Origin of the sequence: Citrobacter sp. CK189, assembly GCF_030333505.1 — a bacterium.
GTDB classification, from domain to species: Bacteria; Pseudomonadota; Gammaproteobacteria; order Enterobacterales; family Enterobacteriaceae; genus Citrobacter_B; species Citrobacter_B koseri.
Genome location: NZ_JAOWFV010000038.1, coordinates 1 through 115,343, shown reverse-complemented (window position 1 = coordinate 115,343; position 115,343 = coordinate 1). Strand labels below are relative to the sequence as shown.

At 54.7% G+C, this 115,343-nt stretch carries 100 protein-coding genes and 2 pseudogenes (1 of these 102 running past the window's edge); 30 read left to right on the top strand and 72 right to left on the bottom strand.

The features are described 5' to 3' along the window. The 5 genes from OGV83_RS10515 to dapA all read right to left on the bottom strand — a co-directional run. Positions 1-301 carry the 5' end (the start) of a tRNA(Met) cytidine acetyltransferase TmcA gene (locus OGV83_RS10515; RefSeq protein WP_286463551.1) on the bottom strand. It extends 1,715 nt beyond the left edge of the window, so the window shows 301 of its 2,016 coding nt (coding positions 1-301); it begins with the start codon at positions 299-301; its stop codon lies beyond the left edge, outside the window. Positions 302-316: 15 nt separating this feature from the next. Then, on the bottom strand, positions 317-1,180 hold the full coding sequence (gene ypfJ / locus OGV83_RS10510) for a KPN_02809 family neutral zinc metallopeptidase (RefSeq protein ID WP_024130129.1): 864 nt from the start codon (positions 1,178-1,180) through the stop codon (positions 317-319). Positions 1,181-1,310: 130 nt separating this feature from the next. After that, on the bottom strand, positions 1,311-2,024 hold the full coding sequence (purC, locus tag OGV83_RS10505) for a phosphoribosylaminoimidazolesuccinocarboxamide synthase (protein ID WP_012131304.1): 714 nt from the start codon (positions 2,022-2,024) through the stop codon (positions 1,311-1,313). 189 nt (positions 2,025-2,213) lie between these two features. Beyond that, positions 2,214-3,248 carry an outer membrane protein assembly factor BamC gene (gene bamC, locus OGV83_RS10500; RefSeq protein ID WP_012131303.1) on the bottom strand — a complete coding sequence of 345 codons (1,035 nt, stop codon included), beginning with the start codon at positions 3,246-3,248 and terminating at the stop codon, positions 2,214-2,216. 16 nt (positions 3,249-3,264) lie between these two features. Then, complete coding sequence (gene dapA, locus OGV83_RS10495) at positions 3,265-4,143, bottom strand: 4-hydroxy-tetrahydrodipicolinate synthase (protein WP_012131302.1); 879 nt, start codon at positions 4,141-4,143, stop codon at positions 3,265-3,267. A gap of 145 nt (positions 4,144-4,288) precedes the next feature. Here dapA and OGV83_RS10490 point away from each other — a divergent pair, with 145 nt between their 5' ends. Together OGV83_RS10490 and bcp are read left to right on the top strand one after the other, a co-directional pair. Continuing rightward, a complete protein-coding gene (locus OGV83_RS10490; protein ID WP_200030502.1) occupies positions 4,289-4,861 on the top strand; it encodes a glycine cleavage system transcriptional repressor in 573 nt (190 codons plus the stop codon). After that, the gene (gene bcp, locus OGV83_RS10485; protein WP_012131300.1) at positions 4,861-5,331 is read left to right on the top strand and encodes a thioredoxin-dependent thiol peroxidase; all 471 of its coding nucleotides are present in this window, start codon (positions 4,861-4,863) and stop codon (positions 5,329-5,331) included. Before OGV83_RS10490 ends, bcp begins: the two co-directional genes overlap by 1 nt. Before the next feature lie 115 nt (positions 5,332-5,446). On the opposite strand, the gene iadA is transcribed toward bcp, so the two are convergent. The 4 genes from iadA to OGV83_RS10465 form a co-directional block, all read right to left on the bottom strand. Beyond that, a complete protein-coding gene (iadA, locus tag OGV83_RS10480) occupies positions 5,447-6,610 on the bottom strand; it encodes a beta-aspartyl-peptidase (RefSeq protein ID WP_286449834.1) in 1,164 nt (387 codons plus the stop codon). Positions 6,611-6,621: 11 nt separating this feature from the next. After that, positions 6,622-7,083: a YjiG family protein gene (locus OGV83_RS10475; protein WP_198448652.1), complete on the bottom strand. Its 462-nt coding sequence runs from the start codon at positions 7,081-7,083 to the stop codon at positions 6,622-6,624. Between the two features lies 1 nt (position 7,084). After that, entirely contained in the window at positions 7,085-7,744 is a 660-nt protein-coding gene (locus OGV83_RS10470) for a nucleoside recognition domain-containing protein (RefSeq protein WP_024130126.1), read from the bottom strand. Positions 7,745-7,919: 175 nt separating this feature from the next. After that, complete coding sequence (locus OGV83_RS10465; RefSeq protein ID WP_012131296.1) at positions 7,920-8,981, bottom strand: AI-2E family transporter; 1,062 nt, start codon at positions 8,979-8,981, stop codon at positions 7,920-7,922. Between the two features lie 225 nt (positions 8,982-9,206). Between OGV83_RS10465 and bepA the strand changes: the two genes are divergently transcribed. After that, positions 9,207-10,670, top strand: coding sequence for a beta-barrel assembly-enhancing protease (gene bepA / locus OGV83_RS10460; RefSeq protein ID WP_024130125.1), 1,464 nt, complete (start codon positions 9,207-9,209; stop codon positions 10,668-10,670). A gap of 72 nt (positions 10,671-10,742) precedes the next feature. Beyond that, on the top strand, positions 10,743-11,102 hold the full coding sequence (gene arsC, locus OGV83_RS10455) for an arsenate reductase (glutaredoxin) (RefSeq protein ID WP_012131294.1): 360 nt from the start codon (positions 10,743-10,745) through the stop codon (positions 11,100-11,102). Here the strand turns inward: arsC and OGV83_RS10450 are convergent. Continuing rightward, positions 11,099-11,944 (bottom strand): helix-turn-helix domain-containing protein, encoded by an 846-nt coding sequence (locus OGV83_RS10450; RefSeq protein WP_058667872.1) that lies wholly within the window; start codon positions 11,942-11,944, stop codon positions 11,099-11,101. The two genes, arsC and OGV83_RS10450, sit on opposite strands and share 4 nt — an antisense overlap. Before the next feature lie 159 nt (positions 11,945-12,103). Between OGV83_RS10450 and celB the strand changes: the two genes are divergently transcribed. Genes celB through OGV83_RS10435 form a run of 3 tightly spaced genes read left to right on the top strand, consistent with a single transcriptional unit; the run spans position 12,104 to position 15,813 of the window. Beyond that, positions 12,104-13,423 carry a PTS cellobiose transporter subunit IIC gene (celB, locus tag OGV83_RS10445; protein ID WP_058667874.1) on the top strand — a complete coding sequence of 440 codons (1,320 nt, stop codon included), beginning with the start codon at positions 12,104-12,106 and terminating at the stop codon, positions 13,421-13,423. A 3-nt stretch (positions 13,424-13,426) separates the two neighbouring features. Next, complete coding sequence (locus OGV83_RS10440; RefSeq protein ID WP_012131290.1) at positions 13,427-14,386, top strand: glycosylasparaginase; 960 nt, start codon at positions 13,427-13,429, stop codon at positions 14,384-14,386. Further along, a complete protein-coding gene (locus OGV83_RS10435) occupies positions 14,383-15,813 on the top strand; it encodes a leucyl aminopeptidase family protein (RefSeq protein ID WP_071258053.1) in 1,431 nt (476 codons plus the stop codon). Before OGV83_RS10440 ends, OGV83_RS10435 begins: the two co-directional genes overlap by 4 nt. A gap of 35 nt (positions 15,814-15,848) precedes the next feature. Here OGV83_RS10435 and OGV83_RS10430 read toward each other — a convergent pair whose 3' ends face one another. From OGV83_RS10430 to OGV83_RS10415, 4 genes are all read right to left on the bottom strand, one after another. Next, complete coding sequence (locus OGV83_RS10430) at positions 15,849-16,550, bottom strand: DnaA inactivator Hda (protein ID WP_213164963.1); 702 nt, start codon at positions 16,548-16,550, stop codon at positions 15,849-15,851. Positions 16,551-16,645: 95 nt separating this feature from the next. Continuing rightward, a complete protein-coding gene (uraA, locus tag OGV83_RS10425) occupies positions 16,646-17,935 on the bottom strand; it encodes a uracil permease (protein ID WP_012131287.1) in 1,290 nt (429 codons plus the stop codon). 87 nt (positions 17,936-18,022) lie between these two features. Further along, entirely contained in the window at positions 18,023-18,649 is a 627-nt protein-coding gene (upp, locus tag OGV83_RS10420) for a uracil phosphoribosyltransferase (RefSeq protein ID WP_012131286.1), read from the bottom strand. 183 nt (positions 18,650-18,832) lie between these two features. After that, positions 18,833-20,263, bottom strand: coding sequence for a 6-phospho-beta-glucosidase (locus OGV83_RS10415; protein WP_130028897.1), 1,431 nt, complete (start codon positions 20,261-20,263; stop codon positions 18,833-18,835). A 292-nt stretch (positions 20,264-20,555) separates the two neighbouring features. Here OGV83_RS10415 and purM point away from each other — a divergent pair, with 292 nt between their 5' ends. The 4 genes from purM to ppx all read left to right on the top strand — a co-directional run bounded on the left by purM (position 20,556) and on the right by ppx (position 26,071). Beyond that, the gene (gene purM, locus OGV83_RS10410) at positions 20,556-21,593 is read left to right on the top strand and encodes a phosphoribosylformylglycinamidine cyclo-ligase (RefSeq protein WP_024130122.1); all 1,038 of its coding nucleotides are present in this window, start codon (positions 20,556-20,558) and stop codon (positions 21,591-21,593) included. Continuing rightward, on the top strand, positions 21,593-22,228 hold the full coding sequence (gene purN, locus OGV83_RS10405; protein ID WP_077956824.1) for a phosphoribosylglycinamide formyltransferase: 636 nt from the start codon (positions 21,593-21,595) through the stop codon (positions 22,226-22,228). The genes purM and purN overlap by 1 nt, the downstream gene beginning before the upstream one ends. Positions 22,229-22,458: 230 nt before the next feature. Beyond that, complete coding sequence (gene ppk1 / locus OGV83_RS10400) at positions 22,459-24,525, top strand: polyphosphate kinase 1 (protein ID WP_012131280.1); 2,067 nt, start codon at positions 22,459-22,461, stop codon at positions 24,523-24,525. 4 nt (positions 24,526-24,529) lie between these two features. Continuing rightward, positions 24,530-26,071, top strand: a complete 1,542-nt coding sequence (ppx, locus tag OGV83_RS10395) for an exopolyphosphatase (protein WP_112001769.1) — start codon at positions 24,530-24,532, stop codon at positions 26,069-26,071. Positions 26,072-26,078: 7 nt separating this feature from the next. Here the strand turns inward: ppx and OGV83_RS10390 are convergent, their stop codons facing one another. Together OGV83_RS10390 and OGV83_RS21620 are read right to left on the bottom strand one after the other, a co-directional pair. Further along, positions 26,079-28,328 carry a sensor domain-containing phosphodiesterase gene (locus OGV83_RS10390; protein WP_286463547.1) on the bottom strand — a complete coding sequence of 750 codons (2,250 nt, stop codon included), beginning with the start codon at positions 28,326-28,328 and terminating at the stop codon, positions 26,079-26,081. 164 nt (positions 28,329-28,492) lie between these two features. Further along, positions 28,493-28,561, bottom strand: a pseudogene (locus tag OGV83_RS21620) (hypothetical protein); the annotation flags it as partial. A 119-nt stretch (positions 28,562-28,680) separates the two neighbouring features. On the opposite strand from OGV83_RS21620, the gene OGV83_RS10385 reads away from it, so the two are divergent. Next, complete coding sequence (locus OGV83_RS10385; protein WP_012131276.1) at positions 28,681-28,872, top strand: YfgG family protein; 192 nt, start codon at positions 28,681-28,683, stop codon at positions 28,870-28,872. A gap of 150 nt (positions 28,873-29,022) precedes the next feature. Here OGV83_RS10385 and guaA read toward each other — a convergent pair whose 3' ends face one another. Both guaA and guaB read right to left on the bottom strand, forming a co-directional pair. Beyond that, the gene (gene guaA, locus OGV83_RS10380) at positions 29,023-30,600 is read right to left on the bottom strand and encodes a glutamine-hydrolyzing GMP synthase (protein WP_058667885.1); all 1,578 of its coding nucleotides are present in this window, start codon (positions 30,598-30,600) and stop codon (positions 29,023-29,025) included. Positions 30,601-30,668: 68 nt separating this feature from the next. Beyond that, positions 30,669-32,135 carry an IMP dehydrogenase gene (gene guaB, locus OGV83_RS10375; protein ID WP_012131273.1) on the bottom strand — a complete coding sequence of 489 codons (1,467 nt, stop codon included), beginning with the start codon at positions 32,133-32,135 and terminating at the stop codon, positions 30,669-30,671. A gap of 161 nt (positions 32,136-32,296) precedes the next feature. On the opposite strand from guaB, the gene xseA reads away from it, so the two are divergent. After that, positions 32,297-33,670: an exodeoxyribonuclease VII large subunit gene (xseA, locus tag OGV83_RS10370; RefSeq protein ID WP_286463546.1), complete on the top strand. Its 1,374-nt coding sequence runs from the start codon at positions 32,297-32,299 to the stop codon at positions 33,668-33,670. On the opposite strand, the gene OGV83_RS10365 is transcribed toward xseA, so the two are convergent. The 12 genes from OGV83_RS10365 to OGV83_RS10310 all read right to left on the bottom strand — a co-directional run bounded on the left by OGV83_RS10365 (position 33,667) and on the right by OGV83_RS10310 (position 52,392). After that, complete coding sequence (locus tag OGV83_RS10365; RefSeq protein ID WP_058669111.1) at positions 33,667-33,882, bottom strand: zinc ribbon domain-containing protein; 216 nt, start codon at positions 33,880-33,882, stop codon at positions 33,667-33,669. The genes xseA and OGV83_RS10365 overlap by 4 nt on opposite strands. Positions 33,883-34,011: 129 nt before the next feature. Further along, a complete protein-coding gene (locus OGV83_RS10360; protein WP_012131270.1) occupies positions 34,012-35,565 on the bottom strand; it encodes a peptide MFS transporter in 1,554 nt (517 codons plus the stop codon). Positions 35,566-35,865: 300 nt separating this feature from the next. Further along, positions 35,866-37,338 carry a ribosome biogenesis GTPase Der gene (gene der / locus OGV83_RS10355; RefSeq protein WP_286463544.1) on the bottom strand — a complete coding sequence of 491 codons (1,473 nt, stop codon included), beginning with the start codon at positions 37,336-37,338 and terminating at the stop codon, positions 35,866-35,868. Positions 37,339-37,456: 118 nt separating this feature from the next. Continuing rightward, positions 37,457-38,635 (bottom strand): outer membrane protein assembly factor BamB, encoded by a 1,179-nt coding sequence (gene bamB / locus OGV83_RS10350; RefSeq protein ID WP_012131268.1) that lies wholly within the window; start codon positions 38,633-38,635, stop codon positions 37,457-37,459. A 10-nt stretch (positions 38,636-38,645) separates the two neighbouring features. Beyond that, positions 38,646-39,266, bottom strand: coding sequence for a YfgM family protein (locus OGV83_RS10345; RefSeq protein ID WP_012131267.1), 621 nt, complete (start codon positions 39,264-39,266; stop codon positions 38,646-38,648). A 13-nt stretch (positions 39,267-39,279) separates the two neighbouring features. Further along, positions 39,280-40,554, bottom strand: a complete 1,275-nt coding sequence (gene hisS / locus OGV83_RS10340) for a histidine--tRNA ligase (RefSeq protein ID WP_286463543.1) — start codon at positions 40,552-40,554, stop codon at positions 39,280-39,282. Positions 40,555-40,663: 109 nt separating this feature from the next. Further along, positions 40,664-41,782: a flavodoxin-dependent (E)-4-hydroxy-3-methylbut-2-enyl-diphosphate synthase gene (gene ispG, locus OGV83_RS10335; protein ID WP_012131265.1), complete on the bottom strand. Its 1,119-nt coding sequence runs from the start codon at positions 41,780-41,782 to the stop codon at positions 40,664-40,666. A 26-nt stretch (positions 41,783-41,808) separates the two neighbouring features. Further along, positions 41,809-42,822, bottom strand: coding sequence for a cytoskeleton protein RodZ (rodZ, locus tag OGV83_RS10330; protein ID WP_286463541.1), 1,014 nt, complete (start codon positions 42,820-42,822; stop codon positions 41,809-41,811). Positions 42,823-43,112: 290 nt separating this feature from the next. Beyond that, the gene (rlmN, locus tag OGV83_RS10325) at positions 43,113-44,279 is read right to left on the bottom strand and encodes a dual-specificity RNA methyltransferase RlmN (protein ID WP_012131263.1); all 1,167 of its coding nucleotides are present in this window, start codon (positions 44,277-44,279) and stop codon (positions 43,113-43,115) included. A gap of 285 nt (positions 44,280-44,564) precedes the next feature. After that, on the bottom strand, positions 44,565-44,996 hold the full coding sequence (ndk, locus tag OGV83_RS10320) for a nucleoside-diphosphate kinase (protein WP_012131261.1): 432 nt from the start codon (positions 44,994-44,996) through the stop codon (positions 44,565-44,567). A 148-nt stretch (positions 44,997-45,144) separates the two neighbouring features. Beyond that, entirely contained in the window at positions 45,145-47,457 is a 2,313-nt protein-coding gene (pbpC, locus tag OGV83_RS10315; protein ID WP_286463539.1) for a peptidoglycan glycosyltransferase PbpC, read from the bottom strand. Beyond that, on the bottom strand, positions 47,458-52,392 hold the full coding sequence (locus tag OGV83_RS10310; RefSeq protein ID WP_286463538.1) for an alpha-2-macroglobulin family protein: 4,935 nt from the start codon (positions 52,390-52,392) through the stop codon (positions 47,458-47,460). It lies immediately after the preceding gene. Between the two features lie 210 nt (positions 52,393-52,602). Between OGV83_RS10310 and sseA the strand changes: the two genes are divergently transcribed. Further along, positions 52,603-53,445: a 3-mercaptopyruvate sulfurtransferase gene (gene sseA, locus OGV83_RS10305; RefSeq protein WP_024130118.1), complete on the top strand. Its 843-nt coding sequence runs from the start codon at positions 52,603-52,605 to the stop codon at positions 53,443-53,445. A 90-nt stretch (positions 53,446-53,535) separates the two neighbouring features. On the opposite strand, the gene sseB is transcribed toward sseA, so the two are convergent. The 11 genes from sseB to trmJ all read right to left on the bottom strand — a co-directional run bounded on the left by sseB (position 53,536) and on the right by trmJ (position 62,444). Then, positions 53,536-54,312, bottom strand: coding sequence for an enhanced serine sensitivity protein SseB (gene sseB / locus OGV83_RS10300; RefSeq protein WP_012131255.1), 777 nt, complete (start codon positions 54,310-54,312; stop codon positions 53,536-53,538). Positions 54,313-54,406: 94 nt separating this feature from the next. Next, positions 54,407-55,690 carry an aminopeptidase PepB gene (gene pepB, locus OGV83_RS10295; protein ID WP_049010618.1) on the bottom strand — a complete coding sequence of 428 codons (1,284 nt, stop codon included), beginning with the start codon at positions 55,688-55,690 and terminating at the stop codon, positions 54,407-54,409. Between the two features lie 59 nt (positions 55,691-55,749). Further along, the gene (iscX, locus tag OGV83_RS10290) at positions 55,750-55,950 is read right to left on the bottom strand and encodes a Fe-S cluster assembly protein IscX (RefSeq protein WP_012131252.1); all 201 of its coding nucleotides are present in this window, start codon (positions 55,948-55,950) and stop codon (positions 55,750-55,752) included. An 11-nt stretch (positions 55,951-55,961) separates the two neighbouring features. Further along, positions 55,962-56,297 carry an ISC system 2Fe-2S type ferredoxin gene (gene fdx, locus OGV83_RS10285; protein WP_012131251.1) on the bottom strand — a complete coding sequence of 112 codons (336 nt, stop codon included), beginning with the start codon at positions 56,295-56,297 and terminating at the stop codon, positions 55,962-55,964. Between the two features lies 1 nt (position 56,298). Continuing rightward, positions 56,299-58,149: a Fe-S protein assembly chaperone HscA gene (hscA, locus tag OGV83_RS10280; protein WP_200029195.1), complete on the bottom strand. Its 1,851-nt coding sequence runs from the start codon at positions 58,147-58,149 to the stop codon at positions 56,299-56,301. Between the two features lie 15 nt (positions 58,150-58,164). Further along, positions 58,165-58,680: a co-chaperone HscB gene (gene hscB, locus OGV83_RS10275; RefSeq protein ID WP_012131249.1), complete on the bottom strand. Its 516-nt coding sequence runs from the start codon at positions 58,678-58,680 to the stop codon at positions 58,165-58,167. A 95-nt stretch (positions 58,681-58,775) separates the two neighbouring features. Next, the gene (gene iscA / locus OGV83_RS10270) at positions 58,776-59,099 is read right to left on the bottom strand and encodes an iron-sulfur cluster assembly protein IscA (RefSeq protein WP_004104506.1); all 324 of its coding nucleotides are present in this window, start codon (positions 59,097-59,099) and stop codon (positions 58,776-58,778) included. 17 nt (positions 59,100-59,116) lie between these two features. After that, the gene (iscU, locus tag OGV83_RS10265; protein ID WP_002913991.1) at positions 59,117-59,503 is read right to left on the bottom strand and encodes a Fe-S cluster assembly scaffold IscU; all 387 of its coding nucleotides are present in this window, start codon (positions 59,501-59,503) and stop codon (positions 59,117-59,119) included. Between the two features lie 27 nt (positions 59,504-59,530). Beyond that, positions 59,531-60,745 carry a cysteine desulfurase gene (gene iscS, locus OGV83_RS10260; protein WP_024130117.1) on the bottom strand — a complete coding sequence of 405 codons (1,215 nt, stop codon included), beginning with the start codon at positions 60,743-60,745 and terminating at the stop codon, positions 59,531-59,533. Positions 60,746-60,989: 244 nt separating this feature from the next. Then, on the bottom strand, positions 60,990-61,481 hold the full coding sequence (gene iscR / locus OGV83_RS10255) for a Fe-S cluster assembly transcriptional regulator IscR (protein WP_012131246.1): 492 nt from the start codon (positions 61,479-61,481) through the stop codon (positions 60,990-60,992). Between the two features lie 231 nt (positions 61,482-61,712). Beyond that, a complete protein-coding gene (gene trmJ / locus OGV83_RS10250; protein ID WP_071258072.1) occupies positions 61,713-62,444 on the bottom strand; it encodes a tRNA (cytosine(32)/uridine(32)-2'-O)-methyltransferase TrmJ in 732 nt (243 codons plus the stop codon). 118 nt (positions 62,445-62,562) lie between these two features. On the opposite strand from trmJ, the gene suhB reads away from it, so the two are divergent. Continuing rightward, entirely contained in the window at positions 62,563-63,366 is an 804-nt protein-coding gene (suhB, locus tag OGV83_RS10245; protein ID WP_024130116.1) for an inositol-1-monophosphatase, read from the top strand. Positions 63,367-63,470: 104 nt separating this feature from the next. Here suhB and OGV83_RS10240 read toward each other — a convergent pair whose 3' ends face one another. After that, a complete protein-coding gene (locus OGV83_RS10240) occupies positions 63,471-64,451 on the bottom strand; it encodes a nickel/cobalt transporter (RefSeq protein ID WP_058667903.1) in 981 nt (326 codons plus the stop codon). Continuing rightward, complete coding sequence (locus OGV83_RS10235) at positions 64,442-65,080, bottom strand: DUF1007 family protein (protein ID WP_047461991.1); 639 nt, start codon at positions 65,078-65,080, stop codon at positions 64,442-64,444. The genes OGV83_RS10240 and OGV83_RS10235 overlap by 10 nt, the downstream gene beginning before the upstream one ends. A 124-nt stretch (positions 65,081-65,204) precedes the next feature. Here OGV83_RS10235 and csiE point away from each other — a divergent pair, with 124 nt between their 5' ends. Continuing rightward, a complete protein-coding gene (csiE, locus tag OGV83_RS10230; RefSeq protein WP_286463537.1) occupies positions 65,205-66,482 on the top strand; it encodes a stationary phase inducible protein CsiE in 1,278 nt (425 codons plus the stop codon). Here csiE and OGV83_RS10225 read toward each other — a convergent pair. The 4 genes from OGV83_RS10225 to OGV83_RS10210 form a co-directional block, all read right to left on the bottom strand. Continuing rightward, positions 66,477-67,616: a 3-phenylpropionate MFS transporter gene (locus OGV83_RS10225; protein WP_115608962.1), complete on the bottom strand. Its 1,140-nt coding sequence runs from the start codon at positions 67,614-67,616 to the stop codon at positions 66,477-66,479. The genes csiE and OGV83_RS10225 overlap by 6 nt on opposite strands. A gap of 88 nt (positions 67,617-67,704) precedes the next feature. Continuing rightward, complete coding sequence (locus OGV83_RS10220; RefSeq protein ID WP_071258078.1) at positions 67,705-68,547, bottom strand: aldose 1-epimerase; 843 nt, start codon at positions 68,545-68,547, stop codon at positions 67,705-67,707. Further along, on the bottom strand, positions 68,547-69,986 hold the full coding sequence (locus tag OGV83_RS10215; RefSeq protein ID WP_049009092.1) for a sugar porter family MFS transporter: 1,440 nt from the start codon (positions 69,984-69,986) through the stop codon (positions 68,547-68,549). The genes OGV83_RS10220 and OGV83_RS10215 overlap by 1 nt, the downstream gene beginning before the upstream one ends. A 71-nt stretch (positions 69,987-70,057) precedes the next feature. Further along, positions 70,058-73,324: a DUF5107 domain-containing protein gene (locus OGV83_RS10210; protein WP_286463535.1), complete on the bottom strand. Its 3,267-nt coding sequence runs from the start codon at positions 73,322-73,324 to the stop codon at positions 70,058-70,060. Between the two features lie 114 nt (positions 73,325-73,438). Between OGV83_RS10210 and OGV83_RS10205 the strand changes: the two genes are divergently transcribed. Next, positions 73,439-74,632 (top strand): ROK family transcriptional regulator, encoded by a 1,194-nt coding sequence (locus OGV83_RS10205; RefSeq protein WP_047461977.1) that lies wholly within the window; start codon positions 73,439-73,441, stop codon positions 74,630-74,632. A 184-nt stretch (positions 74,633-74,816) separates the two neighbouring features. Here OGV83_RS10205 and glyA read toward each other — a convergent pair whose 3' ends face one another. After that, positions 74,817-76,070 carry a serine hydroxymethyltransferase gene (gene glyA, locus OGV83_RS10200; protein ID WP_024130115.1) on the bottom strand — a complete coding sequence of 418 codons (1,254 nt, stop codon included), beginning with the start codon at positions 76,068-76,070 and terminating at the stop codon, positions 74,817-74,819. A gap of 326 nt (positions 76,071-76,396) precedes the next feature. Here glyA and hmpA point away from each other — a divergent pair, with 326 nt between their 5' ends. Further along, entirely contained in the window at positions 76,397-77,587 is a 1,191-nt protein-coding gene (hmpA, locus tag OGV83_RS10195) for an NO-inducible flavohemoprotein (RefSeq protein ID WP_012131231.1), read from the top strand. A gap of 4 nt (positions 77,588-77,591) precedes the next feature. Beyond that, a pseudogene (locus OGV83_RS21615) lies at positions 77,592-77,687 on the top strand (hypothetical protein); the annotation flags it as partial. On the opposite strand, the gene glnB reads toward OGV83_RS21615, so the two are convergent. The 5 genes from glnB to purL form a co-directional block, all read right to left on the bottom strand. Beyond that, a complete protein-coding gene (gene glnB / locus OGV83_RS10190; protein WP_002914032.1) occupies positions 77,684-78,022 on the bottom strand; it encodes a nitrogen regulatory protein P-II in 339 nt (112 codons plus the stop codon). The pseudogene OGV83_RS21615 and the gene glnB overlap by 4 nt on opposite strands. 76 nt (positions 78,023-78,098) lie before the next feature. Then, on the bottom strand, positions 78,099-79,433 hold the full coding sequence (gene glrR, locus OGV83_RS10185) for a two-component system response regulator GlrR (RefSeq protein ID WP_024130114.1): 1,335 nt from the start codon (positions 79,431-79,433) through the stop codon (positions 78,099-78,101). Then, the gene (gene qseG, locus OGV83_RS10180; protein ID WP_112001756.1) at positions 79,433-80,176 is read right to left on the bottom strand and encodes a two-component system QseEF-associated lipoprotein QseG; all 744 of its coding nucleotides are present in this window, start codon (positions 80,174-80,176) and stop codon (positions 79,433-79,435) included. Before qseG ends, glrR begins: the two co-directional genes overlap by 1 nt. Positions 80,177-80,199: 23 nt before the next feature. Next, entirely contained in the window at positions 80,200-81,630 is a 1,431-nt protein-coding gene (qseE, locus tag OGV83_RS10175; protein ID WP_047461964.1) for a two component system sensor histidine kinase QseE/GlrK, read from the bottom strand. A 608-nt stretch (positions 81,631-82,238) separates the two neighbouring features. Further along, a complete protein-coding gene (gene purL, locus OGV83_RS10170) occupies positions 82,239-86,126 on the bottom strand; it encodes a phosphoribosylformylglycinamidine synthase (protein ID WP_286463534.1) in 3,888 nt (1,295 codons plus the stop codon). Between the two features lie 267 nt (positions 86,127-86,393). Between purL and mltF the strand changes: the two genes are divergently transcribed. Continuing rightward, positions 86,394-87,941 carry a membrane-bound lytic murein transglycosylase MltF gene (gene mltF, locus OGV83_RS10165; protein ID WP_071258082.1) on the top strand — a complete coding sequence of 516 codons (1,548 nt, stop codon included), beginning with the start codon at positions 86,394-86,396 and terminating at the stop codon, positions 87,939-87,941. Positions 87,942-87,977: 36 nt separating this feature from the next. On the opposite strand, the gene tadA is transcribed toward mltF, so the two are convergent. The 3 genes from tadA to murQ all read right to left on the bottom strand — a co-directional run bounded on the left by tadA (position 87,978) and on the right by murQ (position 90,173). Then, positions 87,978-88,520: a tRNA adenosine(34) deaminase TadA gene (gene tadA, locus OGV83_RS10160; RefSeq protein ID WP_012131222.1), complete on the bottom strand. Its 543-nt coding sequence runs from the start codon at positions 88,518-88,520 to the stop codon at positions 87,978-87,980. Between the two features lie 17 nt (positions 88,521-88,537). Further along, the gene (gene yfhb / locus OGV83_RS10155; RefSeq protein WP_012131221.1) at positions 88,538-89,173 is read right to left on the bottom strand and encodes a phosphatidylglycerophosphatase C; all 636 of its coding nucleotides are present in this window, start codon (positions 89,171-89,173) and stop codon (positions 88,538-88,540) included. Between the two features lie 106 nt (positions 89,174-89,279). Then, on the bottom strand, positions 89,280-90,173 hold the full coding sequence (murQ, locus tag OGV83_RS10145) for an N-acetylmuramic acid 6-phosphate etherase (protein WP_286463532.1): 894 nt from the start codon (positions 90,171-90,173) through the stop codon (positions 89,280-89,282). Positions 90,174-90,288: 115 nt separating this feature from the next. On the opposite strand from murQ, the gene OGV83_RS10140 reads away from it, so the two are divergent. Together OGV83_RS10140 and yfhL are read left to right on the top strand one after the other, a co-directional pair. Then, on the top strand, positions 90,289-91,137 hold the full coding sequence (locus tag OGV83_RS10140) for a MurR/RpiR family transcriptional regulator (RefSeq protein WP_012131219.1): 849 nt from the start codon (positions 90,289-90,291) through the stop codon (positions 91,135-91,137). Positions 91,138-91,192: 55 nt separating this feature from the next. Beyond that, entirely contained in the window at positions 91,193-91,453 is a 261-nt protein-coding gene (gene yfhL / locus OGV83_RS10135; protein WP_012131218.1) for a 4Fe-4S dicluster ferredoxin YfhL, read from the top strand. Between the two features lie 71 nt (positions 91,454-91,524). On the opposite strand, the gene acpS is transcribed toward yfhL, so the two are convergent. The 12 genes from acpS to rseD form a co-directional block, all read right to left on the bottom strand. Next, positions 91,525-91,905 (bottom strand): holo-ACP synthase, encoded by a 381-nt coding sequence (gene acpS, locus OGV83_RS10130; RefSeq protein ID WP_012131217.1) that lies wholly within the window; start codon positions 91,903-91,905, stop codon positions 91,525-91,527. Beyond that, a complete protein-coding gene (gene pdxJ / locus OGV83_RS10125; protein ID WP_114848589.1) occupies positions 91,905-92,636 on the bottom strand; it encodes a pyridoxine 5'-phosphate synthase in 732 nt (243 codons plus the stop codon). The genes acpS and pdxJ overlap by 1 nt, the downstream gene beginning before the upstream one ends. An 11-nt stretch (positions 92,637-92,647) precedes the next feature. Continuing rightward, on the bottom strand, positions 92,648-93,385 hold the full coding sequence (recO, locus tag OGV83_RS10120; protein WP_024130108.1) for a DNA repair protein RecO: 738 nt from the start codon (positions 93,383-93,385) through the stop codon (positions 92,648-92,650). A gap of 11 nt (positions 93,386-93,396) precedes the next feature. Then, positions 93,397-94,302 carry a GTPase Era gene (gene era / locus OGV83_RS10115; RefSeq protein ID WP_049009470.1) on the bottom strand — a complete coding sequence of 302 codons (906 nt, stop codon included), beginning with the start codon at positions 94,300-94,302 and terminating at the stop codon, positions 93,397-93,399. Then, a complete protein-coding gene (gene rnc, locus OGV83_RS10110; protein ID WP_024130107.1) occupies positions 94,299-94,979 on the bottom strand; it encodes a ribonuclease III in 681 nt (226 codons plus the stop codon). Before rnc ends, era begins: the two co-directional genes overlap by 4 nt. A 221-nt stretch (positions 94,980-95,200) precedes the next feature. After that, the gene (lepB, locus tag OGV83_RS10105) at positions 95,201-96,175 is read right to left on the bottom strand and encodes a signal peptidase I (protein ID WP_012131213.1); all 975 of its coding nucleotides are present in this window, start codon (positions 96,173-96,175) and stop codon (positions 95,201-95,203) included. A 15-nt stretch (positions 96,176-96,190) separates the two neighbouring features. Beyond that, positions 96,191-97,990: a translation elongation factor 4 gene (gene lepA, locus OGV83_RS10100; protein WP_286463530.1), complete on the bottom strand. Its 1,800-nt coding sequence runs from the start codon at positions 97,988-97,990 to the stop codon at positions 96,191-96,193. A gap of 281 nt (positions 97,991-98,271) precedes the next feature. Then, positions 98,272-98,751 carry a SoxR-reducing system protein RseC gene (rseC, locus tag OGV83_RS10095; RefSeq protein ID WP_012131211.1) on the bottom strand — a complete coding sequence of 160 codons (480 nt, stop codon included), beginning with the start codon at positions 98,749-98,751 and terminating at the stop codon, positions 98,272-98,274. Continuing rightward, positions 98,748-99,704 carry a sigma-E factor regulatory protein RseB gene (gene rseB, locus OGV83_RS10090; RefSeq protein ID WP_047461939.1) on the bottom strand — a complete coding sequence of 319 codons (957 nt, stop codon included), beginning with the start codon at positions 99,702-99,704 and terminating at the stop codon, positions 98,748-98,750. Before rseB ends, rseC begins: the two co-directional genes overlap by 4 nt. Then, a complete protein-coding gene (gene rseA / locus OGV83_RS10085) occupies positions 99,704-100,354 on the bottom strand; it encodes an anti-sigma-E factor RseA (RefSeq protein ID WP_047461936.1) in 651 nt (216 codons plus the stop codon). Before rseA ends, rseB begins: the two co-directional genes overlap by 1 nt. A gap of 31 nt (positions 100,355-100,385) precedes the next feature. Then, entirely contained in the window at positions 100,386-100,961 is a 576-nt protein-coding gene (gene rpoE, locus OGV83_RS10080; RefSeq protein ID WP_006176728.1) for an RNA polymerase sigma factor RpoE, read from the bottom strand. Beyond that, positions 100,958-101,113 carry a rpoE leader peptide RseD gene (gene rseD / locus OGV83_RS10075; RefSeq protein WP_123907454.1) on the bottom strand — a complete coding sequence of 52 codons (156 nt, stop codon included), beginning with the start codon at positions 101,111-101,113 and terminating at the stop codon, positions 100,958-100,960. The genes rpoE and rseD overlap by 4 nt, the downstream gene beginning before the upstream one ends. A 273-nt stretch (positions 101,114-101,386) precedes the next feature. On the opposite strand from rseD, the gene nadB reads away from it, so the two are divergent. Beyond that, complete coding sequence (nadB, locus tag OGV83_RS10070) at positions 101,387-103,009, top strand: L-aspartate oxidase (protein WP_012131208.1); 1,623 nt, start codon at positions 101,387-101,389, stop codon at positions 103,007-103,009. Here the strand turns inward: nadB and trmN are convergent. Continuing rightward, complete coding sequence (gene trmN, locus OGV83_RS10065) at positions 102,994-103,731, bottom strand: tRNA(1)(Val) (adenine(37)-N(6))-methyltransferase TrmN (RefSeq protein ID WP_286463527.1); 738 nt, start codon at positions 103,729-103,731, stop codon at positions 102,994-102,996. The two genes, nadB and trmN, sit on opposite strands and share 16 nt — an antisense overlap. Before the next feature lie 131 nt (positions 103,732-103,862). On the opposite strand from trmN, the gene srmB reads away from it, so the two are divergent. Next, the gene (gene srmB, locus OGV83_RS10060; RefSeq protein WP_286463526.1) at positions 103,863-105,194 is read left to right on the top strand and encodes an ATP-dependent RNA helicase SrmB; all 1,332 of its coding nucleotides are present in this window, start codon (positions 103,863-103,865) and stop codon (positions 105,192-105,194) included. A 46-nt stretch (positions 105,195-105,240) separates the two neighbouring features. On the opposite strand, the gene grcA is transcribed toward srmB, so the two are convergent. Continuing rightward, entirely contained in the window at positions 105,241-105,624 is a 384-nt protein-coding gene (grcA, locus tag OGV83_RS10055) for an autonomous glycyl radical cofactor GrcA (RefSeq protein WP_012131205.1), read from the bottom strand. A 318-nt stretch (positions 105,625-105,942) separates the two neighbouring features. Between grcA and ung the strand changes: the two genes are divergently transcribed. Beyond that, the gene (gene ung, locus OGV83_RS10050; protein WP_286460250.1) at positions 105,943-106,632 is read left to right on the top strand and encodes a uracil-DNA glycosylase; all 690 of its coding nucleotides are present in this window, start codon (positions 105,943-105,945) and stop codon (positions 106,630-106,632) included. Between the two features lie 164 nt (positions 106,633-106,796). Here the strand turns inward: ung and OGV83_RS10045 are convergent, their stop codons facing one another. After that, the gene (locus OGV83_RS10045) at positions 106,797-107,843 is read right to left on the bottom strand and encodes a tRNA/rRNA methyltransferase (protein ID WP_104868329.1); all 1,047 of its coding nucleotides are present in this window, start codon (positions 107,841-107,843) and stop codon (positions 106,797-106,799) included. A 208-nt stretch (positions 107,844-108,051) separates the two neighbouring features. On the opposite strand from OGV83_RS10045, the gene trxC reads away from it, so the two are divergent. The 5 genes from trxC to OGV83_RS10015 all read left to right on the top strand — a co-directional run bounded on the left by trxC (position 108,052) and on the right by OGV83_RS10015 (position 113,777). Then, entirely contained in the window at positions 108,052-108,471 is a 420-nt protein-coding gene (gene trxC / locus OGV83_RS10040; RefSeq protein WP_047461913.1) for a thioredoxin TrxC, read from the top strand. 69 nt (positions 108,472-108,540) lie between these two features. Next, entirely contained in the window at positions 108,541-109,239 is a 699-nt protein-coding gene (gene tapT / locus OGV83_RS10035) for a tRNA-uridine aminocarboxypropyltransferase (RefSeq protein ID WP_286463524.1), read from the top strand. 35 nt (positions 109,240-109,274) lie between these two features. Then, entirely contained in the window at positions 109,275-111,935 is a 2,661-nt protein-coding gene (locus OGV83_RS10030) for a bifunctional acetate--CoA ligase family protein/GNAT family N-acetyltransferase (protein WP_047461908.1), read from the top strand. Between the two features lie 114 nt (positions 111,936-112,049). Next, on the top strand, positions 112,050-113,405 hold the full coding sequence (gene pssA, locus OGV83_RS10020) for a CDP-diacylglycerol--serine O-phosphatidyltransferase (protein ID WP_012131199.1): 1,356 nt from the start codon (positions 112,050-112,052) through the stop codon (positions 113,403-113,405). A 48-nt stretch (positions 113,406-113,453) separates the two neighbouring features. Further along, positions 113,454-113,777: a YfiM family lipoprotein gene (locus tag OGV83_RS10015; protein WP_058669113.1), complete on the top strand. Its 324-nt coding sequence runs from the start codon at positions 113,454-113,456 to the stop codon at positions 113,775-113,777. On the opposite strand, the gene OGV83_RS10010 is transcribed toward OGV83_RS10015, so the two are convergent. Then, a complete protein-coding gene (locus OGV83_RS10010) occupies positions 113,774-115,072 on the bottom strand; it encodes an MFS transporter (protein WP_047461905.1) in 1,299 nt (432 codons plus the stop codon). The genes OGV83_RS10015 and OGV83_RS10010 overlap by 4 nt on opposite strands. Between the last annotated feature and the right edge of the window lie 271 nt (positions 115,073-115,343).

The following is a 115,343-nucleotide window of genomic DNA, read 5'->3' as shown; positions in this document are numbered from 1 at the left end:
AGCTTCCGGCTCGCAGCGTGCCGCTCAGCGCCGCGAATGCCGAGGCATCAAACCCCAACTGCGCATCAAAAACCGCGTGGCGGAACTCGCGTCCCAGCAGAGTTTGTAACGCCTGCGGCGTACAGTGCGGCGCGGCGGGCGCATCGGTTGCCACCCACAGCCAGTCGCCAGCCAATGCTTCTCGCAGCGCCAGCGCCCGTTCACGACACCAGGACGCATCGCCGCTGAGCACCAGCAGCCGACGAATCCCTTCCTGCGCCATTTGTGCGGTTAGCGCCCGCAATGCGTCATTGTCAGACATCCCTGCCCCGGTATGTTAAAAACCTTTGCCGAAGGTATTACATTGCGCCGGATCGCCGCTATCAAAACCGCGTTTAAACCAGGTATAGCGCTGCTCGGAAGTGCCGTGAGTGAAGCTGTCCGGCACCACGCGTCCCTGACTTTGTTGTTGCAGACGATCGTCGCCAATCGCCTGCGCCGCATTCAACGCTTCTTCCAGATCGCCGGATTCCAGTACGCCCTGTTGCTGCATGTTGTGCCCCCAGACGCCCGCGAAGCAATCCGCCTGTAGCTCCATACGTACGGAGAGTCGGTTCACTTCCGCTTGCGATGCGGTCTGTTGCAGCTGACGGACCTTCGGTTCGATGCCCAGCAGTTTTTGCACATGGTGCCCCACTTCGTGGGCGATAACGTAACCCTGGGCAAAATCGCCATCCGCGCCCAGTTTGTTTTTCATGTCATCGTAGAAGGAAAGATCGATGTAGACCGTGCCATCCGCCGGGCAATAGAACGGCCCCATCACGGACTGACCCGCACCGCATCCTGTGCGCGTCGCGCCACGGTACATCACCAGCTTAGGCTGCTGATATGTGCGCCCCATTTTCTCAAACTGCTGACCCCAGGTATCTTCTGTGGTCGCCAGAATGACGGAGGTAAACTTCGCGGCCTCGTCGTCATTTGGACTGATCGAACGCGTCGTTTCCTGCTGAGAAATCGGCTGCCCGGTCATTAAACCGGTAAGATCCACCCCGTAATAGCCCGCCACCAGTACGACAATCAGCAGAATGATTCCGCCTTTGCCGCTGGGCAAACGAAAACCCGGCCCGCCCATTGACGGGCCGCCGGAGCTATTGCGTCTGTCTTCTACATTGTCACTTTCACGACGCCCTTGCCAGCGCATAATCACCTCAACATACTATTCATTATGATGATGATCGTAGGCGGTTCAGCGCAAGATTACCATTAGAATAATGGTGGTAGAGAAAAACCGGAGAGCGTTGACTCTCCGGTTGATGCTGACGGGGGAAGAATTAATCTAACTGCACGCCCAGGCGACGTGCGACGGTTTCATAGGCTTCGATCAGGCCGCCCAGACTCTGGCGGAAACGGTCTTTGTCCATTTTATCCAGCGTCTCTTTGTCCCACAGGCGGCTGCCGTCCGGGGAAAATTCATCGCCCAGCACTACTTCGCCTTTGTACAGACCAAACTCCAGTTTGAAATCGACCAGGATCAGACCGGCATCGTCAAACAGCTTTTTCAGCACGTCGTTAGCTTTGTAAGTCAGCTCTTTCATGCGCGCCAGATTCTCTTTGCTCACCCAGCCGAAGGTTTCGCAGTAAGAATCGTTGACCATCGGATCGTGCATCGCATCGTTTTTCAGGAACAGGTCGAACAGCGGTGGGTTCAGTTCGATGCCTTCTTCAATGCCCAGACGCTTGACCAGAGAACCAGCCGCACGGTTACGCACCACGCACTCGACCGGCACCATATCCAGCTTTTTCACCAGACACTCGGTATCGGACAGCAGCTGCTCCATCTGGGTCGGGATGCCCGCTTCTGCCAGTTTAGTCATGATGAAATGGTTAAACTTGTTGTTCACCATCCCTTTGCGATCAAACTGTTCAATGCGCGCGCCATCCCCTGCTGACGTATCATTGCGGAATTCGAGCACCAACAGGTCCGGGTTTTCCGTGCTGTATACGGTCTTCGCTTTACCACGATACAACTCAGCTTGCTTTTGCATCTTTATTACTCCTGGTGTGAATTAACGATAAAAATTCATTTTCTGCCACACTTTGCCGGATGGCGGCGTTGCCTTATCCGACCTACAGCCTGGGGGCGAAATTACGGTAAAAATTGCGTTTTTCTGCCGACGCACACGTTTGCGTATCATATCAGAAAAAAGGGCTGGATTGCTCCAGCCCCTCAATTTTTACTTGCTGAACGCTGCCTGGAAGACGGCAACCAGCGCGTCGTTCTGGCTCTGCGTCAGGGTATGCCCCTTCGGATCGATAAACTGTAGGCTACTGCGGTTGTCTAAATCGCCCACCTGCAATTTATAGTCGCCGGACGACAGCCCCGGATCGGTTGCGCCCAGATCCTGCCAGCCGCTGTCAGACAGCGGTTTGTAGGTCACTGCCAGGCTGCCCTGAGAACGCGTGCTGTCGGTCACTTTCATGCCCACTTTTTCAAGCGCGGCTGGCAGACGCTGCCACACCACGTTGAACGGCCCACGGACGACCAGCATTGGCAAACCGGTGTCATCTGCGGCGCTCTGCACATCCATCGTGGCGGCAGAACGGTTTTGCGCGGCGTTCGCAGCGTCGGTGGCGGTTTTATCCAGACCCGCCGAGATTACGTTCATCATCTCAGCGCTATAACGCTGTAGCGAAGCGGCATCTGCGGCAGGCTTGCCAGCCTGTTCCAGATTCACCAGTTTCACCGTTACAGCCTGCTGATAACCCTGCGGTTTCACCGAGATTTGATAACGTCCACGGTACTGCTGGTCTTCATCCAGACGGTTCCATTCAACCCAATCGGTCGTCAGGGTCTGGCTGGCGTCATCACGTTTTTCAATCGTGTAGTTTTTGGACTGAATCACGCTGACAACCTGCGGCCACAGGTTGGTATTGCGACCATTTTCCACCAGCAAGGTTGCGGTATCGCCCGTAAACTGGGTACGCGCGCCGGTCACCAGCGCTAACGGCTGAGCAGGCGGACGAATGTCCAGCGCTTTGCCGACAGCGCCGCTGCCGTTGGTCACCGGAATGTTATAGTCGCCCGTCGTTACCGGCAGAATCATCCCTGCTGGCGCATGAAGTTCAGCAAGCGGCGCGGCTTCCAGATAGGATTCATCACCGCTCACCTGGCGCTTGTAGCGCGAGTCAGAGCTACAGGCCGCGAGCAGCATAATGAGCGAAACACCCGCAACCCTGGCCAGGCGCGACTTTTGTACTGAGTAAGCCATCAAATCTCCCTAAACTTTACAGCAAACCGGCATGCTTGAGCGCCGCTTTGACAATCTCACGACCCGTATCGGTGATCGGCGTCATCGGCAAGCGCAGCGTATCGGTCGCCACAAGTCCCAACTCCTTACATGCCCATTTCACCGGGATCGGATTGGGTTCGACAAATAGTTTGTTATGTAACGGCATCAGACGCTGATTAATCACCCGCGCGTCGGCAAAACGACCTTCCGCCGCCAGTTTGCACATTTCCGCCATATCACGCGCCGCAACGTTCGCGGTAACGGAAATCACGCCATGACCGCCGAGCTGTATGAAGTCCAACCCGGTCGCATCATCACCGCTGAGCAGAATAAAATCGTCTGAAACCAGCTCTTTGATCTGGTGAACCCGACTTAAGTTCCCTGTCGCCTCTTTGATTGCGACAATATTTTTTACTTTCGCCAGACGGCCGACGGTTTCCGGCAGCATATCGCAGCCTGTACGGGACGGCACATTATACAGAATTTGCGGCAGGTCAGTATGTTCAGCGATGGCTTTGAAATGCTGGAACAGACCTTCCTGAGTCGGGCGGTTGTAGTAAGGCGTCACTGTCAGGCAACCGACAACGCCGCTGTCGTTGAAACGCTGCGTCAGGCTAATGGCCTCCGCCGTCGCGTTCGCGCCCGTTCCGGCGATAACCGGAATACGCCCGTCCGCCAGCTCCAGCGTCATCATGACCACATCGCCATGCTCGTCATGGCTCAGCGTGGCGGATTCGCCGGTGGTGCCAACAGAAACAATCGCCGAGGTACCGCTGGCGACATGATAATCAATCAGTTTTTTCAGGCTTGACCGGCAGACATTACCTTTTTCATCCATCGGTGTAACAAGCGCGACAATACTTCCCGTGAACATGGGCCATCCTCTGTGCAAACAAGTTTCTCAATGGTACGTTTGGTACGACAATAAAAGCAAGAGACCATAGCCCTTCTGATTATTGTATGCAGGTTTTTTTTATGCTTTCCTTATGATTACCTCACCTCTCAAAGGAAGAACCGGTTTGACATCGTCATCACAACATTACCTGGTTATCACTGCGCTGGGTGCCGATCGCCCGGGAATTGTGAATACTATCACCCGCCATGTCAGCAGTTGCGGCTGCAATATCGAAGACAGCCGACTGGCCATGCTGGGCGATGAATTCACGTTTATCATGCTGCTGTCTGGTTCCTGGAACGCCATCACCCTGATTGAATCAACCTTGCCGTTGAAAGGCGCAGAGCTGGATTTGTTGATTGTGATGAAGCGCACCACCGCTCGCCCCCGTCCGGCCATGCCCGCAACGGTATGGGTACAGGTCGAGGTGGAAGATTCTCCGCATTTAATTGAACGTTTTACCGCGCTTTTCGACAGCCATCAGATGAACATCGCTGAGCTGGTCTCCCGCACGCAACCTGCTGAAAATGAAAAGGCTGCACAGCTGTTTATTCAAATCACCGCGCACAGTCCGGCATCCCATGATGCCGTAAATATTGAGCATGCCTTTAAAGCACTATGTACAGAACTCAATGCGCAAGGCAGTATTAACGTTGTTAATTACTCACAACATGATGAACAGGATGGAGTTAAGTAATGAATCCACTGAAAGCCGGTGACATCGCACCGAAATTTAGCTTGCCGGATCAAGACGGAGAACAAGTAAATTTGACCGACTTCCAGGGACAGCGCGTACTGGTGTATTTCTACCCTAAAGCCATGACGCCCGGCTGTACCGTACAGGCCTGTGGTTTACGCGATAACATGGACGATCTGAAAAAAGCAGGCGTAGACGTGTTGGGGATCAGCACCGATAAACCTGAAAAACTGTCTCGTTTCGCCGAAAAAGAGCTGCTTAACTTTACGCTCCTGTCCGATGAGGATCATCAGGTCTGCGAGCAATTCGGCGTCTGGGGGGAAAAATCCTTTATGGGGAAAACCTACGACGGCATCCATCGCATCAGCTTCCTGATCGACGCTGACGGCAAGATCGAACACGTATTTGACGACTTTAAAACCAGTAACCACCACGATGTAGTGCTGAACTGGCTGAAAGAAAACGCCTGATTTGCGTTTTGCCGGATAAAGCCTGATGCGACGCTAACGCGTCTTATCAGGCCTGGATTCGACAACCCCGTAGGCCGGATAAGGCGTTTACGCCGCCATCCGGCATACGCGTCGTTTATTCAAACGTTCCTTTCACGCACGCTTTACCGTCTTTCACCACCGCTTTGCCTTTCGCCCACAGATGGCTGACTTCCAGCGCCTGATTCAGCACCAGAATGTCAGCGTCACAGCCTGCCGCCAGACGTCCTTTATGCTCAAAGCCAAGAAATTCCGCGACGGTGCGGGTAAGCGGGCGCAGCGCCTGCTCCAGCGGCAGTTTATGCTGCGTAACTAACTGACGCAGCGTGCCGATCAGCGACTCAAAACCCGCCACGCCAATGCCCGTCAAATTCCCATGCTCATCAAATTCCGGCTGGCTGCCGTTGCCATCAGAACTCAGGGTAATGCGCGACAGCGGAACCTCATGGCGCAAGGCTGTCACGATGGCCGTCGCCGGATCGATCGGTTCATCAATGCTGCTGGTAATATCGATGTAGCCGCCATCAAGCGCGTACTCCAGCGCCGCCTGGAACAGCGGTTCGGCGCGGTTAACATGCGTCGGCAGCAGTTTCGTGATGGGGACATCGGCGTTGGCGAGAATATCGTACAGCGGTTCCAGCATGTGTGGGCTGTCGCCCATATGAAAGACGCTGATTCCCGGCTTCTGGCCCAGTAATCCCCCCACGCGGGACTGCGCCGCCATTGTCGCCAGCACGGCGGAATTCGGCGCAGAAGAACGATGATCGGAGACGGCGCATTTCACGCCAATCACTTTATCAATCAACGCCACATCGCGATCGACGCTCCCGGTGATGGTTGGCGAAGGCAGAGAATACGCCCCTGTTAACATCCATGCGCTGATCCCTTCATATTCCAGCGCGCGCGTTTTCGCCAGCAGAGATTCAGGATGACGGGTGATGCCGTCCGTTCCCAGCAGCCCGACAACGGAGGTAATACCGGCTTCAACCAACCGTGACAGCCGCACCTCTGGCGTACGGGTATGCGGCCCGGCTTCGCCGCCACCGCCGATGAGATGAACATGCTGATCGATAAATCCCGGGCAGACGATATCACCGTGGAGATCGACCTGCTGGCAACCGGGGAAGTCTTTCGCAGCGATAGTCGGCGCAATAGCGACAATTTTGCCGTTGGCAACCAGAATGTCCTGCTGGCCCAGATCGTCCGGGGCATATACGTGTCCGCGCTGAAAAAGCGTCAGATTAAGAATGGAACAGTCCATGATAGTCCTTTTTAAACAATAGCCTGCATTACCCAAATAGAGACCAGGGCATTAATCACGCACACCGCAATAATATGCGGGTAATAACGCGGATGAACGCCCGCCGTTCCCAGGCAGCGCCCTACATTCTGAACCGGGTTGCCCATCAGGTAAATGGCGGGTAACAGCACAGTGGCATCGTGACCGGACAGCGCGCCAGTAACCACCAGGCTGGCGCAGACGCCCACGCCGCCGCCCATACTCATCACCGCAGCCAGCAAAACGGTCGCCGATTCTCCCGGCAAACCCCATAGCGCCATTACCGGTTCACACACTCGCCCGACGATATCCAGCAACCCCGTCACCTTCAGCGCCTGAATAATGACAAAGGCCATGACGACGTTGGGCAACAGGCTGGTGGTGGCGATGGTAAAACCGCGCCGCGCGCCGTCGATAAACAGATCCATGACGTTTTTACGTATCTGTGCGCTCATTTCAGGCCTCCTGTTTCATACGACGATGTTCAAGCTGCGCGATCCACACTCGCAACAGGTTCGCACCGATAAATTTGAAGACTAAAATGACCGCCAGCGGCGTAATAACCGGTACGGTTATCGTGGCAAATAGCGCGGCGCCTGATGAGAAGTAGTTCGTCAGAATCGCGCTGCCGCTTGTCTGCCAGCAGGCGAAAATCGCCCGTTCCTGTTCGGTAATCACGCCCTCTTCCGCCAGCTCTTTGGTCATCCCGGCGGCGGCATCCGTATTTTGCAAATTGGCGATAAGCGCCAGGGAGCAAATGCCGGGGATGCCCAGGATCGGCCTGAGTATCGGCGTCATCAACTGCTGTGCGGCGCGCAGTCCACCCAGCCCTTCCGTCACGGAAATAATGCCGAGCGATAAAATAACCGATGGCGCCAGCTCCAGTGCGAATAAAAAGCCGTCTCTCGCCCCGGTACCGCCAGTGCCGCGAAATGAAACCGCCGTGTCGCCTGCTGCGTTAACCAGGCCAAACGCGCCATTGAGCACGGTAAAATCAAACACTCGCCACCATTCCGTACTTTTCGCGAACATGCCTGAAAAAAGGATAATGGTAATAAAAAAGGCGAGATAACCGCCCCATCCCACTTTTTGCTGCGTGTGCATCTGATGACCCATTTTTTTCTCCGGTTGGTCTTGTCCTTGTGAGATTAAAAAACCATCTATACCGATAAGTTGAAAGCAAAAAAGGAGGGCGGGACAGCACATTCGGAAAACGTTCAGGAAAGGAGAAAGCGGATAAAACGTGGAACGCCCGATGACGTTGCGCCACCGGGCAGAGTGATAATCGTGCTTAACCGTCGCTGACCTGTCCGTCCGGCCAGGCATGTACCACGGCTTTAATTAACGTCGCCAGCGGGATGGCGAAGAACACGCCCCAGAAACCCCACAGGCCGCCGAAAATCACCACCGACAGAATAATCACCAGCGGATGCAGGTTGACGGCTTCTGAAAACAGTACCGGCACCAGCAGGTTTCCATCCAGCGCCTGAATGATCAGATACACGGCGAAGCAGCTCCAGAACTCCGTTCCGAGGCCAAACTGGAATAACGCCACGCCAATCACCGGAATGGTCACCACGAACGCGCCGATGTAGGGGATTAATACCGAGAATCCAACCAGAACCGCCAGCAGCAGCGAGTAGTTGAGACCAAAGAGCAGGAAGCCAAGCCAGGTCGCTACGCCAACCACCACCATCTCCAGCACTTTGCCGCGAATATAGTTGGTGATCTGCTGGTTCATCTCCATCCAGACCTGCCCGGCCAGCCCGCGATTGCGCGGCAGCACCCGACGCACGGCATTCAGCATCTGCTCTTTATCCTTGATCAGGAAGAAGACCATCAGCGGCACCAGCACCAGATACACCGCCAGCGTCAGCAACCCGACCAGAGAGGCCAGGGAGTATTTCACAACCGAATCACCTAACGTCAGCATCCGGGTGCGCATGTTTTCCGCCATCGCATCAATGATCCCGGCATCCATCAGCGCCGGGTAACGACGGGGTAACGTGGCGGCATAATCAGAGAGCTTATTGAGCATACCCGGCATATCGCGAATCAAATAGATCCCCTGCTGCCAGGCCACCGGCATCACGACAAACGCCATCAGCAGTAAAATGCCGACAAACACAATCAGTACGATTGAGGTGGCCCAACGCCGGGAGCAGCCAATCGCCTCCAGACGGACCGTAGGCCACTCCAGCAGGTAAGCGAGGACAATAGCCACCAGCAACGGCGCCAGAAGCCCACTGAAAAAGAAAAGGATGCCAAAACCGGCAACCAGGATAACCAGCAAGGCGATCGCCTCCGGGTCGCTAAAACGACGGCGATACCACTGCATCAACATCTCAAGCATAGAAACCGTTCCCTGAACCTCAATAGCGGGATTGCGATCCCGAATTGTATCTAAATGTCACAAAAAAGACTTCGCTTTTTGTTGCTGATTCAGGAAACTGAAAAGTCATTTGAGCGGGGTATTCACCACCGGGTTTCGCAGTTACACTCCCTGTGCTGGCGTGGCGGAACGATACGTCGCGGCATCGGTCAAATGGCTATATTAAAGAAAACAGGACAGAGGTCTATGTTCAGGCTGTTGAAGAAAAACCTGGTTGCTACCCTCATCGCTGCGCTGACTATCGGTCAGGTAGCCCCCGCGTTTGCAGATTCCGCAGACACGCTACCGGATATGGGGACCTCAGCAGGAAGCACGCTTTCTATCGGTCAGGAAATGCAAATGGGCGACTATTACGTTCGCCAGTTGCGCGGCAGCGCGCCGTTGATCAACGATCCGCTGTTGAGTCAGTACATCAACGCGCTGGGGATGCGTTTAGTCTCTCATGCAGACTCCGTGAAAACGCCGTTCCATTTCTTTTTGATTAACAACGACGAAATTAACGCCTTCGCCTTTTTCGGCGGCAACGTTGTGCTGCATTCCGCGCTCTTTCGCTATTCCGATAACGAAAGTCAGTTAGCCTCGGTGATGGCGCACGAAATTTCCCACGTAACCCAACGCCATCTGGCGCGCGCGATGGAAGATCAAAAGCGCAGCGCTCCGCTGACCTGGGTCGGCGCCTTAGGCTCTATTCTTCTGGCGATGGCCAGCCCGCAGGCCGGTATGGCGGCGCTGACCGGTACGCTGGCGGGAACGCGTCAGGGGATGATCAGCTTCACCCAACAAAACGAACAGGAAGCAGACCGAATCGGTATTCAGGTGCTGCAACGTTCAGGATTCGATCCGCAAGCAATGCCGACGTTCCTGGAAAAACTGCTCGACCAGGCGCGCTACTCCACGCGTCCTCCCGAAATTTTGCTGACGCACCCCCTGCCGGAAAGCCGTCTGGCGGATGCCCGCAACCGTGCAAACCAGATGCGCCCGGTGGTAGTAGAGTCGTCGGAAGATTTTTATCTGGCGAAGGCGCGTACGCTGGGGATGTACAATTCTGGCCGTAATCAGCTTACCAGCGACCTGCTCGACGCATGGGAAAAAGGAAACGTGCGCCAACAGCGTGCGGCGCAATATGGCCGGGCGCTACAGGCGATGGAAGCCAGCAAGTACGACGAAGCCCGCAAAGCGCTGCAACCGTTGCTGACGGCTGAACCGAATAACGCGTGGTATCTCGACCTGGCGACCGATATCGATCTGGGGCAGAAGAAAACCAGCGAAGCGATTAACCGTCTGAAAAATGCCCGCGATCTGCGCGCAAACCCGGTATTGCAGCTAAACCTGGCGAATGCTTATTTACAGGGCGGGCAAGCCCGAGAAGCCACGACCATCCTCAATCGCTACACCTTCAACAATAAAGACGACGGCAACGGCTGGGATCTCCTGGCGCAGGCTGAAGCGGCGCTCAATAACCGCGATCAGGAGCTGGCGGCGCGCGCCGAAGGCTATGCGCTGGCCGGGCGACTGGATCAGGCGATCTCTATGCTCAGCAGCGCAAGTTCTCAGGTCAAGCTGGGCAGCCAGCAACAGGCGCGTTACGATGCCCGTATCGACCAGCTGCGCCAGTTGCAGGAACGCTTTAAGCCATACACCAAAATGTAGTATTCGTTCTGTTGCCGGGTGGCGACGCTATCGCGTTTTATCCGGCCTACAGTTCGCGCGAAAGGAGAAATCATGTCTGATGCAGTAAAAATCTACCACAACCCGCGTTGTTCAAAGAGCCGCGACACGCTGAGCCTGCTGAAATCCAACGGCGTTGAACCGGAAGTGGTGCTTTACCTGGAAACACCTGCCGACGCAGCGACGCTGCGTGAACTGCTGCGTATGTTAGGGATGTCCAGCGCACGCGAACTGATGCGCCAGAAAGAAGATCTCTACAAGTCTCTCAATCTGGCCGACAGCCACCTGAGCGAAGAGGCGCTGATTCAGGCGATGGTGGAAAACCCGAAACTGATGGAGCGACCGATTGTCGTCGCCAACGGTCAGGCGCGTATTGGCCGCCCGCCGGAGCAGGTGTTGGAAATCGTGAGCTAATCCATGCGCCGCAGCGCTTCCAGAAAGTCCTGCGGCGTACAATCCCCCAGTTTTTTCTGTGTCTTACCACGGTTGTAGCATTCACATAAGCGGATAAGCAACTCGCTGGCAGATTCACTATTTAGCCGGGGAACAATCTCATTTAGCGGTACTGTCACCGGCACCCAACCGGGCATCGTACCGGTTATTTGGCATGACATACCGCGCGTCGCCAGGTGCGTTTTTAGCTGCGGGCATATGCGATCAGAAATATTTGTCTCAATAGATTGTATATCAGCCGGGCAGGTTTCCAGCAATTCATCCAGCCAGACCACGACCCGCTGCGGTGAAATACCCGCATACAGTCGGGCAAAGCACCAGCCGCTCATCGGCTCGCGCGCCCAGAACAAATGATGTTCGCCACCGTCGTCCATATGCAACGAGAGTGGAAGGTGATACAGCGCCAGATGATTCGGCAGCATCCCGGATTTTAACGCTTTTTTCCCTTGTAACGACGCCCGCTGTCGCTGAGGTGTCGCCGGTTTAAGATAACGATTCAACGTCGCGCGCGACACAACAATGCCCAGCACCTCGTTCACCAACAATAAGAGGTCATCCAGCGGCGCACCTGTTGCGTCACGCAAGGCGTTCACCAAAACAATCTGCTCTTGTCTCATCGCCTTGTATATCGTCTTCGGCGTAGTTTGCCCATCACTAACCCGATCACGATGTCGCCATCGCCTTACTGTCGTAACAGAAATCCCAAGCTCGGCGGCAAGCTCTCTGTCGCTTTTTTCAGACTGCTGAAGATAGCGACGAATACGCGGTGTGGTAGTGGCATTGGCGTGTAATTTTATTTCCATCGCAAGAATCCCTGTCGATTTTTAGATAATTAATCTTATGAGATTTATATGCCAATCGCGATCACATTGTGAGCTATTTCACCTTTCGTTCACACGCCTTCGCAGATAATCCTCATGCATAGCACACACAACGTGAGTTAATCTTGTACGGAGTTCACAATGAACAATGTTCTGGGATTTCTTGAAGCAAAACTGATGCCTCTGGCGGCGAAAACCGCTCAGCAGCGGCATCTCGGCGCGATTCGTGGCGCATACGTTTCGTTTATGCCGTTTATTATCGTCGGCTCTATTCTGCTGGTGATCTCTTCGTTTCCGAATCAAAACTATCAGCAGTTTATGTCTCAGGCTTTTGGCGAGAGCTGGAGTGCGATTATTGAGATCCCGTTTAACGCGGTGTTCTCAACGATGTCGCTGTTTATCAGTTTCCTGGTCGCATTTCGTCTGGCGGAACACTACGGCGAAGATCGCATCTCCTGCGGCATTTTGGCGCTGGTCTGTTTTCTGATCCTTACACCGTTTATCAAAGTGGCGGAAAAAGGCGGTATTACCGTGATCCCCGTAGAATGGATTGGCACAAAAGGATTGTTCGTCGCGATGATCGGTTCGCTGCTGTGGACTGAACTTTTCTGCTGGCTAAAGCGTAAAAATCTGGTGATCAAAATGCCAGAAGGTGTGCCACCGGCGGTGCAAGAATCTTTTGCCGCGCTGATCCCCGCCTTACTGGTCATGATACTGGTACTGAGCATTCGCATCTTGTTTGAAAACACCCATTACCAGACCATCCATCAGTTTATTTACGAAGTGGTCGCCACACCGATTCGTCATTACGGCACCTCTTACTTTGGCGCGCTGATGACAGTGTTCAGCATCACTATTTTGTGGTCGGTCGGTATCAACTCCGGCTCAATGGTTAACGGCATCATCCGTCCGCTGTGGATGGAAAACCAGACCGACAACATTGCGGCTATTCAGGCTGGCACCACACCCCCACACATCATTACGGAACAGTTTTTTGACATGATTTGGATGGGCGGCGCGGGCGCAACGTTGTCGCTGGTGTTAGCCATGCTTTTCTTTGCGCGCAGTAAAAACATGCGGGAAGTGGCGCGGCTCGGTGCTGGAGCGTCTGTGTTCAACATCAACGAACCGATTCTGTTCGGTCTGCCGGTGATAATGAATCCGATAATGCTGATCCCCTTCAACCTGGTGCCGCTGGTGCTGGTCACCGTACAGTATACCGCGATGAAGCTCGGCGCGGTCGCCGTCACCACGGGCGTCTTTATTCCGTGGACGCTGCCGCCAGTCATTAGCGGTTTTATCGTTACCGGACATATTAGCGGCAGCGTCATGCAGCTCATTAACCTGCTGATTGGCGCAATGCTGTATCTGCCCTTTATGCGGATCGTCGATAAACAGTACCGCGCGGCGGAACTGGCTGCCGTAACGCAGCCCGATGCACCACTTGCAAAACAGGAGTAAACCATGTGGGGAATTATCGCAACCTGGCGAATGGCGCTTGAAGGTGTGGCGGAATCCGCGTCTGCACTGGCTGCGGGAAACCCGGTCGCAATGGCGGTGGTAGACGCCGTCGCAACCGTTGAGGACTTTCCGTTTTATAAATCCGTGGGCTATGGCGGACTGCCTACTGAAAATGGCGAGGTCGAACTGGATGCCGCCTATATGGACGGCGATACCCTCGCGTTTGGGGCGGTCGGGAATCTGGTGGATATTGCCAACCCGGTGCGCGTCGCACATGCGTTAAGCCGTCAGCGCTATAACTGTCTGCTGGTTGGCCAGGGTGCGCGTGAATGGGCACTGAGCCAGGGATTTGCGGATAAAACCATGCTCACCGACAGAGCCATCCAGCACTATCAAAAACGCTGCCGGGAGACGCTGGATAAAGGCTTAAGTCCATATAACGGCCACGATACGGTCGGCATTATTGGTCTGGATAAACTGGGGTCGATGAGCGTTGCCACCTCCACCAGCGGCCTGTTTATGAAAAAACGCGGCCGCATTGGCGACTCTCCGGTTATTGGTTCCGGCTTCTATTGCGACAGTGAAGTCGGCGCGGCAACGGCAACGGGCGTCGGTGAAGATCTGATGAAAGGCTGTGCCAGCTATGAAATTGTTCGTCGCATGGCGCAGGGAATGACACCGCAACAAGCGGCTGATTCTGTCGTGTTTGAGCTGGAAGATAAATTGATGTCGCGATTTGGTCGCACAGGCGACCTCTCGGTGGTCTGCATGAACCGTAAAGGCGAGTTTGGCGCAGCCACTAACATCAAAACATTCTCGTTCGTTGTCGCTACCGCACGCCAACCGCTCACCGTATTTCGCGCCGAACGCCAGCACGAGAAAACCCATTATCACCCCGTCGATGAAGAATGGATGCAAGACTATGCCGCACGGATACGTGCTCCAGTCGAGGAAGAGAAATGATTTCATACCAACTGATTTGCTCACCCGCAGAGGTTCAACCACAAGGCCATCTTATCGCACCTCCTGGCTGTTCGTTATTGCGGGATTCCGCTCTGCTCGCGGAAATGCGCGTACTGGCGCAAGATAAAGTAGCGGATACCCGCTTTGGCTGCGCGCCTTTTACGCGAATTACCCTGTTGCCTGATGCGCTCTGGCAGGACAGCCTGACCGAAGGTTTACTCAATGCGATACGACCGCTGCTGGCCTCGCCAGTCAGCGAAAATGTGCTGATTGATGTCACCGAAATAAATGACACTGTACTGGCGCTGCTGCTGCGTTTTCTGTTTAATCAGGCGTATACGCTCAATGATTTACAATTGAAAAAAACGGATGCCACCGCCACTCGCATCCGCCATATCACCGCGTTCTGCCAGCCAGAACAATACGAGAAACGTGAAAAAATGTTCAGGCAGCAGCAGGCCATTGCCAACGGCATGGTCTCTGCGAGGCGGCTGGCGGATACCCCCTCCGATTGCTGTACGCCGCAGTTCGTGGTCAACGAGGCACAAACCCTGTGCGCCTCTTTTCCTGCGTTGCACTGTGAAGTCCTTGATGAACAACAAATTGTTGAACAAGGTCTCGGACTGCTCCATGCGGTTGGCAAAGGAGCGACCTGTCCACCGCGTTTGCTTGCCATTCATTACAACGGCATAAGTGACGGCCCGGTACGCTGCTACATAGGTAAAGGGATAACGTTTGATACCGGTGGCCTGTGGTTGAAAGAGGGCGCGGGTATGTACACCATGAAATATGACATGTGTGGCGCAGCCAACGTGTTGGGACTGCTCCTGACGGTTGCGGAGTTAAAACTGCCCGTACGCATAATGGGCGTGCTGGCGCTGGCTGAAAACGCGATCGGCCCGAACGCAATGCAGCCTGGCAGCGTTGCTCGCGCCTGCAACGGTATGACAGTGGAAATCAATAACACCGACGCCGAAGGACGACTGGTGCTGGCCGACGCCATTGCATGGACGAGCCAACGACAGCCGCAGGCCCGTTATATCATCGACATGGCAACCTTGACCGGTGCGGTGGTGAAAGCGCTTGGCTACGAACTCAGCGGGCTGATGACTCAGGACGATGCGTTAAGACAGGCGCTAACAGAGGCTGGACGGCAGAGCGGAGATGAAGTCTGGTCTTTACCTCTGGATGCACGACTGAAAAAGCAGACCGAAAGCGCCATAGCCGATCTCTGTAATACGCCGACGAACAATGCGGCAATCAGCGCTTCCGCAGCCTGGTTACTGCATCATTTTTGCCCGTCGGATATCCCGTGGGCACATCTGGACATTAGCGGTACGGCGCTATGGCGAGAAAACGGCAGAAGCGTCGCGTCCGGCAGGCCGATTCCACTGCTGGTTGAGCACTTACTGGAAGATATTGCCTGAGTTTTTTGCCCGGCCACCGGGCAAAAACGGCAGCGTTACAGCGTCAGAATCTCTTTAACGAACGGAATGGTGAGTTTACGCTGTGCAGTGATTGAGGCGTGATCGAGCTGATCCAGCGTAATAAATAGCGTACGCATCTCACGATCCAGCCGCTTCAACAGAAAACGCCCGACATCTTCCGGCAGTTCAAACCCACGCAGTCTGGCGCGCAGTTGTAACGCCTGGAGTTTGTCTTCATCAGAGAGAGGTTGCAGCTTGTAGATTTGCCCCCAGTCCAGACGAGAAGCCAGATCGGGTAATCCCAGCTTTAACTGACGTGGAGGGCGATCGCCGGTGATCAGCAGGCGCGTTTTTCCCGACTCAAGGATGCGGTTATAGAGATCAAAGATCGCCATTTCCCACAGTTCATCTCCGGCGACACATTCAATATTGTCAATACACACCAGCGACAAATGCTCCATGCCGTCAAGCACTTCCGGTACAAACCAGGTGCGCTTATCCAGCGGCACATAGCCTACCGCGTCGCCGCGTTGCGACAGTTCAGCACACGCCGCGTGCAGCAGATGGCTACGGCCCGCGCCTTCACGCGACCAGAGATAAATATATCCGCTATGTTCCTGACGCAGCACGTTTTGCAGTGCAGCCAGTAAAGAGGCGTTATCCCCCGGCCAGAAACTTGCGAAAGTTTCGTCGTCAGGAAGATAAAGTGGCAGAGAGAGCTGTGCCGGAGTGTTCAGAGATACCTCAATCCAGGATTCCATAAAATCGCGATGAGTTTACCACAGAATTCCATCACGATAGAACCGGGCAGCAGCACTGCCCGGTTTCAGGATTATTGCTGCGGCGTATCCGCGTCTTTCGCATCCAGCACCACTTCTTCCGGGCGCAGGACGCTGATCAGTTTGAAGATCAGGCTCAGGCCGATCCCAACAATGGTCGCCAGCGCCATTCCTTTCAGTTCAGCCGCGCCAATATGCACTTTCGCGCCGCTGACGCCGATGATCAAAATCACCGAGGTCAGGATCAGGTTCTGCGCTTTGTTGTAATCGACTTTTGATTCAATCAATACGCGAATACCGGATGCGCCGATCACGCCGTACAACAGCAGCGATACGCCGCCCATTACCGGCAGCGGGATTATCTGAATCGCAGCGGCCAGTTTACCCACGCAGGAGAGCAGAATGGCAAAAATCGCCGCGCCGCCGATAACCCAGGTGCTGTACACGCGGGTGATCGCCATAACACCGATGTTTTCACCGTAGGTGGTGTTCGGCGTAGAACCGAAGAACCCGGAAATCATCGTTGATAACCCGTTGGCAAACATCGAACGATGCAGACCGGGGTCACGAACCAGATCCTTTTTAACGATATTCGCCGTCACGACCAGGTGACCTACGTGTTCGGCAATCACCACCAGCGCCGCTGGCAGAATTGTCAGAATGGCAAACCATTCAAAGCGCGGCGTATAGAACGTCGGCAGCGCGAACCAGTGCGCTTCGGCAATCGGCGCGGTATCCACCACTCCCATCGCAAATGACAGCGCATAGCCTGCCAGCACGCCGATCAGGATCGGGATAATGGCCAGGAAACCCCGGAACAGCACGGAGCCAAAGACTGTCACCGCCAGGGTCACAAGGGAGATGGTAATGGTTTTGGTATCCGGGGATTGCCCTTCAGCAGGCAGTAACCCAGCCATACCCGCAGCCACACCCGCCAGTTCCAGACCGATAACGGCAACGATTGCGCCCATCGCCGCAGGCGGGAACATCACGTCCAGCCAGCCGGTTCCGGCTTTCTTCACGATAAAAGAGACCAGGCAGAACAGCACGCCGCACATGATAAAACCACCCAGCGCCACTTCATACCCCAGCGGCAACAGCAGCAGAACCGGCGAAATAAAGGCAAAGCTCGACCCTAAATATGCAGGAATTTTACCTTTACAAATAAAGAGATACAGCAACGTACCGATGCCGTTAAACAGCAGAACGGTAGCCGGGTTAATATGAAACAGGACTGGCACCAGCACGGTTGCGCCAAACATGGCGAACAAATGCTGCAAACTAAGCGGGATTGTCTGTAAAAGCGGCGGTCTTTCACTTACCCCGATAGCACGGCGCGTCATAGTGTTTTCCTCTGAGTGTTGTATGTTATGGGTGTTTTATTCAAAAAAAAGCCGACTCTTAAAGTCGGCTCTTTATTATTCATTCACTTACTTCGTACCAAAGATCTTATCACCGGCATCGCCGAGGCCCGGAATAATGTATCCGTGCTCGTTAAGTCCCTTATCAATCGATGCGGTGTACAGCTCAACATCCGGGTGCGCTTTCTCCAGCGCCGCAATGCCTTCCGGCGCAGCAACCAGCACCAGCACTTTAATGCTGTGGCAGCCTGCATTTTTCAGCAGATCGATCGTCGCAATCATTGAACCACCGGTTGCCAGCATCGGGTCAACCACCAGCGCCATACGCTCATCAATGTTGGATACCAGTTTCTGGAAGTACGGAACGGGCTCCAGCGTTTCTTCGTTACGGTAGATGCCCACCACGCTGATACGCGCGCTCGGCACATGCTCCAGGACGCCTTCCATCATGCCCAGACCGGCACGCAGGATAGGAACCACGGTGATTTTTTTACCTTTGATTTGTTCGATTTCAACCGGGCCATTCCAGCCGTCGATGGTTACCGTTTCGGTTTCCAGGTCTGCGGTCGCTTCATAGGTCAGCAGGCTGCCTACTTCCGAGGCGAGTTCACGAAAGCGTTTGGTGCTAATGTCGTTTTCACGCATCAGACCCAGCTTGTGTTTGACGAGTGGGTGTTTGACTTCCACGATCTTCATACTCTTCTCCTTTCCTCAGACGAGTGGCAACCACAAAAAAAATCGCCGGATTATACCGCTTTTCCTCTCTGGCGCAACACAACGTATGCTTGACATGGATCAACCAAAGTGACATACGTCTGGAGAATGAGTATAAAACACGCCCCGCACAGATGGCGGGGCTGAATAACAACATATTGAATCTTAAATATTTTCTCCGTTGTTTTTAATCACATTTTGATACCAGGCAAAAGATCTCTTCGGATGGCGCGCTAACGTCCCGCTGCCGTCATTATTTTTATCGACATAGATAAAGCCATAACGTTTTTTCATCTCGCCCGTCCCCGCCGACACCAAATCAATGCAGCCCCACGGGGTGTAACCCATCAAATCAACGCCATCTTCCACAACGGCTTTTTTCATTTCACGAATGTGCGCTGCGAGATAGTCGATACGATACCGATCGTCAACGGAACCATCTGCCTGCTGAATATCTATCGCGCCAAAACCGTTCTCGACAATAAACAACGGTAGCTGGTAGTGATCCCAGAACCAGTTGAGCGAGTAGCGTAACCCCACAGGATCGATCTGCCAGCCCCAGTCCGACTTCTGCACATACGGATTGGAGACCAGACTTTTCGTTTCGTCGTAATCGAGCTGTGGGTTATCTGCGGTCGCTTTCGTGGCAAAAGACATGTAATAGCTGAAACCGATATAGTCCACACAGCCCTGTAACAGCGCCGCGCGATCTTCATCGGTGATATCCAGTGCAAAGCCCCGACGCGCAAAGTAGTTGAGGATATGCTGCGGATATTTCCCGCGCACATGCACATCCGTAAACCAGTAGCGACGGTGCATCGCGTTCATCGCCATCATCATATCGTCCGGCGCGCAGGTCAGCGGATAGATCGGACACATGGCGATCATGCAGCCAACCTGCAATGCCGGGTTGATCTCCCGCGCCGCTTTCACCGCCAGCGCGCTGGCGACCAGCTCATAGTGCGCCGCCTGATACATCACCGGTTCACGATCTTCGCCCGGCAGGTATTTCAGCCCCGAGTTGGTGAACGGCGCGAAATCTTCGTGATAATTGGCCTGGTTGTTGATCTCATTGAAGGTCATCCAGTATTTCACTTTGTTCTGATAGCGGGTAAATACCACTTTCGCGAAGCGCACGAAGAAATCGATCAGCTTACGGTTACGCCAGCCGCCATATTCCGTGACCAGATGGTAAGGCATTTCAAAATGCGACAGCGTAATCACCGGCTCAATACCGTACTTCAGGCATTCATCAAACAGGGCGTCATAAAACTGCAAACCCGCTTCATTCGGCTGTAATTCATCCCCCTGCGGGAAAATGCGCGTCCAGGCGATAGAGGTGCGAAAACATTTAAAGCCCATCTCAGCAAAGAGCTTAATATCGTCTTTGTAGCGGTGATAGAAATCGATAGCCTCATGGTTAGGATAATTTTTCCCGGCGATCACACCGTCGGTAATTTCCCGCGGAACGCCATGCGCACCGGCGGTCATCACATCCGCCACGCTAATCCCCTTTCCGCCTTCCTGCCAGCCGCCTTCTAACTGGTGAGCGGCAACGGCGCCGCCCCACATGAAATTCGCTTTAAATCCAGACATACGTTTCCCTCATTGTAATTGCAATGTTAACGCCGCTACGCTGACAACCCGAAGCAAAACAGAAACCGGTTTCAGTACGATACTGTGCATAACTGGCGCAGGTTTCAAGCACGGTAATGAACCCGGTTTCATTTTCGTGGAGCAGTTCAAACAAATGGGTACACAACGGTAAAACGCTGAAAAATTCGGCAGATAAAAACGGATGCAGAGCAGGCTCGCAAACGTTTGCTTTCCCTGTTAGAATTGCGCCGAATTTAATTTTCACCGCAAGTAATGCGTGGGGACCTAAGCAGTGACCGACAAAACCTCTCTTAGCTATAAAGATGCCGGTGTTGATATTGACGCTGGTAATGCTCTGGTTGATCGAATCAAAGGCGTAGTGAAGAAAACTCGCCGCCCGGAAGTCATGGGTGGTTTGGGTGGCTTCGGCGCGCTGTGCGCATTGCCGCAAAAATATCGTGAGCCTGTACTGGTTTCCGGCACTGACGGCGTAGGGACAAAACTGCGTCTGGCGATGGATCTGAAACGCCACGACACCATCGGGATCGACCTGGTAGCGATGTGCGTCAACGATCTGGTCGTTCAGGGCGCGGAGCCGCTGTTCTTCCTGGATTACTACGCGACCGGCAAGCTGGACGTCGATACCGCCGCCAGCGTGATCAATGGTATTGCCGAAGGTTGTCTGCAATCAGGCTGCGCGCTGGTCGGCGGCGAAACCGCTGAAATGCCAGGGATGTATCATGGCGAAGATTACGATGTCGCCGGTTTCTGCGTCGGCGTGGTGGAAAAATCAGAAATTATCGACGGTTCCAAAGTGGCCGATGGCGATGTGCTGATTGCCCTTGGCTCCAGCGGCCCGCACTCCAACGGCTATTCTCTGGTACGCAAGATCGTTGAAGTCAGCGGTTGCGACCCGGAAAACACCGAGCTGGAAGGCAAACCGTTAGCCGATCACCTGCTGGCGCCAACCCGCATTTATGTGAAGTCCATTCTGGAACTGATTGAAAAAGTCGATGTGCACGCCATCGCCCACCTGACCGGCGGCGGTTTCTGGGAAAATATTCCTCGCGTATTGCCGGACAACACCCAGGCGGTGATTGACGAATCTTCCTGGCAATGGCCAGCCGTCTTCAACTGGCTGCAAACCGCGGGCAACGTCAGCCAGCATGAAATGTATCGCACCTTCAACTGCGGCGTCGGGATGGTGATCGCCCTGCCGGAAGCGGAAGTGGATAACGCCCTCGCCCTGCTGAAAGCAAAAGGTGAAAACGCCTGGAAAATCGGTATCATTAAAGCCTCTGATTCCGAACAGCGCGTGGTTATTCAATGATGAATCTTGTGGTGCTTATTTCCGGCAACGGAAGCAATTTGCAGGCGATTATCGATGCCTGCAAAGAGAAAAAAATCAAAGGCACCCTTCGGGCAGTATTCAGTAACAAGGCCGACGCGTTCGGCCTTGAACGCGCGCGTGAGGCCGGAATTCCGGCACATGCGTTAACGGCCGATCAATTCGCCAGCCGTGAAGCGTTTGACCGCGAACTGATGCGTGAAATAGACGCTTACGCCCCCGATCTCGTGGTGCTGGCGGGCTATATGCGCATCCTGAGCCCCGCGTTCGTCGCCCACTATGAGGGGCGTCTACTCAATATTCACCCTTCCCTGCTGCCAAAATACCCGGGGTTGCATACGCACCGTCAGGCGCTGGAAAACGGCGATGAAGAACACGGAACCTCTGTCCATTTTGTTACCGATGAACTGGATGGCGGCCCGGTTATCCTGCAAGCGAAGATTCCGGTCTTTGAAGGCGACAGCGAAGATGAAATTACGGCCCGCGTTCAGACGCAGGAACACGCTATCTATCCGCTGGTCGTCAGTTGGTTTGTGGATGGCCGTCTGGAAATGCGTGATAACGCCGCCTGGCTGGATGGCAATCGCCTGCCGCCGCAAGGCTATGCCGCCGAGTAATAACATTCCCTCGCAGGACGGGTAAGCGAAGCGCCATCAGGCAATCCAACGTTTCAATGCCGGGTGGCGCGTCAACGCTTTATCCGGCCTACGCCTCAGGAATTCCCCTCATCTCTTTGCTTATCTGACGGTTTATTGTCATATTTTTCTGGCACAGTTGGACATCTGAGCGCAATGCTCGCCATAATAATCAGGCAGTGTCCCGTGAATAAAACGGAGTGTGAGTTGTAATGGGTCAGGAAAAACTATACATCGAGAAAGAGCTAAGTTGGTTAGCGTTCAACGAACGCGTGCTCCAGGAAGCTGCGGATAAATCAAATCCGCTTATTGAACGCATGCGCTTCCTGGGCATCTATTCCAATAACCTTGACGAGTTCTATAAAGTTCGTTTCGCCGAACTGAAACGTCGCATCATAATCAGCGAAGAACAGGGTTCTAATTCTCATTCTCGCCATCTGCTAGGTAAGATCCAGTCCCGGGTACTAAAAGCCGACCAGGAATTCGACAGCCTGTACAACGAATTGCTGCTGGAAATGGCGCGTAATCAGATCTTCTTAATCAACGAACGCCAACTGTCGGCCAACCAGCAAAGCTGGCTGCGGCATTATTTTAAACACTACTTACGCCAACACATCACGCCAATTCTGATCAATCGCGAAACGGATTTAGTTCAGTTTCTGAAAGATGATTACACCTATCTGGCCGTAGAGATTATTCGTGGCGATGCTATCCGCTACGCGCTGCTGGAAATTCCATCCGACAAAGTGCCGCGTTTTGTGAATCTGCCGCCGGAAGCGCCGCGTCGCCGTAAGCCGATGATCCTGCTGGATAACATTTTGCGCTACTGCCTGGACGACATCTTCAAAGGCTTCTTTGACTACGACGCGCTGAATGCCTACTCAATGAAGATGACCCGTGATGCCGAATACGATTTGGTGCACGAGATGGAATCGAGCCTGATGGAGCTGATGTCCTCCAGCCTGAAACAACGCCTGACCGCCGAGCCGGTGCGTTTTGTTTATCAGCGCGATATGCCAAACGCGCTGGTGGAAGTGCTGCGTGAAAAGCTGACCATCTCCCGCTACGACTCCATCGTACCCGGCGGCCGGTATCACAACTTCAAAGACTTCATTAGCTTCCCCAACGTGGGCAAAGCCAATCTGGTGAACAAGCCGCTGCCGCGATTGCGCCATCTTTGGTTTGATAAAGAGAAGTTCCGCAACGGGTTCGACGCCATTCGCGAGCGCGACGTTCTGCTCTATTATCCGTACCACACTTTCGAACATGTGCTGGAATTGCTGCGCCAGGCCTCCTTTGACCCCAGCGTGCTGGCGATCAAAATCAACATCTACCGTGTGGCGAAAGATTCACGCATCATCGACTCAATGATTCACGCCGCCCATAACGGCAAGAAAGTCACCGTGGTGGTGGAATTGCAGGCGCGATTCGATGAAGAGGCGAATATCCACTGGGCGAAGCGGCTGACCGAAGCAGGCGTACATGTGATCTTCTCGGCGCCAGGCCTGAAAATTCACGCCAAACTGTTCCTCATCTCGCGTAAAGAAGGCGATGAGGTGGTGCGTTATGCGCACATCGGCACAGGGAACTTCAACGAAAAAACGGCACGCCTGTACACCGACTATTCCTTACTGACCGCCGATGCGCGTATCACGAACGAAGTCCGTCGCGTGTTCAACTTTATCGAGAACCCTTACCGCCCGGTGACGTTCGACTATTTGCTGGTCTCTCCGCAGAACTCACGACGTCTGCTGTACGAGATGATCGATAAAGAAATCGCCAACGCCCAGCAAGGTCTCCCCTCCGGCATTACGCTGAAGCTGAATAATCTGGTGGATAAGGGGCTGGTCGACCGTCTGTACGCCGCATCCAGCTCGGGTGTGCCGGTCAATCTGCTGGTTCGTGGGATGTGTTCGCTGATTCCAAATCTGGAAGGCATTAGCGACAATATCCGCGTGATCAGTATCGTGGATCGTTATCTCGAACATGACCGGGTTTATATTTTTACCAACGGCGGCGACAAGCAGGTGTATCTTTCCTCCGCTGACTGGATGACGAGAAATATCGATTACCGTATCGAAGTTGCTGCGCCGCTGCTCGACCCGTGTCTTAAGCAACGCGTGCTGGATATTATTGACATCCTGTTTAGCGACACGGTAAAAGCCCGCTACATAGATAAAGAACTGAGTAATCGCTACGTGCCGCGCGGAAATCGTCGCAAGGTGCAGTCGCAACTGGCGATTTACGACTACATCAAATCACTCGAGCAACCTGACTAACGCTATGCCAATACATGACAAGACACCCCGGCCGCAGGAGTTCGCGGCGGTCGACCTCGGTTCGAACAGTTTTCATATGGTCATTGCCCGCGTGGTGGATGGCGCCATGCAGATCATCGGTCGGCTGAAACAGCGCGTACATCTGGCGGATGGTCTCGGCGAAGACAATATGTTAAGTGAAGAAGCGATAGAACGCGGGTTAAGCTGCTTATCGTTATTCGCCGAACGCCTACAGGGATTCTCCCCGTCAAGCGTGTGTATCGTAGGCACCCATACCCTGCGCCAGGCGCTGAACGCCACCGATTTTCTGAAGCGCGCGGAGAAGGTCATCCCCTACCCGATCGAAATCATTTCCGGTAACGAAGAAGCCCGCCTGATTTTTATGGGCGTGGAGCATACGCAGCCGGAAAAAGGCCGCAAGCTGGTGATCGATATCGGCGGGGGGTCGACGGAGTTAGTCATCGGCGAAAACTTCGAGCCAAAACTGGTCGAAAGCCGTCGCATGGGGTGCGTCAGTTTCGCACAAATCTATTTTCCTGGCGGCACTATCAGCCCGGAAAATTTCCAGCGCGCCCGAATGGCCGCTGCGCAAAAACTGGAGACGTTAACCTGGCAGTTCCGCATTCAGGGCTGGAACGTCGCGCTGGGCGCGTCTGGCACCATCAAAGCCGCCCATGAAGTGCTGCTGGAAATGGGTGAGAAGGACGGCTTCATTACGCCAGAACGGCTGGATAAACTGATGGCTGAAGTGCTCAGGCACCGCTCCTTTGAAGCGCTGAGCCTGCCGGGTCTGTCTGAAGAGCGAAAAGCGGTCTTTGTACCGGGTCTGGCCATTCTGTGCGGCGTTTTTGATGCGCTGGCGATCCGCGAACTCCGCCTTTCCGACGGGGCGCTGCGCGAAGGCGTGCTGTACGAAATGGAAGGCCGCTTCCGTCATCAGGATGTGCGCAGCCGTACGGCCAAAAGCCTGGCGAATCAGTATAACATCGACAGCGATCAGGCCCGGCGCGTGCTGGAAACAACCATGCAGATGTATGAACAGTGGCAGACGCAACAGCCAAAGCTGGCGCATCCGCAGCTGGAAGCGTTACTGAAGTGGGCTGCAATGCTGCATGAGGTGGGGCTGAACATCAACCACAGCGGCCTGCACCGCCACTCTGCCTATATTCTGCAAAACAGCGATTTGCCGGGTTTTAACCAGGAACAGCAACTGATGATGGCAACATTAGTCCGTTATCATCGTAAAGCCGTTAAGCTGGATGACTTGCCCCGCTTTACGCTGTTCAAGAAAAAACAATTCCTGCCGTTGATTCAGCTATTGCGCCTGGGCGTTCTGCTGAATAATCAGCGTCAGGCCACCACAACGCCGCCAACGCTACGGCTTAAAACTGACGACAATCACTGGACGTTGCGCTTCCCGCATGACTGGTTTAGCCAAAACGCGCTTGTCCTGCTCGATCTGGAAAAAGAGCAGCAATACTGGGAAGCGGTCACGGGCTGGCGTCTCAAAATCGAAGAAGAGAGTTCGCCCACTATCGCGGCGTAATTTCGCCTCAGGCACCAGACAATGGTGCCTGCACCTCTTCCAGCGTCGCCGCCAGCGGCCTGGGTTCGCCAAGCAAATAGCCCTGAAGGTAATCGATCCCCAACGCGCTCACCGCGCTACGAATTTCTTCGCTTTCCACATATTCCGCCACCACTTGCATATTCTTCATTCGCGCCAGATGGCAAATGGACGCCACAATCTGGTAATCGAGACTGTTAGAGACGATATTGCGAATAAAGCTGCCATCGATCTTGAGAATATTCGCGCTCACATTTTTCAGCCGCGCATAACTGGCATAACCGGTTCCAAAATCATCAATCGCTATCTGGCAACCTAACTGTTGCAACTGTGACAACGTTGCCTGACCCTGTTCGGCATTGGTGAACGCATTGCTTTCGGTCACTTCAAAGATCAGTTGCCACGCTTCAACTTCGTACTGGCTCAGCAGGTTACTGACATCAATCGGAAACTGGGCGCGGCATACCGACGTTGGTGACAGATTGATGGCAAAACGGTGGGCTGGCAGCTTATCCCGGTTTTCCGCCATAAAGCGCAGGGTATTTTCAATCACCCACAGATCGATGCTGGACGACAGGCCAAATTCATGAGCAACGGGCAGAAAACCATCGGGATTGATCATGCCGCCATTATCGTCTTTCAGTCGCAGCAGAATTTCATGGTAAACATCGCCGCGAATGCCTGAAATCGGCTGCGCCATCAGGCAAAAATGATCGTGCTCCAGCGCATACTGCAAGCGGTTCATCATCGCCACTTTATCTTTCAGGTCCCGCTGCAAATGCATTGCGCCACGCCGCTGCATATTCTCCGGTTTGTTGGTCATCAGGGAAAGATCGGCGATGGTGCTTAATTCGCCTAATAACAGATAGATATGGCTGACCGGAGAGCGCACATAGCAGTAGCTGACCCCAACCTGCGGCTGGAGCGGCATATCATCCCACATGAAACGGAATTGCTTGATATGGTTGTCCAGCGCTTCAATACGCTGTTGATGCGACTCCATATTCAGACGCAGAATCAAATCATGCCCCGACAGCTGATACACGCATTCACCGGGCGCCAGCAAGGTGTTTATCCAGTGGGAGAGCTTTTGCTTGTACTGAATCCGCAGCATAACGCCATAGTTCTTCCCCAGTAATTCCAGGCCGGGCACGCGTAAAAAACAGAGTGCTGACCAGGGCGAATTTTTCAGCGCGCGATTTAACGCCCGCAGGTTAGGCAGATGCACGACGGGATCAAGATACGCGAGCCGACGCGCCCGACCGCTGACGATTCTCTGGCGCGTCGCCAGCACCGCCATATAGCTCACAATAAAAGAGAAAACCAGGTAGCTTGAAGACGTAATAGTGAGTTGTGTGTCATACCCGGAATAATAAGGCATGTAGCTCTGGTAATAATGAATTGCGGTAATGAGAACAGCCGACCATATCAGCGAAATAAATCGATAACCGTAGCGCATCGCTCCCCATAGCATTACCGGCAATAATAATGACAAGGTATAGTTAGTGCTAAATATTGAACTATTTTCATTCAATGGCATGCAAAGCATTGTCATGAGCAATGTCAGCACGAGTAACCAGATAACAACCTCTTTCTTTGTGACTTTCTTATCAAACTGTTGTTTCAGTTGCGCATAATATCCACGCAGATATAGCGGATTGCGGACAGTGCGAATAATAAAATAACACAGCGGAACGCCGATAAGATTTCCCACCAGCAAAGCCTGATAGTTAATCAATGTATTGATATTAAAAGGCATTACGCCCATCATGCTTGATTTGCTCGCATACATTCCCAGGAAGGCGGCAAATTGAAAGAGCACCAGAAATAACGTCGCCGGGCAAAACACCTGCCAGAACATCCGCTGAAACATCAGATGAGCATCGCCATGAGACACCTGATTACGCCGGGGAGTAAACACGCGATACCCGCCCCAGCAGAGCACAACCGGGATAATGAAATGTCCGATAATGGAGAGCGTCTCATACAATCCCACTATCGGATAACGATTCCAGAAGATTGCGACCGCAATGCCCGGTAATGCTGCCCAGTCAAAAAATGACATCAGGCTAATGGTGAATGCCAGGGGAAGATAAAAAAGCGTGACATTGCCGGAACCCGTATTGGTATGCGCGTAGGTATTGGCAATGCTTAATGTGGGCAACAGCAAAGAGGGTAAAATGAGAGGCAGCACCCACCATTTATCTCTGATTTTGATATAGGTCTGATTTAGTTTCATAGATGCTCAGCAAAAACCCTCGCTTCCTGCAAGGTGCTTCAGACAGGCATCCCACCTGACTTTAAAATAATAATAAAAACAACGTCACAATATGTGTCTTGATTCTAGTTATCAACGGGAAGCAACATTTGATATATATCAATCAATTTCCTTCTCATTAACTAATAATTACGTTTTTTCTGCTTCGTTATCATTAATTTATTATTAATGTAAATACTAAAATTATCTTCCATAACAATAAGAGATAAATCAACTGACGTATTTTTACATAATCGACAATTGACCATTCCTTTACAATGTGCCTTAATGTACCCATCGCCCACTATGCTGGGCATACCCTAAGGAACCTTTTGTGAGTCAGGCAACCAGTATGCGAAAACGACATCGATTTAACAGTCGAATGACCCGTATCGTACTGTTTATCAGTTTTCTCTTCTTCTTCGGACGCTTCGTCTACTCTTCTATCGGTGCCTGGCATCATCATCAGGATAAAAAAGAAGCTCAACAGTCCACTCTCTCAGTCGAGACGCCTGCTCAACGCTAAACTTTTCCTGCTCACATAAACATACTGTTTTCTGGATTGCATATGCATTCGCCGGACAGGTAGCGCTGTGCCTCAGTCTGGTAAAGAAAAACCCCCTGCACAGGCAGAGGGTCTTTATTCATTACAACGCAGTGGTCATGAAGCGGGAGGTTATTCCCACTCAATCGTTGCTGGCGGCTTACCGCTGATGTCATACACCACGCGGGAGATGCCGTTGACTTCGTTGATGATGCGGTTAGAGACGCGGCCGAGGAAATCATACGGCAGGTGCGCCCAGTGCGCGGTCATAAAGTCGATGGTTTCTACCGCACGCAGGGAGACAACCCAGTCGTATTTACGGCCATCGCCCATTACGCCAACGGAACGAACCGGCAGGAACACGGTGAACGCCTGGCTCACTTTGTTGTACAAATCCGCTTTGTGCAACTCTTCGATGAAGATAGCATCCGCACGACGCAGCAGGTCGCAGTACTCTTTCTTCACTTCGCCCAGTACGCGAACGCCAAGACCCGGCCCCGGGAACGGGTGACGGTACAGCATGTCGTACGGCAGGCCCAGTTCCAGACCAATCTTGCGCACTTCGTCTTTGAACAGCTCTTTCAGCGGCTCAACCAGACCCATCTTCATCTCTTTCGGCAAGCCGCCCACATTGTGGTGAGATTTGATGACGTGCGCTTTACCGGTGGCAGAAGCGGCGGACTCGATAACGTCAGGATAGATAGTGCCCTGCGCCAGCCATTTCACGTCTTCCAGTCTGAACGCTTCTTCGTCGAAGACTTCAACGAATACGCGACCGATGATCTTACGTTTCGCTTCTGGATCGTTTTCGCCTTTCAGCGCGGTCAGGAAACGTTCTTCCGCCGGAACGTGGACAATGTTGAGACCAAAATGATCGCCGAACATGTCCATTACCTGCTCGGCTTCGTTCAGACGCAGCAGGCCGTTATCAACGAATACACAGGTCAGGTTTTTACCGATGGCACGGTGCAGCAGCATCGCGGTAACGGAAGAGTCAACGCCGCCAGACAGGCCGAGGATCACTTTGTCGTCGCCAACCTGTTCACGGATGCGATTTACCGCATCGTCGATGATCTTCGCCGGAGTCCACAGCGCTTCACACTGGCAGATATCACGCACAAAGCGTTCCAGCATGCGCATACCCTGGCGGGTATGCGTGACTTCCGGGTGGAACTGCACGCCGTAAAAACGTTTTTCCTCGTTAGCCATAATAGCGAACGGGCAGGTTTCGGTGCTGGCAACGGTGACAAAGTCAGACGGGATAGCGGTAACTTTATCGCCGTGGCTCATCCACACGTCCAGCAGCGGCTTGCCGTCTGCGGTCAGGGAGTCTTCAATGCCGCGAATCAGCGCGCTGTCGGTTCTCACTTCCACCTGCGCGTAACCGAATTCACGTTCATTGGATGCTTCAACATGGCCGCCCAGTTGCATCGCCATCGTCTGCATACCGTAGCACACGCCGAATACCGGCACGCCAGCTTCAAACACATACTCCGGCGCGCGCGGGCTATTTTCTTCAGTGGTGCTTTCCGGGCCGCCGGAAAGAATAATACCGCTTGGGTTGAATTCGCGAATTTGTGCTTCCGTAACATCCCACGCCCACAGTTCGCAGTAAACGCCGAGTTCACGCACGCGACGCGCAACCAGCTGAGTGTACTGAGAACCAAAATCCAGGATGAGAATGCGATGTTTATGAATATTTTCCGTCATTGACGCTAATTCCGAGGCAAGTGAAACAGATTAAATAAATCGCCCGACACGAGGTCGGGCGAAGAAAATCAGGAGCCCAGACGGTAATTCGGGGACTCTTTGGTGATGGTCACGTCATGAACGTGGCTTTCCTGAATACCCGCACCGCTGATGCGTACAAACTCCGCTTTGGTACGCAGCGCGTCGATAGTACCACAGCCAGTCAGACCCATACAGGAGCGCAGGCCGCCCATCTGCTGGTGAATGATCTCTTTCAGGCGGCCTTTATACGCTACGCGGCCTTCGATACCTTCCGGCACCAGTTTATCTGCCGCGTTATCGCTCTGGAAGTAACGGTCAGAGGAGCCTTTGGACATCGCGCCCAGAGAACCCATACCACGGTAGGATTTGTAAGAACGGCCCTGGTACAGTTCGATTTCGCCCGGGGATTCTTCAGTACCCGCCAGCATGGAACCGACCATTACCGCGCTTGCGCCTGCGGCGATCGCTTTGGCGATATCGCCGGAGAAACGAATACCACCATCGGCGATAACCGGAATGCCCAGGCCTTCCAGCGCTTCAACCGCGTCAGAAACCGCGGTAATCTGCGGAACGCCTACGCCAGTGACGATACGGGTCGTACAGATAGAGCCAGGACCGATACCCACTTTCACCGCGCTGACGCCAGCGTCTGCCAGCGCGCGCGCGCCTGCGCCGGTTGCTACGTTGCCGCCGATGATTTGCAGATCCGGGTATTTGGCACGGGTTTCACGAATGCGTTGCAGAACGCCTTCGGAGTGGCCGTGAGAGGAGTCGATCAGCAGTACATCAACGCCAGCGGCAACCAGTGCGTCAACGCGCTCTTCGTTGCCCGCGCCCGCGCCGACTGCCGCGCCAACGCGCAGACGACCCTGCTCATCTTTACAGGCGTTCGGTTTACGTTCCGCTTTCTGGAAATCTTTTACGGTGATCATGCCGATCAGATGGAAGCTGTCATCCACAACCAGCGCTTTCTCAACGCGTTTTTCGTGCATTTTGGCAAAAACCACTTCACGCGCTTCACCTTCGCGCACCGTGACCAGGCGCTCTTTCGGCGTCATATACACGCTGACAGGCTGGCTCAGGTCGGTGACAAAACGCACGTCACGACCGGTAATGATACCGACCAGCTCGTTATCTTCGGTAACAACTGGATAGCCAGCAAAACCGTTACGTTCAGTCAATTCTTTCACTTCACGCAGCGTGGTGGTTGGCAGAACGGTTTGCGGGTCGGTGACCACGCCGGATTCATGTTTCTTCACGCGGCGAACTTCTTCCGCCTGACGCTCGATAGACATGTTTTTGTGGATAAAACCGATGCCGCCTTCCTGTGCCAGGGCAATTGCAAGGCGCGCTTCCGTCACGGTATCCATTGCTGCGGAGAGCATAGGGATGTTCAGACGAATGGTTTTCGTCAACTGCGTGCTGAGGTCGGCAGTATTCGGCAGAACGGTGGAGTGAGCGGGAACGAGGAGGACGTCGTCAAACGTCAGAGCTTCTTTAGCAATACGTAGCATGGGCAATATCTCTAACCTGGGGGTGGATAAATATTGCCGTGGCATTATACAGAGCGAAACCGATTGCATCCACACTTTTTTGCAAATAATGCTTGCGATCCCCTGTGGGCGGGTTACTATCGACTGAATAACTTGCTGATTTAGAATTTGATCCCGCTCACATGTTATCCTCTCAGACCTCCTCAATCTTTACCGTAAGCCGCCTTAATCAGACGGTTCGTCTGCTGCTTGAGCAGGAAATGGGGCAAGTATGGATCAGCGGTGAAATCTCTAATTTCACGCAGCCCGCCTCCGGTCACTGGTACTTTACGCTAAAGGATGACACCGCCCAGGTACGCTGCGCGATGTTCCGTAACAGCAACCGCCGCGTCACTTTTCGCCCGCAGCACGGGCAACAGGTGCTGGTTCGCGCCAATATCACCCTGTATGAGCCACGCGGCGACTATCAGATCATCGTTGAAAGCATGCAGCCTGCGGGTGAAGGCCTGCTCCAGCAGAAGTATGAATTACTGAAAGCAAAATTGCAGGCTGAAGGGCTGTTCGATCAGCAGTATAAACAACCGCTCCCCTCGCCCGCTCACTGCGTCGGGGTGATCACCTCAAAAACCGGTGCCGCTTTACATGACATTCTTCATGTCCTGAAACGCCGCGATCCCTCCCTGCCGGTTATCATCTACCCGACCGCTGTTCAGGGTGATGACGCGCCGGGCCAGATTGTTCGCGCCATTGAACGGGCTAACGCCCGAAATGAATGCGACGTGCTGATCGTCGGGCGCGGCGGCGGTTCACTGGAAGATCTGTGGAGCTTTAACGATGAACGCGTCGCGCGGGCGATTTTCGCCAGCCGCATTCCGGTCGTTAGCGCCGTCGGCCATGAAACCGACGTCACCATCGCCGATTTTGTTGCCGACCTGCGTGCGCCGACGCCTTCCGCAGCCGCCGAGATAGTCAGCCGTAATCAGCAGGAGTTGCTGCGCCAGATTCAGTCCGCGCAACAACGCCTCGGGATGGCGATGGATTACTATCTGGCAAACCGCAACCGCCGTTTTACGCAGCTTTTCCACCGGTTACAGCAGCAACACCCGCAACTGCGCCTGGCGCGCCAGCAGACGATGCTGGAAAGATTGCGCCAGCGGATGAACTTCGCGCTGGATAATCAACTCAAACGCGCAGCTTCGCGCCAGCAACGTGTCCTCCAGCGTTTAAACCAGCAAAACCCGCAGCCGCGAATTTATCGCGCGCAAACGCGTATTCAGCAGCTGGAGTATCGTCTGGCCGAGAACGTGCGCGCACGTCTGAGCGCTACACGCGAACGCTTTGGCAATGCGGTAACGCATCTTGAAGCCGTCAGCCCGCTCTCCACGCTGGCGCGTGGTTATAGCGTAACCACAGCGACGGGCGGCAAGGTGCTGAAGCAAACCAGACAGGTGAAAGCCGGTGATGTGCTCACCACCCGGCTGTCAGACGGCTGGGTGGAAAGCGAAGTGAAAGGCGTGACGACCGCGAAGAAAACGCGCAGGAAAAAGACAGATTAAAGCGGCACAAACTCCACGCGCTTTTTAGAGATCAGCCCATGACCATTCTGGCAGAAATAATCCACCGCGCCGCAGGCTTTTAACACCTGGAGCGGCTTATGGCACTCCGGGCAGCGCGCTTCAAGTTCAATATCTTTATTGCAGCTGTCGCAATGCGCCGCACCGTTTTGCGGTTCCAGCTCTGTATGGCAATCCGGGCAGGTAATCGACACGGTAACTCCTTTGATATGTTGCGGGCTGAGCATCAAAGCTCATGACCAATAAATCCCTGAACGCCTGTTCCCGTCTCGTTCGTTGAACTGCCGGGGCGTCACTCACGCCCCGGCCAGTCGGATGTTGTATCAGGCGTTAGTGACCGGCTTCTGCTCATTTTTAGTCTGTGTATTTTCCAGCATACGACGAACCGGAACAATAAGCACGATCAGCACCGCAGCGCAAATCAGCAGGGCGACGGAGCAACGCGCGAAGAGGTCCGGCAGCATATCGAGCTGATCGGCCTTCACATGGCCGCCAATCAGGCCCGCAGCCAGGTTACCCAGCGCGCTCGCACAGAACCACAGCCCCATCATCTGACCGCGCATTCTTTCCGGTGCCAGCAGCGTCATGGTCGCCAGACCAATCGGGCTCAGGCACAGCTCGCCCAGCGTCAGCATCAGAATGCTGCCTACCAGCCAGAACGGCGATACGCCCGCCCCGCCGTTATTCAGCACGTTCTGCGCCGCCAGCATCATCAGGCCAAAGCCCGCCGCCGCACACAGAATACCGATAACAAACTTGGTGATGCTGCTCGGGCGAATGTTCATGCTCGCCAGCTTTGGCCATGCCCAGCTGAACACCGGCGCCAGCAGGATGATAAACAGAGCGTTGATCGACTGGAACCATACGGCCGGAATCTCAAAATCGCCGATCATGCGGTTAGTGTAGTCGTTGGCGAACAGGTTGAATGAGGTCGGCTTTTGCTCAAACGCAGACCAGAAGAATGCGGCTGAAACCAGCAGGATAAAGCATACCAGCAGTCGTGCGCGCTCTTTACGGTTCAGGCCCGCAAAAACAAACAGGTAGATAAAGTAGAGCGCAACAGACGCCGCAATCACGTACACCAGCATGCTGGCTACCGCGACCGGGTTAATCACAATCACGCCCTGAGCGATCAGCGCAACGATAACCACCACGCCTACTGCCAGCGCCAGCAGCCATGCGCCCACGCCGTTTCTCTTCACTACCGGGCTGTTCCAGGTGGAGTCCAGCCCCACTTCGCTGTCGTAGCGTTTCATTGCCGGAACGGCAAACACGCGGAAGATGATCAACGCCACCAGCATCCCGATGCCGCCGATACCAAAGCCCCAGTGCCAGCCGTGGCTTTTAATCAGCCAGCCGGAGATCAGCGGCGCAATGAACGACCCCATATTGATGCCCATATAGAACAGCGAGAAACCGCCGTCACGACGCGCATCGCCTTTTTTATACAGCGTCCCTACCATGACCGAGATGCAGGTCTTGAACAGGCCAGAACCGAGCACGATAAACATCAGGCCGATAAAGAACAGGTTGTCGCCCATCACGGCAGAGAGCGCAATCGACAGGTGGCCGAGCGCAATCAGAATCGAGCCGTACCAGACCGCTTTCTGCTGGCCGAGCCAGTTATCCGCCAGCCAGCCACCCGGCAACGCCGCGAGATACATCGTACCGGCAAAGATACCGACAATCGCGGAGGCGTTTTCACGCGCCAGTCCCATGCCCCCGTCATAGACGGTCGCAGCCATAAACAGGATCAGTAACGGACGGATGCCGTAAAACGAGAAACGTTCCCACATCTCGGTGAAGAACAGCGAACCGAGCGGATAAGGATGACCGAAGAACGTTCGGCTTTCTTTTTGATTAACAGAGGATTGCATAATTCTCCCGAAAAGGTATGTCGTTGTGCTTATAAACACCGCAATGCACGCCGACCAGTTACGTATCTGGCCGATTTTTTTACATGCGGCGAAGGGTTATTTAACCATTTGATAACCTGGAGCCAGTTTTGTCTAGTACCAACCCCTGGACTTTAAGATGAAAATTCGACAATTGTCTACTTTCTTAGATTTAAAGTTGGAAGAAAACGAATAGTCATTGACATCACACAGGGAAACCATCAGCTGGAACAAAACAAAAAAACCCGCGACAGGCGCGGGTTTTATCAACGTCAGCGACGATTATTTGCTTTTCTTAATGTGCTTAATCAGACGTTTACGCTTACGCATCTGAGTCGGGGTCAGCGTATTGCGCTTATTCGCATACGGGTTTTCCCCTTCTTTAAACTGAATACGGATAGGCGTTCCCATCACGTCCAGCGATTTGCGGAAGTAGTTCATCAGATAGCGCTTGTAAGAGTCCGGCAGGTCTTTCACCTGGTTGCCGTGAATCACCACGATTGGCGGGTTATATCCCCCGGCGTGGGCATATTTCAGCTTCACGCGGCGACCGCGAACCAGCGGCGGCTGGTGATCTTCAACCGCCATAGTCATGATGCGGGTCAGCATGGCGGTGCTGACGCGACGGGTTGAACTGTCATACGCTTCACGTACGGACTCAAACAGGTTGCCCACGCCGCTGCCATGCAGCGCAGAGATAAAATGTACGCGCGCAAAGTCGATAAAGCCCAGACGGAAGTCCAGCGTCTCTTTCACCTGCTCTTTCACTTCCTGGGTCAGACCGTCCCATTTATTCACGACGATGACAAGTGAGCGTCCACTATTAAGGATAAAGCCCAGCAGTGACAGGTCCTGATCGGAAATCCCTTCGCGCGCATCAATAACCAGCATCACCACGTTGGCATCTTCAATCGCCTGCAACGTTTTAATGACGGAGAATTTTTCTACCGCATCGGTGACTTTCCCACGCTTACGTACGCCCGCGGTATCAATCAGCACGTATTCACGCTCGTCGCGTTCCATCGGAATATAGATACTGTCGCGCGTCGTTCCCGGCATGTCATAGACCACTACGCGGTCTTCACCCAGAATACGGTTAGTCAGTGTGGACTTACCTACGTTCGGACGACCGACAATCGCCAGTTTGATTGGCAGATCCTGAGGGTTGAAGTCATCTTCCAGCTCCTCTTCCCCGTTCTCTTCCGCTGCCAGTTTCGCCCAGTATTCGGCGTCTTCATCCACCTCTTCCTGCGGGGCGACGTCGTCCATCCACGGCAGCAGAACATGCTCCAGCAGGCTGAGCACGCCACGACCGTGAGAAGCTGCAATCGGGTGAATTTCACCTAAACCCAGCGCATAGAAGTCGACAACCGCCTGATCGGGATCGAGCCCGTCAGTTTTGTTTGCCACAAGGAACGTGGGTTTTTCGCGGGAGCGCAGATGTTTGGCGATCGCTTCATCCGCTGGCATCAGGCCAGCACGCGCATCCACCATGAACAGCACAACATCAGCCTCTTCAATCGCCAGCAGCGACTGTTCCGCCATGCGGGTTTCCACACCGTCTTCGGTGCCATCAATACCGCCGGTATCAATACAGATAAACTCACGGCCTTCAATCTCCGCACGACCGTACTTACGGTCACGAGTCAGACCCGGGAAATCCGCAACCAGCGCATCTCGGGTGCGAGTTAGACGGTTAAATAACGTGGATTTTCCGACGTTAGGGCGCCCGACAAGCGCGACCACAGGTACCATGTTTAAAGCCTCATTTAAAAAATCATCAAACAACGCGCGCGATTTTTGCGCCGTTGTTAAAAACAGTAAAACGGCCCCTGCACCAGGAGCCGTTTTTCAAAGCGTGCAGCCGTGACGATTAACGCGTAATAGAATACAGCGTACCGTCTTTCGCCTGGATCAGCAGTTTGCCATCGGCAGAGACCGGTTCGGTCAGGAAGCCGGAGCTATCCACTTTTTGCTGAGCCACAAAACGACCGTCCTCAACGTTAATCCAGTGCATATAGCCTTCGCTATCGCCTACCACCAGATTGCCATTATACAGCGCAGGCGATGTCAGCAGGCGGTGCAGCAGATCGCTTTGCGTCCACAGCGTCACGCCGCCGTCGGTGGTCAATGCCAGAATACGGTCGTTCTGATCCACCAGGTAGATACGATCGCCGTCAACGATGAAATCATTCACCGAGCCCAGTTCACGTTTCCACATAATCTGACCACTACGCAGATCCAGCGCCGTCAGGTTACCATTATAAGCCAGCGCGTAAACGACGCCATTGACGATAACCGGCGTGGTATCGACATCGCTCAGACGGTCGATTTCAGTCGAACCAGTCGCCTGGGAAATACGCTGTTGCCAAATCATCTGGCCCTGCTGCATCAGCACGGCGCTGACGCGACCGTTATCACCACCCACAATGGCGGCGCCATACGCGGTAGCCGGAGCGGACTCACCGCGCAGCGAAAGCGACGGCATGTCGAGGTTCACGGTCCATTTGATCGCGCCGTCCGCCTCATTCAGCGCCTGCAACTGACCGTTGCTGGTATGAATAAGCACCAGGCCATCGCTGACAACCGGGCGAGATAACGCTTCACCGGCGACTTTCGTCTGCCATGCCGTCGTACCGTCAGCCGCGTTCAACGCATAAACCTGCGCTTTTTCGCTGCCAACATAGACATGGCCGCCGGAGACCGTTACGCCGCCAGACAGCAACGCAGGCGCTCTGGAGAACCAGCCGTCTTTCTCCGCCAGGTTCACGGACCAGACTTCTTTCCCGTCATCCGCGTTTACCGCTTTTACGGTGCCTTTACGGTCAGCCGCGTAGACCACGTTATCGGCATACGCCGGGTGCAGGTTGGAATAGAACTCGCCGATACCGCTACCTACAGACGTACTCCATGCGGTAGACGGCGTAAACTGGTTTTCCACCGTCGGCAACGGGGACATTTTGACAACATCTTCTTCGCCACTAAACAGTGAACAACCGCTCAATAACGTAACAGAAAGCAGTCCTGGCAGAAGTAATTTACGCAATTGCATCGGGTCCCTCTCAGATGGACAAATTATTGATTTTCATCTGCATCATTTCACTCAGCGCCGGGCTGGCATCGCTTTTCACGCCTGCTTCCCATGCGCTGCGCGCGCCTTGTTTATCGCCTTTGCTCAACAACGCTTCGCCACGCAGATCGGCGACAATCGCAGCCCATCCTTCACCTTTTACGGTATCGAGCGTTTTCAGCGCGGTATCGGCCTGCTTGAGCTGCACCTGAACGCGGGCAAGACGCAGATTAATCACCGCTTTGAGGTTCTCATCGCTGGTGGCCGCCAGTCCTTGCTGTAGCTGGGCTGCGGCTTTCTCAAGTTCATTTTGATCAACAAACTGCTGCGCCAGTTCCATAGAAGCTAACGCGCCGTAGGTATTTTTATTCTCCGTGGCGAATTTCTCCGCAGCGGAGATGCTATCCGGTTTGCCCGCGCTCACCGCGGTCACCGCATTTTGATATGCCAGAGAAGCAGAGCGTGCGGACTCCGTCTGATGACTGGTCCAGTAGCGCCAACCGAGCAGTGCGCCAACCCCTAAAATCACCCCAACAGCCAGCGCTTTGCCATTTTCAGCAAAGAAGCGTTTGATCGCATCAACCTGGTCGTTTTCGTTCTCGTAAATTTCCACGCTGTCCTTCTCCTTAACCCAATAACGTGCGCAAATGTGCGGTCACACTATCCTGTGCGACTGCCGTTTGCTCACCAGAGCGCAAATCCTTCACTACAACGGTGCCGTCAGCCACTTCGGACTCACCCAGCACCAGTGCAACGTGGGCGCCCCATTTATCGGCACGGGCAAACTGTTTCTTAAAGTTGCCGCCGCCGTGGTTAGTCATCAGTTTCACGCCCGGATTTTCATCACGCAGGCGCTCCGCCAGTGTCATCGCCGCAGACTGCGTATCCGCGCCTGAGGCTACCAGGTATATATCGACAACAGGATCGGCATTAAATTCCAGATTAACTGCCTGAACTAACAAAACAAGTCGTTCCAGACCCATCGCAAAGCCCACCGCCGGGGTTGCGCGACCGCCAAGTTGCTCCACCAGACCGTCATAACGACCGCCGGCGCACACTGTGCCCTGAGAACCCAGACTGTTGGTTACCCATTCAAATACGGTGCGGTTGTAGTAATCGAGACCGCGAACCAGACGCTGGTTGACGGTGTAAGCGATACCCGCCGCTTCCAGCAGTTTGCACAGACCGGCAAAGTGCTCGCGGGAGTCGTCATCCAGATAGTCGCCCAGAGCAGGCGCATCGTTGAGCAGCGCCTGAACGTCCGGGTTCTTGGAATCCAGCACGCGCAGCGGGTTGGTGTACATGCGGCGTTTGCAGTCTTCGTCCAGCTTCTCTTTATGCTGTTCAAGGTATGCCACCAGCGCATCACGATAGTTGGCGCGCGCGTCAAGCGAACCGATGGAGTTCAGCTCCAGATTCACATGTTCAGCAATACCCAACGCACGCCACCAGCGCACGGTCAGCAGAATCAGTTCCGCATCAATATCCGGCCCTTGCAGACCGAAGGCTTCGACACCCAACTGATGGAACTGACGATAACGCCCTTTCTGCGGACGCTCGTGGCGGAACATCGGCCCGATATACCACAAGCGCTGTTCCTGATTGTACAGGAGACCATGTTCGATACCGGCGCGTACGCAACCCGCCGTCCCTTCAGGACGCAACGTCAGGCTGTCGCCATTACGATCCTCAAAGGTGTACATCTCTTTTTCAACCACGTCAGTGACTTCACCGATAGCGCGTTTGAATAACGGGGTCTGCTCTACAATCGGCAAACGGATTTCACTGTAACCGTAGCTGCCGAGCACGTTTTTGAGTGTGCCTTCAATGCGCTGCCAGATGGCGGTTTCGCCAGGCAGATAATCGTTCATGCCGCGAATGGCTTGAATGTTTTTTGCCACGTTTATTCTCTTTCTGAATATAAAAATGAACCCTCAGCGCTTCCCAAACGATACGGGAGCCATGCGGGTTCAATCATACACGGGAAGCGCGCCGCTTCCCATCGCGTTATTATTTTTCAACCTGCTGCACGTCGATTCGACGCGCTTCGTCCATAATGCTGGCCTTCGCGCGGATACGGGCTTCAAGCTGCGTAATCATATCATCGTTGTCGAGTCTGTCTTTACGCACGCCGTCTTCATACAGGCCGCTTTTTTTGTTGCCGCCCGTTACGCCCAGCGTCGAAACCAGCGCTTCGCCCGGCCCGTTCACCACACAGCCGATGATGGAAACGTCCATTGGCGTGATGATGTCTTCAAGGCGTTGTTCCAGCGCGTTGACCGTGCCGATGACGTCGAACTCCTGACGGGAACAGGTTGGGCAAGCGATAAAGTTGATCCCACGCGCACGAATGCGCAGCGATTTCAGAATATCGAAGCCCACTTTAATTTCTTCTACCGGATCGGCCGCCAGAGAGACACGCAGCGTATCGCCAATGCCTTCCGACAGCAGTAAACCGAGGCCAATCGCCGATTTCACCGCGCCGCTGCGCGCGCCGCCCGCTTCGGTGATCCCAAGATGCAACGGTTGTTCGATCTGTTTCGCCAACAGACGATAGGATTCTACCGCGAGGAAAACATCCGAGGCTTTCACGCTGACTTTAAACTGATCGAAGTTCAGGCGATCGAGATGATCCACATGGCGCATCGCCGATTCCAGCAGCGCCTGCGGCGTCGGCTCACCGTATTTTTCCTGTAGATCTTTTTCCAGCGATCCGGCGTTTACGCCGATACGGATAGGGATATTTTTATCGCGGGCGCAATCAACAACGGTACGAATACGCTCTTCGTTACCGATGTTGCCTGGGTTGATTCGCAGGCAATCCACGCCATATTCCGCCACTTTCAGCGCAATGCGATAGTCAAAGTGGATATCAGCAACCAGCGGGACATTAACCTGCTGCTTGATCAGCTTAAACGCCTCTGCGGCATCCATTGTCGGCACGGAGACGCGGACGATATCCGCGCCAACACGTTCCAGCGCTTTAATTTGATTGACCGTCGCTTCCACATCCGTCGTGCGCGTATTGGTCATTGACTGTACGGCGATGGGGGCACCATCGCCAATCGGCACATTCCCAACGTAAATACGTTTCGATTTTCTACGTTGAATTGGAGCCTGGTTATGCATGAAAAATCTCCCGCGTTGCCCGTCTGTTACTGCGCCGGTGATTGTTCGGCATTAAGGGTCAGACGCGCAACCTGGTTAGTTCTGATAAAACGGCTCAGATCGACAGGTTTTCCTTGATACTGGATCTGTACCGCAGCCGGGGCGCCAATTTTAAGCTTATAAGGCGCCTGACCGGTTAGGTTTAAATTGCCATCTTTACGCTGCATTCCGCTAAACAGTTTTTTCCCTGTCGCATCGGTGACTTCCAGCCAGCAATCGGCGGTAAAGTTCATCACCAGCGCGTTCTGATCGACCGCTGACGTAGCCACGCCCGCCTGATCGGTCGGCAATGACGCCGCATCACCCGTCGCGGCAGGCGCCGTGGTTGCGGTATCCACATTCGCCTGAGAAGGCGCAACGACCGCATTCTGCTGAGCGTCTGCGGCAGGCGCCGTGGTCGTCGCGGACGCATCCGGCGTCTGCGGCACGGCGTTTGTCGCCGTAGAGTCAACAGGCGCAGTTGGCGCTGGCGTCGAATCCTGGCTTGCGGCTTCGCTGGTGTCCAGCGGTACGCTCTGGGCGCTATCGCCGCCGGCATTCAGTTCAGCAGAGGATTGATCGACCATCGTGGTGAGTTCTTCCTGCTGCGCCTTATGGTTTTGCCACCACCAGGCCCCCGTCAGGCCAACCACCACAAACAGCACCAGCCAGGTGAACGTCATCAACCAGCCATCGCGCTTTTTACGACGCTTACCTAAAGAGAAGCTCTGCATTGGCGCGACTTTGGAAGGACGAACCGGCACCTGTTTTTCCAGACCGGGCAGCAGTTCTTCTTCAGGGATGTGCACCAGACGCGCATAAGAGCGGATATACCCGCGCAAAAACGTTGAAGCGAGATCGGCCGGGGCCTTATCTTCTTCAATATCGCGTACCGTGGAAACCTTCAGGCAAAGTCGCTCTGCAACCGCCTGCTGGCTGAGTCCGAGTTGTTCACGGGCATTGCGCAGACGAACGCCGGTGGATTGTGCTTCATTTTGGTCGTGCGTGGCTTCAGTATTCATTCGCTACAGCTGCTGGTACGTAAATTAGGGTTCAGGCGCCGGTGAGACACAATGCCCACCCGCACCGCGAAACATCTGGTCAGTTAACCTTAGTTGGACAGTATAAGACTGTCAGGCTACTTATGACAAAACAGCTTAATCCTTAAGGCTAAACTATTGTTGCACCGCTACATACTGCCCTAAAGTTGACAAAAACGCACCGTTAATATTGACCAGATAAGTACAACTTGAGGCATCATTCAACCAACATTGCGCCACTGTACACAAAACACACAATGGCGCAAGCCGTATCAGACCGCCTTAATGTCGATAGCCTCACCTTGCATACGCTTACGCAGAGTACGTTTGGTACGGTCAATCACATCCCCGGCAAGCTGACCACAAGCGGCATCGATATCATCGCCGCGTGTTTTACGCACAATGGTCGTGAAACCATAGCTCATCAACACTTTAGAAAAACGATCGATGCGGCTGTTGGAACTCCGGCCATACGGCGCGCCCGGGAACGGGTTCCACGGAATCAGGTTAATCTTACACGGCGTATCTTTCAGCAGTTCCGCCAGCTGATGCGCATGTTCCGTTCCATCGTTGATGTGGTCCAGCATGACGTATTCAATTGTGACGCGTCCCTGATTCGCATTGGATTTCTGCAAATAACGGCGAACCGCGTCGAGGAACGTTTCGATGTTGTACTTTCTGTTGATCGGTACAATTTCATCGCGAATTTCATCGTTCGGCGCATGCAAAGAGATCGCCAGCGCAACGTCAATCATGTCGCCCAGTTTATCCAGAGCCGGAACAACGCCTGACGTCGACAGCGTGACGCGGCGTTTAGACAGACCGAAACCGAAATCATCCAGCATGATTTCCATCGCCGGTACAACGTTGGTCAGGTTCAGCAGCGGTTCACCCATGCCCATCATCACCACGTTGGTGATCGGACGTTGCCCGGTGACTTTCGCCGCGCCGACAATTTTCGCCGCACGCCACACCTGGCCGATAATTTCAGAGACGCGCAGGTTACGGTTAAAGCCCTGCTGCGCAGTCGAGCAGAATTTACACTCCAGCGCGCAACCAACCTGTGAAGAGACGCACAGCGTGGCGCGATCGTCTTCCGGGATGTAGACCGTTTCCACGCGCTGATCGCCAACGGCAATCGCCCATTTGATGGTGCCATCTGAAGAACGCTGTTCTTCCACCACCTCTGGCGCGCGGATTTCCGCCACCTCTTTCAGTTTGCCACGTAACACTTTGTTGATGTCGGTCATCTCATCAAAGTTATCGCTGCAATAGTGGTACATCCACTTCATCACCTGATCGGCACGGAAGGGTTTTTCACCTAATTCTTTAAAAAACTCCCGCATCTGCTGACGGTTCAGATCCAGCAGGTTAATTTTTCCATTTTTATCAGGAACAACCGGGGTGATGATTTCAGACGTGACAATTTGTTCAGACATATTCTATTCCGGCCTCGTTATTACACGTTATGGCCCCTGGAGGGTTGAAAAAAGAAGCGCCCCAGTGAGCGGTGCTCGTCCTGGGGCGCTGCATTGTACAAATTCTATCGCAAGGATGCCACGCCTGCGCGGGACATTAGCGAAAATAATGTGTAAAGGCAGAGCAGCGTCGTAGACCTGATAAGTCGTAGGCCGGATAAGCATCAGCGCCATCCGGCATTGCGCGACTGCCTGATGGCGACGCAGATGCGTCTTATCAGGCCTACATACTACATCACTGATTTATTAACGAGTGCGCGGGCACACTTCGCCTTCACCAAAGAAATAGGCGATTTCACGCTGAGCGGATTCCAGAGAATCTGAACCGTGGGTGCCGTTTTCGGTGAAGCTGTCCGCGTAGTCGGCACGCAGGGTGCCCGCCAGCGCGTTAGCCGGGTTGGTTGCGCCCAGCAGGTCGCGGTGACGCTGCACGGCATTTTCGCTTTCCAGTACGGAAACCACGATCGGGCCAGAGGTCATGAACTCGACCAGACCGTCGAAGAACGGCTTACCATCGTGCTCGGCATAGAAACCGCGCGCCTGCTCAACGGTCAGGTGCAGCATTTTCGTACCGACAATTTTGAACCCTGCTGCTTCAAAGCGCGCAAAGATGTTGCCAATAACGTTTTTTGCCACCGCATTTGGTTTGATGATGGAAAAAGTACGTTCAATCGCCATGATTACCTCTGTAATGTGTTCTGCTGTTGTATATATGCTTGTACGACCTGGCGCGGATTATAAAGAGCATCCGGGTTATTGCCTATGGATGAAGGTAACATTTTTTTAAAATAAGATGAGTATTAGCAACAAACTGTTGCTATCAGCTCTATTGCAGAGTAAATCGCAGCGCAGAAATCTGTCCAGCAGCATCCATAACCAGTAATTGATACTCGCCTTTTTCGGCAAGATGTAACGTAATATTCCGCTCGCGTTCTCCCAACGGCTCACCATTGAGGAACCACCAGCGCGCCCCCGCGCCACCACTGCTCTGAATCGATAAATCCACCCCGGAAGCGCCGGGTAACCGTTTCACTATCGCGCCATCACGCACGCCCGTTAACTGTAGAGGTAAAGGCGCATCCTGCCCCAGCGGCGGGCAGGTCGTCGAAGCCGTCGGCAGTCGCGCAGCGCGGCGTTCAGCAGCGGGCAACCAGGGCTCCAGCGGCAACGGCCAGACAATCAACGTCTGCTCCCGCGCCTGAGCACAATCGGCGGCGACGCGTTTTCCGTCATTATCCAGCCAGACAGGAAAACGAATGCCGCTAATCCCTTCCTGTTCAGGTAACAGCAGCGTCGGCGGTTGGCTGTTCTCCAGCAGCCAGGTCGCCAGTCGACGGCGGCAGTTATTGTCTCCCGCCGAAAGCGCCTGTCCGCCCGGCCAGCAGATAACGCCCCGGCTCACCGATGCCGGACGCGGATCTTCAGGCTGCGTCGCGGCGCGCGCCATCAGCATATTATTCACCTGATTAAGCAGCGGCACCGCGCTGGCAAAACCAAACTGTCCGGCAACGGGTGTGCCGTCGGGCCTGCCCGTCCAGATGCCAGTCACGTAGCGGGAGCTAACACCTATCGCCCACGCGTCGCGATAGCCATAGCTGGTGCCGGTTTTCCAGGCGAGCGGCACTACGCGCGTCAGGGCGCTATCCGGTAACGGCTGCGCTTCATCGGCCATCACCCGCCGGATGATCCACGCCGCACCCGGCGACATCAGCGGACGCTCCTGCAACGAATCCCCTGGCTGCAAGCGCAATGTTGCCGCCTTGCCATGACGGGCGAACGCACTGTATGCCGCCACCATCTCGTCCAGCCTTGCGCCCGCGCCGCCCAGAATCAGGGAAAGATTAGGGGCCGCGCCCGCAGGCAGATACAGCGGCAGGCCAACGTTACGCAGTTTTGCCGCAAAACGTTTTGGGCCATATGCTTCCAGCACCTGTACCGCAGGCAAATTTAACGAACGCACCAGCGCTTCGCTCATGCTGACGGGGCCATGAAACCCGCTGTCAAAGTTTCCCGGACGATAATCGCCGGTACGGCGCGGCACATCCTGTAACAGCGAGGCGGGATGGATCAACCCGTCATCCAGCGCCAGCCCATAGACAAAGGGTTTAAGCACCGATCCCGGCGATCGGATCGCAGTGACCATATCCACATGACCAAAACGACTGTCATCATTCATATCCACCGATCCAACCCAACCACGCACGCTCATATCGGTATGATCGACAACGATCATCGCCAGCGAACTGCGCGCCGGAAGCCGTCCCTTCCAGTTTTGCGCCAGCTCTTCAAGCTGACGCTGCAACCCGGCATCCAGCGTGGTGACGATTTTGTCACTGTTGCTTTTGCCCAGCATCATGCGTGAGAACAGTGGCGCCAGTTGCGGCATTTGTCGGGGCGCCAGCCAGACGGGTTCTTCGCGGGCCTCCTGAACATTCCGGGCCGACCATACGCCCTGCGCCGCCATCCGCTCCAGCACTTTATTGCGCGCCGCTTGCGCGCGATCCGGCCAGCGATCGGGACGCAAGCGGCTCGGCGCCTGCGGTAAAACCGCCAGCAACGCCGCTTCCGAATAGCTCAGTTGCGTCGGTGGTTTACCCAGATAAGCCCAACTGGCGGCGCCGATGCCCTGCAACGTTCCGCCAAACGGCGCACGGTTCAGATACAGCGTCAGAATATCGCGCTTGGACAGGTGCCACTCCAGCTGGAGCGCGCGCCAGAGCTGGCGAAATTTACCACCAAAGGTTCGCGGATGCGGATCCAGCAGTCGCGCCACCTGCATGGTCAACGTACTGCCGCCGGAAATCACGCGTCCTGACGACAGATCCTGCCAGGCGGCACGCAGTACCGAAAACGGATTCACGCCCGGATGCTGCCAGAACCAGCGGTCCTCGTAATTGATTAACGCGTCAAGATAGCGGGGAGAAACGTCTTCAATCGTCACGGGATAGCGCCAGATCCCCTCCGCATCGGCAAAGCGCCACAGCGGTGTGCCGTCATGCGCCACCACCACCCGTGCCGGATTGACCTCATGCAGCGGCAGCGGCCAGATTTTGTCCGCCGCCCAGACTGTCAGAATCATCAGAAATGGAGCGATGGCCAGCCAGCGCCAGCCACCGCGTAGACTGCGCAGGACGATCATTTATGGCGTGACAATCAAAAGCCCCTCGGTTGATCCCGTCGCCCGCCACTGTGGAACATACATTGACTCCACCTGCGGGACAGGAACCTGATAGGTTCCCGGCGTCACCGCGCGCGCCAGATATACCAGCGTCACCGGCTGCCCCTGGTTAACCGCCACCGCCGCGACAAAGCGATCGTCACGGAATTCCATATGCTGAATATCCGCCTGCTGCATCTGATTTAACAGGTTTTGCACTTCACTGCCGCTGTCTTGCAGGCTGGCGCTGCTGTTTGCCAGGTTCTGGTTTTCCAGCTCCAGACCGGCAGGCAGCAGGTCGACCACCAGCGCGTCTGGCACGTTTTGACTCGCTTTCACTTCGAGCCAGACCAGCACCAGTTCACCGCTGCGCAGGGAACTGAGCGATTTACTCTGACCATCGGTTCCCAGAATCTGGCGCTCGATGTGCAACACATTGCTGGCAGGTACGGGCGCCGTTTGCGGGTATCCGCTGCTGTCCAGACGCAGCCACAGCGGTTGGTCGCCGCTGTTGGTCACCTGCAACGCGGAAAGCCGATCGACATCCAGATTACGCGTTTGCGCTTTATCGCCCGTCAACGGCTGGTCAGCGAGCGAAGTCTGCGCCTGCCATGTCCCCGGCAGATCCTGTAGCGTGCGCGCAGCAAGGAACAGCGCATTACTCTCCTGCGTCGAAAGCCAGCGCTGACCAAATGCCTGTTCAGAAAGCGTCGTCAGCAGCGTATTTTGCGCCTCGGGTTGCAGTTTATTTTCCTCCAGCAGCGACAGCATGAGCGCGTTATCACGCAACGGGCTACCGTAATCCGCCATCCATTGCTGCGCGTCACGGCGCGGCGTGTTCAGCGCCAGCGTCAGCGCCTGTTCACTGCGGCCGGCATCGCCCATATTTTTCAGCGCAATGCCCAGTTGCAGAAGCGGCAAGCCCGACGCAGCCTGACCCCGGCGTTCCCAGATTTCACGCAGCGCGCCAAGCGGCGCTTTTTGCTGACGCGCCAGCACCAGTCCCGCATACGCCTGAACGGCAAATTTGCTGGCCTGGGTATCGTCGCTATAGCGAACCGACATCATGCCCGGGTCTTGCAAATAGCGCAGCAGGCGTTCATTTCCCCGGTTAATCGCATCGGCCGGAACGCTGTACCCTTGCTCGCCAGCGCGCACGAGGAAATCCATCGCGTATGCGGTAAGCCAGTATTCTTCCGGCCCGTTGTTATCCCACAGGGCAAAACCGCCGTTATCACGCTGCATTTGCAGCATCCGGGAGATCCCCGTGTCGACTGCCGCACGGCGTTTTTCATCGGTATCACCCGCGATCCCCAACGCCTTCAGTTGCGCCGCGTTGGTATAGAGCGACGGGAACAGGCCGCTGGCGGTTTGCTCCAGACAACCATACGGATAAGCCTTCAGCTCCCGAATATAGCGCGCCAGGTTCAGCGGCGGTTTGCCGCTAAGCAGCAACTGCCCCTGCAACGTTACCGGCGAGAAGTTCTCCAGATTTTGGGCGGGCGCATGCCAGGTTTCCCCCGCCTGAAGCACCGTTCCGCTATTTACCGTCTGCGCAGGCCAGGCCGGACGGACGCCAATTTTCCACTGCTTATGTTGAGCGGGAAGCGTCTCGCCAGGCAGGTTCAGGCCGGTCAGCGTGGCCTGCAATTCTCCCTCGCCAAACCCTTCTTTTGCGCGTACCGGGATAAACAAGGTCGTACGCACGCCCGGCGCCAGGTTTACCGGAGCAGGTTGCTGACTCACCAGTTCCAGTAACCCACTGGCGGCGAGTTCAATCGTCAATGTCTGCGGTTTGTCTGTCAGGTTAGTGACATCCAGCGTCAGGCGCGAAGTATCGCCGCCCGCCATAAAGCGCGGCTGATTCAGCTCCGCAATCACCGGAGCGGCAACAATCACCTTGCTTTCACTGCTGCCGAAGTCCTCTGCCGTCCATGCCTGGGCCATAACGCGTAACTCACCGTTAAAATCACCAATCGGCAACGTAACGGAACCTTCGCCCTGCTCATTGAGCGTAACCGGCAACGCCTGCTGCGCCACGATGTTGACATGGTTGACCGGCGGTTTGCCGCCGCGTTTGAGTTCATCGCCGTCGCCGCCAAAACGCAGCGTCGCCAGACGTCCCTGCCCTTCAATCACCTGACCGTAGATATCATAAATATCCGCGCCATAGCGTTTTTGCCCGAAGAATGCCAGCCACGGATCTGGCGTAACGTAATCGGTGATATTCAACACTCCGCTGTCCACCGCAGAGAGCAGTACGTTGATCTGTTTTGGCGTTTCGCCATGTTTAGCACTGGCTTTGACGTTCACCGTCAGCGGCTGGTTTGGACGTATTTTAGCCGGGCTTTCCAGCGTCAGATCCAGACGACGATTTTCATCCCCCAACGGCAGGTGCAGCAGCCCAACCGCGCGTTTCGGCGTCGCTGAACGCGACTTATCGCCCGGACGCACAACCAGCGCGCTCAGGTAGAGATCGTGTCGATTCCAGGCTTTATCGACGGGAATCGACAGGTCGAGGCCCTCGGCAGGTACATCTATTTCCTGCCACCAGAGCGGGCCGTCGCTTGATTCCACCATCGCGTAGCCTTTACCCGCCACCGGCGCGGCGACATGCAGTTTGATGGTGTCCCCAGGACGATAGGTGGGTTTATCCAGCTTCAGGGTGACGCGATCCGGGCGCGCCGCGCCGCTGCCGTCGCTGTTATCCTGCCAGCTGTAACCTGCCCAGAAGCGCACGCTGCTGATCGCATCATTCGGGGCTTTCACTTCGAGACGATACGATCCCCAGTCAACCGGGAAGCTCACTTTGCCCGTTTCATCGGCGCTGAGATCCAGCGTCTGCTCCCCTTCAACCAGATCTTTTTGATCAAACTGCGACTGCCAGCCTTCGCTTTCCGACCAGTTCCAGTAGTAATCGCGCCGTTCACGGATCAAACGAACCTGCAAACCCGAAGCGGCTTTTTTATTGCCTTGCGCATCGGCGTAGACAATATCAAAGGCGGCGTTACCGCCCTCATCCACGATGGGTTGGTTAACCGTGGCGTCAGTACGATAGTCATACACCGCTTTAGAAGCGAATTGCGGACGAATACCTGGCAAGGTATCGGCAGGCCAGATAGCCTGTTCCGCACGGCGAGTGACCGGGCGACCGCCTGATTCCAGCAGGCTTGCCTGTAGGATCACCTGTAACGGCGAATGCGCTTCCTGCCACTGGCTGTTGGCGGAGACGTCGCCACGGCCATTTTCATCCAGCGTAAGCTGGACTTCGTCCAGGCTGCGGGAAAGGTTTTCTTCCGCAATATCGCCAAACTGGAAGCCCGGCAGCGCCTGTACCGCTTCACGCTGCGGGCGCAGGAAGAGTTGCCCCTGTAACGTGTTGCCATTGGCAGGCGCTCCGTACAGGTAGTAACCAACAACGGAGAACGTCACCTCTTCCGACGGGGCTAACGGCGTTTTCTGCGCGCTGAGATTAAGCGCCATTCGCTCCGGCATAAAATCTTCGACATGGAAATCCCACATCCGGGGCTGGTTATCGCCCGTGTTCGCGCGGATGTGCCACATGCCGGTTGGCGCACCGCTATCCAGCGGATACGTAAAGCGGTATAACCCGTTTTCAGGCTGGCTGACAACGGTGCGCAGTACCTGACCGTCCGGCTTTACCACTTCCAGTTTGACGGGCTGATCGGGCAAGGTTTTACCGTCGCTGTCGCGCAGCAGTCCGTTGAGGATCACCGTTTCCCCAGGACGATACAGATCGCGCGGGCCGAACATAAAGAACTGCTTGCTGTAGCCCGGCGCGCCCGCAATCGCGAACTCCGCCAGATCCAGCGCGGGCAGTTTCAGATCCAGCAGCGTGGTTTGTCCGTCTTTTCGCGCCAGCAACAGCGCCGCCTGCTGACTATTTTCCAGTTGTACATGCCCCTGCGCATCGCTGGCGGCTTGCGCCAGCGTCTGACCTTTCTCATCAAGCAGAGCAACCTCAACCGCCTGCTGCGCCGCGCCGTTTTCCAGACTCTGCGTAAAGATATCAAGGCGATTGTGATAACGGTGGGCGGAAACGCCAATGTCGCTGAGGGTAAAGAGCGTGGCAGGATTACTGTAGTTGTAATGTCCGGCCTGATTCATTACCGCAATGTACACGCCCGCCTGTTGCAGAGGCTTAATGTCACTCAGCGGCAGCAGGCGTTTTTCACGCGTATTACGCGCAGGATTGAGATCAAAACGCCCGGTATAGACCAGATCCGCCATTTTGAGCAGGTTGTCAGATTCCCAGTTCGAAAGAGCATTGCGGTATTCCCACTGGCTGACGAATGCCGCCAGCGACTCAGGCTTCACGCGAAAGAAGTTTACATCCACCTCGTTCACGTTCAGCGCCATGACCGGCAAACCTTCCACCACTTTTCCCGGCAGCAGCGAGCCACGGCTGGCAAAGCCGACGCTCGGCTGAACGTCTCGCGTGGTAATGGTTTTTTCATACGCGCGGCCAAAAGCGGCTTTATTCAGCGCCGTTAAATCACGTTCAACGGACACCACCAGATCGCGGTTGGGTTCCAGGTGGCGCAAGCGCAGCTCTTTCAGATTCGGCGACAGCTCCCAGGCGCCATCAACCTTGCCGCTTTTTTTATCGACCACATGTACGGTGCGGGCAAAATCTTGTTCAGGATCTAACGGAATGGAGAACGTCAGCACCAGCGTCGCCGCGCCGTCCAACTGGACTTCGGAGGCGTCCAGCAGCGTCAGTTCTTTACCTTCGCTCTGTTGCGCCAGCTTTTGCAGTTGTGCCGGATCTTTCGTCGGAGCGGATTGCGCGGCGGGCGTCTCATCGTTTTTCACCACCGTTGGCGCGTTATCGTTGTTATCGCACCCCGCCAACGCCAGCATAAGCATGCAAGCGGCTACGCGTATGTGTTTCATTCTTTCATCCCTGGCCACAGTGGCCCGTTAGCAACGTAGAGTAACTATTATGCGTGAGATTTCCCGTTGTGAAAGCCAGTATTCGTTATATAAGTTCTGATTTTTTCATCAGAAATGTGGTTTCACCAGCCAAATCAGCCTCTTTTACTTGTCCCTTTGCGGTAAACGTCCGACAATTTGGCATTATTATGGCAAAAGATGGAGACGCCTATGTCCACCTCCTGGTTTGTCGCCGCCGACTGGCTGGCAGAGCATATCGACGATCCGCAAATTCAAATTATCGACGCCCGCATGGCGCCTCCCGGACAGGAAGACAGGGATGTTGCGGGTGAATATCGTTCAGGCCACATCCCCGGAGCACTCTTTTTCGATATTGAAGCGCTCTCCGATCACACCTCGCCGCTGCCGCATATGATGCCGCGCCCGGAAGCCTTCGCCGTGGCGATGCGTGAACTGGGCGTACACCAGGACAGACATCTGGTGGTCTACGATGAAGGCAACCTGTTTTCCGCCCCGCGCGCGTGGTGGATGCTGCGAACGTTTGGCGTAGAAAACGTCTCAATTCTTGCCGGTGGTCTGGCAGGCTGGCAGCGCGATGAGCTGCCGCTTCAGGAAGGCGAAGTGGAACTCCCGGAAGGGGAATTTGACGTTAAATTCACGGCGGAGAAGGTTGTGCGTCTGACCGATGTACTCCTGGCGAGCCATGAAAGAACCGCGCAAATCGTTGATGCCCGCCCGGCGCCACGGTTTAATGCCGAAGCCGATGAACCGCGTCCGGGTCTGAAGCGTGGCCATATCCCCGGCGCGTTGAACGTGCCCTGGACGGAGCTGGTGCGTGAAGGGGAGTTAAAAACGACCGATGAACTGGACGTCATTTTCTTCAGTCACGGCGTCAGTTTTGACAGACCGATTATCGCCAGCTGCGGTTCAGGTGTCACCGCAGCGGTCGTGGTGCTGGCGCTCGCCACGCTGGATGTGCCCAATGTCGCGTTGTATGACGGCGCATGGAGCGAATGGGGTGCGCGTAATGATTTACCGGTAGAGCCGGCCTGACGTTTTGTAATGTGCCGGATGGCGCTTGCGCTTATCCGGCCTACCGCGCGGGTTGTCCCGGATGACGTTAACGCCATCCGGCTACCGGGATCAGATAATCCGATTCTGTTTGAAATCGCGCAGGAACCCGCCCCAGCGGCGCTCGTAGAACGGCGCGATGTGCTCGGTAATAAAGTGGCTGATGCCCTGCTCACCTTTTTTCACCTGACAGATATCAATCGGTTCATCGCCGGGCAAGGTATCAGTCGCCACGCTGCCCGCCGCATGAATGATCTCTTCGATGTCGCCATCCGCTTCAATGCCAATCAACAGATTCGGCTGGGCGTCATTGCTCTCTTTAATGGTGCAAAGAAAGGCGCGCTTAACCAGTTTGATGGTTTTAAACAGCGTGGTCAGGGAGTCGATCATCTGCGCAGGTGGTTCTGCCACCTCAGACAGAATCAGCGATTCACCGCCTTCCAGCACTTCCTGTGTACTCAGCGGATTGCCCTCTTCACCGATCAGATGGCTGATCTCACGCGGCATAAACTCTTTGCCGGTAGGCAGTTTTGCGTTCAGGAAGAGCGTTTCGCCGAGCGTCATTTCAAATAACGTGCGCACCGGCATCACCACGAATGCCTGCTCGTCTTCTACCGCCTGCTGCAAGGCTTCCAGAGAGGTAAAAAACGGGATGACCGTCGTGCCGTCTTCTTTTTCCCAGTGCTGCAAATCCAGCGCGCTATCGTCAACAATCGCTTCGCCTTCAGCCGCTGTGCCTGGCACCCAGACGGTGGACTCCAGTAAGGTACGGAAAAATGCCGGACGATGCGCGGGTTCAGTCGCCGCCTTCTCCAGCAGGGTTTCTAATTCGTTTTTTGTTTCGGACATAAGGATCACAATAGAGATGCGTGTAGGGCGGGCAAGCGAAGCGCCCCCGCCGTTATCTTGCCGGATAGCGCTAACGCTTATCCGGCCTACATAATTATGCTGTTAACAGGTTAGCGATGGTGCGCACACCCAAACCGGTCGCCCCTGCCGACCACTGCTCAACCGGCGCTTTACGGTAGGTTGCAGAGCAGTCAATGTGCAGCCAGCCCTGCTGGTAGTTTTCGACAAAGTGCGACAGGAAGCCCGCTGCGGTGCTCGCCCCGGCAGGATACGCCGCGCTACCGGTATTGTTCAGTTCCGCAAAGTTAGAAGGCAACTGATTGCGGTGGAACTCCGCCAGCGGCAGACGCCAGAACGGTTCGTTTTCTTCTGCCGCACTCGCCAGCAGACGCCCCGCCAGCGCGTCATCAAAACTGAACAACGCGTGGTAGTCGTTACCCAACGCGGTTTTCGCGGCGCCGGTCAGCGTCGCCGCATCGATGATCAGCTCTGGTTTTTGCGCGCTGGCGTCGATCAGGCCATCCGCCAGCACCAGGCGCCCTTCCGCATCCGTGTTCATCACTTCCACGTTCTTACCGTTGCGATAATGAATGATATCGCCCAGTTTAAACGCGTTGCCGCTGATCAGGTTATCCGCGCAGCACAGGTACAGCTTCACGCGTTTGTTCAGACCACGGGTAATCGCAAATGCCAGCGCGCCCGTTACCGTTGCCGCACCGCCCATATCGGACTTCATCGAGTCCATAAATGCGCTTTGCTTGATGCTGTAACCGCCGGAGTCAAAGGTAATGCCTTTGCCCACCAGACAGGCGTAAACCGGCGCGTCTTTATCGCCGGTTGGGTTGTAATCCAGCGCCAGCAGCACCGGCGCACGATCGGAACCCCGGCCAACGGTATGCAGCCCCATGTAGTTTTGCTCGCGCAGATCTTCGCCTTTGGTAATGCGGTAAGAGACGTGATCGCACGCGACGCTGCACAGCAGATCAACGGCACGCTGCGCCAGCTGTTCCGGCCCCAGCTCTTCCGCCGGCGCGTTAATGGTGTCGCGCACCCAGTCAATAATCGCCAGACGGTTGTCCAGTTCCTTCTGCTTCTCATCGTCAAGATCTGGCCACTCGACCTTGCGGCTGCCTTTCGGCCCTTTGTAACCCTGCCAGAATGCCCAGCTACGCTCCACATCCCAGCCAGCGCCGGTCAGTTGTACGTGTTTAATGCCCAGGCCGTCGATTTTACGCGCCGCGCGCTGGATTAAACCGGAGTCATCTTTACCGTTCAGGTGCAGGGTAATGCCGTCGTTATTGATGCTGTATGTGGCTTTGTCTCCCCAGCGAGCGTCAGCCGGTTGGGTGGAGAGCGTAATTTTCATCGCTTCAGTCATTGTTCTTTTCCTTCTTCGCGCATACAGGAAAACGGGCCACCCGTGGGCAGCCCGTTTATTTATTCAGCTTCGTCCAGCCAGACCAGCAGGATAGCCTCAAGGATCTTTTCATTTGATGCCTGCGGGTCATCATCAAAATCCTCAAGATCGCAAATCCATTGATGCAGGTCGGTGAAACGAACGGTCTTAGGATCGAGATCGGGGAACGCGTCGTACAGCGCCTCGCCGATTTCGCGGCTATCAGTCCACTTCAGTCCCATACTACCCTCTGTTAATGCTCGCGTGCATGGTTGATTGTGTAACGTGGGATTTCGACCACCAAATCTTCATCGGTGACGCGCGCCTGACAGCCCAAACGACTCTCCGGCTCCAGACCCCAGGCTTTATCCAACATATCGTCTTCGTCTTCCGTGCTTTCCGGCAGGGAATCGAAACCTTCACGCACGATGCAGTGGCAGGTCGTGCAGGCACAGGATTTTTCACAGGCGTGTTCAATCTCGATACCGTTACGCAGGGCAACGTCAAGAATGGTTTCGCCGGTCTCAGCTTCCAGAACTGCGCCATCGGGACAGAGATCCTGATGAGGCAGAATAACAATCTTTGGCATATTAAACCTCGTCCACGGAATGGCCTTGCAGCGCGCGACGAACAGATTTGTCCATGCGACGAGCGGCGAATTCCTGGGTTTGTTTGTCTACGTTTTTAATGGCTTGTTCTATCGCGTCAACATCATCGCTCTGCGCAACCTCGCTCAAGTGCGCGGCGGCATCATCAATGACCTGACGTTCTGCGGCGCTTAGCAGCGCGGCATCAGCAGCGAGCGCGCCGGTCAGGCTTTCCAGCACGCGCGCCGCTTCCACTTTTTGCTCTGCCAGCATACGGGCTTTTACATCCTGCTCGGCAAAGCTCATTGAATCCTGAATCATGGTGGCGATTTCGCTGTCCGTCAGACCGTAAGACGGTTTGACCTGGATAGACGCCTCAACGCCGGTGGATTTTTCCATCGCGGTGACGTTCAGCAGGCCATCGGCATCCACCTGGAAGGTAACGCGGATATGCGCCCCGCCCGCCGGCATCGCCGGGAGCCCGCGCAGCGCGAAGCGCGCCAGCGAACGGCAATCCTGCACCAGCTCGCGCTCGCCCTGCATGACATGGATCGACATCGCAGTCTGACCATCTTTAAAGGTGGTAAAGTCCTGCGCGCGCGCCACCGGAATGGTGGTGTTACGCGGGATCACTTTCTCCACCAGGCCACCCATGGTTTCCAGCCCCAGCGACAGCGGAATCACGTCCAGCAGCAGCATTTCGCTGTCCGGCTTGTTGCCGACGAGGATATCCGCCTGAATCGCCGCGCCAATGGCGACGACCTTATCCGGGTCGATTGCCGTCAGCGGCGGACGACCAAAAAATTCGCCCACGCGTTCGCGCACCAGCGGCACACGGGTGGAGCCGCCGACCATCACCACTTCCAGCACCTCCTGCGCCTCAACGCCCGCATCTTTCAATGCGCGGCGACAGGCCATCAGAGTACGTTTAACTAAAGCGGCAATAAGGTCATTAAACTGTTCACGGGTGATGTCACCCTGCCAGCCCGCCACATTGACGCTAACGGAATCGGCATCGCTCAGCGCGATTTTTGCCGCGATGGCGGCATCCAGCAGTTCACGCTGGACACGGTTATCGCTGCGATCGGCAATGCCCGCCAACTCGCGGATGTAATCGGCCAGCAGATGGTCGAAGTCGTCGCCGCCGAGCGCGGAATCACCGCCGGTCGCCAGCACTTCAAACACGCCGCGACTCAGGCGCAAAATAGAGATATCGAAGGTGCCGCCGCCGAGGTCGTAAACCGCGATAACGCCTTCTTTGCCGGAGTCCAGACCGTAGGCGATCGCCGCCGCCGTAGGTTCATTGAGCAGACGCAAGACGTGCAGCCCCGCCAGACGCGCCGCGTCTTTCGTTCCCTGGCGCTGTGCATCGTCAAAGTAAGCGGGCACGGTAATGACCACACCATCCAGCTCGCCCGACAACGCTTCCGTCGCCCGCGCCGCCAGCGCTTTCAGGATATCGGCAGAAATACGTACCGGGTTGAGCAGACCTGCCGCCGTTTCAATCATCGGCAGACCATTTTCACTGGCCTGGAACTGATACGGCAGATGGGGATAGCGCGTCTGAATATCCGCCAGCGAGCGGCCCATCATGCGTTTTACCGAGCTGATGGTGTTAGCCGTGTCCTGCGCCGCGTTCGCGCGCGCCGCGTAACCGACCGTGTGGCCCTGCTGCTGATAGTGAACGACTGACGGCAACAGATGGCGACCGTCGTGATCGGCCAGCGTTTCTGCCTGGCCGCTGCGAACGGTCGCAACCAATGAGTTGGTAGTACCTAAATCGATGCCTGCCGCCAGACGACGCTGGTGCGGCGCAGCGCTCAGACCAGGCTCACTAATTTGTAATAAGGCCATATTCGCTTCCGGGAATTAAAAATCGAGCAGCTTTTCTTCGAGTTGTTCGGCGCTGCTTCGCAGTTTATCGAGAAAACGCAGTTTACGCACGGTGTCCGCCGCCACGTCCCACGTCTCGTTGTCCAACTGTTCCACCATCAGCTGATGGCGGGCATCAAACATTGTTTTCACGCGCTTGATGAAACTTTCCAGTCGCGCTTCGTCCTTTGCCTGTTCTATTTCATCAAGCTCTTCACGCAGTTCCAGCTGTTCCATCAAAAACGCGGTATCGCGCACCGTATGCTGCTCGCTGGCCAGATCAAAGCCGTGTAGTGACAGTAAATATTCGGCGCGCGTCAAAGGGTGACGCAGCGTTTGCCAGGCCTGATTAATGGTCGCGGAGTGTTGTACGGCGGCGAGTTGCTCAGCCTGTGTACCGCTGGCGAATTTATCAGGGTGATACTGACGTTGAAGATCCTGAAAACGGAGGCTCAGCGCCTGGGTATCGAGTTGATAGTGGGCTGGCAAGCCAAAGAGGGTGAAGTAGTCCATAACATTCTCAGGGCATCGACTCTCTGATGTTTCAGGGAGTCAGGTAAAACAAACCCCACGCGCAGGTGACCACGGTGGGGTTATCGGTAAGCACGTTACACGTTGAAGCTTTCGCCGCAACCACACTCGTCTTTTACGTTCGGGTTGGTGAATTTAAACCCTTCGTTCAGACCTTCTTTTACGAAGTCTAACTGCGTACCGTCCAGAAATTGCAGGCTCTTACCGTCGATCACGACTTTTACGCCTTTGTCTTCAAACACGGTGTCTTCTGCCGCCGGTTCATCAACAAATTCCAGTACATAAGCCATACCTGAACAGCCGGAAGTTCTCACCCCCAGGCGCAGGCCAAACCCTTTACCACGGTTTGCCAGAAAGGTATTTACTCGCGCTGCAGCACTGTCGCTAAGTGTAATCGACATAACAACCTCAACTCTTCTTATTTTGCTTCACGTTTGCTTTTGTAATCCGCAATAGCGGCTTTAATTGCGTCTTCTGCCAGAATGGAGCAGTGAATTTTCACCGGAGGCAGTTCAAGCTCGTCTGCGATATCGGTATTTTTAATCGCTTGCGCTTCGTCCAGAGACTTCCCTTTCACCCATTCGGTGACCAGGGAGCTGGACGCGATAGCGGAACCGCAGCCGTAAGTCTTGAAACGCGCGTCTTCAATGATACCTTCATTGTTGACTTTAATCTGCAACTTCATCACGTCGCCGCAAGCCGGTGCACCCACCATGCCGCTGCCTACGTTTTCGTCGCTGTTGTCAAAGGAACCCACGTTGCGTGGATTCTCGTAATGATCGATTACTTTTTCGCTGTAAGCCATTATAAATTCTCCTGATTCCGATACCGATTAATGATGAGCCCATTCGATGCTGTTCAAATCCACGCCCTGTTTGAACATTTCCCACAGCGGGGAAAGGTCACGCAGACGACCGATGGATTTGCGCACCAGCTCAATGGTGTAGTCGATCTCTTCTTCAGTAGTGAAACGACCTAAAGAGAAACGGATAGAGCTATGCGCCAGCTCGTCATTCATGCCCAGTGCGCGTAGCACATAGGACGGTTCCAGACTTGCGGACGTACAGGCGGAACCTGAAGACACCGCCAGATCTTTCAGCGCCATAATCAGGGATTCGCCTTCAACGTAGTTAAAGCTGACGTTGAGAATGTTCGGCGCGCCCTGTTCCAGGTCACCGTTCAGGTAAACTTCTTCGATATCGTTGATGCCGTTCCACAGACGGTTACGCAGCGTACGCAGACGCGCCATCTCGGTTTCCATCTCTTCTTTCGCGATACGGTAAGCTTCGCCCATACCGACGATCTGGTGTACAGGCAGCGTACCGGAACGCATACCGCGCTCGTGACCGCCGCCGTGCATCTGCGCTTCGATACGAATACGCGGTTTACGACGCACATACAGCGCGCCAATCCCTTTCGGGCCATAGATTTTGTGGCCGGAGAAGGACATCAGGTCTACTTTCAGCTGGCTCAGGTCGATAGGCAGTTTGCCCACGCTCTGGGTGGCGTCAACGTGGTAGATAATGCCACGCGCACGGCACATTTCGCCGATGGTCGCGATATCCTGCACCACGCCGATTTCGTTGTTAACATGCATGATGGACACAAGAATGGTGTCATCGCGCATCGCCGCTTCGAGTTCTTTAAGATCGATAATGCCGTTGCTCTGCGGCGCCAGGTAAGTAACCTCAAACCCTTCGCGCTCAAGCTGACGGCAGGTATCCAGCACGGCTTTATGCTCGGTTTTGCTGGTGATGATGTGCTTGCCTTTTTTCTGATAAAAGTTGGCCGCACCTTTAATCGCCAGGTTGTCGGATTCAGTCGCACCGGAGGTAAAGACGATTTCACGCGGATCGGCGCCAACCAGTTCTGCGATCTGGTTGCGGGCGATATCTACCGCTTCTTCAGCTTGCCAGCCGAAACGGTGTGAACGAGAGGCCGGGTTACCAAAGGTTCCGTCCAGGGTCAAAAACTGCATCATTTTCTCGGCAACACGCGGGTCCACCGGCGTGGTTGCGGAGTAATCGAGATAGATCGGTAATTTCATTGCTCTATAAACTCCGTACATCGCTTCAATGCAAGGAATCAGGCAACCGGCTGGATGTACGACCGAGTACACGGGGCGAGTAAACGCCCCGGCCTGATTCTGAAATCTATTATAATTTTTTACCCTAACTGTTTTGCGGTGCAGCAAGGCGACAAGCTTGTGAAACCCAGGCGCTTACATAAGTAAGTGACCGGGATGAACAAGCGCGGCCAACGCAGCAGCGCCCCGAAACAGGGCGGGTAAATTACGCGCGCAATTTGACGTCGATTGCGTCTTGCGTACGGGTGCTACGTGGCGCGTCATGGGTGTGCTGACGATCAGACACATCCAGAACTTCCTGGTTATTCACCAGTTCGCCCAAGGTAATGTTGTTGAGGAAACCGGTCAGACGGTCACTCAAATCACGCCACAGCGCATGCGTCAGGCATTTATCGCCGCCCTGACAGCCGCCTTTGCCCTGACAACGGGTCGCATCTACCGACTCGTCAACAGCGCTAATCACTTCGCCAACCGCGATGCTACCTGCGTCTTTACCCAACAGATAACCACCGCCTGGGCCACGTACGCTGGAAACCAGACCATTTTTACGCAAACGTGAAAACAGCTGTTCCAGATAAGAAAGGGAAATTCCCTGACGTTCAGAAATATCAGCCAACGGTACCGGGCCCGCTTCGGAGTTGAGCGCAACGTCCAACATTGCGGTCACGGCATAACGCCCTTTAGATGTCAGTCTCATGTCTTACTTAACCTCAAACTCGCCCCTGCCCGGGGTTTTTTATTGTAAAATGGGGGTATTGCATAGCAGGGTCAAGTCTGACATTCCCGACTAAATCAGTCAACTATTTACTTGACTAATTTAGTCAGGTATTTAACCTTCAGTGCCGTTTCTGTTTGCCGGATGGCGCTTCGCTTATCCGGCCTACAATATTCGGCCTGCAAATCGTGCAGCCATCCGGCATCAACACGCTTACTTGCCTTTATTCTGCTGCTCAATAGAAGCAAGAATGCCGCGCAGGATGTTCAGTTCCTGGCTTTCCGGGCGCGCACGCGTAAACAGACGACGCAGTTTGTTCATGACCTGCCCCGGATGGCCTTCACGGATGAAGCCAGTTGAAAGCAGCGTCTGCTCCAGATGGCCGTAAAAACGTTCCAGGTCGTCCACCAGCGGATATGGCGTCTCTTCATGTTCCGCCGCCTCGTCGTTTTCCTGCGTTGCCAGCCAGGCCATACGCACTTCGTAGGCGATCACCTGTACCGCCATCGCCAGGTTGAGCGAGCTGTATTCCGGGTTTGCGGCAATCGCCACATGGTAATGGCATTTTTGCAGTTCGTCGTTGGTCAGACCAACGCGCTCGCGGCCAAAGACCAGCGCAACCGGCGTATTCGCGGCTTCCGCCACGCTTTTCAGACCGCATTCGCGCGGGTCCAGCATCGGCCACGGCAGCGTGCGGGAACGCGCGCTGGTGCCGACCACCAGGCTACACCCTGCCAGCGCGTCATCGAGCGTATCGACGATCTGCGCATTGCCGATCACATCGCTGGCGCCAGCCGCCAGCGCGATAGCCTGGGAATCCGGCTTGACCAACGGATTTACCAGCCACAGGTTTGTTAAACCCATTGTTTTCATGGCGCGGGCAACAGAACCCATATTGCCGGTGTGAGAGGTTTCCACCAGCACAATTCGAATATTTTGCAGCATTGTCTTTCTTCGGCTAAAGATTATTCGGGCATATTATCATAAAACGGAGACATATTCCGAACTCGCTGCTATACTCTGCGCCGTTTTCCCGTTCTTTAACATCCAGTGAGAGAGACCGATGCATCCGATGCTGACCATCGCCGTGCGCGCAGCGCGCAAGGCGGGTAATGTAATTGCCAAACACTACGAAACGCCTGACTCAGTAGAAACCAGCCAGAAAGGCAGCAATGATTTTGTGACCAACGTCGATAAAGCCGCCGAAGCGATTATTATCGAAACGATCCGCAAATCTTACCCACAGCACACCATCATTACCGAAGAAAGCGGTGAACATGAAGGTACCGATCAGGATGTTCAATGGGTTATCGATCCACTGGATGGCACCACCAACTTTATCAAACGTCTGCCGCACTTCGCGGTATCTATCGCCGTACGCATCAAAGGCCGTACTGAAGTCGCGGTAGTTTACGATCCTATGCGTAACGAACTGTTCACCGCCACTCGCGGTCAGGGCGCACAGCTGAACGGTTACCGTCTGCGCGGCAGCACCGCGCGCGACCTGGATGGCACCATCCTGGCGACCGGTTTCCCGTTCAAAGCCAAACAGTATGCGACCACCTACATTAATATCGTTAGCAAACTGTTCACCGAATGCGCTGACTTCCGTCGCACCGGTTCTGCTGCGCTGGATCTGGCGTATGTGGCTGCGGGTCGCGTTGACGGTTTCTTTGAGATCGGTCTGCGTCCGTGGGATTTCGCCGGCGGCGAACTGCTGGTGCGTGAAGCGGGCGGCATCGTCAGCGACTTTACCGGCGGCCATAACTACATGACGACCGGTAACATCGTGGCCGGTAACCCGCGCGTGGTTAAAGCGATGCTGGCAAGCATGCGCGACGAATTGAGCGATGCGCTGAAGCGTTAATCGTTTGATGCCGGATGACGGCTAGCGCCTTATCCGGCCTACCAGGGGAGTTTCCCGTAGGCCTGATAAGCGAAGCGCCATCAGGCATTCATCCTACAACTGTGCTAAAACGGTCTTAATCCCCTGCCCACCGGCACCGCACTCATCCACATCACCACCGCCGCCACAACCAAAATCACGCCACCGGCTAACGCCAGCGTTGTCCATCCCACTTGCCGCCACAATACCGGCGTTTTATTGCCGCTTAATTTTACCGCCAGCGTGCGGAAACTGTGGACCAGCAACGCCAGAGAGGTAATGGTCAGCGAGGTTCCCGCCGCCATCGCCAGCGCCGACGCCATTCCCCAACTAAAGACGCCAATAACTTTACTGAACAGCAGCACCATAATCGCGCCGGAACAGGGGCGCATCCCCATCGACAGAATAATCATCAGCCGCGCGCGCCAGTCATCGCCATTCCTGAGTTGCTCTGGGTTCGGCAGATGCTGATGCCCACAGCCGCAATGTTCGTGGTGAACATGATGCGGCGTAAATGAGATAAATTTCGGCTTGCGCAGCAGCGCGCGAAGCGTCTTTAGCGCCCGCCAGCAAAGCAATATTCCCAGCACGCCGACTAACGCATAACTGCCCTTCTCCAGCCAGAAGCTGCTCAGATGTAACTGCCTCGCCGGAAGCTGCAATACCGTCAGCACCACAACCACCAGCGCAATGGCCACCAGCCCCTGCAACAACGATGAGGCCAGCGTCAGGCCGATGCTTGATTTCAGCTTTGATGGATGCGTCGCCAGCCATGTGGTAATCACCACTTTACCATGACCCGGCCCCAGCGCATGGAGTACGCCATACAGAAAGCTAAACAACAGCAGCGAACCGCCCGCCTGCGCCGGATTCGCCGCTACCGCTTTTAATAAGGCGCTCATCTGCTGATTCACTTCCCGCTGCCAGACAATGCTTTTCACCATCACCTGCGGCCAGGCCTGCCATAACCACAGCCCGCCCGCGATGGCCAGCAACAGAAATACCGCCAGCGGCCACAGCGGCAGCCAGCGTCGGGAGCGCGGACGTTGTTGGGAGATTACTGACATTGCACCGTTACCTTCTGCGCGAACTGTTTACCCAAATCCATATCCTCCGGCGGCGCGTCTTCTTTATCCAGCGACTGCGCAAAACTGAGCGTCTCTTCACTCGGCGTCGGCGTATGCACGCTCATGCTGCATTGTGTGCTTAACGCCTGCGGCAACGAGGCGTCCCGATCGTTGGCGTAGCTCATATCCACATAGTATGTGGGATCGAAGGTCGAGAAAGTATAAGTCTGGCCGCTCAGCGGCTGCGGTTCAGCCAACGGCAGGACAAACGTCAACACCGCCTGGTGCGCTTCCCGTTCCATTCCATATTCCGTCGGGCGATTTTTAAACTTAACCTTTTGTCCGTTGTGCCACACTTCGGTGAAGTAGTGCTGGCCGAGCACGTTCGCCATCACTTCCGCCGCCAGCTTTTTCCATATCTCCGAACCGGGCTTCGCGTCTCCCGCGTCGTAAAGCAGGTCTGCGGAGGTGATTTCATCCATCGTCCAGCGCATTTTTAGCGCCACAAACCGATCGTTTTCACTCACCAGCTGCGTCTGCAATCGAATAAAGCTATGAGGGTGCGCCTGCGCTGTGAAAGATAAAACAGCGAGAAAGAGTGTTAAAGCGCTGCGTTTAACTAATTGCATCTGTTCCTCACGTTAAAAATTCTGTGATGCTCGCCAGCATTCCTGGCGTAAAGCCCTCTTATAACCATTTCCACGCACAAACTTTAGCTATCCTTATCAAACAAACTAACGGGAGACCAGACAGATGATGCCAACGCTTACTTCGCCGTCTGTACTTTCTGCTCCCCAGCGCCGCTGCCAGGTTTTACTGACGCTTTTCCAGCCGGGGCAAATCGCCACCACGGAAACATTCAGCGCGCTCAATGGCGTCGATGATGAAATTGCCCGTGAGGATATCACCGAAACAGGCCTGGAGATCCAGCGCTATCATCGACTCGCCATCACAACGGGTCAGAACGGACGCTACCGAATCGAGGGGGCTGCGCTCAACCAACGTTTGTGCCTTTTACACTGGCTCAGACGCGGCTTACGCATATGCCCGACCTTCATTACGCAACAGTTTACGCCGGCATTAAAAACCGAGCTTAAACGGAGAGGGATCGCGCGTACGTTGTATGACGATACCAATCTGCATGCGCTGATCAACCTTTGCTCGCGGCGGCTGCAAAAACCGTTTGAATGCCGGGATGTGCAGTTTCTGCGGCTGTTTTTACAATATTGCCTGCTACAGCATCATGCGGGCATCGCACCGGCGTTTAATCCGCTACAGAAACAGTGGGTGCAGTCCTGCGCCGAATATCCGCTCGCGCTGGAGATTGGCCGTCACTGGCAGCGCCGCGTCATGCAAAACGCGCCGCCCGACGAAACGCTGTTTATGGCTTTACTGTTTTCCATGATTCGCATCCCCGACCCTATCCACGACAACCATCAGCAGGATCGCCGCCTGCGCCTGGCTGTCGCCCGGCTGGTGTTGCGCTTTCGGGAAATGGGGCAGGTGCGCTTCAGCGACGAACAGGGACTTAACGACCAACTCTATGTGCACCTTGCCCAGGCGCTGAGCCGAAGTTTATTCGCCATTGGTATTGATAACACGCTGCCGGAAGAGTTCAGTCGCCTCTACCCTCGGCTGGTGCGCACCACGCGTGACGCCCTCGCCGGGTTTGAAAGCGAATACGGTGTGCGTTTCTCTGATGAAGAGACTGGGCTGGTCGCGGTGATTTTTGGCGCATGGCTGATGCAGGAGAACGACCTGCACGAAAAGCAGATCGTGTTACTGACAGGCAATAACGGCGAACTGGAGGCACATATTGAGCAGCAATTACGAGAACTGACGCTCCTGCCGCTCAATATTAAGCATGTGCCGACGCAGACCTTCCAGAAAGAAGGTTCGCCGCGCGGCGTGGCGCTGATTGTCACCCCGTATGCCACACCGCTGCCGCTCTTTTCGCCGCCGTTGATTCATGCGGACCTGTCGCTTACCGCACACCAACAGCAGCAGATCCGCAAAATACTGGAATCATGATGACGCGGCGACGTTAGGCCGTAAGAAAATAGCAGGCAACGCCACCAATGCCATCACCCAGAATACGCCGTTCCCTAAATGCTGATACAGGAATCCGGCGAATACGGTCATGATGGCGATGCTGCCGCCCATCGCCACGGCAGAATAGACCGCCTGTAGACGAATCACTTCGCTTCCCTGGCGAGCGGCGATATAACGCATCGCGGCCAGATGGCAAACGGTAAAAGTGCCGCAATGCAGAATCTGGATCGCTATCAGCCACGGCAGCGCGGTGCTCCAGCCCATTAATCCCCAGCGGATGACGCCGCATACGGCGGAGAGCAATAGCAGATCGCGAGCGCTAAAACGGCGGAACAGTTTGTTGCTCAGCGCAAAAATAACCACTTCCGCCACCACGCCCAGCGACCACAAATACCCCACTGCCGAGGCGGAATAGCCCGCCCCCTGCCAGTAAATCGCGCTGAAGCCGTAATAAGCGGCATGCGCGCCTTGCAGCAGGCACACGCAGGCGAGAAAGCGCCAGCTCTGGACGACGAGCGTACGCCAGGCAGGCCAGCCCGCGCTCTCCTGGTGACGGCTTTCCCCCTGCGGCAATACGCTCGGTCGCAGCAGCATACCTAGCAGCATCGAGGCCACCCCAAGCGTCAATAGCCCCAGAATCGCCTGATAATCAAAGAGGCTCACCAGTTTCCCGGTCAACGCCGAGCCGATCACAAACGCAATAGACCCCCACAAACGCACCCGGCCATAGTCCATCGTTAACTGTTTTTGCCAGGTATTGGCCAGCGCATCGGTGAGCGGCACCAGCGGCGAGAAGAAGAGGTTAAAACCGATCATCACCACCATCAGCCACGCAACGTGCGTCCCTGCCCAGAATGCGAGGGCAAACACCAGCGTCAGCAGCGCCAGAAGGCGTACCGCAGAAATCAAGCGGGAAGGATCGCTCACCCGTGGCGCAATCAACAGGCTACCGAGGAAACGCGCCACCAGCCCCGCCCCCAGCAGGAGACCGATGGTTTCCGGCGTCAGTCCCAGGCCTTTAAGCCAGACGCTCCAGAATGGCAGAAAAATACCGTAGCTAAAGAAGTAGGTAAAATAACCGAGCGCCAGCCAGCGCGTGGAGTGCAAAACCATGATTCCCTCCCGTATGGAGGCGATAGTCTGGCGATAAATGCAGGCTGGCGCAAGAGAGCATTAACAGGCGAATAACATCTTTTTTGGCCTAAACAACAGCGATTTGCATCGCGAAATGGCACTGGTCTCCCTGAGCTAAAGCCTGGAGTCCCGGTTGCCCCGGCATGTTGTGGGCATTTACCGGGTGCGACTGCGGTTCCAGACACAAGAATGACTCCCCTTGCATTCTGAATAGCATAAGCCAGGGCGTTTGCGATAAAAGAGTGACCTTCATCACATCACGCTGCACAATCGCCCGCCCGCTCCAGCCGGAATACCCTACGTTAAGCCACGCATCCTCGCCATATTGCGCGCCGGAAAAATCCGCCTGCCGGGGAATATCGCTCTGCCATTCCTGCGGCAGATGCAGCTTACCTTCCGGCCAGTAACCGCTGGCGGCAAACTGCACGGTACTGTGACGATCAAAAGCAAAGTACGGGTGGAATCCGCAACCATAAAGCATCGGTCGTTCCCCCCGGTGCGTTATCGTCAGCGAGGCATGAAGCACAGCGGCGTCCAGCTGATAGTGAAGATCCGCGACATAATCATAACCGCACGCCATTTGACGACCTGAACGCAGATGACAGGCATCCTCATGAACGGCAATCGTATCCCAGCGCCTGAGCCAGCCGTCACCGTGCAGAAAGAAAACGGCATCCTCCTCATGCCGGGGAAGATTCACCTCCTCTCCCCTGAACAAAAAACGGTTTTCGGCAACGCGATTAGCGACCGGCAGCATAGGGAACAGGCCGCATTCGCCGGGTTTTACGCCGCATCCTTCACGTAAAACGGCCTGCTGATGCGCTAATGAAAACAAACTCAACAATCTGCCGCCCTGTGGATCAACACGCATCCGCAGATGCGTGTTTTGTAATGTCAGCGTATCGTCCATTACCGTGCGCTTCGCTGTTGAGTTGACGGGCTGGATTTCACATGCCGCGCCGCCAGTTGCTCTTCCAGCGCCTCCAGCGTCACGCCTTTCGTTTCAGGCACATTGCGCAGCACGTAGAAATACCCCATCGCGCAGATAACGCCGTAAAGCAGGAAACTGCCCGCCGCTCCCAGCCCCGCATTAAGCAGCGGGAACGTGTAGGTCAGCAGGAAGCAGGCAATCCAGAGCGCCAGCGTCCCCAGCGACATCGCCAGACCACGGACGCGGTTCGGGAAGATTTCCGACAACAGAACCCAGGTGACTGGCGCCAGCGTCAGGGCGTAAATCGCAATAGCCGCCAGCACCAGCACCAGAACCGGCCAGCCCATAATCCCCATCCCGTAAGCGGCGGCAATCAGTACATAAATCACCGTGAGTCCTGAAGCGCCAAACAGCATCAGTTTTCGGCGACCAATTTTATCGACCAGCGGCAGCGCTGCGAGGGTGAAGACGAGGTTAATGATCCCTGTGGCGACAATGGATTTTAACGTTCCGTTGATATCAAACCCTGCGGAAGCGAAGATCTCCTGCGCATAGTTGAAGATCACATTGATCCCGCACCATTGCTGGAAGACGGCCAGCACCATACCGATGATGACAATCGGTTTAATCTGCGGCTGCAACAGCGTTGACCAGGCCACTTTGTGGTTGTCTTTCAGCAGAGTATGTTCTATTTCCCGCAACGTCTGCCCGGCATACTCCGCTGAGCCAATCCGTTGCAGCATGGCGCGGGCGCGTTCAGGTTTGCCCGCTTTGACTAGCCAGCGCGGTGATTCCGGCACAAAGAACATCAGAACCAGAAACGCCAGCGCAGGCACCAGTTCCGCGCCAAACATCCAGCGCCAGCCCATCTGCCCATTCCAGCTTTCAACAATTGCCTGCCGGGTCGCGTCGGTCGCCACTGGTTCAGCAATCATCAGGTTAATGAGCTGGGCCGCCAGCACGCCGATCACGATCGTGAGTTGGTTGACCGCCACAAAACGGCCACGCTTTTCCGCCGGGCTGACTTCCGCGATGTACAGCGGGCTAAGGGCGGACGCCAGGCCGATTCCTACGCCGCCAACGATACGGTAAATCACAAACATATCGAAATTGCTGGCGACAGCGGTTCCCCAGGACGATGCGCTGAACAGAATAGCGGCCAGAATCAGCGGCATTTTTCGCCCAAATTTATCAGCGCACCAGCCGGACATCAGTGCGCCAAAGATACAGCCGACCAGCGCGGAACTCATCGCCCAGCCGGACTGCGCGGGATCGGTAATTGAAAAATAGGCTTCGTAGAACGGTTTGGCGCCGCCAATCACCACCCAGTCATAGCCAAACAGCAAGCCGCCGCAGGCGGCAACCAGACAGATAGTCCAGACATAACCGATTCTTAAATGTGTCTGCGTGTTATTCATTATGATTCCTCTTTCAGGGAAACGCAGGGAACAGCAGGTTTCAGGTGGAGTCGCCTCCACCTGTTCAGGGTCTATTGAAATAACGGTATGTTGAGCGCATGGCGCAGCAGTTGCGCCTTGTCATGCGTCGGATTGCGTTGCAGGAGCGCGTTTAGCGCCTGCTGGCACGCCGGGATATCGCCCAGCCCCAGATGGCCCAGCGCGGTAATGAACAGACAGTGCTGCTGGTGTTTCTCCTGCGCGGGTGTATCCAGTACGACCAGATCCGGTAACGATACGGCGAAGAAATCGACGTCGGGAACCTTGTCACGCTGCGTCTCCACCCATTGCAGGAAACTCTGGAAAAGAAGGTTCGCTTCAGTGCAGTCACCTGACGCTTTCAGCGCCATCCCCTGCCAGAAGAGATAATCCACCGGCTGGTCATTGTAGTAACGTCCCGCGTCCAACGAGCTGCCTCCGCGAGTCGCGCGGGTGAAATAGCGCTGCGCCTCATCATGATGACCTTGCTGGCGCGCGCAATAGCCCAGCAAATACCAGATGTCATTATCCGTTTGTCCCGGTAAACGCCCCTCGCCGAGATTGTGCGGATAGTGCAACGCCTGCTGAAGCAAAACGGTGGCGTTTTGCGGCTCGCCACGGCGAATAGCCTCCAGCGCCTGATGGATCTGATTCAGTAAATATTGCCCGGTGGCTTTGCCCTCCCCGCCTTCCCAGGGGTGAAAAACACGTTCGCGCAACACCCCGGCGGCCGCTTCGTAGCGACCGAGGCTATTCCATACGCTAAGCAATTCCACGGTCAGATCGTCGCGATGGAAAACAATCTCTTTGCTGGCCTCCAGCCGTTGTAAACGCGCCTCGGCTGGCGCTGCCATCAGTTTGTTCAGATAATCCAGCTCAAACAGGAAGCGGGCATTCTTCGGCTCCAGCGCAACCGCCTGAGACAGGTATTTCAGCGCTTTCTGCGCATCGTGCTGTTTGTTCCAGGCGTAAATCCCCAGCAGCCGATGCACCGGCGCGAAATTCGGTTCCTGCTCCAGCGTAAACTGCCAGCAATTCACCGCCTCTTCATAACAACGTTTGCTGTACCAGAAACAACCCAGCAGATAGCGAGCGAAGGCGCAATCCGACAGCGTTTGCAGCATTTGCACTTCGTCGAGCGTGTTGGGAAAACGAACGCGGTTGTGCAAACAGTCGCGAGCCAGCGCAATAAACGGTTGCGGATCATCACTCAGCGACGCGCGCCACAGCATGGGCAGCGTCTCCTGGCTGTCGAGCAGCGTCAGCACCGCGCGGGCGGCCTCTTTTTGCCCACAAGAGACCAGCCAGCCCGCCAGCTCGCAGGCGTTGGTGCCACGGCGCCCGGTAATGGCGATAAGCGCCTCTTTCGCCGCCTCATCCTGACGGATAGCCCAGCGCGCATAATGCAGGGTGTAACTCAGCGGGTACTCAATAAGCTGCTGTGAAATATACGCCAGCGCTTCGGTTGTGCGCCCGAGTCCGGCCAGAGCCAGTGCTTTCAGCCCCATCGCCAGATTATTGCTGCCATTAAAGCGCAAACTCAGATTCACTTTCTCCAGCGCATCGGCGTAATCATTCCGCTTCATGGCGATTCGCGCCAGCGACCAGAAGGCCGCGTCACGACAGTTGCCGCTCCAGCTGGCTTTGTAATAGTGCTCACGGGCGAAGTCGTCCTTGCCCTGGCGTTCCAGCGCGGCGGCCAGCAGCATACTCGCCTCCCCATCACGCGGATTTTTATTGAGCTTATGCGCCCGCTGTAAGGCAGACTGCGCACAGCGCTCTGCCTGCGCCCAGTCCGCACGATTCAGCGCCAGCGTGCCCAACGCGACATTGTTGCGATAGTCATGCGGGTCCACGTCCAGCGCTCGCTGGTAATACTCTTCTGCATAGCGGCTGGCATGGTTGTACTGCTCCAGATGCTGACCAATAAAATAGAGCTCATCAGTACTGGACAGCGCCTCTGGCAGCTCGGGCGCGCAGGCCGCTTTCGGCAACGGCAAGTCCTCCGCGATATGCTCCTCATACGCCAGCAGCGTGACGCCATCACGACGGGCAACGGTCATTTTCACCCGCGCGTGGCCCGCGTCAGAAAGATCGGCGCGCCAGCTTTGACCGGGTTCCAGCGTGAGTGTTTTTTCAAAGAACGGTTGCCCCTGGGCACAAAGCGTTACCTGAACGTCATGTAGCGGCGCAACGGCATAAACGCCGGATGAAAGCTGGTTCCCTTCTCGCTCAAGGCGCAGCGCAAGCTGCGTACTGGCGTTTTGCACCATGCCCAGTTCACTGTAGGGCAGGAAATTTTGCACGAAGACTTTCTCTTCATACGGCGCAAGCCAGGTAAAATCAGGCTGGTTGTCGGTGAAGACCCCGGTCATGAGTTCAATGTACGGGCCGTTGTCATCGGTCAGGTTGCGATCCCAGGCCACGCCAAAATCACCGTATCCCCACGTCCACTGTTTTTTACCCGGCGAAATATGGTGGTCGGCCACATGCAGCAGCCCCCCTCGTTCGCCATGATGCCAGGCGCCGACAAAATCATAATCTGACTTTTCAGCCATATAAGAGGTCGGCACCGGTACATTTTTATAACGCGAGATATCCACGCCGGCGGAGTAGTCCACTTTGTAATAAGTGCCCGTCGCGATCGGAAAGGCGGAGACATCCCGTTTACCGTGGTCATATACGGCAGTAACGTCCGGCGGGAAGACGCTCTGGTGGTCGTCTCCGCCTTTCACCGCCGGGTTCGCCCACCACAAAAAATGGCGCGGCGTAGCGTTGCCGTTAAAGACTTTTCCGGTGATTTCAATTAATGCCCGATCGGGGTACAGCGTAAATCCGGTCATCACCTGCAAGCCGCGCATAGGTTCCACTTCCCCCATCCACACGGTTTGTTCTCCGTGTTCGCCCTGCTGACAGGTAAAATCCACCGGCATAAATGTGGTTGGACGGTGATGCTGCGGCCAGTTAAATTCAATCCCACCAGAGATCCACGGCCCCAGCAGCCCGACCAGCGCGGGTTTCACCACTTCGTTGTAGTAAACAAAATCACGCTGCTGCACTTTGTCATACGCGCGATGAATACGTCCGCCCAGCTCCGGCAGCAGCATGATGCGAATAAAATCATTCTCCATCCAGACTGCCTGATACTCGCGCATTTCACGTTCACCGGTCAGCGTATCGATGACGCCATAAGGATAAACCGCGCCTGAAGACCCCTGATAAACCCGCTTTTCCAGGAACATCGGGTTCGGATCTTCTTCGCCGGTTGTCCACGTAGGGAGTGAGAGTGTTTCCTGCCAGACCTTAACTGAACCGTACATGTCATTCTCCACTAAACAAACAAAAGTAAAATTTCACCTTGCTGCTATTCTGGGGCAGATAACTGGCGTTAAAATACGCAATGCTCACGCAATATAGTTAAGGGAGTTAAGTGTATGCAGCGTACAGGGTTCAATAACGCCCGGGTCAGGCAAGCCAACAAGCAGATCTTTCTGTCGCACCTGTGGCGTGAAAAACAGCTCAGTAAATCCCGGCTGGCGCAGCTCAGCGGCCTGTCGATTCCGGCGGTCAGCAATATTCTGGAGGAGTTGATCGATGAGGGAAGAATTTGCCATTCCCGGGAGACGTTAAGCCAACGAGGGCTGAGTAGCGGCAGCTATCATCTGCCCGAACAGGGAGACTGGACGCTGTGTATGAACGTGACGCCCACCAGCATCACCAGCCAGCTGGCAGATGCGCGTCTGGTCGCCGTAGGCGACTGGCGCCATGCGGAGATCAATGCCGGTTCGCCAAAAGCCTTGCTGACCGCGCTTGCTGCGCACTGGCGGGAATATCGTCAGCGCTATCCCGACGTGACCATCAATCTGGCATTAGGCGTTCACGGTCAGGTCGATCCCATTACCGGGGCGTCAAAAACCATGCCGCAGGCACCGTGGAAAACCCCGGTTGAGATTAAATATTTGCTGGAGGAGATGCTCGGCGTACAGGTGCGGTTAGACAATGACTGCGTGATGCTGGCGCTGGCGGAGAAGTGGCAAAACCCGGCGGCAAACCGCGATTTCTGCGTCATTAACGTCGATTACGGGATTGGTTCCTCCTTCGTCATCAACGACAACATCTGGCGCGGCAGTTTGTATGGCAGCGGTCAGATCGGACATACCATCGTCAACCCGGACGGGGTGGCCTGTGATTGCGGCCGCTACGGCTGTCTGGAAACCGTGGCCTCGCTCAGCGCGCTTAAAAAGCAGGCCCGACGGTGGATGAAAACGCAGCCCACGGCGGATTGCGACCCAGAAACTATCACCATCGATCAACTGATTACCGCCTGGCAACAGGGCGATGTCCGCATCCAGGCCTGGGTGGAACACGCCGCCAGCGCGATTGGCCTGAGTTTATATAACTTTCTGAATATCCTGAATATTAACCAAATCTGGATTTATGGCCGCAGTTGCGCCTTTGGCGAAAGCTGGCTGAATACGCTGGTGCAGCAAACGGGGTTTAATCCCTTTGATCATGGCGATAACCCGCAGGCAAGGTCCACCCGGATCGGCTTTGGCACACTCAGTCGTTCGCAACAGTTGATGGGGATCGGCTATCTGTACGTCGAATCACAGCTAAACGCGCTCTGAGTATAAGTCCGACACCCTGCGATGAAAGGAGACTCGCTTGTCGAATGAAAAACCACCGGCGCGGTATTAAAATTATTCATATAACCGGGTATCAAAGTCACGCCTGGATTCGCCCACACGGCGTGACCCGGAAATAAAAAAGGCTTCCCGCAGGAAGCCTTTTTCACGATGCCAGGCGTATCGCTTACGCGTAAACCGGGAAGCGTGCGCAGATGTCCAGCACTTTGCCTTTGATGCGCTCGATAACCGCTTCATCGTTGATGTTGTCCAGCACATCGCACATCCAGCCAGCCAGTTCTTTGGCTTCTGCTTCTTTAAAGCCGCGACGCGTAATGGCCGGAGAACCGATACGGATACCGGAAGTGACGAACGGGCTCTTCGGATCGTTCGGCACGCTGTTTTTGTTAACGGTGATGTTGGCACGACCCAGCGCGGCGTCAGCTTCTTTACCGGTCAGGTTTTTGTCCACCAGATCCAGCAGGAACAGGTGGTTCTCTGTACCGCCGGAAACCACTTTGTAGCCACGGTTCAGGAACACTTCCACCATCGCTTTGGCGTTTTTGGCAACCTGCTGCTGGTAGACTTTGAACTCCGGTTCCATCGCTTCTTTCAGCGCCACCGCTTTACCGGCGATCACATGCATCAGCGGGCCACCCTGAGCACTAGGGAAAACGGCAGAGTTCAGTTTTTTGTACAACTCTTCGTCACCGCCTTTCGCCAGGATCAGGCCGCCGCGCGGACCCGCCAGGGTTTTGTGCGTGGTGGTGGTCACAACGTGAGCATGCGGAACCGGGTTCGGATAAACGTCTGCGGCGATAAGACCCGCGACGTGCGCCATATCAACAAACAGGTACGCGCCAATGCTGTCGGCAATTTCACGCATTTTTGCCCAGTCAACGACGCCGGAATAAGCAGAGAAGCCGCCGATGATCATCTTCGGTTTATGAGTCTGAGCCAGCTTCGCCATCTCTTCGTAGTCAATTTTACCGGACTCATCGATGCCGTAAGGCACGATGTTGTACAGTTTACCGGAGAAGTTTACCGGAGAACCGTGAGTCAGGTGGCCACCTTGCGCCAGGTTCATACCCAGAACGGTGTCGCCCGGTTGCAGCAGCGCAGTGTAGACCGCGAAGTTAGCCTGAGAACCAGAGTGCGGCTGGACGTTGGCGTAGTCTGCGCCAAACAGTTCTTTCGCGCGGTCAATCGCCAGTTGCTCAACGACATCCACATATTCGCAACCGCCGTAGTAGCGCTTGCCCGGATATCCTTCAGCATATTTGTTGGTCAGCTGAGACCCCTGCGCCTGCATCACGCGCGGGCTGGTGTAGTTTTCGGAGGCGATCAGTTCGATGTGCTCTTCCTGACGTACTTTTTCCTGCTCCATAGCCTGCCACAGTTCGGCATCATAATCGGCAATGTTCATTTCACGCTTTAACATCCGCATCTCCTGACTCAGCTAACGATAAATTTTTGGCCTAAAAAGGCAATCCCGTGGGACAACGGCCAACAGTATAACCGAATCATTCTGCGATAACAGGTCTTGACAAAGGATTTTACGCAAACGATTACCTTCATGCTGTACAAGGCTTTGTCGAATGAAGACCTTACGAATTTCAACGGATTTCTTTTCAGGTTTGTGATGCAGATTTTTCACGTTGTAACGTTAAAAACGCAAAGTTACAAAGAACCATTTACAATACAGGGTTATTTTTTATAAGATGTATTTGACATACATCATTAAAGTCTCAGATAAAGGAAGACAGTATGCTTGACGCTCAAACCATCGCCACAGTAAAAGCCACCATTCCCCTGCTGGTTGAAACCGGTCCAAAACTGACCGCCCATTTCTACGATCGCATGTTTACCCACAACCCTGAACTCAAAGAAATTTTTAACATGAGTAACCAGCGAAATGGCGATCAACGTGAAGCGCTGTTTAACGCCATCGCGGCCTATGCCAGCAATATCGAAAACCTGCCTGCGCTGCTGCCTGCGGTAGAAAAAATCGCCCAGAAGCACACCAGTTTCCAGATCAAACCAGAACAGTACAACATCGTTGGCGGCCACCTGCTGGCAACGCTGGACGAAATGTTCAGCCCAGGCCAGGAAGTGCTGGATGCCTGGGGTAAAGCGTATGGCGTTCTGGCCAATGTCTTTATCAATCGCGAAGCGCAAATCTACAGCGAAAACGCCAGCAAGAATGGCGGCTGGGAAGGCACTCGTCCGTTCCGCATCGTCGCGAAAACGCCGCGCAGCGCCCTGATTACCAGCTTTGAATTTGAACCGGTCGATGGCGGCCCGGTCGCAGAATATCATCCGGGTCAATACCTGGGGGTCTGGCTGAAACCGGAAGGCTTCCCGCATCAGGAGATCCGTCAGTATTCCCTGACCCGCAAGCCGGATGGTAAAGGTTATCGCATCGCAGTTAAGCGTGAAGATGGCGGTCAGGTTTCCAGCTGGCTGCACAACCACGCAAGCGTCGGCGATATCGTCCACTTAGCCGCTCCGGCAGGTGATTTCTTCATGGATGTCGCAACGGATACGCCTGTTTCCCTGATTTCCGCAGGCGTAGGCCAGACCCCAATGCTGGCCATGCTGGATACGCTGACCAAAGCCAACCACACCGCGCAGGTGAACTGGTTCCACGCGGCGGAAAACGGCGACGTGCATGCGTTTGCAGATGAAGTGAGCGAGCTGGGTAAAACCCTGCCGCGCTTTACCGCACATACCTGGTATCGCGAACCGACAGAAGCCGATCGTGCGAATGGCGCGTTCGACAGCACAGGTCTGATGGATTTGAACAAACTGGAAAGTGCGATCAGCGATCCGGCAATGCAGTTTTATCTGTGCGGTCCGGTCGGCTTTATGCAGTTTGCTGCGAAGCAGCTGACAGGGCTGGGCGTGAAAAGCGAAAACATTCATTACGAATGCTTCGGCCCACATAAAGTGCTGTAATTAAGTCATGCCTGATGGCGCTGCACTTATCAGGCCTACGGGATTTTGTAGGCCGGATAAGGTGTTTACACCGCCATCCGGCAAGCACGACGCGGCTTAAATTGCCGCGTCGTCTTCTTCGCCGGTACGAATACGAATCACGCGCGCAACGTCAAAGACAAAAATTTTACCGTCACCGATTTTCCCCGTCTGCGCGGTGCGAATAATGGTGTCAACGCAGGTATCCACAATATCGTCGGTCACCACGATTTCAATTTTCACCTTCGGCAGAAAATCCACCATATATTCCGCGCCACGGTACAGCTCGGTATGGCCTTTCTGACGCCCAAAGCCTTTCACTTCAGTAACCGTCATACCGGTAATGCCTACCTCAGCCAGCGCTTCACGGACGTCGTCCAGCTTGAAGGGTTTAATAATCGCATCAATCTTTTTCATGCTATTCCTTGAAAAGGTCGCCTGTCTTTTAATCTGATAAACGTAACATAATTCACGCTACTTTACGGCATGAAAACTACTCTTTGAAATCGTTTGCATCCAACTCATGGCGCGAGAGCAGCTTATAAAATTCCGTCCGGTTACGCCCTGCCATTCTCGCCGCATGGGTGACATTCCCTTTGGTGATTTGCAGCAGTTTACGCAAGTAGTTAAGCTCAAACTGATTACGCGCCTCAACAAACGTCGGCAGCGCCGTATTTTCGCCTTCCAGCGCCTGCTCCACCAGCGCGTCGCTGATAACCGGCGAGGAAGTTAACGCCACGCACTGCTCAATAACGTTCACCAACTGACGCACGTTTCCCGGCCAGCTTGCGGTCATCAGTCGCTTCATCGCATCCGTTGAAAACGCCCGCACAAACGGTTTATGCCGCTCTGCTGACTGGCGCAGAAGATGATTCGCCAGCAGCGGAATATCTTCCGTACGCTCCGCCAGCGTCGGGATCTTCAGACTCACCACGTTCAGACGGTAATATAAGTCTTCGCGAAATTCACCCCGCGCCATCGCCTTAGGCAGATCGCGGTGCGTTGCGGAGATAATGCGCACATCAATATCGATATCGCGATTGCTGCCAAGCGGTCTGACTTTGCGCTCTTGCAGAACGCGCAGCAGCTTAACCTGTAACGGCGCGGGCATATCGCCGATTTCATCAAGAAACAGCGTGCCGCCTTCCGCCGCCTGAAATAACCCTTCACGGTTGCTGACCGCGCCGGTAAACGCCCCGCGCGCGTGGCCAAACAGTTCGGACTCCAGTAGCTGTTCCGGCAGCGCGCCGCAGTTAATGGCGATGAAAGGTTTACTGCTGCGCGGGCTGGCGTTATGGATAGCCTGCGCGAAAATCTCTTTCCCGGTGCCGCTTTGCCCGTTAATCAGCACGCTGACATCCGATTGCGCCACCATCCGCGCCTGTTCCAGCAGGCGTATCATCAACGGACTGCGCGTAACGATTGATTCGCGCCAACTGTCATCCATTGCCGGCGCCGACTGTTCAAGCGCGTCATCAATGGCCTGATACAGCGCATCTTTATCGACCGGTTTGGTCAGAAAGCTAAACACGCCTTTTTGCGTCGCCGCCACCGCATCAGGAATAGAGCCGTGTGCGGTCAAAATGATGACGGGCATACCGGGCTGGACTTTCTGGATTTCCGTGAACAGCTGCATGCCATCCATTTCATCCATTCGCAGATCGCTAATGACCAGATCCACTTTTTCGCGATTCAGTACGCGCAGCCCTTCCTGACCGCTTTCCGCCGTCACGACGCTGTAGCCTTCGCTGGTCAGGCGCATCCCAAGCAGTTTCAACAGCCCCGGGTCATCGTCCACGAGCAGCAGATGTGCCGGTTTGCGGCTTATCATGGCGTTACCTCATCTTGTGGCAGTGTGGAAGATGCGCCGTCATCAGGCGCTGCGGGTTTATCATTTCCGTGTGTCGCGTCAGGATTGTAGTTGCCTGCGGGTTTGCGCGTGGAGAGCTGGCGCTCAATATCAGTCAGATTCTCCAGCTTGCGCGTCGTGAGATCGAGCTGCGCCTGTAAGTGCTGATGCTGCTGACGCAATGTATCAAGCTCGCTATCCGACGCTTGCTGGAGTTTACTGTAACGCTGGCGCTCTTCGGCAAGCTGTAGCTGTAGCGCCTGGCCGTCGCGCCAGAGCTGATAGAGCGGGCGCACCTGAGCGGGAATTTGCGCGCTTAGCGCATCGAGGCGAGTGACCATATCGCGCCGTTCAAGGGGCGTAATTTTAGCATCCGCCAGCAGAATCCCGCGTTTGAACGTGTTCTGCCAGCTGCCATCTTCCAGCGCCCGCGCTTCATTGCGTGACTGAACAGGCAACAGGCGATCGGCACAATCAATCGCCCGCAGCCAGTAAAGCGGATTGTTATCCGTCGATGGCCCTTTGAGTAACCAGATATCCGTACAGTCGGTAGAGAGATAATCCGCCAGCTGATACGGTGGAATTTTTTCCTGCGACGCATCATTTACGACATGCTTCGCGGCATGTGGCGCGCACCCCATCAGCACCAGGCAAGGCACACTCGCTAACCATCCTCTTCGGGGAAATAATCGCTTCAGAACTCGAACAAAAACGTGTGGCATACTCACCAGGCTTAGCTTCATTTTTAGTGGTTTTTCGATGCAGATAGCGGCAGTTCGATACGGAAGCAAACTTCTTGCGCATTCTCATCGACCAGATACAGTTCCCCCTGCATACGACGGATGCAGTCCCTGGCGATACTTAACCCTAATCCGCTCCCCTTCACCGCACCTTTACGCTGATGGCTTCCCTGGAAAAAGGGTTCAAAAATCATGGCCCTTTCCGCTTCCGGGATCGGCGTGCCCGTATTGATCACATCAATGTGCGCCTTTGAACCATATACATTGCTGCGAATACAAATGTTACCGGATTCAGCGCCATAGTGCACCGCATTGGAATAAAGATTGTCCAGCACGCTCATTAATAGCATCGGCTCGGCCAGACAGCTGTCGATAGCCAGCCTGACCTCGGTATGCATCATTTTAGCGCGCGCAGGCAAACTGTGAGCGGAAACCACCATATCCACCAGCGGTTCAAGCTCCACGGTTTCCATCTCAATCGCGCTGTCCGCCAGTTTCCTGTTGTAATCAAGCAGTTGCTCAATCAACTTCTGTAAGTTGCGGCTGCTATCGTCCAGAATGCCGACGACCTCTTTTTGCTCCGGCGTCAATGGCCCCACGACCTGATCGGCCAGCAGCTCTGTCCCTTCGCGCATACTGGCCAGCGGCGTTTTCAGCTCATGCGACAGGTGACGTAAAAACTGATGCCGTTGGGATTCCAGCCAGGACAGACGTTCACTCAACCAGATAATGCGCTGCCCCACCGAACGCAGCTCGCGCGGCCCGGTAAACGATACGGTATTTCCCAGAGAGCGCCCTTCTCCCAGCCGGTTAATCATCCGTTCTATCCCTTTCACCGGCCCAATGATCATCCTTGTAAAAAGCAGTACCATCGCCAGACTGACCAGAAACAGCACCAGCGCCTGCCAGCCAAAGAATTGTCCGCGCTCTGCGATTTCCTGCTGTAACTGCTGCCCGCGCGAGAACACCACCGTGCGCGTTGCCTGCACCATTTCCGTATTGGCGTTGGCAAAAGCCTCCAGCCGCGCGGCGGCGGTAGCGTCAGGGCCGCTATTTTTACACTGTAATTGTGCAAGACCGTTCAGATCATCGCGTAGCGCCTGGTAAAGTTTAGCGTCCGGCAATACTCCCGCATGTGCGTCCAGCATTTCGCTGTAGCGTTTTCGCTGGCTCTGATACACCTTCGCCAGCGTACGGTCGTCGAGCACGCAATATTGCCGGTAGCTGCGCTCCATCTCCAGCGCCACGTTGGTCATCGCTTCGCTGCGCCGGGCATCTATCAGCGTGGTGCGGTTAGTCTGCGCCGCCTGGGCGCTGAGCGCGTTGAGACTTTGCCAGGCCTGCCAGGCCAGTACCAACAAAGGCAACAGAATCAGCAGAAATGCCAGCATAACCAGTTGTCGCAAGGACCGGGGGAAAACAGACCAGCGCTTCAAGGCGTTACTCTCATCGGATAAGGATACAAGGATGCTAACCGAGGGGAACATCAGATACAACAAAGCCGGGATTAACCCGGCTTTGTTATGGAATAAGGCGGTGCCTAACTCGACGTTTCGCCCGGTGGTTGATAAAGCGACGCTATTATCAGAAGTTGGACGGCAGGCACCTTGTTGTGCGTCATTCGAAGTTTATGTAGCGCTTCCCGAAGGGGCTGACATAAGAAGGTGAATGAGCCACTGGTTACTATTATGCAGTAAGTGTGCCAATTTTAAAAACAAATAATTAACATTATGATTTTATTTGGTTTTATAGAGAAACCGTCACCGTTACAAAACGAACAAAATTTCAGCAAGGTGTCGCCATTCAGAGACACCTAAAAACAAACCTTACGCCATCTTTGTAAATCAATGAGTTAAATGTCTCCTTTTGGCGACACAGACAATCTACTGATGTCGGCATTTCCCGACACCTTTATGGTTGATGGCAGGGCAAAAAAAAGCTCCCTCACGGAAGCTTCCTTGCCGGATGGCGGCTTCGCCTTATCCGGCCTACGCGTATGTCCAGGCCCGATAGTGCTTTGCTTATCGGGCCATTTACGTGCGGATTAACCTAACTGCTTACGCGCATTGCGGAAAATACGCATCCACGGGCTGTCTTCGCCCCAGTTTTCCGGGTGCCAGGAGTTGCTGACAGTGCGGAAGACGCGCTCCGGGTGCGGCATCATAATGGTGGCGCGACCGTTTTCCGTGGTAACGGCGGTGATGCCATTTGGCGATCCGTTCGGGTTGGCCGGGTAGTTTTCCGTAACCTTACCGAAGTTATCGACATAACGCAGCGCAACCAGACCTTTGCTTTCCAGCCCAGCCAGATGCGCATCGTCACGCACTTCAACGCGCCCTTCACCGTGGGACACCGCGACAGGCATCTGCGAGCCAACCATTCCCTGCAACAGCAGAGACGGGCTTTGGGTCACTTCCACCAGGCTGAAGCGCGCTTCAAAACGGTCAGAATGGTTACGCACAAAACGCGGCCACAGATCGCTCCCCGGAATCAGTTCACGCAGGTTAGACATCATCTGGCAACCGTTACATACACCAAGCGCCAGCGTCTGCGGGCGGTGGAAGAACGTTTCGAACTCGTCGCGTACGCGATTGTTGAACAGAATCGATTTCGCCCAGCCTTCACCCGCGCCCAGCACGTCACCGTAAGAGAAACCGCCACAGGCAACCAGCGCCTGGAAATTACCCAACCCAATACGGCCAGCCAGCAGATCGCTCATATGCACATCAATCGCGTCAAAGCCCGCGCGATGGAACGCCGCCGCCATCTCAACGTGGGAGTTCACGCCCTGTTCGCGCAGTACGGCAACCTTCGGACGCGCGCCGGTAGCAATATACGGCGCGGCGATATCTTCATTGATATCGAACGACAATTTCACGTTCAGACCCGGGTCGGCATCGTTGGTTTTTGCGTCATGTTCCTGATCGGCACATTCCGGGTTGTCGCGCAGGCGCTGCATCTGCCAGGTCGTTTCCGCCCACCAGGTACGAAGCGTGGTGCGGCTTTCGCTGAAGACGACCTGCCCGTTGGATTCAATCACAAAACGGTCGCCGGAAACGGCCTGACCTAAATAGTGTACGCAGTCACTCAGACCGTGCTTCGCCAGCAGCGCCTCGACCGCTTCGCGATCGGCCGCCCGCACCTGGATCACTGCGCCCAGTTCTTCGTTAAACAGCGCCGCCAGACGATCGTCGCCAAATGTTGCAATATCGGCCTGGATGCCGCAGTGACCGGTAAAGGCCATCTCGGCAAGCGTGACCAGCAGGCCGCCGTCGGAACGGTCGTGATACGCCAGCAGTTTACGCTGCGCCACCAGCGCCTGAATCGCATCGTAGAAGCCTTTTAACTGCGCCACATCGCGCACGTCTGCCGGTTTGTCGCCCAGTTGACGATACACCTGCGCCAGCGCCGTTGCGCCCAGCGCGTTATGCCCCTGACCCAAATCGATCAGCAGCAGCGCGTTATCTTCGGTCGAGAGCTGCGGCGTGATGGTATGACGCACATCTTCCACGCGGGCAAACGCGGAAATCACCAGCGACAGCGGCGAGGTCATTTCGCGCTGCTCGTTGCCTTCCTGCCAGCGGGTTTTCATCGACATAGAGTCTTTGCCCACCGGAATCGTCAGGCCAAGCTGCGGGCAGAGTTCTTCGCCTACCGCTTTCACCGCGTCATACAGACCGGCATCTTCACCCGGATGACCGGCCGCCGCCATCCAGTTTGCGGACAGCTTGATGCGTTTGATATCGCCAATCTGGGTCGCGGCGATGTTCGTCAGCGCTTCGCCAACGGCCAGACGGGCGGAAGCGGCAAAGTCCAGCAGCGCTACCGGCGCACGTTCACCGATAGACATCGCTTCGCCGTAGTAGCTGTCGAGGCTGGCGGTGGTCACCGCGCAGTTCGCCACCGGCACCTGCCACGGGCCGACCATCTGATCGCGCGCCACCATACCAGTCACGGTACGGTCGCCGATGGTCACCAGGAATGTTTTCTCCGCCACGGTCGGCAGATGCAGAACCCGTTTAACCGCATCAGCAATCGTGATATCAGCACGATCCAGCGCATCGCCTTTCGCTGTCAGCGTCTGCACGTCGCGGGTCATTTTCGGCGTTTTACCCAGCAGCACGTCCAGCGGCAGATCGATCGGTTGATTATCGAAGTGACTGTCGTTCAGGGACAGATGCTGTTCTTCGGTGGCCTCACCGATCACCGCATACGGCGCGCGCTCACGCTTGCACAACTCATCAAACAGCGGCAACTGGTCGGCGGCCACGGCCAGCACATAACGCTCCTGAGACTCGTTACACCAGATTTCCAGCGGGCTCATGCCCGGCTCATCGCTGAGGATATCGCGCAGCTCAAATTTACCGCCGCGCCCGCCGTCGCTCACCAGCTCCGGCATCGCGTTGGAGAGACCGCCTGCCCCGACGTCGTGAATAAACAGGATCGGGTTGGCATCGCCTAACTGCCAGCAGCGGTCGATCACTTCCTGGCAGCGACGTTCCATTTCCGGGTTATCACGCTGCACGGAGGCAAAATCGAGATCCGCATCCGACTGACCAGAAGCCATAGAGGACGCCGCCCCGCCCCCCAGACCAATGTTCATCGCCGGCCCACCGAGCACGATCAGCTTTGCGCCAACGACGATCTCGCCTTTCTGTACGTGATCGGCGCGGATGTTGCCGATCCCGCCCGCCAGCATGATCGGCTTGTGGTAGCCGCGCAGCTCTTCGCCGTTGTGGCTGTTTACTTTTTCTTCGTAAGTACGGAAGTACCCGTTCAACGCCGGGCGACCAAATTCATTATTAAACGCCGCGCCGCCCAGCGGGCCTTCGGTCATAATGTCCAGCGCGGTAACGATACGCTCTGGTTTACCAAAATCTTCTTCCCACGGCTGTTCAAAGCCCGGAATACGCAGGTTAGACACGGAGAAGCCCACCAGACCCGCTTTTGGCTTCGCGCCGCGTCCGGTTGCGCCTTCATCACGAATCTCACCACCAGAGCCGGTCGCCGCGCCCGGCCACGGCGAGATTGCCGTCGGGTGGTTATGGGTTTCCACCTTCATCAGGATATGCGCAGGCTCCTGATGGAAGTCATAGCGACCGCTCTCGTGGTCAGCGAAGTAGCGTCCCACGTCAGAACCTTCCATCACCGCCGCGTTATCTTTATAGGCAGACAACACATGATCCGGCGTGGTTTCAAAGGTGTTTTTGATCATCTTAAACAACGACTTCGGCTGCGGTTTCCCGTCGATAACCCAGTCAGCGTTAAAAATCTTATGGCGACAGTGTTCGGAGTTTGCCTGCGCGAACATATACAGCTCGATATCGTTCGGATTGCGCCCCAGCTTCGTGAAGGCGTCTTGCAGGTAATCAATTTCGTCATCCGCCAGCGCCAGACCCAGACGCAGGTTGGCGTCAGTCAGCGCCTGACGCCCTTCACCCAGCAGATCCACACTGGCAACCGGCGCAGGCTGGTGATGAACAAACAGTTTTTCCGCATCAGATAAAGAAGAGAACACGGTCTCCATCATCCGGTCGTGCAGTTCAGCGGCAATCGTCTGCCACTGTTCAGCCGTGAGCGTAGCGGCTTCAACGTAGTATGCAACGCCGCGCTCCAGGCGGCTTACCTGTTGCAGACCGCAGTTATGGGCGATATCAGTCGCTTTGGAAGACCAGGGGGAGATGGTGCCAGGACGCGGCGTGACCAGCAGCAGCTTTCCTTCAGGGGTATGGCTGCTTAAGCTCGGCCCATATTTCAGCAAACGTGCAAGTTGCACGTGCTCATCCTCGTTTAAGGGGGCGCTCAGGTCAGCAAAATGGACATACTCAGCGTAAATATTGTGGACCTGAAGATTGGCCGCCTGAAAACGCGCCAGCAGTTTGTTAATACGGAATGCAGACAGTGCAGGCGAACCACGCAGAATTTCCATCATAAGTCTCTCGTCTTCGAAGCGCCTGAGGCGCTTTAAGTGTGCGCAAGGGGGGAAACGGGCGACATTATAAAGAATCTGACGCCCCGACGAAACCGTTTGCGTCGAAATAAAATCGCCGCCTTTTCTTATCATACGGTGCGGCCAATCATTCTAATTAGTTGCCAACTGGCGCATTGTTGCGCAAAATGCCGCACATTCATGATGATTTTAACCCACCAAAATGACATTAGCAGGCTGAGATTACGCACGATTCAGAGAATTAACTAATTGAAAAAATTAAAGATTAATTATCTGTTCATCGGCATATTGACTCTGCTGCTGGCAGCGGCCCTCTGGCCATCAATCCCCTGGTTCGGCAAAGCCGACAATCGTATCGCCGCGATTCAATCGCGGGGAGAGTTACGCGTCTCGACAATAGAGTCGCCGCTGACTTACGCCCGCATTAACGGAAAAAAATACGGTCTGGATTACGAACTGGCGCAGCAGTTCGCCAGCTATCTTGGCGTAAAGCTGAAAATTACCGTACGCCAGAATATCAGCCAGCTATTTGACGATTTAGATAACGGCAACGCCGATCTGCTGGCGGCAGGACTGGTTTACAACAGCGAGCGCGTGAAGAATTATCAACCCGGCCCGACCTACTATTCCGTTTCGCAACAGCTGGTTTACCGGGTAGGACAATACCGGCCTCGCACGCTGGCCACGGTGAATGAAAGCCAGCTCTCTATCGCGCCTGGGCATGTCGTGGTAAATGACTTGCAGGCGCTGAAAGAGACAAAATTTCCCGATCTGAGCTGGAAAGTCGATGACAAAAAAGGGACAGCGGCGCTGCTCAGCGAAGTCATCAGCGGCAATCTGGACTATACCATTGCCGATTCTGTCGCGATCAGCCTGTTCCAGCGCGTACATCCTGAACTGGCCGTCGCGCTGGATGTCACCGATGAGCAGCCTGTCACCTGGTTTAGCCAACTGGACGATGACAACACGCTTTCCGCTGCACTGCTCGATTTCTTCAACGCTATTAATGAAGACGGCTCACTGGCGCGTATGGAAGAGAAGTATCTGGGGCACGGCGACGATTTTGATTATGTCGATACCCGCACCTTCCTGCGGGCCGTGGACGGCGTACTGCCCGATCTCCAGCCGTTGTTTGAAAAATACGCGCAAGAGATAGACTGGCGCCTGCTGGCCGCAATTTCCTATCAGGAGTCACACTGGGACCCGCTGGCCACCTCCCCGACGGGCGTTCGCGGTCTGATGATGCTCACCAAAAACACCGCGCAAAGTCTGGGGCTGACGGACCGTACCGATGCGGAACAGAGCATCAGCGGCGGTGTGCGTTATATCCAGGATATGATGGGCAAAGTGCCTGAAACCGTGCCGGAAGAGGAGCGTATCTGGTTTGCGCTCGCCGCCTATAACATGGGTTATGCACATATGCTTGACGCCCGTGCGTTGACGGTTAAAACCAGGGGCAACCCGGATAGCTGGGCCGATGTAAAACAACGGCTGCCGCTGCTCAGCCAGAAACAATATTACAGCAAGCTGACGTACGGCTATGCGCGCGGGCATGAAGCCTACGCTTATGTGGAAAATATTCGGAAGTATCAGATTAGCCTGGTCGGCTATCTGCAAGAAAAAGAGAAGCAGACGGCAGAAGCGATAAAGCTGGCGCAGGATTACCCGGCAGTGTCTCCGGCCGAGTTTGACACGGAGACATTTCCTTTCTCTTCTTTCTTATCGCAGCCGTCATCGAACTACCTGTCACACTCTCCTTCTTTGCCGTTTTCACTGAAGAAGAAAGACGAAAACTAATCTCACAGGGCTGGACGCTTTCGCGCCCTGGCTGCCCTACAACGATTCTTGCGAAGATTTTTTTAGCGCTTTGATCTCCTGGCGACGCATGCGGAAGAAATCACTGAGCAGCGCTGCGCACTCATCGCGTAACACACCTTCGGTGATCTCTACGCGGTGGTTCATGCCCGGATGATGCAATACGTCCATCAGCGACCCTGCCGCGCCGGTTTTCGCGTCGCGAGCGCCAAATACCACCCGACCAATACGGCTGTGTACCATTGCTCCCGCGCACATCACGCACGGCTCCAGCGTCACGTAAAGCGTGGTATCCAGCAAACGGTAGTTCTGAAGCACCAGCCCGCCCTGACGTAGCGCCATGATTTCAGCGTGCGCAGTGGGATCATGATGACCTATCGGACGGTTCCAGCCTTCGCCAATGACGCGATTGTTATGCACCAATACCGCGCCAACCGGCACTTCACGCTCATCCCAGGCGCGTTTCGCCAGCGTCAACGCATGACGCATCCAGTATTCGTGGCTAAATTCAACATCAGACAAAGGAGACACTCCGGTAATAAAAGCGGGCGCATTATACATGGGCGCTATCGTTAACTCTATTCGAGTTGCTGGAGCTCCCCTCGCGGCGTGACGCGCCAGCGATGCTGGCAAAAATAGAGAAGCGGGTTATCCTGCTTACTGTCGCTGTAGCCGCTGTACAGACGTAACGGCGCACCAATCTGGCGTTCCAGTTGGGCGACCTTCTCGTGCCCCAGACAGCGCATAGTCAGCAGCCAGCCGCCGTAGCCACGCCGCATCTGGCTGGCGATCAGGTTCACGCGCGGCAGCCAGAGCGTATCGAAATAGACCTGTTCCACCAGCGATTGCGGAGAGCCGGTAATCAGCCAGATATCAGCGTCAGAGCTTAACAGATAGGTCGTCAGGCGCTCCTGAACAACCGGAAACGCCGTGACGTTATCGCGAAACCAGCGAACGAAATCCGCCTGATGCGCCTTGAGCCGCGCTTCACTGTGACCGAAGGTACAGCCCCATAACAGCAGGCTCATCGGCCAACGCGCCGCCCGACCTTTAATCAACAAGCCAATCCCGATAACCGGCAATAACGGCAGCACGAGCAACGCATTCAGCGGCTGGCGACGCAACAGATAACGCAGGAAACTGCCAAACATATCCTGCTGGTGCAACGTACCGTCCAAATCAAAAAATACGACACGACGCTCGTGATTAACCAAACCCTACTCCTCTGGATTGTTGAAGCCCAATAGCCGGGTTAACCGCAACCCGGCGATAATCGTTACCAGATAGACTAACAGATAGAACCTCAATTTTCCGGTAACGTTAGCGTTCTAACGCCGCCCGTAGAAATCCCTGGTGAGCGGACAATTTCGCCCTTGCGTCTTCGGCATTCAGCCCGGTAAGCGCCATCAGAATGGCCGGTTTAACCTCAAAATCTGTCTGCTTAAGCAGCGCTTCGGCCTCTTCACGCGTAATCCCGGTAGCCTCAACCACCATCCGGCACGCTCTGTCGACGAGCTTAACGTTGGTGGCTTTCATGTCCACCATCAGGTTCTGGTACACCTTGCCGAACTTCACCATCGCCCCGGTGGAGATCATATTGAGCACCAGTTTTTGCGCAGTACCGGATTTCAGTCGCGTCGAACCGGTTAGCGCCTCCGGCCCAACGACCGGCGAAATGGCGATGTCAGCCTCACGCGCGATGGGAGAATCGGGATTACAGGAGATAGCCACCGTGACGCAGCCCACCTGACGCGCGTATTTCAACCCGCCAATGACGTACGGCGTACGACCGGACGCCGCCAGCCCGACAACCAGATCCTGCGCGGTCACGTCAAGCGCCCGGAGATCGTCCTCCCCTAACTGCTGACTGTCTTCCGCGCCTTCCACCGCTTTCAGCAGCGCGCCAGGCCCGCCGGCAATCAGCCCGATCACCAGCCCGTGCGGTACGCCAAACGTTGGTGGGCATTCGGAGGCGTCCAGAACGCCAAGGCGTCCGCTGGTGCCTGCGCCCATATAAATAATGCGCCCTCCCGCCTTTAAGGCGTCGGCGGCGGCATCTACCGCGCGGGCAACGTCTGGCAGCGTCTCTTTTACTGCTTGCGCTACAAGCGTATCCTGTTGATTAAAACGATGAACCAGCTCAAGCGTAGGGAGTGCGTCAAGATCCATAGTCTGTGGATTGCGGGTTTCTGAAACTAACGAGCCGAGATTCATTTTTGTTCCTTAGGAATTTTTAATTCATAATAACGATAATAATGGAATATTATATTCTTTCGGGCGAGGGAAAATCTTTTTATGATCCCCGTCATGTTTTTCGCCAGGAGTCCTCATGAACTGTTTGATTCGTATACGTCAGCGTTATCCGGACCTCGCACAAAGCGATAAAAAGCTTGCTGATTATATTCTTGCTCAGCCGGATGATACACGGCATCTCAGCTCACAACAGCTTGCCGTTGAGGCGGGCGTTAGTCAGTCCAGCGTGGTAAAATTCGCGCAGAAACTGGGCTTCAAAGGCTTTCCGGCACTGAAGCTGGCGATCAGCGAAGCGCTGGCCAGCAATCCAAATCCTCACTCTATTCCGGTACATAATCAGATCCGGGGCGACGATCCAATGCGGCTTGTCGGCGAAAAATTGATCGAGGAAAATGTCGCCGCAATGCACGCAACGCTTGATGTTAACAGCGAAGAGAAATTGTTCGAAAGCGTCATGATGTTGCGCAATGCCCGGCGTGTTGTCATAACCGGTATTGGCACATCGGGCCTGGTAGCGCAGAACTTCGCCTGGAAGCTGATGAAGATAGGATTCAATGTCGTCGCCGAACACGATATGCATGCGCTGTTAGCCACCGTGCAGGCGCTGGCGCCGGACGATCTCCTGCTGGCTATCTCCTATAGCGGCGAGCGCAGAGAGTTGAATATGGCGGCGGATGAAACGTTGCGGGTGGGAGGAAAGGTTCTGGCGATCACCGGCTTTACACCGAATGCCCTGCAACAACGCGCCACCCGTTGCCTGTATACGATCGCCGAAGAACAGGCCACGCGCAGCGCCGCAATCTCCTCTACGCATGCGCAGACGATGTTGACGGATTTGCTCTTTATGGCGCTGGTACAGCAGGATTTGGGGCGCGCGCCGGAGCGTATTCGCCACAGTGAGGCCCTGGTAAAAAAACTGGTCTGAGCAAAGAATGCGCGTATAATGCCCGCCCGGTTTGTGATGTTTTGAGAGTTTCCTGATGGCCCTGTTAATCACTAAAAAGTGTATCAATTGCGATATGTGCGAGCCTGAATGCCCGAATGAGGCGATTTCAATGGGCGACAGCATTTACGAGATTAACAGCGACAAGTGCACCGAATGCGTGGGCCATTACGAAACGCCGACCTGCCAGAAGGTGTGCCCGATCCCCAATACCATTCTCAAAGACCCGGCGCATGTCGAAACGGAAGAACAGCTGTGGGATAAGTTTGTTCTGATGCATCACGCGGATAAGCTGTAATTCTCCCTGATGGAATGACGCCAGGCCGGATGGCGACGTAAACGCCTTATCCGGCCTACAAAGACCCGAATCTAGCTTTCGATGATCACCGTCGCACAGGCGTAATGACGTTCATCCGCTAATGTCACATGCATATGCGCCACGCCCAGCCTCTCCGCCAGTTTCAACGCCTCACCCCACAAACGCAAACGCGGTTTACCCAGCTCATCGTTAAACACTTCAAACTGATTGAACGCCAACCCGTTGCGAATGCCGGTGCCGAACGCTTTTGCCGCCGCCTCTTTTACCGCAAAACGCTTGGCGAGAAAACGCACCGGTTGCTGATGCGTCTCCCAGATAGCCCATTCGTTGTCGCTAAGCACGCGTCTTGCCAGGCGTTCTCCAGAACGGGAGATCACCGCCTCAATGCGGGCGATCTCCACAATATCCGTGCCTAACCCCAGAATCGCCATTAGCCGCGCGCTTCCAGCATCAGGCGTTTCATCTCGGAGACCGCCTCTTTCAGGCCGCTCATGACCGCCCGCCCAATAATGGCATGACCGATGTTCAGTTCATGCATTTCCGGCAGCGCGGCAATGGCCTGCACATTGTGATAGGTCAGGCCATGACCGGCGTTCACTTTCAGCCCCAGGCTTGCCGCAAACGTCGCCGCTTTGGCGATGCGCGCCAGTTCCTGCGCTTGCTCAGCATCCGTTTTAGCATCCGCATAACAGCCGGTATGGATTTCAATGTACGGTGCGCCAACGTCCGCAGCGGCTTTTATCTGTTCTTCATCGGCATCAATGAACAGCGATACCAGAATACCTGCATCTGCCAGTCGTTTGCAGGCATCACGCATTTTGTCACGCTGACCCGCGACGTCCAGCCCGCCTTCGGTGGTCACTTCCTGACGTTTTTCCGGCACCAGGCAGCAAAAATGCGGCTTCGTCTCAACGGCAATCGCCAGCATCTCTTCAGTCACCGCCATTTCCAGATTCATACGCGTATCCAGCGTCTGGCGCAAAATGCGTACATCACGGTCGGTAATATGGCGACGATCCTCGCGCAGGTGTACGGTTATACCATCCGCCCCCGCCTGCTCGGCGATAAACGCCGCCTGTACCGGGTCCGGGTAAGCAGTACCACGCGCATTACGTAAAGTGGCAATATGGTCAATGTTGACGCCTAACAGTAATTCAGCCATGACAATCCTCGTTAATCATTATTCGTATTTTCTGCCCGCCCTGGCCGTTTCGGCATAAATTGTCGAAACAGTTCCCGGCTTTTTAACGGCTTACCACCAAGATACGGCTTTAGCGCCATGCGGGTAAAGCGTTTCGCCGCGCGCAACGTATCAACATCAGGAAATTCTCGTGCATCCAGCGCTTTCAGATGCCGCCCGGTAAAGGTGCTGTTATCAATGACCACGCTGGCCATGAATCCCTTCTCTTCGCGATAGCGGTAGGTCATGGTGTCATCGACCGTCTCGCCGCTCCCTGCGCAATGCAGAAAATCCACGCCGTAGCCCAGATGCCCCAGCAGGGCGAGTTCGAAACGGCGAAGCGCAGGTTCGGGCGAACCGGTCGCGCCAGCCAGCGACTGAATACAGTTCAGGTAATCAAAAAAGAGTTCAGAGAAGCGCGTTTCGTATTCCAGAACGCGGGAAAGCAGTTCGTTGATGTACAAACCGCTATAAAGCGTGATACCGCTTAAGGGGAGCGCCAGAGAGACCGCTTCAGCGCTGCGTAAGGTTTTCACCTCGCCGCGCCCGCCAAAGCGGAGCAACAGTGGCGTAAAAGGTTGTAATGCGCCTTTCAGACTGGAACGTTTAGAGCGTGCGCCTTTGGCAACCAGACGCACGCGTCCCGACTCTTCCGTGAAGACGTCCAGCATCAGGCTGGTTTCGCTCCAGGGGCGACTATGCAGGACGAAAGCTCTCTGCCAGCCTTCCACGTAGTGCTAACTCAGAGGTCGTCTACATAACCGAGACTGCGCAGCGCACGCTCGTCATCGGCCCAGCCGGATTTCACTTTCACCCACAGTTCCAGGTGTACCGGCGCTTCGAACATTTCCTGCATGTCTTTTCGCGCTTCGATACCGATGGTCTTGATTTTGGCTCCTTTGTTGCCAATGACCATCTTCTTCTGCCCTTCGCGCTCAACGAGGATCAGGCCGTTAATATCATAACCGCCGCGTTCGTTAGAAATGAAACGTTCAATCTCAACGGTCACGGAATACGGCAGTTCGGCACCGAGGAAACGCATCAGTTTTTCACGGATGATTTCAGACGCCATAAAGCGCTGTGAACGATCGGTGATGTAATCTTCCGGGAAGTGATGAGTCGCTTCCGGCAGGTGTTTACGCACGATACCAGCGATGGTATCCACGTTCATGCCAGTTTCCGCAGAAACAGGCACGATATCGAGGAAGTTCATCTGGCTTGCCAGGAATTGCAGGTGCGGCAGCAGATCGGCCTTTTCCTGTACGTTATCCACTTTGTTAACGGCCAGAATGACCGGCGCTTTACCGTCGCGCAGTTTATTCAGCACCATCTCGTCATCCGGCGTCCAGCGGGTGCCTTCCACGACAAAAATGACCAGCTCAACGTCGCCAATCGAGCTGCTTGCCGCCTTGTTCATCAGGCGGTTGATGGCGCGTTTTTCTTCCATATGCAGCCCCGGCGTATCAACATAGATAGCCTGGTACGCCCCTTCGGTATGGATACCGACGATACGGTGACGCGTGGTCTGCGCTTTACGGGACGTGATCGAGATCTTCTGTCCGAGCAGCTTGTTCAACAGGGTGGATTTGCCTACGTTCGGACGTCCGACGATGGCAATAAATCCGCAATAGCTTTTATCTTCGCTCATTCCAGCTCCAGTTTTTTCAGCGCCTGTTCGGCGGCAGCCTGCTCCGCCTTACGACGGCTCGAACCCGTGCCAACCACCGGTTCACTCAGGCCGCTGACCTGGCAGTGGATAGTAAATTCCTGATCGTGTGCCTCGCCGCGCACCTGCACCACCAGATAAGACGGCAGCGGGAGATGACGACCCTGCAAATATTCCTGCAAACGCGTTTTCGGATCTTTTTGTTTATCGCCCGGGCTGATTTCATTCAGGCGCGTTTGATACCAGTTAAGGATCAACTTCTCGACGGTTTGGATATCGCTGTCGAGAAAAACGCCGCCGATTAACGCTTCTACGGTATCCGCCAGAATAGATTCACGACGGTAGCCGCCGCTTTTCAGTTCACCAGGCCCTAAACGTAAGCATTCACCCAGATCAAATTCACGGGCCAATTCCGCCAGCGTATTGCCGCGCACCAGCGTGGCGCGCATACGGCTCATATCACCTTCGTCCACACGCGGGAAGCGGTGATAAAGCGCGTTGGCGATAACAAAGCTCAAAATCGAGTCGCCTAAAAATTCTAAACGCTCATTGTGTTTACTGCTGGCGCTGCGGTGGGTTAATGCCTGCTGCAACAGCTCCTGATGAGTAAAAGTGTAGCCCAGCTTCCGTTGAAGCCGATTAATTACGATGGGGTTCATGCGATACCAATAAATGAATGCGTCAACAATTCAGCACACGAAACAGACCTGAGGAAACCAACGCTGTTTAGTGTGCCGTGGCAACCTGACGGCGCCAACCTAAAACTTCGGGGGAATATTCTATACACAACGACAGGGGATGTCGTTAGTCTGCGGAGATTTATCCAATAAATAATTCATGTTGTCGCCGCAATGACGACAACATGAACGATTATCAGAAATTAATGGATCCCACCAATACGGCTTAAGCGTACGCCGGTCGGCCATTCACCTTCCTGTTTGTCGAAACTCATCCAGATCGCGGTCGCTTTACCAACCAGATTCGCTTCCGGTACAAATCCCCAGTAACGGCTGTCCGCGCTGTTATCGCGGTTATCACCCATCATGAAGTATTGTCCTGGCGGTACGATCCAGGTCGCCAGTTGCTGCCCCGGCTGACGGTAATACATCCCCGCCTGATCCTGTGCGATCGGTACGGTCAGAATACGGTGGGTTACGTCGCCCAGCGTCTCTTTACGCTCCGCCAGACGAATGCCGTTATCTTTCGTTTCGTTTAACGGCACTTCAAAGAACCCACTGCTGGCTTCTCCCCCATTACGTCGGGCAAAGGTCTGCACGAAATCGCTGGGTTGAACGTCAGAGTAAGTCACCGGCAGCGCGTTTTCACACGCCTGACCGGAACGGCACCCTGGTTGTACAGTAACCTCTTTGGCTACCGGATCGTACGTCACTTTGTCACCCGGCAGGCCGACAGCGCGTTTAATGTAGTCCAGGCGCGGATCTTCCGGGTATTTAAAGACCACGATATCACCGCGTTTCGGATGACCCGTTTCAATCAACGTTTTCTGGTAAATCGGATCTTTAATTCCATAGGCGAATTTCTCCACCAGAATAAAGTCACCGATTAACAGCGTCGGCATCATCGAACCCGACGGGATCTGGAAAGGTTCATAGATAAATGAACGTACCACCAGCACAATCGCCAGTACCGGAAAAACCGAAGCCCCAGTTTCCAGCCAGCCCGGCTTAGGCGCCACTTTTTTCAACGTGGCTTTATCCAGTGAATCACCCGCAGCGGCCTGTGCCGCTGCCTGACGTTCCCGACGTTTTGGCGCGAAGATAAATTTATCAACGCACCATAAAATGCCCGTCACCAGTGTGGCAATCACCAGAATCAGGGCAAACATATTCGCCATGCCAACTCCTTAGGATTATTTGCTGTCTTTACCGACATGCAGAATGGCGAGGAACGCTTCCTGAGGCAGTTCGACGTTACCGATCTGCTTCATTCGCTTCTTACCTTCTTTCTGTTTCTGTAGCAGCTTTTTCTTACGGCTGATATCACCGCCGTAACACTTGGCCAGAACGTTTTTACGCAACTGCTTCACGGTAGAACGCGCAATAATATGCGTGCCAATCGCTGCCTGAATCGCAATGTCGAACTGCTGACGAGGGATCAGCTCTTTCATCTTCTCTACCAGCTCACGACCACGGCTCTGCGAATTACCACGGTGAGTGATCAGCGCCAGCGCATCGACACGTTCGTTGTTGATCAGCACGTCAACGCGCACCATATCGGACGCCTGGAAGCGCTTGAAGTTATAATCCAGCGACGCATAACCACGAGACGTTGATTTCAGGCGGTCGAAGAAATCGAGCACCACTTCCGCCATCGGGATTTCATAAGTCAGCGCCACCTGGTTACCGTGGTACACCATGTTGGTCTGGACGCCGCGCTTCTCGACACACAGCGTAATGACGTTGCCCAGGTATGCCTGAGGCAGCAGCATGTGACACTCGGCAATCGGCTCGCGCAGTTCATAGATGTTATTCAGCGGCGGCAGCTTGGACGGGCTATCGACATAGATAATCTCTTTCGCCGTGGTTTCCACTTCGTACACAACGGTCGGCGCGGTGGTGATCAGGTCCAGATCGTATTCACGTTCCAGACGCTCCTGAATGATCTCCATGTGCAGCAGGCCCAGGAAGCCACAACGGAAACCGAAGCCCAGCGCGGTTGAACTTTCCGGCTCGTAGAACAGAGAGGCATCGTTCAGACTCAGCTTGCCGAGCGCATCCCTGAAGTTCTCATAGTCATCAGAACTCACCGGGAACAGACCGGCGTATACCTGCGGTTTCACTTTTTTGAAGCCCGGCAGCGCTTTCTCTGCCGGATTACGCGCCAGCGTTAATGTATCGCCAACCGGGGCGCCATGAATGTCTTTAATTGCGCAAACCAGCCAGCCTACCTCGCCGCACTTCAGTTCGGTACGGTCAATCTGCTTCGGCGTGAAGATCCCCAGACGGTCAGCGTTATAAACCTGCCCGGTGCTTATCACTTTGACTTTGTCGCCTTTACGCATGGTGCCGTTTTTAATACGCACCAGCGACACTACGCCGAGGTAGTTATCGAACCAGGAGTCGATAATCAGCGCTTGCAGCGGGCCTTCTGGATCGCCTTCCGGCGGCGGGATATCGCGCACCAGGCGTTCCAGCACATCCTGTACGCCTACGCCGGTTTTTGCCGAGCAGCGAACGGCATCGGTCGCATCAATGCCGACAATGTCTTCGATCTCTTCAGCCACACGCTCAGGATCGGCGGCTGGCAGGTCAATCTTGTTCAGAACCGGCACCACTTCGAGATCCATTTCCATCGCGGTATAGCAGTTCGCCAGCGTTTGCGCTTCGACGCCCTGCCCGGCGTCAACCACCAGCAGTGCGCCTTCACACGCCGCCAGTGAGCGGGAAACTTCATATGAGAAGTCAACGTGGCCTGGGGTGTCGATAAAGTTCAGTTGATAGGTTTCACCATCAGCCGCTTTGTAATCCAGCGTCACGCTTTGCGCTTTGATAGTAATACCGCGCTCACGCTCAAGATCCATTGAGTCGAGAACCTGCGCTTCCATTTCACGGTCAGACAGGCCACCGCAGATCTGGATAATGCGGTCAGACAGCGTCGATTTACCGTGGTCGATATGAGCAATGATCGAAAAGTTACGTATGTTCTTCATATAGAGTAATTATTGTGCCTTACGCCTGCCTGAGCAGGCTCTTAGAAGTCGCTGTTCTGAGCTTAACGTCTGTTTAACTGAAACGCCGCATTCTACACTACAACACTGAGGCGAGGAAATGTTCATACAGCAAGGATAGCGGGAACCGGAAACGGCATCGCTTTTCTGATGTAAAACGTTGTAAGGGAAGCATGATGCCCGATAGCGCGAGCTTATCGGGCCTGGAGAGTCTGCTTATCGTTCCCAGGCCGGATCAGGCGAGCCGCCATCCGGCAAAAATATCACGGGTTCGTTTCGGAAGATGGTGTTTCAACGCGGACCAGACCAGGCGGGAGAGCAACGTTAAGAATGACCGGCTGCCAGGCCTCGCGTTCAGCCAGTTTACGCGAGTAGCCGCGCGCAATCAGAAAACCCCCGACGCCGCCCAGCACCGCGCCGCTCAACGCGGCAATATCAGAACCAAACAGTACCTGGAACAACGCCGCGAAGATAAACAGCCCAACCAGCGGCGACAGGTAAACCAGCATTGCTGACCCCAGCAGGCTGCCTTCGGCAATGCCCAGTTCCACTTTTTGACCAGGCGCCAGCGGTTCGGCACTTGGCACCACAATAGTATGTGTGGTCTGCGGCCCAAGTTTATTCAGCACACGACTGCCGCATCCGGCCCGTGAGGCGCAACTGCTGCACGATGCTTTGACGTCGCAGCTCACCAGTGCCTGGCCATTTTGCCAGGAGACAACGGTCGCCCACTCTTTAATCATTGTGCCGCCCCGAACTTAATATTGTCCGCAATGCGTTTCGCGGTTTGCGGCGGAAGTTCGCCGACAATCGTAATTTCAGCGTTTTCACGCACGCTGGTGCTGACCGTTCTGCGCCCGGTTCGCAGCATCTGATCGGTGCTGTTCTGCGTCGCACGATTCACGTTCACAGAGAAACTGAACAGGCCGTCAGAATAGAGGCGTGACTCGATAGGCAGATTATCCATTGTAGGCAGCGGGCGTCGGCTGCTGGAGACTTCGCTAAACCCTTGCGGCAACCACGTCGGGCTCCAGTTGAACTTCGCCTTTTCCCCCACAGGAACAGAAAGCAATGGCGGCAAATTCGCTTTTGCCAGCATCTGCATGCTATTACCAACGTCCTGATTCACGGTGAAGGAAATCACGCGGAACTGCTCCAGCGTTTCCCCATCCCGGTCAAGGAGATCCACCCGCATCGGCAGCTTTGTTTCGGTATCCAGCCATACGATATAGCTGTAACGGGTGCCGTCGCGCGCGACAACACGAATGACTTCACACAGCCTGTCGGCAATGCGGGTGCGGCCTACGGAAATAAAGTCATACCAGGGAGAAAGACGTTTAAAGTCGGCATAGATAAGGGACGGCAGAGAATCGACAATATAGTCGCCGTTCAGGGTGAACGGTTCGAGCCCGGGTTCGAAGTAGCTGATTTCGTTACCACGCTGCACTACTTCCCGGCGCGGGCCATCCATTTGCAACAGTTGTGCAAGAGGACGATTGTCCAGGCGTGCATGTCGATAACGCAGAGACTCAACGCCTTGTTTATTGATGCTGACGAATGACAGCTCGTAATTCAGTGACTGGCTGGCCAGATTCATCTGCTGCAATAACGCCCCGGACGCAGTATTGGCCGAGGCGTTAACAGAGAAGAACAAGCTACCCGCCACAAGTGACATGGCAAACCAAAGTTGCTTCATTACTGCGATTGCGTTCCTAAAGTTTGAATTCCTGGCACCTGTACAGCGGCTTGCTGTGTTTGCGCCTGCTCAAACTGAAGCTGTTCGGAGTGCAGTCGGCGTTGCAGTTCGTAATCCTGCAACATGGCATTAATGCGACGACGCTGCTCCTGCACCTGCTGTTGCTGACCGCCGTTAGCCGTCGCGTCAGAAGGTACTCCCAGGCTCACCGGACTGGCTTTGCCCATCATCGGTAATGTATTGAATACCGGCGTTTCGGGCTGCTGGGACGTTTCAGATTGTCCATTATAGTGCTGGACGCCAACAATAACTGCAAGTGATACGCATGCAGCCACACCCATTTGAGTGAGCTGCGCCGCCCACGGACGCATTTTCTGCCAGAATGGCATTTTCTGCCACTGGTGCGGTGCAGGCTGGGCCTCAGGAATCAGCGGCGCCGTCTGGCGTACCGGCTCATTTTCGATGGCGGCCATTACGCGGGCGGAAATATCGAAATGGAGAACGTCAGCGGTATCACCCCGCATGGAATCGCGGATCAGGTGATAACTCTCCCATGTTTTTTGCATTTCCGGGTCGTGAGCCAGTTCTTTCAGCAGCTCACTGTCCAGCGTTTCGCCATCCATTAAAGCGGAAAGTTTTTCTTTCTGCATGCCTAATACCTTTTCCAGTATCCCGCTATCGTCAACGCCTGATAAGCGGTTGAACTTTATTATCAATAGCTTCCCGCGCACGGAAGATACGTGAACGCACCGTACCCACCGGACAATCCATGATAGCGGCTATCTCTTCATAGCTCAGGCCATCCAGCTCCCGCAAGGTTATTGCCATGCGTAAATCCTCGGGGAGGGACTCAATAGTTCGGAAAACTATCTGTCTCAGCTCTTCTGACAACATTAAGTTCTCAGGGTTCGAAATTTCTTTCAATGCGCCGCCACTTTCGAAGTTTTCTGCGTCAATCGCATCAACATCGCTGGAAGGCGGCCTGCGTCCCTGAGCAACCAGGTAATTCTTCGCCGTATTGACGGCAATACGGTACAACCAGGTATAAAAAGCGCTATCCCCCCGGAAAGAATCCAGCGCGCGATAGGCCTTAATAAATGACTCTTGCACCACATCGGGAACATCGCCCGACGGTACATAGCGGGAAACCAGGCTCGCCACTTTATGCTGGTAGCGCACTACCAGTAAGTTAAAGGCTTTCTGATCTCCCTTCTGGACCCGTTCAACCAGGACCTGGTCCGTTAACTGCTCGCTCATCCGAGGTAAAGTCTCCCCAAACCAAATTTCCACGCGCTCTCGAAACGCCACTCCATAAACTGCACTATGAGCAAGCAACAGCTTAGAGTGTCTCTTTTTCGTAAAGTTCCGTTACGCATCTGTTTTTGTTTGTCATGTTGTAGACAGATCATTATCTCTCATTATAAGTCTACAGAGTCTGAACAACGCACTATCTGTATAGAAATGCCCTTTTAGCCGCTTGAAGAGTAACCCAACAGCCACTTTATTTCATCACATAATCTGGCGCTAACGGCCTGCTTCGCAAAATATTTTCTTTGTTTTACTTCCCCTTGAATTTTCCTTTAATGTTTAGCCATTGCAACACATTCAAAAATAAAACGTGCTGTATCGCGCAGTATAGTGCTATGCTGCCCAAACACTGTTTAGTAAATTAAACAAACGCTATGACTACGACTCCTGAACTTTCCTGTGACGTGCTGATTATTGGCAGCGGTGCTGCCGGACTCTCTCTGGCGCTACGCCTGGCTGAAAAACATCAGGTGATTGTCCTGAGTAAAGGCCCGGTGAGCGAAGGCTCAACGTTTTATGCTCAGGGTGGCATTGCCGCCGTTTTCGACGAGACGGACAGTATCGATTCGCATGTTGAAGATACACTGATCGCCGGGGCCGGTATTTGCGATCGCCACGCGGTGGAGTTTGTCGCCAGCAATGCCCGCTCTTGCGTACAGTGGCTTATCGATCAGGGGGTATTATTTGACACCCAGGTGCAACCAAACGGGGAAGAGAGCTACCATCTGACCCGTGAAGGCGGCCATAGCCATCGCCGTATCCTGCATGCGGCTGACGCCACCGGCAAAGAAGTGGAAACCACCCTGGTCAGCAAGGCGCAGAACCATCCGAATATTCGCGTACTGGAGCGGAGTAACGCCGTCGATCTGATCATCTCCGATAAAATCGGCCTGCCAGGAACACGCCGCGTCGTCGGCGCCTGGATCTGGAATCGGAATAAAGAGTCGGTCGAAACATGCCACGCGAAGTCAGTCGTTCTGGCGACAGGCGGGGCATCGAAAGTGTATCAGTACACCACCAACCCGGATATCTCTTCCGGCGACGGTATCGCGATGGCCTGGCGCGCCGGGTGCCGCGTCGCGAATCTTGAATTTAATCAGTTCCACCCTACCGCGCTGTATCATCCTCAGGCACGAAACTTTCTGCTGACGGAAGCGCTGCGTGGCGAAGGGGCGCATCTCAAGCGCCCGGACGGCACGCGCTTTATGCCTGATGTTGATGAGCGTGGCGAACTGGCTCCGCGCGATATCGTCGCCCGCGCCATTGACCACGAAATGAAGCGTCTCGGCGCAGACTGCATGTTCCTCGACATCAGCCATAAACCGGAAGCATTTGTGCGTCAGCACTTCCCTATGATTTATGAAAAATTGCTGGGGTTGGGAATCGATCTGACTAAAGAGCCGGTTCCGGTCGTACCTGCCGCCCACTACACCTGCGGCGGCGTGATGGTCGACGATTTTGGCCGAACCGATGTGGACGGTCTGTATGCCATTGGCGAAGTAAGCTATACCGGCCTGCACGGTGCGAATCGCATGGCGTCCAATTCTCTGTTGGAGTGCCTGGTGTATGGCTGGTCAGCGGCAGAGGATATCGACAGACGTATGCCGTATGCCCGTAGCGTTAGCACGCTTCCGGCCTGGGATGAAAGTCGCGTTGAAAACCCGGATGAGCTGGTCGTGATCCAGCATAACTGGCATGAGCTACGTCTGTTTATGTGGGACTATGTCGGCATTGTGCGCACCACCAAACGTCTGGAGCGCGCCCTGCGACGCATTACGATGCTGCAACAGGAAATCGACGAATATTACGCTAACTTCCGCGTATCGAATAATCTGCTGGAGCTGCGCAACCTGGTGCAGGTCGCGGAACTGATTGTGCGCTGCGCGATGATGCGTAAAGAGAGCCGTGGCCTGCACTATACGCTGGATTACCCCGCATTGCTGCCGGAATCCGGCCCGTCGGTGCTTTCGCCGCTCAACGCTTACATGAACAAATAAAACGCCTGGGTCAGCGCCGTGTACCCTTCAGAGTAAAGCTGGTCTGGCCCACGAATCACCAGGCGATCGCTAAAGCATTCCTCCGTTCGCGGGGAAAATGCCAACAGTACCCGATGAGGCAATCGCGACTCCGTTTCGGCTACGTCGGTACGTAAACGCAAATGCCAGCCCATACTTAACGCCTGCTGCGTGAAGGTGTTGCCAGTCTGTTCCGGCAGCACCACGCAGAAGAATCCCTCTTCCGTAATACATTCAGCCGCGGTGGTAAGTAACGCTTCGTGATCGAGCGTGGTGGTATAACGCGCCTGCTCTCGCTGCGGCGTTGCGCATTCCACCCCTTGTTCATAATAAGGCGGGTTACTGATGATAAGATCAAAGCGCGCGGTCTGGCGCGGCACCCACTGCCGGACATCTTCCGTATGCACCGTTATCCGCTGCGGCCACGGTGAGTGGGCGATATTCTCCTGCGCCTGCGTCGCCGCTTCGCTGTCCAGCTCAACGGCATCAATGGTGACGCTTTCGTCGGTACGCTGCGCCAGCATCAGCGCCAACAGACCGCTGCCGGTACCAATATCGAGGATCCGCGTTACGCCTGCGACTGGTGCCCATGCTCCCAATAAAATACCATCAGTACCGACTTTCATCGCGCAGCGATCGTGCGCCACGAAAAACTGCTTAAAGGTAAATCCATTACGACGAAGTGTGGATGTAGACTGGGACATGAAAGAACAACCTTCCTGGAAAAACGGCAATAGCGTAGGGTGAAAACAATACCTGAGAAGCGATATCCATACAAACAGATGAAGATTGCAGCCGTAACGTCTATAATCAGCGCCCCACACAGAGGTAGAACATGACTGTAACGACTTTTTCCGAACTTGAACTCGATGAAAGCCTGCTGGATGCCCTCCAGGATAAAGGCTTTACTCGCCCGACCGCCATTCAGGCTGCCGCCATTCCGCCTGCGCTCGATGGGCGTGATGTACTCGGTTCTGCGCCGACAGGCACCGGTAAAACGGCGGCATACCTGCTGCCAGCGTTGCAGCACCTGCTCGACTTCCCGCGTAAAAAATCCGGTCCGCCGCGTATTCTGATCCTTACGCCGACCCGCGAACTGGCGATGCAGGTTGCCGATCACGCCCGTGAACTGGCGAAACACACCCATCTGGATATTGCGACAATCACCGGCGGCGTGGCTTATATGAACCATGCCGAGGTGTTCAGCGAGAACCAGGATATTGTGGTCGCCACCACGGGTCGCCTGCTGCAATATATTAAAGAAGAAAACTTTGACTGCCGCGCGGTTGAAACGCTGATTCTTGATGAAGCCGACCGTATGCTGGACATGGGCTTCGCCCAGGATATCGAGCATATCGCAGGTGAAACCCGCTGGCGCAAACAGACCATGCTGTTCTCCGCTACGCTGGAAGGCGGCGCGATTAACGATTTTGCTGAACGTCTGCTGGAAGATCCGGTCGAGGTCTCAGCGACCCCGTCTACCCGCGAACGCAAAAAGATTCATCAATGGTACTACCGTGCCGATGACATCCAGCACAAAACCGCTTTGCTGGTACACCTGTTAAAACAACCTGAAGCCACCCGTTCTATCGTCTTCGTACGTAAACGTGAGCGTGTACATGAGCTGGCAGGCTGGCTGCGCGAAGCAGGCATCAATAACTGCTATCTCGAAGGCGAGATGGTACAGGGTAAGCGTAACGAAGCGATCAAACGTCTGACCGATGGCCGCGTAAACGTGCTGATCGCGACCGACGTCGCCGCTCGCGGGATTGATATCCCTGATGTAAGCCATGTTTTTAACTTCGATATGCCACGCAGCAGCGATACCTATCTGCACCGTATCGGCCGTACCGGACGTGCAGGGCGTAAAGGAACGGCGATTTCCCTGGTAGAAGCGCATGACCATCTGCTGCTGGGAAAAGTGGGTCGCTATATTGAAGAGACGCTGAAAGCACGCGTCATTGATGAATTGCGTCCAACCACTCGTGCGCCGAGCGAAAAACTGACCGGCAAGCCGTCCAAGAAAGTGCTGGCTAAACGTGCTGAGAAGAAAAAACAAGAAAAAGAGAAGCCGCGCGTGAAGAAACGTCACCGTGATACCAAAAACATTGGTAAACGCCGCAAGCCTGCTGGTACGGACGCGCAGAAGCAGTCCAACGAAGAGTAAAAAAAACGCCGGGGCTAACCCGGCGTTTTTATGTTATCAGTCAGCCTTACAGGCTTTCAGTAAAGGTACGAGCGATAACGTCGCGCTGCTGTTCCGGCGTCAGGGAGTTAAAACGCACGGCATAGCCAGAAACACGGATGGTCAACTGCGGATATTTTTCCGGGTGCTTAACGGCATCTTCCAGCGTTTCGCGACGCAGAACGTTAACGTTCAGGTGCTGACCGCCTTCAACGCGAACTTCCGGTTTTACTTCCATCGGAATTTCACGGTATTCGATTTCACCCAGTTTGTTCACTGCGACCACTTCATCTTCGGCAAAACCGGCTTTCGCCGCGATGCAACGTGCTTCGCCTTTTTCGCTGTCCAGCAACCAGAAAGAATTCAGCAGGTCGTCGTTAGCGGCTTTAGTAATCTGGATACCTGTAATCATGTGATGCCTCCCCGGCAAAAGTGTTTGATTATGATCGGCCTGTTCGCGGCCAATTGGTAAAACCATTGTTGCTTGAGTGTATATATACCCCTCACACACCCTTGATTCTTTGATTTAAATCAATAAAAACCACACCACAAAGAGGGTGTTGCATGGAATTTATTGTTTTACATCAACTTACGCCACGTCCACACATAAACTTTTTACATAAATTTTCAACTATCTTTAAGGGGTAGCCGGGTTTGTGACACACGCGATTTTGCACCATAGAAAGAAGCAGTTAAGCTATGCAGATTGAAAAATTCGCAGGAGAGCGAGATGGCCACCGATTTAACCTGGCACGATGTGCTGGCAGATGAGAAGCAGCAGCCCTATTTTGTTAACACACTTCATACCGTTGCGGGCGAACGTCAGTCAGGAATGACAGTCTATCCTCCACAGAAGGATGTATTTAACGCGTTTCGCTTCACTGAACTCGGTGATGTCAAAGTGGTGATTCTGGGGCAAGACCCTTATCACGGCCCTGGGCAGGCGCATGGTCTGGCGTTTTCTGTTCGTCCGGGTATTGCCACACCGCCTTCTCTGCTGAACATGTATAAAGAACTGGAAACGTCCATACCGAGCTTTACCCGCCCTGCTCATGGGTATCTGGAGAGCTGGGCGCGTCAGGGGGTATTGTTATTAAATACCGTGCTGACCGTCCGCGCAGGCCAGGCGCATTCTCACGCCAGTCTGGGATGGGAAACCTTTACAGACAAAGTGATCAGCCTTGTTAACGAACATCGTGAAGGGGTCGTCTTTTTACTCTGGGGTTCGCACGCACAAAAGAAAGGGGCGATTATCGATCGCCAGCGCCATTACGTGTTGAGAGCGCCGCATCCGTCGCCGTTGTCGGCACATCGGGGATTCTTTGGCTGTAACCATTTTGTATTGGCGAATCAGTGGCTGGAGCAGCACGGCGAGAAGCCGATTGACTGGATGCCGGTATTACCGGCAGAGAGCGAATAAGTTTTTGCTTTGCGCCGGGTGGCGGCTTCGCCTTACCCGGCCTACGAATCATTACCGCAGGCCCGGATAAGCACAGCGCCATCAGGCGCTTACGCCGAGTACCCGGCCTACGAATCATTGCCGTAGGCCTGATAAGCGCAGCGCCATCAGGCACTTACACCTGATTATGCTTTATTCTGACGCCACCATTCGCCCAGCAATACGCCGGTTGCGACAGAGACGTTGAGGTTTTCAACATTTCCGGTGCCATCAATTTTCACGCACAGATCGCCAGGTTCACGCGCGGCTTCCGGCAGGGACTCCAGCTCACGCCCTAACACCAGCACCATTCTCGCTGGCAGCGCCGTACTAAACAACGGTTTGCCCTGATCGCTGGACGTGGTGACGATCGTATAACCCGCCTGACGGAAATCATCCAGCACATCCACAATGCTGTCGCCCGTGATCGGCTGAACATGCTCCGCGCCGCCTTCCGCCGTACGGATCGCCGCACCGGATTCAAGAAGCGCCGCGTCCTGTACCACCACGCCTTTTACGCCAAAGTGCGCACAGCTACGCATCATGCCGCCAAGGTTGTGCGGGTTAGCCACATCTTCCAGCGCCAGCACGCAATCCTGCGCGTCCGCCTGGCTTACCCACTGCTTAACGGTCGTACCGTTACGCTTTTTAATCAGGAAACAAACGCCGCCGTGGTGCTCAGTTCCAGAGGCTTTCGCCAGTTCAGCTTCATCCACAACGTGGTACGCTTTGCGGTTAGCCGCCATCCAGCGTAACGCTTCTTTAAAGCGAGGGGTCACGCTCTGAATGAACCATGCGCGGACAATCGCATCCGGGCGACTCTGGAACAGGGCCTGACAGGCGTTTTCGCCGTAGACACGGGTCTCTTCCGCACGCTGACGACGTAAAACTTCAGGGTCGATAAAACTTTTACCGCTGATTCCACCGTGATCGGCTTTCTCAGGCGTGTCATCGCCTGGCGCACGGGAAACGGTACGCCACGGTGAGTCTTCACGCTTACGATCGCGAATCTGACCGCTTCTTTCATCACGAGCATCGCGGGCGGGGCGACGGCCACCGTCAGTACGAGACTTTCCTGGACGGCCTCCCCCTTTCCCGGTACGCGGGTTATGGGTGCGTTTATCAGAGTCATCATCACTGCGGACATACATCACTTTGACCTTGCCGCTTTTGTTCTTTAATTCATCGTTCATGCTTTTCTCCACCAGCGCTGCGCGAAGCGCGAAGATTACCCGATGTGCACCCGGTTAGCCATTATTTCATTTAAAAGCTAATGACTATTGTACTCATTGAATAAAACACATTGTTGTTTAAAACAGTCTCATCGATAATATGTAACATATTGGAAACATATCGGCGTGATTGCCGGAAAAGTCTACCCTACTCATCCAGAGGTTAGTTATGAATACCGTTTGTACCAGCTGCCAGGCAATCAACCGCATTCCCGATGATCGTATTCAGGATGCGGCAAAATGTGGACGCTGTGGTCACGACCTGTTCGATGGAGAGGTGATTAATGCGACCGGTGAAACGCTGGATAAGCTGCTGAAAGACGATCTCCCTGTGGTAGTCGATTTCTGGGCGCCGTGGTGCGGCCCATGCCGTAACTTTGCCCCGATTTTTGAAGATGTCGCGGAAGAGCGCAGCGGTAAGGTGCGTTTTGTGAAAGTTAACACAGAAGCGGAACGTGAACTCAGCGCCCGTTTCGGTATCCGCAGCATCCCGACCATCATGATCTTTAAGAACGGCGAAGTCATCGACATGTTAAATGGCGCAGTTCCTAAAGCGCCATTTGACAGCTGGCTGAACGAATCGCTGTAATCTCCACGGGGCGCATCTTGTGCCCCGTTTTCACCTCTGCGACAATAGCGTTTTTCACTGTATTCTTCCATGACTGATAACGCTGTTCTCCAGTTACGCGCCGAACGCCTCGCACGCGCCACGCGTCCTTTTCTTGCCAGAGGAAACCGCATTCGTCGCTGTCAGCGCTGTCTGCTCCCGTTGAAACTCTGCCTGTGCGATACCCTCTCGCCTTCTCAGGCGACAAGCCGTTTTTGTCTGGTGATGTTTGATACCGAGCCAATGAAACCCAGCAATACGGGGCGTCTGATTGCCGATATTCTGCCGGAAACAACGGCCTTTCAATGGTCGCGTACCGAACCGCCGCAGGCGCTGCTCGATCTGGTTAACAACCCGAATTATCAGCCGATGGTCGTATTCCCCGCCTCCTATGCCGGGGAAGAACGCGAGGTCATTTTCACGCCACCAGCCGGAAAACCGCCGCTGTTTATCATGCTCGACGGCACCTGGCCGGAAGCGCGCAAAATGTTCCGTAAAAGCCCTTATCTCGATAACCTGCCGGTTATTTCCGTTGATTTATCGCGTCTTTCCTCCTATCACCTGCGAGAAGTTCATGCCGAAGGGCAGTATTGCACTGCCGAAGTGGCAATAGCGCTGCTGGATCTGGCGGGCGACATGGCTGCGGCAACCCATTTAGGCGATCACTTCTCACGCTTTAAAACGCGCTATCTGGCAGGAAAAACGCAACATCAGGGAAGCGTCACAACAGAAACAGCAGAAAGCGTTTAAAATCATTCGGTCACTTCTGCGTAAGGGAGACCGGCATGAGTCAGAGAGGACTGGAAGCACTACTGCGACCAAAATCGATAGCGGTGCTAGGGGCGTCGATGAAGCCCAATCGCGCAGGTTACCTGATGATGCGTAACCTGCTGGCAGGAGGCTTTAATGGCCCGGTATTACCTGTAACGCCCGCATGGAAAGCCGTCTTAGGCGTCCTGGCCTGGCCCGACGTCGCCAGTTTGCCTTTTACACCGGATCTCGCCGTTCTGTGCACCAACGCCAGCCGTAATATCGCGTTGCTGGAGGCGCTGGGGGAAAAAGGCTGTAAAACCTGCATTATTTTGTCGGCGCCCGCAGCGCAGCACGCTGAACTTCTGGCATGTGCCCAACGCTATAAAATGCGACTACTCGGCCCAAATAGCCTGGGTTTACTCGCCCCCTGGCAAGGGCTTAACGCCAGTTTTTCTCCGGTTCCGATCAAGCGTGGAAAACTCGCGTTTATTTCGCAATCCGCCGCCGTCTCCAATACGATTCTCGACTGGGCACAACAGCGGGAGATGGGCTTTTCTTATTTTATCGCGCTTGGCGACAGTCTGGACATTGATGTTGATGAACTGCTGGATTATCTGGCGCGCGACAGCAAAACCAGCGCCATTTTGCTCTATCTCGAACATCTGAGCGACGCGCGGCGCTTTGTCTCCGCCGCCCGTAGCGCATCGCGAAATAAACCCATTCTGGTGATTAAAAGCGGTCGCAGCCCGGCGGCGCAACGTTTGTTAAATACCAGTGTCGGCATGGACCCGGCCTGGGATGCCGCCATCCAGCGTGCGGGGCTTTTACGCGTGCAGGATACTCACGAACTCTTCTCGGCGGTCGAAACGCTGAGTCATATGCGGCCATTACGTGGCGACAGGTTGATGATCATCAGCAATGGCGCTGCGCCCGCCGCGCTGGCGCTGGATGAGCTGTGGTCGCGCAACGGCAAGCTCGCCACCCTGAGCGAAGAGACCCGCCTTAAGCTAAGCGAAGCGCTACCTGCTCACGTCGATATCGCCAACCCGCTGGATTTGCGTGATGATGCCAGCTGTGAACACTACGTCAAAACGCTGAATATCTTACTCGCCAGCCAGGATTTTGATGCGCTGATGGTGATCCACTCACCCAGCGCCGCCGCACCTGGCACCGAGAGCGCGCACGCGCTCATTGAAGCGGTGAAACATCATCCCAGAGGGAAATTCGTCACCTTGCTCACCAACTGGTGCGGCGAGTTTTCCTCTCAGGAAGCCCGCAAAATGTTCAGTGAAGCGGGATTACCTACCTATCGAACACCGGAAGGCACCATCACTGCCTTTATGCACATGGTGGAATACCGGCGTAACCAGAAGCAATTACGGGAAACCCCGGTGTTGCCAGGCAATCTGACCTCAGACACGGCTCAAGCGCATAACCTGTTACAGCAGGCGATTGCAGAGGGCGCAACGTCTCTGGATACCCATGAAGTTCAGCCTATCTTGCAGGCGTATGGGTTACACACGCTTCCCACCTGGATTGCTGGCGACAGCGCGGAAGCTGTGCATATCGCCGAGCAAATTGGCTACCCGGTAGCGTTAAAACTGCGTTCGCCGGATATTCCGCATAAATCGGAAGTTCAGGGGGTAATGCTCTATCTGCGCACGGCAACGGAAGTTCAGCAAGCCGCGAATGCCATTTTCGATCGTGTAAAAATGGCCTGGCCTCAGGCGCGCATTCACGGTCTGTTAGTCCAGAGTATGGCGAACCGTGCCGGCGCGCAGGAACTTCGCGTCGTCGTCGAACACGACCCGGTCTTTGGGCCGCTGATTATGCTTGGCGAAGGCGGCGTAGAGTGGCGGCCCGAAGAGCAGGCCGTCGTCGCGCTGCCGCCGTTAAACATGAATCTGGCGCGCTATTTGGTTATTCAGGGAATCAAAAGTAAAAAAATTCGTGGCCGGAGCGCGCTACGCCCGCTGGATATCACAGGGTTAAGCCAGCTGCTGGTACAGGTCTCGAACCTGATTGTCGATTGCCCGGAAATTCAGCGTCTGGATATCCATCCCCTGCTGGCTTCTGCTGGCGAGTTTACCGCGCTGGACGTCACGCTGGATATCGCCCCTTATGATGGCGACAACGAGAGCCGACTCGCTATTCGCCCCTATCCGCAGCAGCTTGAAGAGTGGGTTGAGATGAAAAATGGCGAACGTTGCCTGTTTCGCCCTATCCTGCCGGAAGATGAGCCTTATCTACAGCAGTTCATTTCTCAGGTAACAAAAGAGGATTTGTATTACCGTTATTTTAGCGAGATCAATGAATTTACTCATGAAGATTTAGCCAACATGACGCAGATCGACTACGATCGGGAAATGGCATTTGTTGCCGTGCGCCGTATTGATCAAACTGAAGAGATCCTCGGGGTAACGCGCGCGATCTCCGACCCGGATAACATTGATGCGGAATTTGCCGTGCTGGTTCGCTCAGATCTCAAAGGGTTAGGATTAGGCCGGCGATTAATGGAAAAATTGATTGCTTATACCCGAGATCACGGACTGAGACGCCTGAATGGCATTACGATGCCAAACAATCGCGGCATGGTGGCACTGGCCCGAAAGCTCGGGTTTGATGTTGATATCCAGCTCGAAGAGGGGATTGTTGGGCTGACGCTGAATCTGGCCCAATACGAGGAATCGTGAGTAAGGTACTGGAAATGTTGACCACTTTAACGGGTACTGGTGTTATCATTGCTCGCTTATGTCGTCTGCATAGCACAGAGGACCCTTCAATGAACAGAGAAGAAATGCACTGTGATGTTGTCAAAATTTAAGCGTAATAAACATCAACAACACCTTGCCCAACTACCTAAGATCTCTCAGCCAGTTGATGATGTAGATTTCTTTTATGCTCCCGCTAATTTCAGGGAGACTCTGCTGGAGAAGATAGCCAGCGCGACGCAGCGTATTTGCATTATTGCCCTGTATCTTGAACAGGATGACGGCGGCAAGGGCATACTCGATGCGCTCTATGAGGCTAAACGGCAGCGTCCTGAGCTGGATGTTCGGGTACTTGTCGACTGGCATCGCGCTCAGCGTGGGCGTATTGGCGCAGCCGCGTCTAATACCAACGCTGACTGGTATTGCCGAATGGCGCAAGAAAACCCAGGCATCGATATTCCTGTCTACGGCGTGCCGATTAACACGCGTGAAGCGCTTGGCGTACTGCATTTTAAAGGCTTTATCATTGATGATAGCGTCCTTTACAGCGGCGCCAGCCTGAACGACGTCTATCTGCATCAGCATGATAAATATCGTTATGATCGTTACCAGTTGATTCGTAATGCAAAGATGGCCGACATCATGTATGAGTGGGTCACGCAGAATCTGCTTAACGGTCGCGGCGTAAATCGCCTGGACAGTGCCCAGCGTCCGAAAAGCCCGGAGATTAAAAACGACATTCGTTTGTATCGCCAGGAATTGCGCGATGCGTCATACCATTTCCAGGGCGATGCCGACAACGAGCAACTTTCCGTTACGCCACTGGTTGGGCTGGGAAAATCGAGCCTGCTGAACAAGACCATTTTCCATCTTATGCCCTGTGCAGAGCATAAGCTCACAATTTGCACACCTTATTTCAACTTGCCTGCGCTGTTGGTTCGTAACATCATCCAACTGCTGCGCGAAGGGAAAAAGGTTGAGATTATCGTGGGTGATAAAACCGCCAACGACTTTTATATCCCTGAGGATGAGCCGTTTAAAATCATCGGCGCGCTTCCCTATCTCTACGAGATTAACCTGCGTCGCTTCCTCAGCCGCTTGCAGTATTACGTCAACACCGATCAGCTCGTAGTGCGTTTGTGGAAAGATGACGACAATACTTATCACCTGAAAGGAATGTGGGTTGATGATAAGTGGATGCTGCTCACCGGGAACAACCTTAACCCGCGAGCATGGCGTCTGGATCTGGAAAACGCAATTCTAATTCACGATCCAAAACAGGAACTTGCTCCCCAGAGAGAGAAAGAGCTGGAGCTTATCCGCACTCACACCACGGTTGTTAAGCATTACCGCGATCTACAAAGCATCGCTGACTATCCGGTCAAAGTCCGTAAGCTCATCCGCAGACTCCGTCGTATTCGAATCGACAGATTAATCAGCCGTATTCTGTAAATCAAAAAGCCCCGTCCCTGCGACGGGGCTTTTCCTGTGAGGGTCACGGTGCGTTTCCTTATACTTTTTAGCATGTTGTTGCTCTCAGGCTGTAGCCATATGTCCAATGACAGCTGGAGCGGGCAGGATAAAGCGCAACACTTCATTGCATCAGCCATGCTTTCCGCCGCCGGGAATGAGTATGCCCGGCATCAGGGAATGAGCCACGATCGCAGTGCAACCGTTGGGCTGCTGTTCTCCATTAGTCTCGGTGCGTCAAAAGAGATGTGGGACAGCCGCCCCGGAGGGAGCGGCTGGAGCTGGAAAGATTTCGCCTGGGATGTCGCTGGCGCAACCACGGGTTACGCCGTCTGGCAAATGGCGCGGAACTAGAGACGTAACCCTTTTCCCTTGCGGTGCAGCATCAGCGACACCAGAAATGCCACGATAGCCATAATGGTCACATACCAGAAGAATGATGTCTCCATACCAACGGACTTCAGAGACAGCGCAACATATTCCGCAGAGCCGCCGAACAGCGCATTCGCCACCGCATAAGAAAGCCCTACCCCCAATGCCCGCACCTGGGCAGGAAACATTTCTGCCTTCAGGATCCCACTGATTGAGGTGTAGAAACTCACGATCAACAGGGCGCACATCACCAACCCAAAGGCTGCGTAAGGTGACGTGACATTCTGTAATGCTGACAGAATAGGTACGGTGAATAGCGCAGCCAGAGCGCCAAAGCAGAGCATTGATGTCCGTCGGCCGATTTTATCTGAGAGAGCGCCAAACAGGGGTTGAATTAGCATGTAGACAAACAGCGCTGCCGTCATGATTCCGCTGGCGACATTGGCATGCATACCGGCGGTATTCACCAGATACTTCTGCATATAGGTTGTGAAGGTATAGAAACACAGCGAACCCGCAGCGGTAAATCCCAGTACCATGATAAACGCTTTACGGTTACGCCATAGTCCTTTGAGCGATCCAGCCTCTTTCAGCGCGCGGGTTTCTTGTTTTGAGGTTTCATCCAACTGTCGACGCAACCAAAGCGCGACAACGGCCAGTACGGCGCCCAATGCAAAAGGAATACGCCATCCCCATTCTCTGAGGGAAGATTCCTCCAGCGTTTGCTGCAAGATAACCACAACCAGCAGTGCCAGTAACTGACCGCCGATCAGAGTGACATACTGGAACGATGCGTAAAAACCTTTGCGACCTTCAACAGCCACTTCACTCATATAAGTCGCGCTGGTTCCGTATTCTCCTCCAACAGACAGCCCCTGAAACAGACGAGCCAACAGCAGAAGAGCCGGAGCCCAGGTGCCGATCGTGGCATACCCTGGCAGGCAGGCAATGACTAACGAGCCCATACACATCATGCAAACAGAGAGAAGCATTGATTTCTTACGACCATGCTTATCGGCAATCCGACCAAAAAGCCAGCCGCCAATGGGGCGCATCAGGAAGCCTGCGGCGAAAACTCCGGCGGTCTGTAAAAGCTGAGTGGTGGTATTTCCCGAAGGAAAAAAGATGTGCGCAAAGTAGAGAGAGCAGAAGGAATAGACATAGAAATCAAACCACTCGACCAGATTCCCTGATGATGCCCCCACAATTGCCCATACGCGACGACGGGTGTCACTGCTTGCCAGCGACCCGTTTACAGTTACACTGCTTTCAGTCATTAGAAATATACTCCCGCCAAAAATCCACCCGAGCTCGTCGGTGCTTTTCACTGTCTTTTTTAGTGAATGAAATGTTATATAATTGTTATTATTTATTTTGTGACAGAGATCGATATTTTAGTTAGCAGGAAAACGATTTAGGAGTATACGGAGGGAATAGTCATCCGGCAGAACAGCGCATATATGCCGGATGCACCCGGGCGCATGAACGCAAAAAGGCCATCCCTCAGGATGGCCTCTTCACTTTAATTAATGCCTGGCAGTTCCCTAC

Coding starts and splice junctions, on each gene's coding strand:
- ypfJ (WP_024130129.1), bottom strand. CDS start 1,180: ATGCGCTGGCAAGGGCGTCGTGAAAGTGACAATGTAGAAGACAGACGC.
- purC (WP_012131304.1), bottom strand. CDS start 2,024: ATGCAAAAGCAAGCTGAGTTGTATCGTGGTAAAGCGAAGACCGTATAC.
- bamC (WP_012131303.1), bottom strand. CDS start 3,248: ATGGCTTACTCAGTACAAAAGTCGCGCCTGGCCAGGGTTGCGGGTGTT.
- dapA (WP_012131302.1), bottom strand. CDS start 4,143: ATGTTCACGGGAAGTATTGTCGCGCTTGTTACACCGATGGATGAAAAA.
- bcp (WP_012131300.1), top strand. CDS start 4,861: ATGAATCCACTGAAAGCCGGTGACATCGCACCGAAATTTAGCTTGCCG.
- iadA (WP_286449834.1), bottom strand. CDS start 6,610: ATGGACTGTTCCATTCTTAATCTGACGCTTTTTCAGCGCGGACACGTA.
- OGV83_RS10475 (WP_198448652.1), bottom strand. CDS start 7,083: ATGAGCGCACAGATACGTAAAAACGTCATGGATCTGTTTATCGACGGC.
- OGV83_RS10470 (WP_024130126.1), bottom strand. CDS start 7,744: ATGGGTCATCAGATGCACACGCAGCAAAAAGTGGGATGGGGCGGTTAT.
- OGV83_RS10465 (WP_012131296.1), bottom strand. CDS start 8,981: ATGCTTGAGATGTTGATGCAGTGGTATCGCCGTCGTTTTAGCGACCCG.
- bepA (WP_024130125.1), top strand. CDS start 9,207: ATGTTCAGGCTGTTGAAGAAAAACCTGGTTGCTACCCTCATCGCTGCG.
- arsC (WP_012131294.1), top strand. CDS start 10,743: ATGTCTGATGCAGTAAAAATCTACCACAACCCGCGTTGTTCAAAGAGC.
- OGV83_RS10450 (WP_058667872.1), bottom strand. CDS start 11,944: ATGGAAATAAAATTACACGCCAATGCCACTACCACACCGCGTATTCGT.
- celB (WP_058667874.1), top strand. CDS start 12,104: ATGAACAATGTTCTGGGATTTCTTGAAGCAAAACTGATGCCTCTGGCG.
- OGV83_RS10440 (WP_012131290.1), top strand. CDS start 13,427: ATGTGGGGAATTATCGCAACCTGGCGAATGGCGCTTGAAGGTGTGGCG.
- OGV83_RS10435 (WP_071258053.1), top strand. CDS start 14,383: ATGATTTCATACCAACTGATTTGCTCACCCGCAGAGGTTCAACCACAA.
- uraA (WP_012131287.1), bottom strand. CDS start 17,935: ATGACGCGCCGTGCTATCGGGGTAAGTGAAAGACCGCCGCTTTTACAG.
- upp (WP_012131286.1), bottom strand. CDS start 18,649: ATGAAGATCGTGGAAGTCAAACACCCACTCGTCAAACACAAGCTGGGT.
- OGV83_RS10415 (WP_130028897.1), bottom strand. CDS start 20,263: ATGTCTGGATTTAAAGCGAATTTCATGTGGGGCGGCGCCGTTGCCGCT.
- purN (WP_077956824.1), top strand. CDS start 21,593: ATGAATCTTGTGGTGCTTATTTCCGGCAACGGAAGCAATTTGCAGGCG.
- ppk1 (WP_012131280.1), top strand. CDS start 22,459: ATGGGTCAGGAAAAACTATACATCGAGAAAGAGCTAAGTTGGTTAGCG.
- ppx (WP_112001769.1), top strand. CDS start 24,530: ATGCCAATACATGACAAGACACCCCGGCCGCAGGAGTTCGCGGCGGTC.
- OGV83_RS10390 (WP_286463547.1), bottom strand. CDS start 28,328: ATGAAACTAAATCAGACCTATATCAAAATCAGAGATAAATGGTGGGTG.
- guaA (WP_058667885.1), bottom strand. CDS start 30,600: ATGACGGAAAATATTCATAAACATCGCATTCTCATCCTGGATTTTGGT.
- guaB (WP_012131273.1), bottom strand. CDS start 32,135: ATGCTACGTATTGCTAAAGAAGCTCTGACGTTTGACGACGTCCTCCTC.
- xseA (WP_286463546.1), top strand. CDS start 32,297: ATGTTATCCTCTCAGACCTCCTCAATCTTTACCGTAAGCCGCCTTAAT.
- OGV83_RS10360 (WP_012131270.1), bottom strand. CDS start 35,565: ATGCAATCCTCTGTTAATCAAAAAGAAAGCCGAACGTTCTTCGGTCAT.
- der (WP_286463544.1), bottom strand. CDS start 37,338: ATGGTACCTGTGGTCGCGCTTGTCGGGCGCCCTAACGTCGGAAAATCC.
- bamB (WP_012131268.1), bottom strand. CDS start 38,635: ATGCAATTGCGTAAATTACTTCTGCCAGGACTGCTTTCTGTTACGTTA.
- ispG (WP_012131265.1), bottom strand. CDS start 41,782: ATGCATAACCAGGCTCCAATTCAACGTAGAAAATCGAAACGTATTTAC.
- rodZ (WP_286463541.1), bottom strand. CDS start 42,822: ATGAATACTGAAGCCACGCACGACCAAAATGAAGCACAATCCACCGGC.
- rlmN (WP_012131263.1), bottom strand. CDS start 44,279: ATGTCTGAACAAATTGTCACGTCTGAAATCATCACCCCGGTTGTTCCT.
- ndk (WP_012131261.1), bottom strand. CDS start 44,996: ATGGCGATTGAACGTACTTTTTCCATCATCAAACCAAATGCGGTGGCA.
- pbpC (WP_286463539.1), bottom strand. CDS start 47,457: ATGATCGTCCTGCGCAGTCTACGCGGTGGCTGGCGCTGGCTGGCCATC.
- OGV83_RS10310 (WP_286463538.1), bottom strand. CDS start 52,392: ATGAAACACATACGCGTAGCCGCTTGCATGCTTATGCTGGCGTTGGCG.
- sseA (WP_024130118.1), top strand. CDS start 52,603: ATGTCCACCTCCTGGTTTGTCGCCGCCGACTGGCTGGCAGAGCATATC.
- sseB (WP_012131255.1), bottom strand. CDS start 54,312: ATGTCCGAAACAAAAAACGAATTAGAAACCCTGCTGGAGAAGGCGGCG.
- pepB (WP_049010618.1), bottom strand. CDS start 55,690: ATGACTGAAGCGATGAAAATTACGCTCTCCACCCAACCGGCTGACGCT.
- iscX (WP_012131252.1), bottom strand. CDS start 55,950: ATGGGACTGAAGTGGACTGATAGCCGCGAAATCGGCGAGGCGCTGTAC.
- fdx (WP_012131251.1), bottom strand. CDS start 56,297: ATGCCAAAGATTGTTATTCTGCCTCATCAGGATCTCTGTCCCGATGGC.
- hscA (WP_200029195.1), bottom strand. CDS start 58,149: ATGGCCTTATTACAAATTAGTGAGCCTGGTCTGAGCGCTGCGCCGCAC.
- hscB (WP_012131249.1), bottom strand. CDS start 58,680: ATGGACTACTTCACCCTCTTTGGCTTGCCAGCCCACTATCAACTCGAT.
- iscA (WP_004104506.1), bottom strand. CDS start 59,099: ATGTCGATTACACTTAGCGACAGTGCTGCAGCGCGAGTAAATACCTTT.
- iscU (WP_002913991.1), bottom strand. CDS start 59,503: ATGGCTTACAGCGAAAAAGTAATCGATCATTACGAGAATCCACGCAAC.
- iscS (WP_024130117.1), bottom strand. CDS start 60,745: ATGAAATTACCGATCTATCTCGATTACTCCGCAACCACGCCGGTGGAC.
- iscR (WP_012131246.1), bottom strand. CDS start 61,481: ATGAGACTGACATCTAAAGGGCGTTATGCCGTGACCGCAATGTTGGAC.
- trmJ (WP_071258072.1), bottom strand. CDS start 62,444: ATGCTGCAAAATATTCGAATTGTGCTGGTGGAAACCTCTCACACCGGC.
- suhB (WP_024130116.1), top strand. CDS start 62,563: ATGCATCCGATGCTGACCATCGCCGTGCGCGCAGCGCGCAAGGCGGGT.
- OGV83_RS10240 (WP_058667903.1), bottom strand. CDS start 64,451: ATGTCAGTAATCTCCCAACAACGTCCGCGCTCCCGACGCTGGCTGCCG.
- OGV83_RS10235 (WP_047461991.1), bottom strand. CDS start 65,080: ATGCAATTAGTTAAACGCAGCGCTTTAACACTCTTTCTCGCTGTTTTA.
- csiE (WP_286463537.1), top strand. CDS start 65,205: ATGATGCCAACGCTTACTTCGCCGTCTGTACTTTCTGCTCCCCAGCGC.
- OGV83_RS10225 (WP_115608962.1), bottom strand. CDS start 67,616: ATGGTTTTGCACTCCACGCGCTGGCTGGCGCTCGGTTATTTTACCTAC.
- OGV83_RS10220 (WP_071258078.1), bottom strand. CDS start 68,547: ATGGACGATACGCTGACATTACAAAACACGCATCTGCGGATGCGTGTT.
- OGV83_RS10215 (WP_049009092.1), bottom strand. CDS start 69,986: ATGAATAACACGCAGACACATTTAAGAATCGGTTATGTCTGGACTATC.
- OGV83_RS10210 (WP_286463535.1), bottom strand. CDS start 73,324: ATGTACGGTTCAGTTAAGGTCTGGCAGGAAACACTCTCACTCCCTACG.
- OGV83_RS10205 (WP_047461977.1), top strand. CDS start 73,439: ATGCAGCGTACAGGGTTCAATAACGCCCGGGTCAGGCAAGCCAACAAG.
- glyA (WP_024130115.1), bottom strand. CDS start 76,070: ATGTTAAAGCGTGAAATGAACATTGCCGATTATGATGCCGAACTGTGG.
- hmpA (WP_012131231.1), top strand. CDS start 76,397: ATGCTTGACGCTCAAACCATCGCCACAGTAAAAGCCACCATTCCCCTG.
- glnB (WP_002914032.1), bottom strand. CDS start 78,022: ATGAAAAAGATTGATGCGATTATTAAACCCTTCAAGCTGGACGACGTC.
- qseG (WP_112001756.1), bottom strand. CDS start 80,176: ATGCCACACGTTTTTGTTCGAGTTCTGAAGCGATTATTTCCCCGAAGA.
- purL (WP_286463534.1), bottom strand. CDS start 86,126: ATGATGGAAATTCTGCGTGGTTCGCCTGCACTGTCTGCATTCCGTATT.
- tadA (WP_012131222.1), bottom strand. CDS start 88,520: ATGTATAATGCGCCCGCTTTTATTACCGGAGTGTCTCCTTTGTCTGAT.
- murQ (WP_286463532.1), bottom strand. CDS start 90,173: ATGAATCTCGGCTCGTTAGTTTCAGAAACCCGCAATCCACAGACTATG.
- OGV83_RS10140 (WP_012131219.1), top strand. CDS start 90,289: ATGAACTGTTTGATTCGTATACGTCAGCGTTATCCGGACCTCGCACAA.
- yfhL (WP_012131218.1), top strand. CDS start 91,193: ATGGCCCTGTTAATCACTAAAAAGTGTATCAATTGCGATATGTGCGAG.
- acpS (WP_012131217.1), bottom strand. CDS start 91,905: ATGGCGATTCTGGGGTTAGGCACGGATATTGTGGAGATCGCCCGCATT.
- pdxJ (WP_114848589.1), bottom strand. CDS start 92,636: ATGGCTGAATTACTGTTAGGCGTCAACATTGACCATATTGCCACTTTA.
- era (WP_049009470.1), bottom strand. CDS start 94,302: ATGAGCGAAGATAAAAGCTATTGCGGATTTATTGCCATCGTCGGACGT.
- rnc (WP_024130107.1), bottom strand. CDS start 94,979: ATGAACCCCATCGTAATTAATCGGCTTCAACGGAAGCTGGGCTACACT.
- lepB (WP_012131213.1), bottom strand. CDS start 96,175: ATGGCGAATATGTTTGCCCTGATTCTGGTGATTGCCACACTGGTGACG.
- lepA (WP_286463530.1), bottom strand. CDS start 97,990: ATGAAGAACATACGTAACTTTTCGATCATTGCTCATATCGACCACGGT.
- rseC (WP_012131211.1), bottom strand. CDS start 98,751: ATGATTAAAGAGTGGGCGACCGTTGTCTCCTGGCAAAATGGCCAGGCA.
- rseB (WP_047461939.1), bottom strand. CDS start 99,704: ATGAAGCAACTTTGGTTTGCCATGTCACTTGTGGCGGGTAGCTTGTTC.
- rseA (WP_047461936.1), bottom strand. CDS start 100,354: ATGCAGAAAGAAAAACTTTCCGCTTTAATGGATGGCGAAACGCTGGAC.
- rpoE (WP_006176728.1), bottom strand. CDS start 100,961: ATGAGCGAGCAGTTAACGGACCAGGTCCTGGTTGAACGGGTCCAGAAG.
- rseD (WP_123907454.1), bottom strand. CDS start 101,113: ATGATCTGTCTACAACATGACAAACAAAAACAGATGCGTAACGGAACT.
- nadB (WP_012131208.1), top strand. CDS start 101,387: ATGACTACGACTCCTGAACTTTCCTGTGACGTGCTGATTATTGGCAGC.
- trmN (WP_286463527.1), bottom strand. CDS start 103,731: ATGTCCCAGTCTACATCCACACTTCGTCGTAATGGATTTACCTTTAAG.
- srmB (WP_286463526.1), top strand. CDS start 103,863: ATGACTGTAACGACTTTTTCCGAACTTGAACTCGATGAAAGCCTGCTG.
- grcA (WP_012131205.1), bottom strand. CDS start 105,624: ATGATTACAGGTATCCAGATTACTAAAGCCGCTAACGACGACCTGCTG.
- ung (WP_286460250.1), top strand. CDS start 105,943: ATGGCCACCGATTTAACCTGGCACGATGTGCTGGCAGATGAGAAGCAG.
- OGV83_RS10045 (WP_104868329.1), bottom strand. CDS start 107,843: ATGAACGATGAATTAAAGAACAAAAGCGGCAAGGTCAAAGTGATGTAT.
- trxC (WP_047461913.1), top strand. CDS start 108,052: ATGAATACCGTTTGTACCAGCTGCCAGGCAATCAACCGCATTCCCGAT.
- tapT (WP_286463524.1), top strand. CDS start 108,541: ATGACTGATAACGCTGTTCTCCAGTTACGCGCCGAACGCCTCGCACGC.
- OGV83_RS10030 (WP_047461908.1), top strand. CDS start 109,275: ATGAGTCAGAGAGGACTGGAAGCACTACTGCGACCAAAATCGATAGCG.
- pssA (WP_012131199.1), top strand. CDS start 112,050: ATGTTGTCAAAATTTAAGCGTAATAAACATCAACAACACCTTGCCCAA.
- OGV83_RS10010 (WP_047461905.1), bottom strand. CDS start 115,072: ATGACTGAAAGCAGTGTAACTGTAAACGGGTCGCTGGCAAGCAGTGAC.